General features: G+C 66.4%; 102 protein-coding genes, 4 tRNA genes and 1 riboswitch (1 of these 107 only partly in view). Of the genes, 40 read left to right on the forward strand and 66 right to left on the reverse strand.

The genetic code is table 11. The features are described from left to right. The 7 genes from ASF61_RS18020 to ASF61_RS18050 all read right to left on the reverse strand — a co-directional run. Window positions 1-221: GTP-binding protein (locus tag ASF61_RS18020; RefSeq protein WP_229205914.1), on the reverse strand; the 221-nt coding region annotated here is incomplete at its 3' end. A gap of 144 nt (window positions 222-365) precedes the next feature. Continuing rightward, window positions 366-440 (reverse strand) — tRNA-Thr (locus ASF61_RS18025). Between the two features lie 67 nt (window positions 441-507). Continuing rightward, window positions 508-581, reverse strand: a tRNA-Gly gene (locus ASF61_RS18030). A gap of 45 nt (window positions 582-626) precedes the next feature. Continuing rightward, window positions 627-711 (reverse strand) — tRNA-Tyr (locus ASF61_RS18035). A gap of 136 nt (window positions 712-847) precedes the next feature. Next, window positions 848-2,467 carry a DUF3369 domain-containing protein gene (locus tag ASF61_RS18040; protein WP_056159011.1) on the reverse strand — a complete coding sequence of 540 codons (1,620 nt, stop codon included), beginning with the start codon at window positions 2,465-2,467 and terminating at the stop codon, window positions 848-850. Window positions 2,468-2,631: 164 nt separating this feature from the next. After that, window positions 2,632-3,627, reverse strand: coding sequence for a J domain-containing protein (locus tag ASF61_RS18045; RefSeq protein ID WP_056159013.1), 996 nt, complete (start codon window positions 3,625-3,627; stop codon window positions 2,632-2,634). 175 nt (window positions 3,628-3,802) lie between these two features. Beyond that, entirely contained in the window at window positions 3,803-4,954 is a 1,152-nt protein-coding gene (locus ASF61_RS18050; RefSeq protein ID WP_056159018.1) for a class I SAM-dependent methyltransferase, read from the reverse strand. Between the two features lie 54 nt (window positions 4,955-5,008). Here ASF61_RS18050 and ASF61_RS18055 point away from each other — a divergent pair, with 54 nt between their 5' ends. Genes ASF61_RS18055 through ttcA form a run of 3 tightly spaced genes read left to right on the forward strand, consistent with a single transcriptional unit; the run spans window position 5,009 to window position 7,150 of the window. Then, window positions 5,009-5,785 carry an SDR family oxidoreductase gene (locus ASF61_RS18055; protein WP_373994560.1) on the forward strand — a complete coding sequence of 259 codons (777 nt, stop codon included), beginning with the start codon at window positions 5,009-5,011 and terminating at the stop codon, window positions 5,783-5,785. A gap of 43 nt (window positions 5,786-5,828) precedes the next feature. Then, window positions 5,829-6,227, forward strand: a complete 399-nt coding sequence (locus ASF61_RS18060) for a dihydroneopterin aldolase (protein ID WP_056159023.1) — start codon at window positions 5,829-5,831, stop codon at window positions 6,225-6,227. Further along, window positions 6,224-7,150: a tRNA 2-thiocytidine(32) synthetase TtcA gene (ttcA, locus tag ASF61_RS18065; RefSeq protein ID WP_056159027.1), complete on the forward strand. Its 927-nt coding sequence runs from the start codon at window positions 6,224-6,226 to the stop codon at window positions 7,148-7,150. Before ASF61_RS18060 ends, ttcA begins: the two co-directional genes overlap by 4 nt. Window positions 7,151-7,203: 53 nt before the next feature. Here the strand turns inward: ttcA and ASF61_RS18070 are convergent, their stop codons facing one another. From ASF61_RS18070 to ASF61_RS18080, 3 genes are all read right to left on the reverse strand, one after another. Beyond that, window positions 7,204-9,051: a M14 family zinc carboxypeptidase gene (locus ASF61_RS18070; protein ID WP_229205915.1), complete on the reverse strand. Its 1,848-nt coding sequence runs from the start codon at window positions 9,049-9,051 to the stop codon at window positions 7,204-7,206. Between the two features lie 75 nt (window positions 9,052-9,126). Beyond that, window positions 9,127-10,641 carry a S41 family peptidase gene (locus tag ASF61_RS18075; RefSeq protein WP_229205916.1) on the reverse strand — a complete coding sequence of 505 codons (1,515 nt, stop codon included), beginning with the start codon at window positions 10,639-10,641 and terminating at the stop codon, window positions 9,127-9,129. An 81-nt stretch (window positions 10,642-10,722) separates the two neighbouring features. Next, a complete protein-coding gene (locus ASF61_RS18080) occupies window positions 10,723-11,631 on the reverse strand; it encodes a LysR family transcriptional regulator (protein ID WP_056159032.1) in 909 nt (302 codons plus the stop codon). A gap of 103 nt (window positions 11,632-11,734) precedes the next feature. On the opposite strand from ASF61_RS18080, the gene ASF61_RS18085 reads away from it, so the two are divergent. Beyond that, complete coding sequence (locus ASF61_RS18085) at window positions 11,735-12,958, forward strand: MFS transporter (protein ID WP_056159035.1); 1,224 nt, start codon at window positions 11,735-11,737, stop codon at window positions 12,956-12,958. A gap of 10 nt (window positions 12,959-12,968) precedes the next feature. Here ASF61_RS18085 and ASF61_RS18090 read toward each other — a convergent pair whose 3' ends face one another. Next, window positions 12,969-15,656 (reverse strand): TonB-dependent siderophore receptor, encoded by a 2,688-nt coding sequence (locus tag ASF61_RS18090; protein WP_056159038.1) that lies wholly within the window; start codon window positions 15,654-15,656, stop codon window positions 12,969-12,971. 201 nt (window positions 15,657-15,857) lie between these two features. On the opposite strand from ASF61_RS18090, the gene ASF61_RS18095 reads away from it, so the two are divergent. Both ASF61_RS18095 and ASF61_RS18100 read left to right on the forward strand, forming a co-directional pair. Beyond that, window positions 15,858-16,697, forward strand: coding sequence for an AAC(3) family N-acetyltransferase (locus tag ASF61_RS18095; protein WP_056159042.1), 840 nt, complete (start codon window positions 15,858-15,860; stop codon window positions 16,695-16,697). 13 nt (window positions 16,698-16,710) lie between these two features. Further along, window positions 16,711-18,153 (forward strand): polysaccharide deacetylase family protein, encoded by a 1,443-nt coding sequence (locus ASF61_RS18100; protein ID WP_056159045.1) that lies wholly within the window; start codon window positions 16,711-16,713, stop codon window positions 18,151-18,153. A 135-nt stretch (window positions 18,154-18,288) separates the two neighbouring features. Here ASF61_RS18100 and ASF61_RS18105 read toward each other — a convergent pair whose 3' ends face one another. Next, window positions 18,289-21,891: an indolepyruvate ferredoxin oxidoreductase family protein gene (locus tag ASF61_RS18105; protein ID WP_056159048.1), complete on the reverse strand. Its 3,603-nt coding sequence runs from the start codon at window positions 21,889-21,891 to the stop codon at window positions 18,289-18,291. 111 nt (window positions 21,892-22,002) lie between these two features. Further along, on the reverse strand, window positions 22,003-23,109 hold the full coding sequence (gene hppD / locus ASF61_RS18110) for a 4-hydroxyphenylpyruvate dioxygenase (protein WP_056159050.1): 1,107 nt from the start codon (window positions 23,107-23,109) through the stop codon (window positions 22,003-22,005). Window positions 23,110-23,245: 136 nt separating this feature from the next. Here hppD and ASF61_RS18115 point away from each other — a divergent pair, with 136 nt between their 5' ends. Beyond that, window positions 23,246-23,776 carry an Lrp/AsnC family transcriptional regulator gene (locus ASF61_RS18115; protein WP_056159053.1) on the forward strand — a complete coding sequence of 177 codons (531 nt, stop codon included), beginning with the start codon at window positions 23,246-23,248 and terminating at the stop codon, window positions 23,774-23,776. A gap of 9 nt (window positions 23,777-23,785) precedes the next feature. Here the strand turns inward: ASF61_RS18115 and dsbD are convergent, their stop codons facing one another. From dsbD to ASF61_RS18170, 11 genes are read right to left on the reverse strand one after another with little or no spacing between them, the layout of a single operon-like run. Then, a complete protein-coding gene (gene dsbD / locus ASF61_RS18120) occupies window positions 23,786-25,729 on the reverse strand; it encodes a protein-disulfide reductase DsbD (protein WP_082491798.1) in 1,944 nt (647 codons plus the stop codon). Window position 25,730: 1 nt separating this feature from the next. Further along, complete coding sequence (locus ASF61_RS18125; RefSeq protein WP_056159056.1) at window positions 25,731-26,627, reverse strand: FAD:protein FMN transferase; 897 nt, start codon at window positions 26,625-26,627, stop codon at window positions 25,731-25,733. After that, on the reverse strand, window positions 26,621-27,790 hold the full coding sequence (locus ASF61_RS18130) for a DUF3570 domain-containing protein (RefSeq protein WP_082491799.1): 1,170 nt from the start codon (window positions 27,788-27,790) through the stop codon (window positions 26,621-26,623). Before ASF61_RS18130 ends, ASF61_RS18125 begins: the two co-directional genes overlap by 7 nt. Window positions 27,791-27,800: 10 nt before the next feature. Continuing rightward, complete coding sequence (locus tag ASF61_RS18135) at window positions 27,801-28,016, reverse strand: DUF4266 domain-containing protein (RefSeq protein ID WP_056159059.1); 216 nt, start codon at window positions 28,014-28,016, stop codon at window positions 27,801-27,803. Then, entirely contained in the window at window positions 28,013-28,519 is a 507-nt protein-coding gene (locus tag ASF61_RS18140; RefSeq protein WP_056159061.1) for a TlpA disulfide reductase family protein, read from the reverse strand. The genes ASF61_RS18135 and ASF61_RS18140 overlap by 4 nt, the downstream gene beginning before the upstream one ends. Window positions 28,520-28,574: 55 nt before the next feature. After that, window positions 28,575-30,758 carry a choice-of-anchor D domain-containing protein gene (locus tag ASF61_RS18145; protein ID WP_229205917.1) on the reverse strand — a complete coding sequence of 728 codons (2,184 nt, stop codon included), beginning with the start codon at window positions 30,756-30,758 and terminating at the stop codon, window positions 28,575-28,577. A 21-nt stretch (window positions 30,759-30,779) separates the two neighbouring features. Continuing rightward, complete coding sequence (gene mrtJ, locus ASF61_RS18150) at window positions 30,780-31,199, reverse strand: JDVT-CTERM system glutamic-type intramembrane protease (RefSeq protein WP_229205918.1); 420 nt, start codon at window positions 31,197-31,199, stop codon at window positions 30,780-30,782. Window positions 31,200-31,215: 16 nt separating this feature from the next. After that, complete coding sequence (locus ASF61_RS18155) at window positions 31,216-31,905, reverse strand: GNAT family N-acetyltransferase (protein ID WP_056159064.1); 690 nt, start codon at window positions 31,903-31,905, stop codon at window positions 31,216-31,218. A 20-nt stretch (window positions 31,906-31,925) separates the two neighbouring features. Next, window positions 31,926-33,215: a multifunctional CCA addition/repair protein gene (locus ASF61_RS18160; RefSeq protein ID WP_056159067.1), complete on the reverse strand. Its 1,290-nt coding sequence runs from the start codon at window positions 33,213-33,215 to the stop codon at window positions 31,926-31,928. 2 nt (window positions 33,216-33,217) lie between these two features. Next, on the reverse strand, window positions 33,218-33,934 hold the full coding sequence (locus tag ASF61_RS18165) for a glutathione S-transferase family protein (protein WP_056159070.1): 717 nt from the start codon (window positions 33,932-33,934) through the stop codon (window positions 33,218-33,220). Window positions 33,935-33,962: 28 nt separating this feature from the next. Next, on the reverse strand, window positions 33,963-35,897 hold the full coding sequence (locus ASF61_RS18170; RefSeq protein WP_229205932.1) for a lytic transglycosylase domain-containing protein: 1,935 nt from the start codon (window positions 35,895-35,897) through the stop codon (window positions 33,963-33,965). A gap of 82 nt (window positions 35,898-35,979) precedes the next feature. Between ASF61_RS18170 and ASF61_RS18175 the strand changes: the two genes are divergently transcribed. Beyond that, window positions 35,980-36,606: a 5-formyltetrahydrofolate cyclo-ligase gene (locus ASF61_RS18175; protein WP_082491800.1), complete on the forward strand. Its 627-nt coding sequence runs from the start codon at window positions 35,980-35,982 to the stop codon at window positions 36,604-36,606. Between the two features lie 90 nt (window positions 36,607-36,696). Here the strand turns inward: ASF61_RS18175 and metF are convergent, their stop codons facing one another. The 5 genes from metF to metK all read right to left on the reverse strand — a co-directional run bounded on the left by metF (window position 36,697) and on the right by metK (window position 42,582). Next, window positions 36,697-37,524: a methylenetetrahydrofolate reductase [NAD(P)H] gene (gene metF / locus ASF61_RS18180; protein WP_056159075.1), complete on the reverse strand. Its 828-nt coding sequence runs from the start codon at window positions 37,522-37,524 to the stop codon at window positions 36,697-36,699. Further along, window positions 37,517-37,867, reverse strand: coding sequence for a phage holin family protein (locus ASF61_RS18185; RefSeq protein ID WP_056159078.1), 351 nt, complete (start codon window positions 37,865-37,867; stop codon window positions 37,517-37,519). Before ASF61_RS18185 ends, metF begins: the two co-directional genes overlap by 8 nt. A gap of 100 nt (window positions 37,868-37,967) precedes the next feature. Further along, complete coding sequence (ahcY, locus tag ASF61_RS18190; protein WP_056159081.1) at window positions 37,968-39,395, reverse strand: adenosylhomocysteinase; 1,428 nt, start codon at window positions 39,393-39,395, stop codon at window positions 37,968-37,970. Between the two features lie 27 nt (window positions 39,396-39,422). Then, a riboswitch (S-adenosyl-L-homocysteine riboswitch) is annotated at window positions 39,423-39,489 on the reverse strand. Between the two features lie 69 nt (window positions 39,490-39,558). Continuing rightward, window positions 39,559-41,145, reverse strand: coding sequence for a methyl-accepting chemotaxis protein (locus ASF61_RS24420; RefSeq protein ID WP_373994561.1), 1,587 nt, complete (start codon window positions 41,143-41,145; stop codon window positions 39,559-39,561). A 270-nt stretch (window positions 41,146-41,415) separates the two neighbouring features. Then, window positions 41,416-42,582: a methionine adenosyltransferase gene (gene metK, locus ASF61_RS18200; protein ID WP_056159086.1), complete on the reverse strand. Its 1,167-nt coding sequence runs from the start codon at window positions 42,580-42,582 to the stop codon at window positions 41,416-41,418. A 146-nt stretch (window positions 42,583-42,728) separates the two neighbouring features. Here metK and ASF61_RS18205 point away from each other — a divergent pair, with 146 nt between their 5' ends. From ASF61_RS18205 to dapF, 3 genes are read left to right on the forward strand one after another with little or no spacing between them, the layout of a single operon-like run. Next, entirely contained in the window at window positions 42,729-43,643 is a 915-nt protein-coding gene (locus tag ASF61_RS18205; protein WP_255354581.1) for a lysophospholipid acyltransferase family protein, read from the forward strand. Next, on the forward strand, window positions 43,640-44,530 hold the full coding sequence (locus tag ASF61_RS18210) for a lipid A biosynthesis acyltransferase (protein WP_056159091.1): 891 nt from the start codon (window positions 43,640-43,642) through the stop codon (window positions 44,528-44,530). The genes ASF61_RS18205 and ASF61_RS18210 overlap by 4 nt, the downstream gene beginning before the upstream one ends. Before the next feature lie 4 nt (window positions 44,531-44,534). Further along, entirely contained in the window at window positions 44,535-45,398 is an 864-nt protein-coding gene (gene dapF / locus ASF61_RS18215; RefSeq protein ID WP_056159094.1) for a diaminopimelate epimerase, read from the forward strand. Between the two features lie 353 nt (window positions 45,399-45,751). Here dapF and ASF61_RS18220 read toward each other — a convergent pair whose 3' ends face one another. Continuing rightward, on the reverse strand, window positions 45,752-47,167 hold the full coding sequence (locus ASF61_RS18220) for an SEL1-like repeat protein (protein ID WP_056159097.1): 1,416 nt from the start codon (window positions 47,165-47,167) through the stop codon (window positions 45,752-45,754). Between the two features lie 415 nt (window positions 47,168-47,582). On the opposite strand from ASF61_RS18220, the gene ASF61_RS18225 reads away from it, so the two are divergent. The 8 genes from ASF61_RS18225 (at window position 47,583) to ASF61_RS18260 (ending at window position 54,628) form a co-directional block, all read left to right on the forward strand. Continuing rightward, the gene (locus ASF61_RS18225) at window positions 47,583-48,644 is read left to right on the forward strand and encodes a porin (RefSeq protein ID WP_056159100.1); all 1,062 of its coding nucleotides are present in this window, start codon (window positions 47,583-47,585) and stop codon (window positions 48,642-48,644) included. A gap of 110 nt (window positions 48,645-48,754) precedes the next feature. Continuing rightward, window positions 48,755-49,423, forward strand: a complete 669-nt coding sequence (locus ASF61_RS18230; RefSeq protein ID WP_056159104.1) for a DUF484 family protein — start codon at window positions 48,755-48,757, stop codon at window positions 49,421-49,423. Window positions 49,424-49,425: 2 nt separating this feature from the next. Continuing rightward, window positions 49,426-50,541, forward strand: coding sequence for a tyrosine recombinase XerC (locus ASF61_RS24220; protein WP_229205919.1), 1,116 nt, complete (start codon window positions 49,426-49,428; stop codon window positions 50,539-50,541). A 146-nt stretch (window positions 50,542-50,687) separates the two neighbouring features. After that, window positions 50,688-51,743, forward strand: a complete 1,056-nt coding sequence (locus ASF61_RS18240; RefSeq protein WP_056159107.1) for a GTP-binding protein — start codon at window positions 50,688-50,690, stop codon at window positions 51,741-51,743. A gap of 146 nt (window positions 51,744-51,889) precedes the next feature. Then, window positions 51,890-52,333, forward strand: coding sequence for an RNA polymerase-binding protein DksA (gene dksA, locus ASF61_RS18245; RefSeq protein ID WP_082491801.1), 444 nt, complete (start codon window positions 51,890-51,892; stop codon window positions 52,331-52,333). Between the two features lie 185 nt (window positions 52,334-52,518). Next, entirely contained in the window at window positions 52,519-53,061 is a 543-nt protein-coding gene (gene hslV / locus ASF61_RS18250) for an ATP-dependent protease subunit HslV (RefSeq protein ID WP_056159110.1), read from the forward strand. Next, window positions 53,058-54,404, forward strand: a complete 1,347-nt coding sequence (gene hslU, locus ASF61_RS18255; protein ID WP_200919904.1) for an ATP-dependent protease ATPase subunit HslU — start codon at window positions 53,058-53,060, stop codon at window positions 54,402-54,404. The genes hslV and hslU overlap by 4 nt, the downstream gene beginning before the upstream one ends. Before the next feature lie 11 nt (window positions 54,405-54,415). Then, window positions 54,416-54,628, forward strand: coding sequence for a hypothetical protein (locus ASF61_RS18260; protein ID WP_056159113.1), 213 nt, complete (start codon window positions 54,416-54,418; stop codon window positions 54,626-54,628). Window positions 54,629-54,844: 216 nt separating this feature from the next. On the opposite strand, the gene ASF61_RS18265 is transcribed toward ASF61_RS18260, so the two are convergent. The 17 genes from ASF61_RS18265 to gpmA all read right to left on the reverse strand — a co-directional run bounded on the left by ASF61_RS18265 (window position 54,845) and on the right by gpmA (window position 73,581). Continuing rightward, window positions 54,845-55,561 (reverse strand): type II secretion system protein N, encoded by a 717-nt coding sequence (locus tag ASF61_RS18265; protein WP_056159117.1) that lies wholly within the window; start codon window positions 55,559-55,561, stop codon window positions 54,845-54,847. 15 nt (window positions 55,562-55,576) lie between these two features. Next, a complete protein-coding gene (gene gspF, locus ASF61_RS18270; protein ID WP_056159120.1) occupies window positions 55,577-56,797 on the reverse strand; it encodes a type II secretion system inner membrane protein GspF in 1,221 nt (406 codons plus the stop codon). A gap of 18 nt (window positions 56,798-56,815) precedes the next feature. Beyond that, window positions 56,816-58,237: a type II secretion system ATPase GspE gene (gene gspE / locus ASF61_RS18275; protein WP_056159123.1), complete on the reverse strand. Its 1,422-nt coding sequence runs from the start codon at window positions 58,235-58,237 to the stop codon at window positions 56,816-56,818. 9 nt (window positions 58,238-58,246) lie between these two features. Then, window positions 58,247-60,652, reverse strand: coding sequence for a type II secretion system secretin GspD (gene gspD, locus ASF61_RS18280; protein WP_056159126.1), 2,406 nt, complete (start codon window positions 60,650-60,652; stop codon window positions 58,247-58,249). 12 nt (window positions 60,653-60,664) lie between these two features. Next, complete coding sequence (gene gspN / locus ASF61_RS18285; protein WP_056159129.1) at window positions 60,665-61,441, reverse strand: type II secretion system protein N; 777 nt, start codon at window positions 61,439-61,441, stop codon at window positions 60,665-60,667. A 28-nt stretch (window positions 61,442-61,469) separates the two neighbouring features. Beyond that, window positions 61,470-61,982 (reverse strand): type II secretion system protein GspM, encoded by a 513-nt coding sequence (gspM, locus tag ASF61_RS18290; protein WP_056159133.1) that lies wholly within the window; start codon window positions 61,980-61,982, stop codon window positions 61,470-61,472. Window positions 61,983-61,987: 5 nt separating this feature from the next. Beyond that, complete coding sequence (gene gspL, locus ASF61_RS18295) at window positions 61,988-63,244, reverse strand: type II secretion system protein GspL (protein WP_056159135.1); 1,257 nt, start codon at window positions 63,242-63,244, stop codon at window positions 61,988-61,990. Continuing rightward, window positions 63,241-64,365, reverse strand: a complete 1,125-nt coding sequence (gspK, locus tag ASF61_RS18300) for a type II secretion system minor pseudopilin GspK (protein WP_056159138.1) — start codon at window positions 64,363-64,365, stop codon at window positions 63,241-63,243. Before gspK ends, gspL begins: the two co-directional genes overlap by 4 nt. Next, window positions 64,365-65,003, reverse strand: coding sequence for a type II secretion system protein J (locus tag ASF61_RS18305; RefSeq protein WP_082491802.1), 639 nt, complete (start codon window positions 65,001-65,003; stop codon window positions 64,365-64,367). The genes gspK and ASF61_RS18305 overlap by 1 nt, the downstream gene beginning before the upstream one ends. Then, entirely contained in the window at window positions 65,003-65,380 is a 378-nt protein-coding gene (gene gspI, locus ASF61_RS18310) for a type II secretion system minor pseudopilin GspI (protein WP_056159141.1), read from the reverse strand. Before gspI ends, ASF61_RS18305 begins: the two co-directional genes overlap by 1 nt. After that, window positions 65,377-65,847 carry a GspH/FimT family pseudopilin gene (locus tag ASF61_RS18315; RefSeq protein ID WP_056159145.1) on the reverse strand — a complete coding sequence of 157 codons (471 nt, stop codon included), beginning with the start codon at window positions 65,845-65,847 and terminating at the stop codon, window positions 65,377-65,379. Before ASF61_RS18315 ends, gspI begins: the two co-directional genes overlap by 4 nt. 41 nt (window positions 65,848-65,888) lie before the next feature. Continuing rightward, complete coding sequence (gspG, locus tag ASF61_RS18320) at window positions 65,889-66,332, reverse strand: type II secretion system major pseudopilin GspG (protein ID WP_056159148.1); 444 nt, start codon at window positions 66,330-66,332, stop codon at window positions 65,889-65,891. Between the two features lie 132 nt (window positions 66,333-66,464). Then, window positions 66,465-68,606 carry an amidohydrolase family protein gene (locus ASF61_RS18325; protein WP_056159149.1) on the reverse strand — a complete coding sequence of 714 codons (2,142 nt, stop codon included), beginning with the start codon at window positions 68,604-68,606 and terminating at the stop codon, window positions 66,465-66,467. 30 nt (window positions 68,607-68,636) lie between these two features. Further along, on the reverse strand, window positions 68,637-69,401 hold the full coding sequence (locus ASF61_RS18330; protein WP_056159152.1) for a HesA/MoeB/ThiF family protein: 765 nt from the start codon (window positions 69,399-69,401) through the stop codon (window positions 68,637-68,639). Window positions 69,402-69,418: 17 nt separating this feature from the next. Beyond that, window positions 69,419-71,236, reverse strand: a complete 1,818-nt coding sequence (locus ASF61_RS18335) for a S41 family peptidase (protein WP_056159155.1) — start codon at window positions 71,234-71,236, stop codon at window positions 69,419-69,421. A 34-nt stretch (window positions 71,237-71,270) separates the two neighbouring features. Beyond that, window positions 71,271-72,821, reverse strand: coding sequence for a murein hydrolase activator EnvC (locus ASF61_RS18340; protein WP_229205920.1), 1,551 nt, complete (start codon window positions 72,819-72,821; stop codon window positions 71,271-71,273). Between the two features lie 13 nt (window positions 72,822-72,834). Then, window positions 72,835-73,581, reverse strand: a complete 747-nt coding sequence (gene gpmA, locus ASF61_RS18345; protein ID WP_056159159.1) for a 2,3-diphosphoglycerate-dependent phosphoglycerate mutase — start codon at window positions 73,579-73,581, stop codon at window positions 72,835-72,837. A gap of 94 nt (window positions 73,582-73,675) precedes the next feature. Between gpmA and ASF61_RS18350 the strand changes: the two genes are divergently transcribed. From ASF61_RS18350 to ASF61_RS18370, 5 genes are all read left to right on the forward strand, one after another. Further along, the gene (locus ASF61_RS18350; RefSeq protein WP_056159160.1) at window positions 73,676-74,119 is read left to right on the forward strand and encodes a rhodanese-like domain-containing protein; all 444 of its coding nucleotides are present in this window, start codon (window positions 73,676-73,678) and stop codon (window positions 74,117-74,119) included. A gap of 15 nt (window positions 74,120-74,134) precedes the next feature. Then, complete coding sequence (grxC, locus tag ASF61_RS18355; RefSeq protein ID WP_056159688.1) at window positions 74,135-74,395, forward strand: glutaredoxin 3; 261 nt, start codon at window positions 74,135-74,137, stop codon at window positions 74,393-74,395. 152 nt (window positions 74,396-74,547) lie between these two features. Beyond that, window positions 74,548-75,027, forward strand: coding sequence for a protein-export chaperone SecB (gene secB, locus ASF61_RS18360; RefSeq protein ID WP_056159165.1), 480 nt, complete (start codon window positions 74,548-74,550; stop codon window positions 75,025-75,027). Window positions 75,028-75,089: 62 nt separating this feature from the next. Next, window positions 75,090-75,533, forward strand: a complete 444-nt coding sequence (locus ASF61_RS18365) for an SH3 domain-containing protein (protein ID WP_056159167.1) — start codon at window positions 75,090-75,092, stop codon at window positions 75,531-75,533. After that, on the forward strand, window positions 75,530-76,582 hold the full coding sequence (locus ASF61_RS18370; RefSeq protein ID WP_056159170.1) for an NAD(P)H-dependent glycerol-3-phosphate dehydrogenase: 1,053 nt from the start codon (window positions 75,530-75,532) through the stop codon (window positions 76,580-76,582). The genes ASF61_RS18365 and ASF61_RS18370 overlap by 4 nt, the downstream gene beginning before the upstream one ends. Window positions 76,583-76,588: 6 nt before the next feature. Here ASF61_RS18370 and ASF61_RS18375 read toward each other — a convergent pair whose 3' ends face one another. The 3 genes from ASF61_RS18375 to mscL are packed head-to-tail and all read right to left on the reverse strand — an operon-like array spanning window position 76,589 to window position 78,929. After that, window positions 76,589-77,278, reverse strand: coding sequence for a DUF2461 domain-containing protein (locus ASF61_RS18375; RefSeq protein WP_056159173.1), 690 nt, complete (start codon window positions 77,276-77,278; stop codon window positions 76,589-76,591). Window positions 77,279-77,293: 15 nt separating this feature from the next. Next, window positions 77,294-78,427, reverse strand: coding sequence for a Do family serine endopeptidase (locus ASF61_RS18380; RefSeq protein WP_373994565.1), 1,134 nt, complete (start codon window positions 78,425-78,427; stop codon window positions 77,294-77,296). A 46-nt stretch (window positions 78,428-78,473) separates the two neighbouring features. Further along, window positions 78,474-78,929 (reverse strand): large conductance mechanosensitive channel protein MscL, encoded by a 456-nt coding sequence (mscL, locus tag ASF61_RS18385; RefSeq protein WP_056159180.1) that lies wholly within the window; start codon window positions 78,927-78,929, stop codon window positions 78,474-78,476. Between the two features lie 388 nt (window positions 78,930-79,317). Between mscL and petA the strand changes: the two genes are divergently transcribed. From petA to ASF61_RS18415, 6 genes are all read left to right on the forward strand, one after another. Continuing rightward, window positions 79,318-79,926 (forward strand): ubiquinol-cytochrome c reductase iron-sulfur subunit, encoded by a 609-nt coding sequence (gene petA / locus ASF61_RS18390; protein WP_056159181.1) that lies wholly within the window; start codon window positions 79,318-79,320, stop codon window positions 79,924-79,926. Between the two features lie 3 nt (window positions 79,927-79,929). Next, the gene (locus tag ASF61_RS18395; RefSeq protein ID WP_056159184.1) at window positions 79,930-81,339 is read left to right on the forward strand and encodes a cytochrome bc complex cytochrome b subunit; all 1,410 of its coding nucleotides are present in this window, start codon (window positions 79,930-79,932) and stop codon (window positions 81,337-81,339) included. A 33-nt stretch (window positions 81,340-81,372) separates the two neighbouring features. Beyond that, window positions 81,373-82,137: a cytochrome c1 gene (locus ASF61_RS18400; protein ID WP_056159188.1), complete on the forward strand. Its 765-nt coding sequence runs from the start codon at window positions 81,373-81,375 to the stop codon at window positions 82,135-82,137. A gap of 119 nt (window positions 82,138-82,256) precedes the next feature. After that, on the forward strand, window positions 82,257-82,868 hold the full coding sequence (locus ASF61_RS18405) for a glutathione S-transferase N-terminal domain-containing protein (protein ID WP_017877976.1): 612 nt from the start codon (window positions 82,257-82,259) through the stop codon (window positions 82,866-82,868). 106 nt (window positions 82,869-82,974) lie between these two features. Further along, complete coding sequence (locus tag ASF61_RS18410; RefSeq protein WP_056159191.1) at window positions 82,975-83,469, forward strand: ClpXP protease specificity-enhancing factor; 495 nt, start codon at window positions 82,975-82,977, stop codon at window positions 83,467-83,469. A 26-nt stretch (window positions 83,470-83,495) separates the two neighbouring features. Continuing rightward, window positions 83,496-83,571 (forward strand) — tRNA-Thr (locus tag ASF61_RS18415). A gap of 223 nt (window positions 83,572-83,794) precedes the next feature. Here the strand turns inward: ASF61_RS18415 and ASF61_RS23475 are convergent. From ASF61_RS23475 to ASF61_RS23480, 3 genes are read right to left on the reverse strand one after another with little or no spacing between them, the layout of a single operon-like run. Beyond that, window positions 83,795-83,971 (reverse strand): hypothetical protein, encoded by a 177-nt coding sequence (locus ASF61_RS23475; protein WP_156369637.1) that lies wholly within the window; start codon window positions 83,969-83,971, stop codon window positions 83,795-83,797. A 21-nt stretch (window positions 83,972-83,992) separates the two neighbouring features. Next, the gene (locus ASF61_RS18420; RefSeq protein ID WP_156369638.1) at window positions 83,993-84,781 is read right to left on the reverse strand and encodes a DUF6036 family nucleotidyltransferase; all 789 of its coding nucleotides are present in this window, start codon (window positions 84,779-84,781) and stop codon (window positions 83,993-83,995) included. Beyond that, window positions 84,771-85,253: a hypothetical protein gene (locus tag ASF61_RS23480; protein ID WP_156369639.1), complete on the reverse strand. Its 483-nt coding sequence runs from the start codon at window positions 85,251-85,253 to the stop codon at window positions 84,771-84,773. The genes ASF61_RS18420 and ASF61_RS23480 overlap by 11 nt, the downstream gene beginning before the upstream one ends. Before the next feature lie 220 nt (window positions 85,254-85,473). Between ASF61_RS23480 and ASF61_RS18425 the strand changes: the two genes are divergently transcribed. The 3 genes from ASF61_RS18425 to ASF61_RS18435 are packed head-to-tail and all read left to right on the forward strand — an operon-like array spanning window position 85,474 to window position 89,866. Further along, window positions 85,474-85,857, forward strand: coding sequence for a BlaI/MecI/CopY family transcriptional regulator (locus ASF61_RS18425; RefSeq protein ID WP_056159198.1), 384 nt, complete (start codon window positions 85,474-85,476; stop codon window positions 85,855-85,857). After that, window positions 85,854-87,755: a M56 family metallopeptidase gene (locus tag ASF61_RS18430; RefSeq protein ID WP_056159201.1), complete on the forward strand. Its 1,902-nt coding sequence runs from the start codon at window positions 85,854-85,856 to the stop codon at window positions 87,753-87,755. The genes ASF61_RS18425 and ASF61_RS18430 overlap by 4 nt, the downstream gene beginning before the upstream one ends. Continuing rightward, the gene (locus ASF61_RS18435) at window positions 87,755-89,866 is read left to right on the forward strand and encodes a TonB-dependent receptor (protein ID WP_056159203.1); all 2,112 of its coding nucleotides are present in this window, start codon (window positions 87,755-87,757) and stop codon (window positions 89,864-89,866) included. The genes ASF61_RS18430 and ASF61_RS18435 overlap by 1 nt, the downstream gene beginning before the upstream one ends. Window positions 89,867-89,887: 21 nt before the next feature. On the opposite strand, the gene ASF61_RS18440 is transcribed toward ASF61_RS18435, so the two are convergent. Next, entirely contained in the window at window positions 89,888-90,670 is a 783-nt protein-coding gene (locus tag ASF61_RS18440; protein WP_056159206.1) for a hypothetical protein, read from the reverse strand. Between the two features lie 174 nt (window positions 90,671-90,844). Here ASF61_RS18440 and ASF61_RS18445 point away from each other — a divergent pair, with 174 nt between their 5' ends. Then, window positions 90,845-91,051: a hypothetical protein gene (locus tag ASF61_RS18445; RefSeq protein ID WP_056159208.1), complete on the forward strand. Its 207-nt coding sequence runs from the start codon at window positions 90,845-90,847 to the stop codon at window positions 91,049-91,051. Window positions 91,052-91,079: 28 nt separating this feature from the next. Further along, entirely contained in the window at window positions 91,080-91,847 is a 768-nt protein-coding gene (locus ASF61_RS18450) for a GIN domain-containing protein (RefSeq protein WP_056159211.1), read from the forward strand. A 100-nt stretch (window positions 91,848-91,947) separates the two neighbouring features. On the opposite strand, the gene ASF61_RS18455 is transcribed toward ASF61_RS18450, so the two are convergent. The 11 genes from ASF61_RS18455 to ASF61_RS18505 form a co-directional block, all read right to left on the reverse strand. Further along, a complete protein-coding gene (locus ASF61_RS18455) occupies window positions 91,948-92,835 on the reverse strand; it encodes a LytR C-terminal domain-containing protein (RefSeq protein ID WP_156369640.1) in 888 nt (295 codons plus the stop codon). An 11-nt stretch (window positions 92,836-92,846) separates the two neighbouring features. Beyond that, entirely contained in the window at window positions 92,847-93,803 is a 957-nt protein-coding gene (locus ASF61_RS18460) for a type II secretion system F family protein (protein ID WP_056159216.1), read from the reverse strand. A gap of 14 nt (window positions 93,804-93,817) precedes the next feature. Continuing rightward, window positions 93,818-94,804 carry a type II secretion system F family protein gene (locus tag ASF61_RS18465; RefSeq protein ID WP_056159220.1) on the reverse strand — a complete coding sequence of 329 codons (987 nt, stop codon included), beginning with the start codon at window positions 94,802-94,804 and terminating at the stop codon, window positions 93,818-93,820. Between the two features lie 9 nt (window positions 94,805-94,813). Next, window positions 94,814-96,178, reverse strand: a complete 1,365-nt coding sequence (locus ASF61_RS18470; RefSeq protein ID WP_056159223.1) for a CpaF family protein — start codon at window positions 96,176-96,178, stop codon at window positions 94,814-94,816. A 9-nt stretch (window positions 96,179-96,187) separates the two neighbouring features. Further along, window positions 96,188-97,372 carry a CpaE family protein gene (locus ASF61_RS18475; RefSeq protein ID WP_056159227.1) on the reverse strand — a complete coding sequence of 395 codons (1,185 nt, stop codon included), beginning with the start codon at window positions 97,370-97,372 and terminating at the stop codon, window positions 96,188-96,190. Between the two features lie 9 nt (window positions 97,373-97,381). After that, window positions 97,382-97,651, reverse strand: coding sequence for a hypothetical protein (locus tag ASF61_RS18480; protein WP_056159230.1), 270 nt, complete (start codon window positions 97,649-97,651; stop codon window positions 97,382-97,384). 15 nt (window positions 97,652-97,666) lie between these two features. Then, the gene (locus tag ASF61_RS18485) at window positions 97,667-99,319 is read right to left on the reverse strand and encodes a type II and III secretion system protein family protein (RefSeq protein WP_229205921.1); all 1,653 of its coding nucleotides are present in this window, start codon (window positions 99,317-99,319) and stop codon (window positions 97,667-97,669) included. A gap of 7 nt (window positions 99,320-99,326) precedes the next feature. Beyond that, window positions 99,327-100,181, reverse strand: coding sequence for a Flp pilus assembly protein CpaB (gene cpaB / locus ASF61_RS18490; RefSeq protein ID WP_056159233.1), 855 nt, complete (start codon window positions 100,179-100,181; stop codon window positions 99,327-99,329). Further along, complete coding sequence (locus ASF61_RS18495; protein WP_056159236.1) at window positions 100,178-101,590, reverse strand: hypothetical protein; 1,413 nt, start codon at window positions 101,588-101,590, stop codon at window positions 100,178-100,180. The genes cpaB and ASF61_RS18495 overlap by 4 nt, the downstream gene beginning before the upstream one ends. A 114-nt stretch (window positions 101,591-101,704) precedes the next feature. Then, window positions 101,705-102,241 (reverse strand): prepilin peptidase, encoded by a 537-nt coding sequence (locus ASF61_RS18500; RefSeq protein ID WP_229205922.1) that lies wholly within the window; start codon window positions 102,239-102,241, stop codon window positions 101,705-101,707. 83 nt (window positions 102,242-102,324) lie between these two features. Further along, window positions 102,325-102,510, reverse strand: a complete 186-nt coding sequence (locus ASF61_RS18505; RefSeq protein ID WP_056159242.1) for a Flp family type IVb pilin — start codon at window positions 102,508-102,510, stop codon at window positions 102,325-102,327. Between the two features lie 356 nt (window positions 102,511-102,866). Here ASF61_RS18505 and ASF61_RS18510 point away from each other — a divergent pair, with 356 nt between their 5' ends. Continuing rightward, window positions 102,867-103,910, forward strand: a complete 1,044-nt coding sequence (locus ASF61_RS18510) for a GGDEF domain-containing protein (protein WP_056159244.1) — start codon at window positions 102,867-102,869, stop codon at window positions 103,908-103,910. Between the two features lie 16 nt (window positions 103,911-103,926). Here the strand turns inward: ASF61_RS18510 and ASF61_RS18515 are convergent, their stop codons facing one another. Beyond that, entirely contained in the window at window positions 103,927-105,144 is a 1,218-nt protein-coding gene (locus tag ASF61_RS18515) for an HD-GYP domain-containing protein (protein WP_056159247.1), read from the reverse strand. 138 nt (window positions 105,145-105,282) lie between these two features. Between ASF61_RS18515 and ASF61_RS18520 the strand changes: the two genes are divergently transcribed. From ASF61_RS18520 to ASF61_RS18535, 4 genes are all read left to right on the forward strand, one after another. Further along, window positions 105,283-106,218, forward strand: a complete 936-nt coding sequence (locus ASF61_RS18520) for a LysR substrate-binding domain-containing protein (RefSeq protein WP_056159249.1) — start codon at window positions 105,283-105,285, stop codon at window positions 106,216-106,218. Between the two features lie 224 nt (window positions 106,219-106,442). Further along, window positions 106,443-110,000, forward strand: a complete 3,558-nt coding sequence (locus tag ASF61_RS18525; RefSeq protein WP_056159252.1) for an indolepyruvate ferredoxin oxidoreductase family protein — start codon at window positions 106,443-106,445, stop codon at window positions 109,998-110,000. A 30-nt stretch (window positions 110,001-110,030) separates the two neighbouring features. Next, complete coding sequence (gene icmF / locus ASF61_RS18530; RefSeq protein WP_056159255.1) at window positions 110,031-113,327, forward strand: fused isobutyryl-CoA mutase/GTPase IcmF; 3,297 nt, start codon at window positions 110,031-110,033, stop codon at window positions 113,325-113,327. Window positions 113,328-113,511: 184 nt separating this feature from the next. Continuing rightward, on the forward strand, window positions 113,512-113,916 hold the 5' portion of the coding sequence (locus ASF61_RS18535) for a MarR family winged helix-turn-helix transcriptional regulator (RefSeq protein WP_056159694.1). The gene runs 45 nt beyond the window's last position; 405 of the gene's 450 nt are visible here — the first part of the coding sequence; it begins with the start codon at window positions 113,512-113,514; its stop codon lies off the right edge, out of view.

The following is a 113,916-nucleotide window of genomic DNA, read 5'->3' on the forward strand; positions in this document are numbered from 1 at the left end:
CCAGCGGTTTCGTACTCAACGTGGGCGGTGTTGATGGTGATGCCGCGTGCTTTTTCTTCTGGTGCAGCGTCGATCTGGTCGTAGGCTTTCGCTTCGCCACCGAATTTCTTCGACAGAACGGTTGCGATTGCAGCGGTCAGGGTGGTCTTGCCGTGGTCAACGTGACCAATGGTGCCGACGTTGACGTGCGGCTTGGTCCGCTCGAATTTCTCTTTTGCCATTTTAGACTCCTAACAATGTGGGGATGATTGCCCGGGCCTACGCCCGACTGCTGACTTAATACGATGCGTACTATGTGTTTTTTGCTGACGGGGCCGAGCCGGAGGTACCACCAAAGCTCAGCCGATACTGCCTACTGCGAATTCTGGTGCCCTTTACGTGGATTGAACACGTGGCCTCTCCCTTACCAAGGGAGTGCTCTACCACTGAGCTAAAAGGGCTGATTGGGTACTGCTTTATTGTGTACTACGGTGATGCCCGTCTTGCGCATCGGCATTGCAACAACACTGGAGCGGGTGAAGGGAATCGAACCCTCGTCGTAAGCTTGGAAGGCTTCTGCTCTACCATTGAGCTACACCCGCGAGGTATCGTTCATTTCACTTACTAACAGTCTCACTGCAACAACTTGGTGGAGGGGGCTGGATTCGAACCAGCGTACTCATAGAGAACGGATTTACAGTCCGTCGCCTTTAACCACTCGGCCACCCCTCCGCGAGGAACCGCAGAGTATGAAGCAACTTCTTCGACCTGTCAACCGCATCTGACATTATTTCGTGTCGTCGCAATTAACTGTCTGCTTCGGGGCGAGATTGTAACTGCCCGAACTGCAAAAGTGCAAGTGTTGTTTTCAGGTTTTATTTTCTGCCGATATCGTGCCCCGCCCGGCCGCTGCCGACGGCTGCCCGATGGCCGGATCGCGCTCGACCAGATCGAACAGCGCCGCCACCACTTCGGGATCGAACTGGGCGCCGGAACGCTCGCCGATGTAGGCCATCACCGCGCTGTGCGGCCAGGGTTCCTTGTAGGGCCGCCGGTGCAGCAGCGCGTCGAACACGTCCACCACCGCCACCACGCGCGCCGCGAACGGAATCGCGCGGCCCTTCAGACCGAGCGGGTAACCGCTGCCGTCGAAGTGTTCATGGTGGCTGCCGGCGATCTGGGCGCCGTAGGTCAGGTAGCTCACGCCATCGACCATATTGGCCGCGCGTTCGAGGATGGCCTGCCCCACCCCGGCATGCTCGCGCATGCGCGCACTTTCTTCGGGCGTGTGCGGACCGGGCTTGAGCAGGATGGCGTCCGGCGTGGCCACCTTGCCGACGTCGTGCAGGATGCTGGCCATGCCGATCATTTCCAGCAGCTCCGGCGTGATCTCGTCGGCATACGCGCCGCGCTCGGCCACGCGGGCGGCCAGCGCCGTGGACAGCTGCTGGACCCGGTGCACATGGCCGCCCGTGGTGTCGTCGCGGAACTCGGCCAGGTCGGCCAGCGCCACCACGGTGGCTTCCTGCGCCTTGCGCAGCTGGCCGAACATGTACAGGTTGTCGAAGGCGGCCGCGATGCGCTGGCAGAACAGCTCCAGCAGGTCGCGCTGGATCTGCGCCAGCGGCCACGGCGGCGTGACGGAGATGGCCACCTCGCGGTTTTCCAGCGTGTGGATGAACAGTACATTGGCCGGGTGGTCGAACTGGCTTTTCTTTTCAGCAAAAGCCTTGGCGATGGTCGGCCACAGGGGGTGATCGGACGGCATGGCCTCGTTGCCGGCCAGCGCTGCATAGCTGCCGGTGGCAGCCACCACGCTGGTGGCGCCGGTGCCGCCCTGCATCAGGCACAGCACGCCATCGGCGCCGACGTCGAGGATGGCGCTGACCTGGTTCAGCACGCCGGAGGCGAATTCGCGCAGCGAATGGATCTGGTACAGATTGGTGGCCCCCGACAGGATCTTGCCCAGCCCGGCGCGGCTGCGCTCGAGCATGGTCAGGCTCTCGTAGGCGCGCAGCGACGAGATCACCGTGGTGAACAGCTTCTGCGTGGTCAGCTCGGTCTTGGCCTTGTAGTCGTTGATGTCGTATTCGATGATCACGCGCTGCTCGGGCGCCTGGCCCGGCTGGCCAGTGCGCAGCACCACGCGCACGCTCTGGTTGTCGAGTTCCTCGCGGATGCGGCGCGCCAGGATCAGCCCGGCGTCATCGGTTTCCATCACCACGTCGAGCAGCACCAGCGCGATGTCGGGCGTGTCGCGCAGGACCTCGTAGCCTTCGCGCCCGCTGTAGGCCGAGAACAGTTCGAGCTCGCGCCCCTTGAAGCTGACGTTGCGCAGCGCCAGCCGCGTTACCGCGTGCACATCGACATCGTCATCGACGATCAGCACCCGCCAGCGGCGCTGGTCCGGCGCGCCGCCCGCCGACGCAGGAAGCTCCTCGTCTTCCTCGATCAGCCAGTCTTCCTCGGTGGCGTGGGAATCGGTCATGCGGCCTGTCTCCTGGTGAGTCACACTACGCTGTCCCCCGGCCGCACTGCGGCTGGTGTTGCCTAGCATAATCAGAATCCCTGATGGTAGCAAGCGCAACAGGGCCAGCCGCAGCGGCATGCAACAGCTGCGCTGCCGGGCCGGACAGTAGCGGGATCGGGGTGCTACAGCAGCGAGGAGGAACGCGGATGGGCGTCGGCCGCACGGCTCGGTGCGGCCGCGCAGGAGGCACTGCTGTCGAGGTTCTGGTAGCGGATTTCGTAGCGGCCATTGGCCAGCTGATCGACCATGTAACGGTCGTGCGCCTGCACATAGGCGTAACGCACGTTGGCGCGGCGGTCGACGTCGTACACCTTGATGAACACGGGCGAGGCATTGTTGGCGTTGTCGAGCATCAGCTGCATGTCGTCGCCCCGGTTGCCGACCGAAAAACCTTCGAGATAGCCGGACTGGCGCGGCCACGGTTCGCCATTGGGCGCCAGCAGCGTGGCCGCGCGCACGCCGGTGTCGTTGTTATCGCAGTCGCCGCTGGGCAGCACCACCTGCGACATGGCCACCACCTTGATCCCGGCCGGCCGCTCCGCCGCGCCGCTGCGGTCGCCGGCGACCAGGCTGCCGCGCAACGCGCGCAGTTCGCGCTGTTCGCTGTCCTGGTGCGCCGCCTCGGACGCGGCAGCGCGCGCCTGCGAGATGCCCGGCGGCGCGTGACCGCCCCAGGCCTTGTCGAGCCAGTTCGGCTCGGCCGTGATGGCGCCGCCTATCCAGCCCACCGCCAGCGATCCGAACAGCGACACGCCCCACTTCCAGCGCGCCGCCAGCTTGCGCTTGCGCGGCGCCCGCTCGACCGTTTCCGGCGCCCAGCGTTCGCTGTCCGGGCGGCCCTTGTCGGCGCGATGATCTTCGTGGCGGGTACTTTCGACCCAGTCCACTTCCCATTCCTCGGCCGCGATCCACTCGTCGTGCTCCTTGCGGCGCTGCGGGTCGGACAGGGTGGTGTAGGCGCCATTGACGATGGCCATGATGCGGGCGGCTTTTTCGTCGCCCGGGTTCTTGTCCGGATGGTATTTCTGGCTGAGCGCCTTGTACGCCGCACGGATGACTTCCTGCGGCGCCATCCGCGACACTTTCAGATTGTCATAGTGAGTATGTACTTTGCCCATCTGTGCAATTGCTGGCCGAAACGGCGCAAGGAAGTTGACGTCGACGATGATCGCGCATCGACGCTGAATCGTTCATGATAGCCGATCTTGCGCCGCGCACCCCGCCCAACGGGGACAGAGAACAAAAGTACAAGCTTGCCTGATCGATCATCGTGTATTTTTAGCCACACCGCCATCATAGCCGATGGCTGCGGTCCTGCGCGGTGATGGCGGCCGGCAGCGTCACGTTCCTGCCGATCGCCAGTACCTTGAACAGTTCGCCCATCTCGGCCGGCGACACCAGCTTGTGCACCGCCTTCGATTGCGGGATGTAGGCCGCTGCCTGGTCCGGGTCGGTGCGCAGCAGCAGTTCGCCGATGCCGGCGCCGAGCAGGAAACCGGCCTGGTTGAAGTAGCCGAGGATGTCGATGCCGGCATCCTGCGCCGCCAGTGCCATCGCCGTGAAATCGACGTGAGCCGTGATGTCCTGCAGGCCCGGGTGGAAGAACGGCTCGGCGTGGGCGTGGTGGCGGTAGTGGCACATCAGGGTGCCGCTGGCGCGCAGGTCCAGGTAAAACTCGTGCGCCGGGAAACCGTAGTCGAACAGGAAGGCGGCATTGGCGCCCCCGGCCAGCAGCATGCGGCTCAGGCTGGCCATGAAGGCGCAGGCCACGCCGTGCACCTCGGTCACGTAACCGACCGGCAGCTCGTCGTGGTGGGCGATCTGGCGCTGCACCTGGGCCAGCAGGTCGGCGCCGAGCGGCGCTTCCAGGTAGGCCAGGCGTCCGCCATCGACCGTCACCTGCAGTTCGCGCCAGCCGTCCGGATGCTTGGTCACCAGGTGCACCGGCATCGCATCGAGCACCTCGTTGCCGAACACCACGCCGTCGAATGCCGGCGGCATGGCGTCGAGCCACTCCACCTGCGCAAAGTCGCGCAGCGTGTGCTGCTGGCGCGCGCGCAGTTCGCCCGACAGTTCGACGATCTGGTAGCGCGCGACATGGACGCCGGCGGCCGCCAGTTCGGTCAGGATGTCGAATGCCAGCTTGCCGGTGCCGGCGCCGAATTCGAGGATGTACGGCGCGCTTTGGGCGATAATAGCGGCTGCCACCTGGGCCAGGGTCGCGCCGAACAGCGGTGTGAGCTCGGGCGCGGTGGTGAAATCGCCATCTTTTCCCAGCTTGGCGGAGCCGCCGCTGTAGTAGCCCAGGCCGGGCGCATACAGGGCCAGCTCCATGTAGCGGGCAAAGGAAATGGCGCCTGCGCTGCGTTCGATGTCGGCGGCGATCAGGTGCTGCAGGGCGTGGGACGCGGCCAGCGCGTCGCGAGAAGGTTCGGGTAGGGACATCCCGGCATTGTAACGTGTAGCGAATCATCAAACGATCAGACCAGCATGACAACCATGGCATCCTCCCCCGCTCCCATCGCTCTCGTGACCGGCGCCGCGCGCCGCCTGGGCCGCGCCATCGCCCTCGGGCTGGCGCGCGCCGGCTGGGACGTGGCCGTCCACTACCGCGGCTCGCAAGCGGAAGCGCTGGCAACGGCCGCCGACATCACCGCGCTGGGCCGGCGCGCCGTCACGCTGCGCTGCGACCTGGCCGACGAAGCTGCCGTGCGCGCGCTGCTGCCGCAGGCCGTGGCCGCCCTGGGTCCGGTGCGCTGCGTGGTCAACAACGCTTCGCTGTTCGACTACGACAGCGCCGAAGATTTTACGGTGGCCCGGCTCGACGCCCACATGCACGCCAACGTCGCCGCGCCGGTGCTGCTGGCGCAGGCGCTGCATGCGCACACGCCGGACAGCGCGCCGGCCGGCCAGGCCGTGGTGATCAACCTGCTGGACCAGAAACTGTACAATCTCAACCCCGACTTTTTGTCGTACACGCTGTCCAAGGCGGCGCTGCACACGGCCACCACCATGCTGGCGCAGCAGCTGGCGCCCAGGCTGCGGGTGGTGGGCGTAGCGCCCGGCATCACCATGGTGTCCGGCGACCAGACCGAGGACGGTTTCAAGACCGCCCACCAGCAAACGCCGCTGGGCCGTTCGAGCACACCCGAGGACATCGCCGACAGCGTGGTCTATGCAGCGTCGGCGCGCGCCCTGACCGGCACCACGCTGGTCGTCGATGGCGGCCAGCACCTGGTGCCGCTGCCGCGCGACGTGATGTTCGTGGCCAAATAATTTAGAACGTAGATACACCCTCAATCGAAAAAAGGTAACGCCCATGTTGTCCTCCCTGATGCACCCCAGTCTGACCGACTGCCGCCGCCTGTTCCTGCGCAATTACGAAGTGATGATCAACATCGGCGTGTACGAGTTCGAGAAAAAGGGCGAGCAGCGCCTGCTGATCAATGTCGCCCTGTACATCCCGCTGGCGGAATCGACGCCGTCGCACGACCAGCTCGAGGAAGTGGTCGATTACGATTTCATCCGCGACACCATCGCCGCCCTGATGGCGCGCGGTCACGTGCAGCTGCAGGAAACCCTGTGCGACGACATCGTGCGCGCCATGCTGGCCCACCCGCGCGTGCGCGCAGCCAACGTGTCCACCATGAAGCCGGACGTGTACCCGGACTGCGAAGGCGTGGGCGTGGAAGTGTTCAAGATCAAGGAGGCAGCATGAACGCGGTCATCGATTCCGTCGACCAGGCGGCCGGCAAGGCGGCTGACAAGGTCGCCTACGAGAACAACAAGCTGCACAAGCGCCTGTGCCGGCTGGTGGGCCAGGCCATCGGCGACTTCAACATGATCGAAGAAGGCGACAAGGTGATGGTGTGCCTGTCCGGCGGCAAGGACAGCTACGCCCTGCTCGACATCCTGATGACGCTGCGCGAACGGGCGCCGATCCACTTCGAGATCGTCGCCGTCAACCTGGACCAGAAGCAGCCCAACTTCCCCGACCACATCCTGCCGGCCTACCTGGAACAGCTGGGCGTTGCGTACCACATCGAAAACCAGGACACCTACAGCATCGTCAAGCGCCTGATCCCCGAGGGTAAAACCACGTGTTCGCTGTGCTCGCGCCTGCGCCGCGGCATCCTGTACCGCGTGGCCGACGAACTGGGCGCCACCAAGATCGCGCTCGGCCACCACCGCGACGACATCCTCGAAACCTTTTTCCTCAATATGTTCTTCGGCGGGAAGCTCAAGGGCATGCCGGCCAAGCTGATGTCCGACGACGGCAAGCACATGGTGATCCGCCCGCTGGCCTATGTGAAGGAAGAAGACACCGAGCGCTATGCTGCAGTGAAGGGTTTCCCCATCATTCCGTGCGACCTGTGCGGCTCGCAGGAAAACCTGCAGCGCAAGCAGATCAAGGCCATGATGCGCGACTGGGAAAAGAAATTCCCGGGCCGCGTGGAGAGCATCTTCTCGTCGCTGTCCACGGTGGTACCGTCGCACCTGATGGACCGCGACCTGTTCGGCTTCACCGACCTGCAGGCCGACGGGCAAGCCAATCCGCTCGGCGACATCGCCTTCGACGAGGAACCGTGTGCGACGCCGACCACGGGCGCGGGCGTCATCTCGCTGCAGCGCGGCGACTGACGTACGTAACTGCGCCGTCATTGCCGCCTGTGCGGCGATAACGGCGCAGGCGTTCAATAGGTGAGCGCCGTACGCATGACCGGATACAGGTTGTAGCGCTCATCCCACGATGCGTGGCGGCGCGCGAAGAATTCCAGGCGCGCCTGCGGGCTCTTGTTGAAATCGGCGTCGGTGTCGAGCTGCTTGCGGAACGCTGCGCGCAGCGCCGGGTCGGCTGCGAGCTGTGCGCGCGCTACGTCCTCGGCGACGTAATCCTCCATGTATTCCTTGCGCTCGAACCAGTTGTTGAATTCGCCCCAGGCCAGCAGCGAATCGGGGCCGCGCGGCTCGAGCAACGTCATCACCAGCTGCGCCTTCGGCTGCGCGATCGGCACGAACAGCGCGCCCTTGCTCACGCTGCGCCGCTCGCGCGCCCACTGCCCGTCCACCGCCAGCGTCTGGTGGCCTTCGAACGATTTGGCGCCGAACGTGGTTTTGGTAGCGCGGAAGGTTTCCACGTCGGCCGCCATGGCGTCGGCGTCCAGCACCTTGTACGTGATGCCATGCTGTTTCAGCTTGGCCGCCACGCGCGCCGCTTCGGCCAGCGGCACCAGGTAGCCGCCCTGCGGCGCAGCCACCGTCAGTTCCGGCACGATCTCGTCGCGCAGCGGCACGGTCCAGGTTTGCGGCCGGGTCTCATCGTACTGCGTCATCAGGGCGCCCGAGATGTCCGAATGGCCGCGCGTGTAGGCATAGCCGGGGAAATCGATGGTCTTGGCGTTGAAGGTGGTGCGGTAAGTGAGCGTGAAGTCAGCGCCGCCCATGGCGCTGGCGCGGGCATCGGCTTCCTGCGCGATCCTGCTCCAGTCCTTGCCATGCTGGGCCACCTGCGACAGCAGCGAGACGATGGTGTTGCGCGTGATGCGCACGCGGGTCGGGTAGTCCTTCCACGAATGGGTTTCCACCAGCACGCCGAAGCGGTTGCGCATGACGAAGTAGCCGTGCGAGAAGCGCGGCGTGGGCATGCTGTCGACGAAGCCCGACATCGGATCGTCTTCCTTGGCGAACGAGATGTAATACGGCTTGGGATCGGAACCCTGGGCCTTCAGATCGGCCAGTATTCCTTGTTGCAGGGCGCTGCCGGCCGCGCGCAGCGGCACGTCGCCGCCATGCACGGGTTCGACCTGGATCGAGATATCGGGCTGGAACTTGGCGCCGTCGGTCACGTGCAGGTCCACGTAGGCCAGTGGGTCCCAGGCGTTCACCAGCGCCAGCATGGCCTGCATCTCGGTGGTGTCCGCCTTCACGTAATCGCGGTTGAGATTGTAGTTCTGGGCCGTGGTGCGCCAGCCCATTTCCACCGGACCGCGCTGGTTCGGTCGGTTGTAGCGGCCGAAGCGCTCGTGGCCATCGACGTTGAACACGGGGACGAACAGCAGCACCTGGCGCTCGAGCGCACCGGGCGCAGCGCGGTTTTCCAGCGCCTCGCGCAGGGCCAGGAAGCCGGCATCCTTGCCGTCGATCTCGCCGGCGTGGATGCCGCCCTGGATCAACAGCACCGGCACGCCCTTCTTCTTCGCCTGTTCCGCCGTCAGGGCGCCGGTGCGGGTGACAGCCAGCGCCAGCATCGGCCGGTTTTCCGGCGTGCGGCCGAATTCGAAGCAGCGCACCTGTTTCGGATACGCTTTCTGGAAGCGCGCGCAAAGGTCCACCACCTCGGCATAGCGGCCGGTGCTCTGGAAGCCCGAGCGTTCGGCAACGGTGGTCAGCGCCGGCGACGCGGCGGCAGGTACTGCCGGCGCTGCACCGGCCGAGCTGGCGGCCAGCGCGGCAAGCAGCGCAGACGTGGTGAGAGTGGTGGCGAGGGTGGTAGGGAGGGTGGTGGCAGCTGAGGCGGAAAACGCGGCGGCGAAGCGGATCATGAAGGGCTTCCAGGTGGGCCGACGCCGGGGCGGCGTCGCAACCTGAAAATTATAATCCGCTTCGGTGCCGGCAAGCTATCGCAGGATGGCCGCTTCCTTGACCGCTGGGCGCACCAGTTTCAGCGGCCGCGACACGCCGGCAGCGAACGTGGACGCGGTGGCGGGACAGAAGCCGTTGGCGCGGTAGCTGAGCGCCGCCGACAACATGCCTTCGCTGCTGTCGCCCACGGGGCGCGAGAGGTCGTCACTGACGCGGCAGGTTGGCTGGAAGCCGTCGGCGTAATCGCCGAAGCCCTTGTTGTTCACCCCTTGGAACTGGATCGCGAAATAGGTGGTGCCGCAGTTGTCCTCGGGGTAGAAGCCATAGGGCTTGCCGCAGGTCTGGCCACCGACCAGGTTCACCTCCACGTCAACGCCGCGCAAGCCGTTGACCACCGCCTCGCTGGCCGAGCAGGTGTCGGCCGTGGTCAGCATGGTCACCCGTTTCAGTCCCAGGTAAGGCAGCGCGGTGCCGGCCGCCGTCGGCGCCGGCGACGCCAGGCCCGAGGCAGTGGACAGGAAGCCGAGCGGCGCCTGCGGTGCTGTCTTGTCGTTGAACTGCGTGCGCTCGAACACCTTGCCGCTGGTCGGGGTCGGGCCGGCGATCATGTAGGCCAGTTCGCTGGCGAGGTTGAGGAAACCGCCGCCGTTGTAGCGCATGTCGAGCACCACGTCGGTGACGTTGGCAGCCTTGAGGGTGTTGATGGCGGCGATCAGCTGGGTTTCGGCAACCGCGTTATGGTCGTTGAACAGCAGGTAGCCGACCTTGCCGGTCGCGGTGTCGATGACCTTGACGTTGGACACCGGCTGCAGCGACAGCTGGGTGGCGGTCAGCTGCACGCTGACGGCAGCGCCGTTGCGATCGAGCGCGAAGCGGTGCACGCTGCCCGCCGCCTCGGGGAACAGGCCGGCGTTGAGCGCATCGGTGCCGGCCTGCGAGGTATCGCCGATCGACACGCCGTCCACCGTCTGCAGCGTATCGCCACGCTGCACGCCGGCCACGGCGGCCGGCGAACCCGGCTCCACCAGCGCGACGCGCCACAGGCGCGGCACGACGCCGGCCGCGCTGGAGGACCAGGTGATGCCGTAGCTCAGTTCCACGCCGCTGTTGGACATAGCGTCCCACGCATCGGTGGCATAGGTGAAGTGGAACTGGTCCTTGGGACGGCCCGAGGCCGTGATGGCGGGCGTCTTGAGCACGCTGAAATAGTCGACCGGATTGCTGTAGCTGGCCATGTTCAGGCCGGTCGGCACTTCGCGGTACCACAGATAGGTCTCGTCGATGAACGACCGCACCCATTTCAGTTCGTCGCTCAGGCTGCCCTGGCGGTCGGTAAAGCGCACGCCGGTCGCCGAGGTGCCGCTGCGCGGACGCTGGCACGCGCCGGCCAGCTTGACGTAGTCGCTGCGGGTGTCGGTGGCGCCGGCGGCGCCACTGCCGGTGCTGGCGCTTGCGGTGGCGCCGGCAGAACCGCCGCCACCGCCGCAGCCGGACAACACGGCAGCGGCAACCAGCGCGGGCATGAAAGCAAGATAAATTTTAGTGTTCATGCGAAAGATTATAGCTGGCGGCCCCTGCCTTCGTTCACATAAAAGCTACTTTATTTTGTAACGTCCGCCGAGCGGCAGCTGTCACGCCAGGTCGGGATCGCTGGCCACGACCTGCGCCAGCCATGCCGCAAACACGCTCACCCGGGGCGACGCCATGCGGCCCTGCGGATACAGCAGCGACACCGGCATCGGCGCCGGCGGCGTGGCCGCCAGCACCTCGACCAGCGCGCCGCTGGCCAGGTGCTCGCGCACCTGGTAGCGCGCGGCCTGGATCAGGCCCATGCCCTGCAGGGCGCAACTGATATAGGCATCCGGCTCGTTGACGGCGATCGCACCGCGCATCGGCACCACCACGGGGCGGCCATCGACCATGAAATCCCAGTCGAACACGCGCCCGGTGCGGCCCGAAAAATGCAGCACGCCGCGGTGGCCGGGCAGGTCGTCGATGGTTTGCGGCGCCCCGTGCTGCGCCAGGTACCACGGCGAGGCGCAGGTCAGAAAGGCCATGCTGCCCAGGCGCCGTCCCACCAGCGACGAATCCTGCAGGGCGCCCACGCGCAACGTGCAGTCGAGGCCCTCCTGGGTCAGGTCCACCACGCGCTCGGTCATGCTGATCATCAGCTCGATCTCGGGATAGGTGCGGGAAAACGCGGCGATGCGCGGCATGACCAGGTGGCGGCCCACCGCACCCGGCAAATCGACGCGCAGCTTGCCGCGCGGGCGCTGCAGCTGCTGGCCGCGAAACGTGCTTTCGGCGTCTTCCACTGCCACCAGGATGTCCAGGCACTTCTTGAAATAGTCGGCGCCGTCCGCTGTGAGCGAGAGCCGGCGCGTGGTCCGGTGCAGCAGACGGGTGCCGAGAAAGGCTTCGAGCTTGTTGATGGTGGCCGTGAGCGCCGCGCGCGGCAGGTCGAGCGTGGCGGCAGCCTTGGTGTAACTGCCGGCTTCGACGATGCGCACAAAGGTCTGCATGGCCTTCAGTCTGTCCATGATTGTTCACATTAAATGAATGGTGTATGACCATTATGCCCTGATTATCTAGGGCCACAATCGGCCTACACTGGCCCCATCGTCATCTCCACGGGAGTCCGTCATGCAGCACACCGAACCACACGACATCAGCCCCGGCATGGTCATGCTGCTGGCTGCGGCCTCGGGCCTGATCGTCGCCAACCTGTACTACGCCCAGACCCTGGTCGGTCCGATCAGCGCCGCCACCGGGCTGTCGGCCGGCGCGGCGGGGCTGATCGTCACCCTGACCCAGATCGGTTACACCCTCGGCCTGCTGTTCATCGTGCCGCTGGGCGATCTGCTGGAAAACCGGCGCCTGATCGTCACCGGCCTGTTGTTCACCTCGGCCATGCTGGTGAGCGCGGCAGTCAGTACCAGCGCCTGGCTGTTCCTGGTTGCCGCACTGGGCATCGGTCTCGGTTCGGTGGCGGCGCAGATCATCGTGCCGTTTGCCGCCCACCTGTCCAAGGAAGCGACGCGCGGTCACACGGTGGGCAAGGTGGTCAGCGGCCTGCTGCTGGGGATCATGCTGGCGCGCCCGGTCGCCAGCCTGGTGGCGGACGCCAGCAACTGGCACGTGGTGTTCGGCGGCGCTGCGCTGCTGGTGCTGCTGCTGGCCATAGTGCTGCGCGCCAGGCTGCCCGCGCGCATGCCGGTCACGACCATCAGCTATCCCGCGCTGCTGGCGTCGCTGTGGCACCTGGTTGCGACCACGCCCGTGCTGCGCCGCCGCGCGGCCTACCACGCCGGCCTGTTCGGTTCGTTCAGCCTGTTCTGGACGGTGGCTCCGCTGATGCTGGCCGGCCCGCAGTTTCACCTGTCGCAAACCGGCATTGCCATCTTTGCGCTGGTCGGCATGGCCGGCGCCGTGGCCTCGCCGATCGCCGGCCGCCTGGCCGACGCCGGCAACACCCTGATGGCCACTGCGGCGGCACTGGCGCTGGGCGTGATCGCGTTTGCGCTGCCGCTGCTGGCGCCGGAATCTTCGACCATGCGCCACGTGGCGCTGGGCATGCTGGTGGTGGCGTCCATCGTGCTGGACATGGGCGTGGCGGCCAACCTGGTGCTGGGCCAGCGCGCCATCTTCACGCTGGGCGCCCACGTGCGCAGCCGCCTCAATGGCGTGTACTTCGCGCTGTTCTTTGCCGGCGGCGCGCTCGGCTCGGCCCTCGGCGGCTGGGTGTACGCCGCCCACGGCTGGCATGCGGCGCTGCTGACCGGGATGGCGTTTCCCGGCCTGGCGCTGGTGTACTGGGCGACCGAGTATGCCGCCCACGCCACCAGCGTGCGCCGCGCCCTGCCCTGACCGTTTAGGGTCAGAAGTGGTAGTTCACTTCCAGCCAGCCCTGGCGGCCGGCAGGGCTGTAGTTGCCGATCGCGTAGTACGGCCAGCCATCGCTGTCATCGTGCTTGACCTTGTTGAACAGGTTGTTCACGGCCACCGACACCGTGGTGCGCTGGTTCAGGCGGTACACGATGCTGGCGTTGACCAGCACGGTCGGCGTCAGGTAGGCGTCGGAGGCGGCATTGGGCACCTTGCCGTAGCGCTGCAGCAGCAGCGTGTTGGACCAGTCGCCCTGGTTCCAGGCCAGGCTCAGATTGAGCTTGTCGCGCCAGTCGTGGTTCTGCAGGTCGGCCTTGTCGTCGATGAGCGGATCGCCGGCGAACTGGCGCGAGTGCTTGTCGAGCGTCTTCGAGTAGTTGACGCGCGTGGTGAACACGCCGAAATCCCGGGTGCGCAAGGCGTAGCGGCCGCTGATGTCGATGCCGTCGACGCTGGTGGTGGCGGCGTTGATCGGATTGACCCGAATGGTGTTGATCTCGCCCGGCTTGTTCAGCGCCGTCAGCGGATTGCGCACGATGCGGGCGATGGTGTCGGCGCAGGTGGGCGAAGTCAGGTCGCCGGCCAGGCGGCAGGCCGATTCGTCGCGCAGCAGCTTGTCGGCGTTCAGGTTGGTCACCAGGTCGCTGATCTTGATGTTCCAGTAGTCGAGCGTGACATCGAAGTCCGCGCTCGGCGACCACACCAGGCCCAGCCCGGTCGAGCGGCCTTTTTCGGAGCGCAGGTCGCGGCTGCCGGTCTGCACGTAGTCGGCGCCCGGCGCGTATTTGCAGGCCGCTGCCGGCTGGCCGGCCTGGGCGCAGCGGTAGTAGTCGGTGGTGGACTCGTAATAGCCGGTGCCGCGTGCCTTGTAGATGTAATTCATGTCGGGGGCGCGGAAGCTGGTGCCGTAGGTGGCGCGCACCAGCAGCTGCCTGGCCGGGCGCCATTCGATGCCGCCGTTGTAGGTGGCCTTGCCGTCATGGCGGTCGGCGAAGCTGTAGCGGTCGTAACGGCCGGCCAGCGTGGCCGTCAGCGTCTCGACAAGCGGGATGTTCGCTTCCAGGCCCAGCGCAGCGCGCTCACGGGTACCGGACGTGACATCGGAGCCGGCCAGGTTGAAGTAACCCTGGTTCAGGCGGCTGTCGGGACGGTTCGAGAAACCCTGCTTGCCCACTTCGGCCACCGTGGCCAGGCGCACCGGCCCGGCCGGCAGCGTGAACGCCTCGCCGTTGGCCGACAGGCTCACGGTATTGGTCCACGACTTGTCGTTGCTGACTGCGGTGCCGTAGATGCTGTTAAATTCCGTGGGGGTTAAGCGCTGCGCCAGGCGTGCCGCATCGGGCGCAAAGATGGCCACGCCGTTGGCATCGGTGCCCTGCTGCGGCCCGAGGAAGAAGCTGTCGATGGTGGACAGCGCGCGCGGGGTAAAGCTCTGGCTTTTGTACAGCGACGCCGTGTAGCCGGCCTCGTACTGCCAGCCGGTACTGGCGATGTCGCCGCGCGCGCCCAGCGACAGCGACGTGGCCTGGTCGTCCCAGCGGCGGTTGAAGCGCGCCACGCCGCCCATTTCCTCGGGCGAGATGTAGCGGTTCCAGTTTTCGTAGCTGCCACTGTTCTGGTTCAGGAAAGCCTTGTCGGTCAGCGAGCGCGATTCCCAGATCGGGCCGCGCGTGTTGTTGATGCTGCGGTTCTGGCCGAACAGCGCTTCGGCAAACAACGTGGTGGTCGGCGAGAGCGCGTAGTTGGCGCCGCCGAACACGTTCTGGCTGCTGTTTTTGGTCTGCGTGGTCCAGTAGGTCGGGCGCACCTTCTCGCTGCCGCAATAGCTGCCGCTGCTGCCGGTGCGCTTGACGGTGCTGCCGCCGAACAGGTCGCCGAGGCTGGTGCAGGTGTCGCCCGGATCGACATAGCGGCCGGTGCCCAGGTCGCGCCGGCCCAGCACCGAGGTGAACGTGCCGCGGTTGACGCTCATGAAGTCGCGGTCCGCACTCCAGAGCGGATCGCGTTCGAGCAGCTCCACGCTGAACAGCGTATCGAGCTTGCCGAAGGTCTGGCCGCCGGAAAACTGCAGGCGCTGGTTAGCGCCGCCGCCGCGCGACGTGCCGCCGGCCTTGAGGTTGATGTCGTAACCGTCATACCGCTTTTTCAGGATGATGTTGACCACGCCGGCAATCGCATCCGAGCCGTAGATGGCCGAGGCGCCGCCGCTGAGGATCTCGATGCGCTCGACCACGCTCGACGGGATATTGGCCAGGTTGGTGAAGTTGACGGCGCCGTCATAGGCGACCGGGAAGTCGGCCATGCGGCGGCCGTTGAGCAGCACCAGCGTGTGGTTGGGACCGAGGCCGCGCAGGCTGATGGCGTTGGCCGAGGGCGTGAACGTGTTGCCGTAGTCGGCGCCCTGGGTAAAGCCGCTGTTTTGCGACTGGTTCGACAGCGCGTCGTACACATTGGTGTACCCCTGCTTGGTCAGGTCGGCCGCCGTGATCACGGTCACGGCCGACGGTCCTTCGAGGCTGGCGCGCGGAATGCGCGAGCCGGTGACGACGACGGCGGTCGGTGCGGCTGTCGGCTGGGGCTGGGGGGTGTCCTGGGCCAGGGCCAGCGACGGGCCGGCAGCGCTGCACAGCAGCGCGATGGCGCCGGCCGCCAGCGGCGTCAATCGGAATTTTATGGTCATTGAGGTGTCCGGTGAGCAAAAAGGCAAGGGGCGGAACTTTACCAAAATTTACTTTATCGGTGAAATAACGAATTCGTCCAAGCTTATGCATAAATCGGCTGGCGCTGGTGTGGGCGATGGCCGCTCCGTTTGAGGCAGGTCGAGGGAAGCGCGAACTGCGCTGCTACCGTGGTGGCTCCCCCCTCACTTCGCTGGTAAATCATGACACGGTCGCTGCACGACGATTTACGACAGCTGGGCATCGCGCCCGGCGACACGGTGCTGGCGCGCGCCGCCTACCGCGCCATCGGCCGCCCCGGCGCAGGCGGCGGCGACTTCCTGGCCGCCCTGTTAGCGCTGCTGGGCGAGGACGGCACCGTCGCCTGCCTCGCGTACACGAAAGGCGGCTGGCTGTGGCAGGCCGGCCGCCTGGCGCCGTTCACGCCGGCCACGCCGTCGTACGCGGGCGCCCTGCCCAACGCCATGCTGGCCCACCCGGGCGCGCACCGCAGCGCCCACCCGCAATGCTCGATCGTCGCCATCGGCCGCCATGCGCGCGCGCTCACGGACGGCCACGGCCCGCACGACGGCGCCTACGAACCGATACGCAAGCTGATCGCCCTGGACGCGAAGATGCTGGTGGCCGGCTGCGTGGACAGCAACCCGGGCTTTACCACCACCCACCTGGCCGAGGTGGACCTGGGCCTGCACCGGCGCCGCATCGGCCGCTGGCTGTCGGTCAGCCGCTACCTCGACAGCGACGGCCGGGTGCAGCTGTTCCACCGGCGCGATCCCGGCTGCTGCTCGCACGCGTACTGGAAGCTTTACGCCGCCTATGTCCGGCACGGCGTGCTGACGACGGGACGGGTCGGTAACGCTTACGCCATCTGCGCGCCGGCCGCGTCGTGCTACGCGATCGAAAAAGCCATCCTGGCGCGCGACAGCCGCTTCAATCTGTGCGATTCGCCCGACTGCCTGACCTGCAATGCGCTGCGCTGGGACCGCGTGCACCGCTGGCCGCTGTGGGTGTGGCGGCGGCTGCACCGTGCAGCAGCGGCCTGATACCGGAGGCGTGATGGATACCATCGAGATTGCCATCCCGGCCTGGTGCCGCCAGCCGGCGCACTGGGTGCTGCACTGGCTGTTTGACGAGGTGCTGGGCCTGCCGGCACTCTACCGCACACACGACAGCGAACAGATCGAGATCCGCTGGCGCGGCCGGGTGCTGACGCTGGAAAACGACTTTTTCCGGCGCCACCTGCCCGTCTGGCGCCAGGAGGGCGCACTGCTGATCGATCCGCCAAGCCAGTGGGTCGATGTGGCCGCCACGCTTGCCGTGCCGCTGGAGCGGCCGTCGATCCCGGTGCTGTGGGGCGCACCGGGCCTGGTGGCCACGCCGCACGGCGCACACCTCAAGCTCGACGTGGTGGGTTCGATCTTTTTTATGCTGGCGCGCTACGAGGAAGTGATCGACGCCGCACGCGACCGGTACGACCGCTTTCCCGCCAGCGCCGCGCTGGCGGTGCAGCGCGGCTTCCTGCAGCGGCCCCTGGTCGATGAATACACCGACATCCTGTGGGCGGCGCTGCGCAGCGTCTGGCCCGGCCTGACGCGCAAGGCCGTCGCCGGCATGATGCGCGTCAGTTGCGATGTCGACGAACCGTACGAGCGCTGGATCCGCAACCCGTGGCGGCTAGCGCAGGGCGTGGCGGGCGCACTGCTGCGCAAGCGCTCACCCGGCACCGCCGCCACCCGCCTGCAGAACGCCTGGCGCAGCCGCCGCGGCGACTACCGCCACGATCCGCACTGGACCTTCGACTGGTACATGACGCAGCTGGAGGAAACGGGCAACCGCGGCGCGTTCTATTTCATCGCCACGCCGGGACGCACGCGCTACGACTGCGCGTACGCGCTGGAAGAGCCGAGAATGCAGCAGCTGCTGGCGCAGATCGCCGCGCGCGGCCACGAGATCGGCCTGCACGGCAGTTTCAATACCTACCGCGACGGCGCGCAACTGGCTGCCGAACGCCAGCGCCTGCGCGCGGCCTGTATCACGGCGCTCGCTGATGCAGGATCGAGAGCAGGAGCAGCTGCAGTCGCGACGGCTGCCACGGCAATGGCGACGGCGGCAGTACCGGCAGCGACGGCCGCCGTGCGCGGCAACCGTCAGCATTACCTGCGCTGGGACACCGCCGTGACGCCCGACCTGCTGGCGCAGGCCGGCTTCGATTATGACGCCAGCGGCGGTTTTCCGTACGATCCCGGTTTCCGCCATGGCACGGCGCGCGAATTTCCGATGTGGAGCTGGCAAAAACAAGGGCCGCTGCGCTTGCGGCAACGGCCCCTGATGCTGATGGAGGCCGCAGTGCTGTCCGGCCCTGCCGACGCAGCGCTGGCAACCATGGTCAGCCTGAAACGCACCGCGCTGCGCTACGGCGACTTCAATCTGCTATGGCACAACTCGCGCTTCACGGCGCCGGGCGACCGCGCGCTGTTCCGGCAGATCCTTGACGCATGAGCGTCGGTGCGCCCGGGCACCGGCGGGCGCGCAACCACGCTGCGCACGCCGAACGCTCGGAGGGCACGGAGGGCGCGGCCAGCCTCACCCACGTGGCACGGCATTGCAGCGCCGCCGCTGACCCCTGCACCGCCGTCAGGCCACGCTGGCCTGACGGACCAGCTCGACGACATTGTTCGCCGGCCGGTCGAAGGCAGCGATCAGGTCCGCCTCCTTCTGCTTGGCCGCCTTCAGGTGACGTTCCTTGACGTGGCCGTAACCGCGGATATCCTCGGGGATGCTGGCAATCGCCACGGCCTGCGCCAGATTGTCTGCCGTCAGCCTGGGCAGCAGCGCGCGCACCGTCTCGCGGTATTGCCCGATCAGGGCGCGCTCGGTCTTGCGCTCTTCCGTGTAGCCGAAGATGTCGAGCGCCGTGCCGCGCAAGCCTTTCAGCTTGGCCAGCACGCCGAAGGCCTTCATCATCCACGGGCCGAACTCCTTTTTCACCAGCTGGCCGCTGGCGTCGCGCTTGGCCATGATCGGTGGCGCCAGGTGGAACTTGAGCGTGACATCACCCTCGAACATGGCCGCGATCTTGTTCTGGAACGCGCCGTCGGTGTACAGCCGCGCCACCTCGTACTCGTCCTTGTAGGCCATCAGCTTGTAGTGGTAGCGCGCCACGGCGTCGGTCAGGCGCGTGCCCTTGCCCAGCCTGGCCTCGGCAGCGCGCACCTCGTCCACCAGCGCCAGGTACTGCTGCGCATAGGCGACGTTCTGGTAGGCGGTCAGCAGCTCCATGCGCTTGCCGATGATGTCGTCGAGCGTCTGGTTGCGCTTGAATTCGATCACCTTGGCCGGCGCCGTCAGGCGGGTAACCGAGGCCAGGTCGTGGGCAGCCGTGCGGCCCCAGGTAAACGCCGCCTGGTTGAATGCCACCGAGACACCATTGAGTTCGATGGCGCGCACGATCGACGCTTCCGACAGCGGCACGTGGCCCTTCTGGAAGGCGTAGCCGAGCATGAACATATTGGTGGCGATCGAGTCGCCCATCAGCGCGGTGGCGATCTGGCCGGCATCGACGAAATCGGCCATGTGCTCGCCGCAGGCGCGCACGATCTCGCTGCGCGAGCCGGCGTCCGGGAACTGCCAGTCCGGGTTCTTGACGAACGCCGCAGTCGACGAACCGGTGGAATTGATCATCGCGTGGGTGCGTCCCTCGCCCATGCGCGATAATGCGTCGCGGCTGGCCGTGACGATCAGGTCGCAGCCGATCACCAGGTCGGCGCTGCCGGTGCCCACGCGGGTCGAATGCAGGTCGGCCTGGCGGTCGGCCAGGCGCACGTGCGACATCACCGGACCGCCCTTCTGTGCCAGCCCGCTCATGTCGAGCACGATGGCGCCCTTGCCCTCCACGTGCGCGGCCACGGCCAGGATCTGGCCCACCGTCACCACGCCGGTGCCGCCGATGCCGGTGATCAGGATGCCGTACGGCTGCGCGGTCGAGGGCAGCACCGGCGCCGGCAGCACGGCAGCCGGCGCCGCCTTGCCATCCTGGCCGGCAGCGGCCTTCTTCGGCTTTTTCAGCGCGCCGCCTTCCACCGTCACAAAGCTCGGGCAGAAACCGGTGGTGCATGAAAAATCCTTGTTGCACGAGGACTGGTTGATCTGGCGCTTGCGCCCCAGCTCCGTTTCCAGCGGCTCCACCGACAGGCAGTTCGACTGCACCGAGCAGTCGCCGCAGCCTTCGCACACGGCCTCGTTGATCACGGCGCGCTTGGCCGGGTCCGGGTACTCGTTGCGTTTGCGGCGGCGGCGTTTTTCGGACGCACAGGTCTGGTCGTAGATCATGGCCGACACGCCAGGCTGGTCGCGCAGCTCGCGCTGCACGTCCATCAGTTCCGAGCGGTGGCGCACGGTCACGCCTTCGGCCCAGTTGTAATCGGCCGGGTATTTATCGGGTTCGTCGGTGACGACGATAATGGGCTTGACGCCTTCGGCAGCGATCTGGCGCGAGATCATGCCCGGGTCGAGCGGACCGTCGAACGACTGGCCGCCGGTCATGGCCACGGCGTCGTTGAACAGGATCTTGTAGGTGATGTTGACCTTGGCGGCAACGGCCGCGCGGATCGCCAGGATGCCGGAGTGGAAATAGGTGCCGTCACCGAGGTTGGTAAACACGTGCTTCTCGTTGGTGAACGGCGCCTGCCCGACCCAGGTCACGCCCTCGGCGCCCATGTGGGTAAACGTGGACGTCTCGCGGTCCATCCACAGCACCATGTAGTGGCAGCCGATGCCGGCCAGCGCGCGCGAACCTTCCGGCACCTTGGTCGAGCTGTTGTGCGGGCAGCCGGAGCAGAAGAACGGCGTGCGGTCGGTTTGCGGATTCGGTTTCGCCGGCAGCGTGGTCAGCGCCAGTTCCTTCGCTTCCAGAAAGGCGATGCGCTGCTTGACCCGTTCGGCCACCGGGTGGCCGTCGCAGTAGTGGGCGATGCGCGAGGCGATGGCGCGCGCGATCTGCGCCGGATTGAGTTCGTAGGTGGCCGGCAGCAGCCAGTCGCCGTGGCCGGTCTTGCCCTTGTTGCTCCACTCGCCCGTGTCGTCGAACTTGCCGACCACGCGCGGGCGCTGGCCGTCGGGCAGGTTGTACAGTTCTTCCTTGAGCGCGTATTCGAGGATTTGCCGCTTTTCCTCGACCACCAGGATTTCGTCGAGGCCCTTGGCAAATTCGTGCACGCCGTCCGCTTCCAGCGGCCAGGTCATGCCGATCTTGTACAGGCGGATGCCGATGTCGGCGGCGGCCTGCTCGTCGATGCCGAGATCGGCCAGCGCCTGGCGCGTGTCGAGGTAGGATTTACCGGCCGTGATGATGCCGATCTTCGGCGTCGGGCTGTCCCAGATGATTTTATTGAGCTTGTTGGCGCGGCAGTACGCGAGCGCGGCATACCACTTGTAGCTGTTCATCCGCACTTCCATGTCGAGCACGGTGTCGGGCCAGCGGATATTGAGGCCGCCGGCCGGCAGTTCGAAGTCGGTCGGCAGCTCGATCTGGACGCGGTCCGGGTCGAAATCGACCACCGCGCCCGACTCGATGATGTCGGTCACGCATTTCATCGACACCCACAGCCCCGTGTAGCGGCTCATGGCCCAGGCATGCAGGCCATAGTCGATGTATTCCTGCACCGAGGACGGGTACAGCACCGGGATGCCGCAGGCGTTGAGGATGTGGTCCGACTGGTGCGCGGTGGACGAGGATTTGGCCGCATGGTCGTCGCCGGCCAGCACCAGCACGCCGCCGTGCTGCGCCGAGCCGGCATTGTTGGCGTGCTTGAAGACGTCGCCGCAGCGGTCGACGCCCGGGCCTTTGCCGTACCACATGCTGAACACGCCGTCGTACTTGGCGTCCTCGAACAGGTTGGTCTGCTGGGTGCCCCAGACGGCGGTGGCGGCCAGGTCCTCGTTCATCCCGGGATGGAACTTGACATGGTGGGCGTCCAGGTATTTCTTGGCCTTCATGGCGGTCATGTCGACGCTGGTGACCGGCGAGCCGCGGTAGCCGGTGATGTAGCCGGCCGTGTTGAGGCCGGCCTTGAGATCGCGTTCGCGCTGCATCATCGGCAGGCGGATCAGGGCCTGGGTGCCGGTCATGAAAGCGCGGCCGCGTTCGAGCGTCCACTTGTCGTCGAGCGAAAATTCGGCAGCCGGCGCGTCGGGCGACATGGCCGGGTCCAGCAGCAAACCCTTGTGAGGTGCGTTCATTGTTTTGTCTCCACTATTCTTGCAGTGCGCGCCTCGTGAGCGCGCACGGAATGTGTTGCAGTTGCGATGGCCGGCGCGCCGCTCTGCGGGGCGCTGCCGGCAGCGACGATGCTACGCGGTCGGGGTCAGCACGCCGCGCTTGATCTGATCGAGCTCGATCGATTCGAACAGCGCGCGGAAATTGCCCTCGCCGAAACCCTGGTCGCCCTTGCGCTGGATGATCTCGAAGAAGATCGGTCCGATCACGTTTTGCGTGAAAATCTGCAGCAGCAGCTCGCGCTCGGTCTCGTTGCTCTGGCCGTCGATCAGGATGCGCAGGCGGCGCAGGTCTTCGAGCCGTTCACCGTGGCTCGGCAGACGGCGGTTGACCAGCTCGTAATACGTGTCGATGGTGTCCTGGAAAGCGATGCCGTCCTGCTTCATGCCTTCGACCGAGGTATAGATATCGTCGGTGCCGAGCGCGATGTGCTGGATGCCCTCGCCCTGGTACTGGTCCAGGTATTCGGCGATCTGCGACTTGTCGTCCGACGATTCGTTGATCGGAATGCGCACCTTGCCGCATGGCGAGGTCATGGCCTTGGACTTCAAGCCCGTGTGCTTGCCCTCGATATCGAAGTAGCGCACCTCGCGGAAGTTGAACATCTTCTCGTAGAAGTCGGCCCACTCCTTCATGCGGCCGCGGTGGACGTTGTTGGTCAGGTGGTCGATATAGGTCAGACCATGACCGACCGGATTGGCCTCGGCGCCCGGAATGGCGACGAAATCGACATCGTAGATGCTGATGTCGCCGATCGCGCCCTGTTCGTTGCCGTTTTTGCCGCGCCAGCGGTCGACCAGGTAGATCAGCGAATCGCCGACGCCCTTGATGGCCGGGATATTGAGTTCCATCGGGCCGGTGCGGTTGTCGAAGCCCCAGGCGCCCTGCTCGAGCGCGCGGCGGTAGGCAGACGCGGCATCCTTGACGCGGATGGCGATCGCGCACACGGACGGACCGTGCTGGCGCGCGAAGCGCTGGGCGAACGAATCCTGCTCGGCATTGATGAGGAAGTTGATGTCGCCCTGGCGGTACAGCGTGACATGCTTGTGACGGTGGCGGGCGATGGCGGTAAAGCCCATGCGCTCGAACAGGGCGCCGAGCGCCTGCGGGTCCGGCGCGGCATACTCGACGAACTCGAATCCGTCGGTGCCCATCGGGTTGTCCCATGGCTGGAATTGCATTTGATCTCCTGAGTGTTGTTATGCGAATTTATCGCCCAGTATAGACCTGCCATCCCGGCATTAAATTGCAAACAATTCCCCGGCTGCGCGAATCTGCGCAATAATATTGCCTTTGCACTGATTTATTGAGGTATTTATGACCAAAGTTGCGCTGGACAAAACCGACCGCAAGATTCTGTCCATTCTGCAGGCCGACGGCCGGCTATCCAACCAGGACGTGGCCGAGATGGTGGCGCTGTCGCCGTCGCCGTGCCTGCGCCGCATCAAGCGGCTCGAGGAGGCCGGCGTGATCCGCCAGTACGTGGCGCTGCTGGACCCGGACAAGATCGGCCTGGGCCTGCTGGCCTATGTGAACGTCCGGCTGGAAAAGCACAGCGACGCCGCTGCCCACAGCAATGCCCGCGCGCTCGGTGCGCCGAACGCGCCGCCGTCGCCGCGCGCCGATTTCGCCGAATCGGTCGGGCAGTGGCCGGAAGTGGTGGCCTGCTATGCGATGACGGGGGAAATGGACTACCTGTTGCGCGTGCACGTCGAAGACATGGAGCACTTCTCGCGCTTCATGATGGCCACCCTGCTGCGCCACCCGGCGGTGCTCGACGTCAAATCGAGCTTCGCCCTGCAGCGCATCAAGGACACCACCGCCCTGCCGCTGACCGACCAGCCCTAGCAGCAGCGGCTACGGGAAGTGGCGGTTCAGGTGCGCCAGGAAGGGCTCGGCCTTCATGAAGCCGATCACGCGGCTGGCCGGCACTTCCTTGCCATCCTTGAACAGGATCAGGCCCGGCGGTCCGAACAGGCCGAAGCGCTTCATCAGCGCCTTGTCGTCGGCATTATTGGCCGTCACGTCCACCTGCAGCAGGGTGATCTGCCCCATCTTGGTCGCCACCGCCGGCTGCGAGAACGTGAAGCGCTCCATCTCCTTGCACGACACGCACCAGTCGGCGTAGAAGTCCAGCATCACCGGGGTCCTGGTGGTGGCCAGGACCCGGTCCAGTTCCGCCACGGTCTTGATGCGGGTGAAATGCGCCTCGCCGGCATCGGCGCCGGCAGCCTCCCCGGCGACCCGCTTGCCGCCGGCAACCAGGTGGCCCAGCGGCTGCAGCACGTCGCGGCCACCGCTGGCGGCGCCCGCCAGTTCCAGCACGCCCACCAGCAGCAGTGCCATGCCCACGGTCTTGCCGAGGTAGGTCCCCAGGCCGGCGCCCTTGGCCACCGGTTCGAACACGTTCAGGAATGCTGCGCACAGCAGCGCAAACACGCCCCACAGCAGCATGCCGGTGGCGGCCGAGAATACCGGCGTCACCATCCAGACGGCGGTGCCGATCAATAACAGCCCGAACAGCTTTTTCACCCCGTTCATCCAGCCGCCGGCGCGCGGCAGCAGGCTGCCGGCCGAGATCCCGGTCAGCAGCAGCGGCACGCTCATGCCGGCCGCCATCGAGAACAGCGCCCAGCCGCCGGTCCAGACGTTGCGGGTCTGGCTGATGTAGAGCAGCGCGCCGGCCAGCGGGCCGGCCACGCACGGCCCCACGATCAGGGCCGACAGCGCGCCCATGATGAACACGCCGGCGAATTTGCCGCCGCCCATGCTGCCGCTGGCGGAACTGAGCCGGCTTTGCAGGCTGCTCGGCAGCTGCAGCTGGTACACATCGAACATCGACAGCGACAGCAGCAGCAGCAGCGCGCCAAAGGTCAGCAGCACGCCCGGCTTCTGCAGCGCCGCCGCCAGGCCTTCGCCGGCCAGGCCTGCCGCCACGCCCAGCGAGGTATACACCAGCGCCATGCCCAGGCTGTAGGCCAGCGCCAGCGCGAACCCGCGGCCGCGCGACGGCGTGCCTTCACCGACGATGATCGACGACAGGATCGGCACCATCGGCAGCACGCACGGTGTAAACGACAGCAGCAGGCCGAACACCAGGAAGGCCAGGCCGATCTGCAGGGCGCTGCCGCTTTGCAGCGTGCGCTGGGCGATCGAGCTGTCGTCCTCGTGGCCGGCCGGCGCGGACGGCGCTGCAACGGCAGCAGTGCTGGCCGATGCTGCGGCTGCCGCAGCCGCTCCATCAGCTGCCGGCGCAGCAGCGGTAGCACCGGGGGCGGCCGCGTCGCCTGCCAGCGCCGTCAGCGCCCCGGTCCTGGCCGGATCGATGGCGTAGGTGGCCGTGGCCGGCGCATAGCACAGGCCGGCGTCGGCGCAGCCCTGGTAGTTGACGGTCAGCTTGAACGGCCGCTGCGACGTCAGCGGCAGGTTGACCACCAGCTGGTCCTGGTAGGTTTCCATCTCCTTGTTGAAGTTGCTGTCGAACTTGCGGATGCCGTCAGGCAGGCGCGGCGTGGCCAGTTCCACGCCATCGGCCAGGAAGTGCAGCCGTTCGCGGTACAGGTGGTACTGGGGGGCGATCTTCCACGCCAGGCGCACGGTGTGGGGATCGGTCTGGGTGGCGGTCAGCCGGAACGCCTGGTCCGGTTCGAGGAAGTCGGCTGCGCGCGCCGCACTGCTCGCGCCCAGCATCACCGCCAGCATCAGCAGCAGCGCCAGCAGCACCACCGGCATGGTCCGGGCGGCCGTCATCATGGCGGCCGGCAGTTGCATGCGGCGCCACATCGATTGTTGTGTGTTCATGTCAGAGATTCCTGTAAAGCGTCTGTCCGTGCTCGTCGATGGCCAGGTAGCCCATGTCGGAGGTCTTGAGAAAAGTGTGTCCTTCTTGCTGCTTGAGCATGGCGATGGTCGAGCAGCTGCCCGCCGCCACCGCCATCGGCGCCATCACGCTGACCGAGCGCCAGTACCGCACCGGCATGCCGGTGCGCGGATCGAGGATGTGGCAGTAGCGCACGCCATCGAGGTCGAAATACCGTTCGTAGTCGCCGCTGGTGGTCAGCGCCCCGCAGCTGATCGGAATGCTGGCAACCGTCGCCTGCGGGTTGCGCGGATCCTGGATGCCGATCTGCCATGGCTGACCGTCCGGGCGCGGGCCGATGAAGCGCATGTCGCCGCCCAGGTTCACGTAGCCATGGTGCACGCCGGCCTCGATCAGCACCGCCGCCGCGCGGTCGGCTGCGTACTCCTTGCCGAAGCCGCCGAAATCGAGCTCCATCCCGGCCTGCATCAGCTGCACCTGCTGCCGGTCGCACTGGACGTGACGCCAGCCCACCAGCGCCAGCAAGGGGCCCAGCGTGTCGGCGTCCGGCACGCGCGGCTGGCGGAAGTCCCAGGCCCGGCGCAGCACGCCCGAAGTGATGTCGAACAGGCCACCGCTGGCCGAAAACAGCGCGGCGGCGTAATCGATCAGCGCCATGGTCTCGCTGTCGCACGCCACCGGCGCCTGGCCGGCGGCAGCGTTGATGCGCGAGACGATGCTGTCGGGACGGTAGCGTGAATACTTGGTCTCGATGCGCCGCACTTCGGCGATCGCGCGCGCCGCCAGGGCCTCGGCCGCCGCCGCGTTCGGCGCCGACAGGCGCAGCTCGCAGCTGCTGCCCATGGCGTCGAACCGCTGGCGGTGGATGGCCGTTACCATGTGCGGTTGACCGCCAGTTGAATGGTGCGGGCGCGCAGCGGCTCCAGGCCCGGGCTGCCGGAACCGAAGGCGCGCCAGCTGCCGCGCTGCTGGTAGGCCGAGACCTTGGCGTCGATCGACCATACCTTGTCGATCTGCTTGCTCACCTTGAGGCCCAGCGTGACCGCGCCAAAGCCCGACAGCCGGTAGTCGGCCGACGAGTAGCGGCTCGGGTTGTAGCCGGGCGGGAACGGCGCACCGAGCGCGGCGTCGTACACGGGATCGAAATAGAAGTCGGCCGCGCGCTGGCTGTACAGCCGCACCTCCGGCGTCACGGCCCAGCCATCGGCCAGCGGCTGCACATATTCCTGGCCCAGCGTATGGCCGCGCACGCCGAAGCTGTCGCGGTAGTAGCGGTACGAGGTGCGGCTGGTGCCGCCGGTCGCTTCCACGTAATGGTTCCAGCGCAGCAGCAGCGTGCTCTCGTTGCGGTCGCGCGGACGGTTGTCGAAAGCCTTGTACGGATCGTTGAAATAGCCCTTGCCGATATCGTGCGCCAGCGTGACCTGCGCCACGTCGTTCTTGCCCAGCACCTGCGTCACGCCCAGCAGCAGGTTGGTCGTGTGTTTGCGCTCGTTGGTGACGATCAGGTTGACGGGATTGATCTTGTCGTTGGCGCGGCCGATGCCGGCCGACCAGGTGGTGTTGCGGTCTTCGCTCTCCCAGGTGCCCGACACCGACAGCGCGCGCGACAGATAATCGTGCTCGGTCGAATAGGCGCCGCCCACGGTGACGCTGCCGCGCTCGAAGTAGCGCTTGACGGCCACGTCGCCGGCCTTGCGGTCGTCGCTCATGCGCGAGGCGCCCGACACGGCGCTGTGGTAGCGCGGCGTGGCGCCCGAGACGTCGTCGGTCACGGCCGACCCGCTGATGCTCCACACCCCGGCCACCGGCGCCATCACCGACACCGACGGCGCCTTGACGTGGATGCGGTCCAGGCCCGGCTGGCTGTCCTTGTAATCGAGATAGCCGATGCTGATCACGCCGTTGGTGGGCGGCGCCTCGGCATGCGCCTGCAGGCCCGGCAGCAGCAGCGCGGCAGCCAGGATGGCGGAGGCGGCCAGCGGCGCACTCTCCATATCGCGGGCGTGCCCGGACGGGGTTTCGGTCTTGATGGTTTCCATGTGCGAGTCCCTAGTTGCAGCCGCAGCCGCCGCCACCGACGCCGGCGCCGCCCGACGACGATTCGCGGCTGGTGTAGATATGGTCGTCGTAGCGGTTGAACACACCGCTGTCGTTGAAGGTCATTTCGGGCTTGGCCAGATTGCCCTTTTCCCACGGCTGCACCGGGCCGAAACCGGCGCAGCCGGTCAGGCCGGCCGCCACGGCAAGCGCCAGCAGCCGCTTCATTTGGCCGCTCCCAGCGCTGCCACGATCTGCGCCTCCAGCGCTGCGCGGTCGCTGTCGCGGAAGCCCGAATGCTCGGCGATCACCTTGCCGTCGGCGCCCACCAGCACGCTGCTGGGCATGCCCTTGATGCCGTACTGGCGCGGCGTGGCGCCCTTGGGGTCGAAGGCGATGGTGAACCTGGCCGGCGTCGCGGCCAGGAACTTGCGCGCTTCCTCGCTGGTGGCGTCCACGTTGACGCCGACGACCTGGAAGCCGCGCGCGCCGTACTTGGCCTGCATCTCGTTCATCCACGGGAACGACTGCCGGCACGGACCGCACCACGATGCCCAGAAGTCCACGTACACCACCTTGCCCTGCAGGCTGGCCAGTTTGACTTCGCCGTCGGCCCCCGGCAGCGTGAACTGCGGGGCGGGGGCACCCTTGTCGAGCGCCAGCGCCAGGTGCGGCGCGGCGGCCAGCGTGGCGGCCAGGGCGGCCGCCGATATCATCGATACCATTTTCATTGCTTGCTCCTTGGTGGGGTTGGAGGGCCGCCGCGCGGGCGGGCCCTGTTTCTGATCAGCTAGCTTTACGCTGGCGACGCCAGAAGATCACGCCGCCGGCCAGCAGCACCAGCAAGGCCAGCATCGGATCGTTGACATCCTGCGCGGCCGAGCAGCCGCCGCCGCCGCGGTTTTGCGGTGCCGCGCTGTCTGCCGCAGCAGCGCCGGCCTGGCCGCTCAGGGCGATGGTGGTGCTGCCGCCGGCCACGTTCGCATTGAGCACCACCGAACCGCTGTTGTTGCCCGGGTTGACCGGCGTGTAGCGCACCACCAGGTCGCAGCTGGCGCCCGGGTTGAGCGTGAGCGGGAAGGCGGCGCAGCCGGTGCTGTCGGCCACTTGCGCGAACGGGCCGCTGAAGCTGGCGCCGGACACGGTGAGCGCTGCCGCACCGCTGTTAGTCAGCGTGAAGCGGCGGGTCGGCGTCGCGCCGATAGTGACGGCGCCGAAGTCGAAGCTTTGCGGATTGACGCCCAGCGTAGCGGCGCCGGTGGCAACGGCCACGCCGTTACCGCCCAGGGCCAGCGAGAATTGCGCGCCGCCGTCGGTCACCACCATCAGGGTGGCGCTGCGCGCGCCGGCTGCGGTCGGCCGCAGCGCGGTGGTCAGCGTGCAGCTGGCGCCGGCGCCCACTGCCGTGTTGGCGGCGCAGGTGCCGCCGAGGACGAAGTCGCCGGGATTGCTGCCGCCCAGGGTCAGCGTGGTGATGCGCAGCGCAGCCGTGCCGGTATTGTTGAGCGTGGTCGTGTGGAGGTCGGCCGTGGCGCCCACCTGGGTGTCGGCAAACGCGATCGGACCGGCTTCGGACAGCGCGGCCACGCCCACCGGCTGGGCGGTGCCGCTGCCGGTGATGGCCACTTGCAGCGGCGCGGCGTTGGAACTGACGGCCAGCGTGGCGGCGGCGTCGCCGGCGGCGGTCGGTGCAAAGCGCAGCGGCACCGAGCAGCTGGCGCCCACGGCCAGCGTGTTGCCGCAATCGCCGCTGGCCAGCGTGATGCTGGCGGCGCCGGTGACGGCGATACGCGAGAAGTTCAGCGCCACGTTGCCGGTATTGGCCAGCACCACGGTCTGAACGGCGGCCGGGGCGTTGACGGTCTGGGCGCCGAAGGCGATCGCCGACGGCGAGGCAGTCAATGCCGGGGCGGCAGCGCTGGCGGTGCCGGACAGGCCGATGCCGGTGCTGCCGCTGGTGGCGTTGGACGCGTTCGAGGCCAGCGCCAGGGTGCCGGCAAAAGCGCCTGCGGCGGTCGGGGTGGCGGTGACGGTCACGGTGCAGCTGGCGCCGGCAGCCACCGGCGTGCTGGTGGCGCAGGTGCCGCCCAGCGTGAAGATGCCGGCATTGGCGCCGGTCACCGCGATGCTGCTGAACGTCAGCGCGGCCTGGCCGCTGTTGGTGACGGTGATGGTCGATGGCGCCGAGGCGGCGCCGGTCAGCTGGGCGCCGAAGTTGATGCTGGCGGCCGACAGGCCGAGCGTGGCTTGCGGCGTGCTGTTGCCGGTGCCGGTCAGTGCCACGGTGCTGCTGCCGCCGGTGGCGTTGTGGGTGATGGTGAGCGTGGCGGCGCGGCTGCCGGCGGCGGTGGGCCGGAAGCTGGTCTGCACGGTGCAGCTGGCGCCGGCGGCAATCGCCGCGCCGTTGGCGCAGGTGCCGCCGCCGATGCTGTAGTCGCCGGCAGCGGCGCCGCTCAGGGCGATGGTGCCGATATTGAGCGCGGCGCTGCCGGTGTTGCTGAGCGTGGCCGACAGCGGGCCGCTGGTCTGGCCGATGGCGGTGCCGGTAAAGGTCAGGCTGGCCGGCGTCAGCGACGCCGCCGGCGCCGCCGTCGCATTCGGATTGCCGATGAAGGCGGCCAGGTCGCTCAGCTCGCTGGACGAGAATTTTCCGGCAAACAGGCTGCCCATGCCGCCGCGGTTATTGGCGATCGCATCGGCGATCACCGACGGCTGGTTGGCGCCGCGCTGGATGCCGCTGACGTTGGCCGCCGGCGAAGCGCCGTGGCACGACGCGCAACTGGCGCCGCCGGACACGGGGCCGTTCAGGTACAAATTCTTGCCGTTGACCGCATCGGCGGCGTTGGCCTCGGCCGACGCCATTGCCGCGCCAGCGGCTGCAGCGACCATCAATGCCGCGCCGGCAGCCTGTTGCCAGCGTCCCGCCGCGCGCGCCTGCGCCGCCCGTTCCGTCCACATTGTCCCGCCCATGCCTGTTCTCCTGAAGTGAAATTAAAAACTGCAGACGGAGATCGCAAAGGCATTCATGCCGCTGTGCGCCAGCGCGCACCAGCGCCAGCTGCGGGTGCGTGCGTACAGCATCGCCAGCACCAGTCCCGGCGCCAGCACCGCCAGCGCCGCCTGCCAGCCGCTGCCCAGGTGCAGCAGGCTGAACGCGGCTGCCGACGCCAGGGCCGGCCATACCGCCGCCGACGATCGGCGCATCAACCACTCCTGCAGGCCCGCGCGCACCACGGTTTCTTCCAGCAGCGGCGACAGCAGCAGCAGGCGCACGCCGTCCCACGCCGACGGGGCGTACAGGTGCGCGCCGCAGGCGGCGGTCCAGGTCCAGGGCAGTATCGATGAAGTCAGGGTGCGCCTCGCTGCCAGTTGCGTATCTTGTCGGACCGTTGATTCCGGACCGGGCAGCAAAGGTTCTAGAAAAGCACTATTTTTTTTTAGGCATGCGCCAGGTCAGGCGCGCGAGCCACTTGCGCGCAGCTTTCTTGTTGGCCTTGAAGGTGTAATCGAGGGTGGCGAACTGCTCGTCGAGCGCTTCCTGCATCACGCTGGCCGGATCGGCCGGCGGCAACTTCAGGTAGGCGTCGGCTTCGCCGTAGGCGCGGCGGATTTCCATGCCGGCCTTGCGGGCGATGTGCATCATGGTCTGGTTCGACGACAGGCAATGCATGTACAGGGTATCGACATCGTTGTTGCGGCAATGGATGGCAGCACGGCCGAACAGTTTCGCGCCGATGCCGATGCCGCGCGCGCTGCGGCTGACCGAGACGCCGAATTCCGCCACGCGCGCCTTGTCGGTCACCGCCGCCTTCGACGCATCGCGCGCGGCAAACGCCAGGTGGCCCACGGCCACCAGCCGGAAGACGCGGTTGTACACGCCGAACACGATATCGCGCGAAAAATCGATGGCGCCGACATAGCGCTCGATCTGCTCGTCCGACAGCGCGCTGCCGAAGCGCAGCAGGCGGTCGCCCGCGTCGAGGTCGAGGAAGTGGCGGCGCATGCGGCGCCGGTCGCGCGGGTGCAACTGCTTGACCGGCACGCGCGGACGGACCTTGCCGCCGTTGGCCTTGTTCCAGCGACGCAGCGGGTTCTGGAACAGGTCGATGGGGTCCATGTCACTGCCGCCGCTGCGGGTCAGGCGTCGTGGTCGCCATGGTTGCCATGATCGGCCATGGCAGTGTCATCGGCGCCATCGGCCGCGCCGAGCGCCAGCCTGACCGCCGTCACCCGCGCGCGGTGCACGTATTCAGGGATGCGTTGCGGTTGGTCGCGGCAGGTTTGCGCAATCTCGCCGGCATTCACCGCGCGCGCGGCCGCCATCGCCGTTTCCAGGTACGCCCCCTGCGGGAACGGTGCGTCATGGTAGCTGGCCGAGGGGCCGGTGCGCCCGCGCGAATCGCATTCGGTCGCGCGCAGCATCTGCACGAAGCGCGCCGGCTTGCGGAACGCATCGCAGCGCTCGAGCAGCTTGACGACGGTATTGGGCCGCAGCTGTAGCGCACGCCCCACGTTGCCGTGTTCGCGCGCGGTCATCAGCGCCAGGTCGCGGCAGTCGGTGGGCACGCGCAGGCGCTTGCAGACCTGCTCCACCAGTTTCACGCCCAGTGCCTCGTGGCCGTGGTGCGCCGGCCAGCTGGCCGACGGCGTGACGCCCTTGCCCAGGTCGTGCAGCAGGCAGGCCACGCGGGTGGGCAGCTCCAGCTGCGCCCGGGCGGCGCAGTCGATCACCTGCAGGATGTGGACGCCGGTATCGATCTCCGGGTGCCATTTCTCCGGCTGCGGCACGCCCCACAGCACGTCGAGCTCGGGCAGGATGCGCGCCAGCGCGCCGCAGTCGCGCAGCACTTCCAGCATGCGCGACGGCCGCTGTTCCATCAGGCCGCGCGACAGTTCCTGCCACACGCGTTCGGCCACCAGCGCATCGACTTCGCCGTGCGCCACCATCTGCCGCATCAGGGCATTGGTTTCCGGCGCCACCCGGAAGTCCGGGTAGCGCGCGGCAAAGCGCGCCACGCGCAGGATGCGCACCGGGTCTTCGGCAAACGCCTCCGAGACGTGACGGAAGATTTTGTCGGCGAGATCGCGCTGGCCGCCGAACGGATCGGTCAGCGTGCCATCCTCGGCGCGGGCGATCGCATTGATGGTCAGGTCGCGCCGCACCAGGTCTTGTTCCAGCGTCACCTCGGGCGCGGTATGGAATACGAAGCCCTTGTAGCCGGGGGCGGTCTTGCGCTCGGTACGCGCCAGCGCGTATTCCTCCTGCGTTGCCGGATGCAGGAACACGGGAAAATCCTTGCCCACCGGGCGGTAGCCCAGCGCCACCATCTGGTCCGGCGTGGCGCCGACCACCACGTGGTCGTGGTCCTTGACCGGCAAACCGAGCAGCGCGTCCCGTACGGCGCCGCCGACGACATAGCTCTTCATCGTCAATCCGGCAGGTCGGCGTCGTGCTGGGGCGCCGTTTCGGTTTCGGCCAGCGCCTCGCTCACCCAGCGCGCCACGGCCGGGTGGGCCTGCACGCGCTGGCAGTAGGCGTCCAGCGCCGGCGCCAGCGTCACGCCATAGGTGCGGAAGCGCATCACCACCGGCGCGAAATAGGCGTCGGCAATCGAAAAATCGCCGAACAGGAACTGGTGATGGCCGAAGCGCGCCAGGCACTCTTCCCAGATCTCGCTGATGCGGCCGATGTCGGCCTGGGCGCCGTTGGTGCGGCCCTTGCCCGGCAGGCTGGCGCGGATATTCATGCTCATGGCGCTGCGCAGGTCGGTGAAGCCGCAGTGCATCTCGGCGCAGATCGAGCGCGCCATGGCGCGCGCGGCCACGTCCTGCGGCCACAGGTGCAGTTCGGGGAACTGCTCGGCCAGGTATTCGACGATGGCCAGGCTGTCCCAGATCGTGATCTCGCCGGCCAGCAGCACCGGCACCCGGCCGCACGCCGAGTAGCTGCAGATGCGGTTGGCGGTGTCGGGCTGGTCGAGCAGGATGCGCACTTCCTGGAACGGGATGCCGAAGGCGGTCATGACCACCCAGGGCCGCATCGACCACGACGAATAGTTCTTGTTGCCGATGACCAGGGTCAGGCCGGGCGAGCGGGCGGCAGCGAGGGCGTTGGACAGGCTGGGATCGAGTTGGGTGGTCTGCATGGTAGCTTGATGAATGAAATAAATCGGGTCAGCGGGCGAAGGAGGCTTCCTGCTCTTCCTGCAGCGTGTACCCCTTGGGCGTGATCACGCCGATGCGCGCCTTGAGCGACTGCGGCCGGCCCTCGAACAGCGCCGCGTAGTAGTTGGCGTTGGACATCACGTTCTTGACATAGGTGCGGGTCTCGAAGAACGGGATCGATTCGATGAATACGGCCGCTTCCATCGGCTTGTCGAGCGCGGCGCGCCAGGTGCGCGAGCGTCCCGGGCCGGCATTATAGGCGGCCGTGGCCAGCACCTGCGACCCATCCATATTCCCGAGCACCATGTTCAGGTAGTTCGTGCCCAGCATGATGTTGGTCTTGACGTCGGACAGCATGTCCTGCGCGAAGTCGGTCAGCCCGAGCTTCTTGGCCACCCAGCGGCCGGTGGACGGCATCACCTGCATCAGGCCCGACGCGCCCGCGTGCGACTGCGCATCCATGATGAAGCGCGACTCCTGCCGGATCAGGCCATAGACCCAGGCCTTGTCCAGGCCCAGCATCTTGGTGGCCGGGTGCATCAGGTCGTCGTGCGGCGACGGGAAGCGCTGGGTGTAATCGACCAGCACCCGGGTGCGGTCCGACGTGTTGACCATGCGGTCGAGGATGTGGTTCTGGCGCGCGTATTCGGCGGCGGCCAGGTGTTCGCGTTCGCTCAAGCCGCGCAAGCCCCAGTTCCACTCGCGCGTGCCCTCGAAGCGCAGGCGCATGCCGAAGAATTTCAGCGCGCGCTGGAAGTTGGGGTTGGCGGCGATCGGCGCGATTTCGGCGGCCGTGATCGGCGCGCCCGGCGGCGGGATCGATACCAGGCGGCCGGTTTCCTCGCGCGCCAGCTGGCCATAGAAATTGGGCTGGTCGGCGATGCCGTTGAACAGGCGCAGCGCTTCGCCGCTCGGCGGGCTGGTGTCGCTGCCGTCGGCCATCAGCGCGCGGCCCTTCCAGTAAATCCAGGTCGGGTCGTCGCGCAGGATGGCCGGCATGGCGTCGATATTCTTGTGCACCTGGCGCCAGTCGCCGTTGCGCAGCGCGATGCGGGTGCTCCACTGGGCCTGATCGATCGACAGCGGCGCGCCGTCGGCCCGCTTCCAGTAGGCGGTGGTCTCGTCCGACAGCGAGTACGACGACTGCAGGGCAATCGCGGCCCAGCCCTCGCGCTGCTCCTGCACCGACAGGCTAGCAGCTGCCTTGTTCAGCGCCAGCGTGGCCAGCTTGACGCTGGTCTTGGCCAGGCGGCCGACGGCGACGATGAAGATTTCGTGCTCGGTGCGCCCGCTGCCCGGCCCCTTGGCCACGGCGACGGTCGGCAGATCGACCGCCTGCACGATTTTTTTGTCGGGACCGCCGAGCAACGCGACGATGCGCCGCGCCTGGCCGGTAGAATTGAACTCGCCGGCCAGGCGCAGCTGCGTGTACAGGTCTTCGGCATCGAACTGGCGCGCCTGGTACAGCGTGCCGATCAGGCCTGCGCACGGTTCGCCGTAGCCGTTGGGGGAGATCAGTAGCGCGCGCGCCTCGCTGGCCACGTTCTGGCCCTTGATCGCGCGCGATTGCAGCGCGTAGCATTTGACTTGCGTGTCGTCGTTGAGCACGAACAGCGGCAGCTGTTCGTCGAAGGTGGTCCAGTCGCCCGTGCGGCCCAGCTCCAGCAGCCAGTCGTTGCGCAGCCGGTCGACGATGGCCTGGCCCTGGTAGCGCTGGATGAAGTTGCGGATTTCCATCTGCGAGGCATCGCGCAAGCGGGCTTTGAGCCGATAATAGTCGACGTACGACGGGATCGAATAATCGGTCAGGCGCGCGGCATAGAAATCGACCTTGGCCGTGTCGTCCTTGCGCACGGCGTCGCGCAGCAGCAGGAAGGCATCGTCCTGGCTGCGGGTTTCAGCGCCGATCGCTTCGGTTTGGGCAGAGGCGCTGAGGGCGGCCATGGCGACGACGGCGCCGGCGATCCATTTCGAAACGTAACTCAATGTGCAACTCTCTATAGTCTGAACCTGAATGTAACCAACCATGACCAGCGACCCTAGAATACCACGCAGCGAGAGCGAAGCAATAGCCCCGTCCGCACCGGGCAAGGCAGAATTACGGCAGCAGCTGCTGGCCGCGCGGCGCGCCGTCGATGCGCCCACGCGGGCGCAATGGGACCAGGCCATCGGCCGCCAGGTGGTGGCCTGGTGGCGCGCCGCGCGGCCGGCCACGCTGGGCGTGTACTGGCCGCTGCGCGGCGAACCCGATCTGGCGCCCGCGTATGCGGAACTGGCGGCGTCGGGCGCGCGGCTGCTGCTGCCGGTGGTGGTCGCGCGCGACGCCGCGCTGGCCTTTGCCGACTGGCGCCTCGGCGAGGCGATGGTCAGGGATGGGATGGGAGTGGCGGTGCCGGCCGAGCTGCGGCTGCAGGACTGTCCGGCCGCCGTGCTGGTGCCCTGCCTGGGGTTTACCGGGGAACGGTACCGGCTCGGATATGGCGGCGGGTTTTACGACCGCACACTGGCGAGAACGCCCCGGCCGCTGACGGTGGGGATCGCGTATGCGGCCATGCAGGTGGCGTTTGAGGCCGACGTGCACGACGTGGCGCTCGACCGCATCATTACCGAAGCGACGCCGCCGTCGATTGGATGCCCGCCTGCGCGGGCATGACGGACTTTAGGCAGGCGGCAATATCCACCTGGCCGCTGTCCGACCTCGTTGCGCAGCGGCGGACCGTCGCGCATGCCGGATTCCGGTTTTTTACACGAGCCGCTGCCACAGGGCCGTGGTCGCTGCCGCCTGGTTCATGCTGTAAAAGTGCAGGCCCGGGGCGCCGCCGGCCAGCAGGCGCTGGCCCAGTTGCGCGACCACGTCCAGCCCGAACGCCTTGATCGAGGCGGTATCGTCGCCGAAGCTGGCCAGTTTCAGGCGCACCCAGCGCGGGATCTCGGCGCCGCACATGTCGGAAAAACGCATCAGCTGCGTGTAGTTCAGGATCGGCATGATGCCGGGCACGATCGGCACGTCGATGCCGAGCTTGCGGGCCTGGTCGACGAAATGGAAGTAGGCGTCGGCGTTGTAAAAATACTGGGTGATCGCGGCGTTGGCGCCCGCCTTGATCTTGCGCTCGAAGGCGAGCAGGTCGTCCTGCGGCGAGCGCGCCTGCGGGTGCACTTCCGGATAGGCGGCCACTTCGATGTGGAACCAGTCGCCGGTTTCCTGGCGGATGAATTCGACCAGCTCGCTGGCGTAGCGGAATTCGCCGGCCGCGCCATAGCCGCTGGGCAGATCGCCGCGCAGCGCCACGATGCGGCGGATATTGTGCGACCTGAACTCGGCCAGGATGGCGCGGATCGACTCGCGGCTGCCGCCAACACAGGACAGGTGGGGCGCGGCGTCTTCGCCGGCCGCCAGGATTTCCACCACCGTGTCGAGCGTGCCGCGCTGGGTGCTGCCGCCGGCGCCGAAGGTCACGGAAAAATACCTGGGTTTCAGTTCGGACAGCTTGGCGCGCGTGACACGCAGCTTTTCCGCGCCTTCCGCCGTCTTCGGCGGAAAGAATTCGATACTGAAATTATGATTAGCCATCTGAATGCTTTAAAAGTAAGGTCGTGAGGGCCCAGGAAATAATGCTGTACAACAGTGCGCCGCCGACGGCCGACAGGAAGCTGTCCACGCTAAAGCCGGGCACGAATTGCGCCACCAGCCAGAACGAAAAGCCGTTGATGATGAAGATGAACAGGCCCAGCGACACCACGGTCACGGGCAGCGTCAAAATCAGCAGCACCGGGCGGATCAGCGTATTGACCAGGGCCAGGACGACAGCGGCGACCAGCGCGGCGCCGACGCTGGTGACATTGACGGAATGCATCAGGTAAGGGATTGCCAACAGGGCAACCGCATTGATCAACCAGGTAAGGACCAAACGCATAGTGGATTCTCGCAGCAAAAAAAGGGCCGATGGCCGACGGATCGCGCGCCCCGGAAACCGCCGCGATAGCAGCAGGTTGCCGGGGCGCGGGGGGCGCTGATTAGTAGCGGTAGTGGTCAGGCTTGTACGGACCTTCGATGGTCACGCCGATGTAGGCGGCCTGCTCCGGGGTCAGCTCCGACAGCTGCGCGTTGAGCTTCTTCAGCTGCAGGCGCGCGACCTTTTCATCGAGGTGCTTCGGCAGCACGTACACGCCGACCGGGTAGTTGGCCGTATTGGCGAACAGTTCGATCTGGGCGATGGTCTGGTTGGCGAACGACGAGCTCATCACGTACGACGGGTGGCCGGTACCGCAGCCGAGGTTCACCAGGCGGCCTTCGGCCAGCAGGATGATGCGTTTGCCCGACGGGAAGATCACGTGATCGACCTGCGGCTTGATGTTTTCCCAGGTGTACTTCTTGAGGGCAGCAACATCGATCTCGTTGTCGAAGTGGCCGATGTTGCAGACGATGGCCTGGTCCTTCATCTTGAGCATGTGCTCTTCGGTGAGGATGTGGTAGTTGCCGGTGCACGTAACAAAAATGTCGCCGTGTTCGGCAGCGTAGTCCATGGTCACCACGCGGTAGCCTTCCATCGCAGCCTGCAGCGCGCAGATCGGGTCGATCTCGGTCACCCACACCTGCGCCGACAGCGCGCGCATGGCCTGGGCCGAGCCCTTGCCGACGTCGCCGTAACCGGCGATCACGGCCACTTTACCGGCGATCATGACGTCGGTGGCGCGCTTGATGCCGTCGACCAGCGATTCGCGGCAGCCGTACAGGTTGTCGAACTTGGACTTGGTGACCGAATCGTTGACGTTGATGGCCGGGAAGGCCAGCTTGCCCTCCTTGTGCATCTGGTACAGGCGGTGCACGCCGGTGGTGGTTTCCTCGGTCACGCCCAGGATGTGCGGCAGGCGCTTGGAGTACCAGGCCGGGTCGATCGCCAGCTTGGCCTTGATGGCGTTGAACAGGCAGATCTCTTCTTCCGAGGTCGGGTTGCCGACCACCGAGATGTCCTGCTCGGCGCGGGCGCCCAGATGCAGCAGCAGGGTGGCGTCGCCGCCGTCGTCGAGGATCATGTTCGAGTACACGGCATTGCCGGCCGCGTCCGCCGGCCACTCGAAGATGCGGTGGGTGTAATCCCAGTATTCGTCGAGGGTTTCGCCCTTGATGGCGAACACCGGGGTGCCGGCGGCAGCAATGGCGGCAGCGGCGTGGTCCTGGGTCGAATAGATATTGCACGAGGCCCAGCGCACGCTGGCGCCCAGCGCTTCCAGCGTCTGGATCAGCACGGCGGTCTGGATGGTCATGTGCAGCGAGCCGGTGATGCGCGCGCCTTTCAACGGCTGGCTGGCAGCGAATTCTTCGCGGATGGCCATCAGGCCCGGCATTTCGGTTTCGGCAATCTTGATTTCCTTGTCGCCCCACGGGGACAGGGAAATATCGGCGACCAGGTAGTCTTGCTGCGGTTTGAGTACGGCGTTCATCACGCCCTCCTTTCGTGTTAGAAAAAAGTAACGTGAGCGCGGTTGCAGATTCCGAGCCTGGCGAAAAGGATTCGTCGCAGCGCTCCTCGGAACATGCATTTTAGCACCGCCCGCGCGGAATTTGCCACAAAAAGCAGCGTGCCCGGCGCGCCGGCCGGCCCTGCTAGCCTGCCAGCGCCAGGCGTGCCGGGCCGGTTCCGGCCGCCACCGCAGGCCGGTCGGCGCCCAGCTTGAAGATGCCGATCGCCCGCGACAGGTGGCGCGCCTGTTCGCGCATCGACTCGGCAGCGGCAGCCGCTTCTTCGACCAGCGCGGCATTCTGCTGGGTCACCTGGTCCATCTGGGTCACGGCCTGGTTGACCTGTTCGATGCCGGCGCTCTGCTCGACGCTGGCGGCGGTGATCTCGCTCATCATGTCGGCCACCTGCTGGATGCTGGTCACCACGTCGCGCATGGTCGCGCCGGCCGTACCGACCAGCACGGTGCCAGCGCCCACCTTGTCGACCGAGTCGCCGATCAGCTGCTTGATGTCGCGCGCGGCCGTGGCGCTGCGCTGCGCCAGGTTGCGCACCTCGGACGCCACCACGGCAAAGCCGCGCCCCTGCTCGCCCGCGCGCGCCGCTTCCACGGCCGCGTTCAGCGCCAGGATGTTGGTCTGGAAGGCGATGCTGTCGATGACCCCGGTGATCTCGGCGATCTTGCGCGACGAGGCATTGATCTCGTCCATGGTGCCCACCACGTCCGCCACCACCGTCCCGCCGCGCACGGCCACCTCGGAGGCGCTCAGCGCCAGCCGGTTGGCCTGGCGCGCGTTGTCGGCGTTCTGCCGGACGGTGGACGTCAGTTCTTCCATCGACGCCGCGGTTTCCTCGAGCGCACTGGCCTGCTGCTCGGTGCGCGCCGACAGGTCGATATTGCCGGAGGCGATCTGCTGCGAGGCGGCGGCGATGGTGTCGGTACCGCCGCGCACGTCGCCGACGATGACCGCCAGCTTGCTGCGCATGCTTTGCATGGCCGCCAGCAGGCTGTCGGTGCCGCCTGCAGCCACCTCGACCTCGAAGCCGAGATCGCCGTCGGCAATGCGGCGCACCACGTCCACCGCGTAGGCCGGTTCGCCGCCGAGCTGGTTGCGCAGGTTGCGCGCGACGAACACGGCAAACGCCAGGCCCAGCACCACCATCACCGCCAGCACGGCGATGATCGCCACCCGCGCGCTGGCATAAGTCTGGTCGCCCTGGTGGCTCGCTTCCCTGGACCGGGTCAGGTTGAGATTGGCCAGCGCCAGCAATTCGTTGCTGAGCTTGTCAAACAGGACCTGGGCATTGCGGTTGAGCGCCTGCGCCTGCTCACTGTTGTTGCTGCGCGACAATTCAACGATGCGCGCGTTCTCGACCAGGTACTGGTCCCAGTCGCGCTTGAAACGATCGTACAGCGCGCGCTCGTCGGCGCTGTCGATGAGCTGGACGTACTCGGCGCGATTGGCCTCGAATACGTTCAGCACCGCGGCCATGGCGGTGTCGTAGCGCTTCTTGTCCGCTGCCGCGCCGGAGGCCACGTGTTGCAGTTCAGCCACGCGGAAGTCGGACGTGTTGGTATTCATGTCCATGGTGGCGCGCACCTTGGGCAGATGGCTCACTTCCATGTCGGTGGAGACCTGGTTGACGTTGGCCAGCTCGAAGATGGCAAAGCCGCCCAGTGCGATCGTCATCGCCAGCAGCGACAGGAAGCCGACCATCAGCCGGGTCATCATTTGGAGTCGGTTAAACGCCTGCATACCGTTGCCTTCACAGTGATCACTTCTGGCGCCATGAAGGAAGCTGAAGTTTAGTTGCAAATTAGAATTTTCAATGATTACACGAAAATTTATTAAGATCAACTAACCAACCATTACATCGTGGTAATGCGTGTTGCCGTCGCAACCAGACCACACCCGATAAAAAAAACCGGCGCCCGCCGCGAGGACGGGCGCCGGCTGGCGCGGAAACGATGCAGGCCTGCCTGACAGGCCCGCAATACCGGATTACTTGAGACCGGCGGCGTCGCGCAGGATGGCAGCCTTGTCGGTGTGCTCCCAGCTGAATTCCGGCTCTTCGCGGCCGAAGTGGCCGTAGGCGGCGGTCTTGGCGTAGATCGGGCGCAGCAGGTCGAGCATCTGCACGATGCCTTTCGGGCGCAGGTCGAAATGCTCCATCACCAGCTTGGCGATCTGCTCGTCCGGGATCACGCCCGTACCTTCGGTGTAGACGGTGATATTGATCGGGCGGGCCACGCCGATCGCGTACGACACCTGCACCTGGCACTGGCGCGCCAGGCCGGCCGCGACCACGTTCTTGGCCACGTAACGGGCCGCGTACGCAGCCGAGCGGTCCACCTTGGTCGGATCCTTGCCCGAGAACGCGCCGCCGCCGTGCGGGCTGGCGCCGCCGTAGGTGTCGACGATGATCTTGCGGCCGGTCAGCCCGCAGTCGCCCTGCGGGCCGCCGATGACGAAGCGGCCGGTCGGGTTGACCAGGTACTTGGTCTCGGCCAGCCATTCGCGCGGCAGCACCTGCTTGATGATCTCTTCGATCACCGCTTCCTCGATCTGCTTGTGCTGCATGTCCGGCGCATGCTGGGTGGACAGCACGACCGTGTCCACGGCCACCGGACGGCCATTGACATAGCGCAGCGTGACCTGCGACTTGGCGTCGGGACGCAGCCATGGCAGGCGGCCATCCTTGCGCAGCTGCGACTGGCGCTCGACCAGGCGGTGGGCGTAGTGGATGGCAGCGGGCATCAGTTCCGGGGTTTCGTCGCAGGCGTAGCCGAACATCAGGCCCTGGTCGCCGGCGCCCTGGTCGAGGTCGATCCCTGCGCCTTCATCGACGCCCTGGGCGATGTCGGGCGACTGCTTGTCGTAGGCGACCAGCACGGCGCAACCGCGGTAGTCGATGCCGAAGTCGGTATTGTCGTAACCAATGCGCTTGATGGTTTCGCGGGCAACTTGAATATAATCGACGTTGGCGTGGGTGGTGATTTCACCGGCCAGCACCACCAGACCGGTGTTGCACAGGGTTTCGGCCGCCACGCGCGCTTTCGGGTCCTGGGCCAGGATGGCGTCGAGGATGGCGTCGGAAATCTGGTCCGCAACCTTGTCGGGGTGGCCTTCGGAGACGGATTCGGAAGTAAAGAGGTAGTCATTAGACATCGCAAGCTCCTGATCGTGACTAAAAAATGGTTGTCGCATACCAGCACGGCTTGCGACGCTTTAGCGATATTTGTATCCCGCATCGCAAGTTGTCATTAACTCAGCGGTTCCTTCTAACGTGTTATTTTACGCTTTTTTGAAAAAACTTGCTTCTCGTCCAGTACCAAACCTGCAGCAGGACAAGCAAACCACACAGGCTCCACACTTTCATGCTCGTACCCATTTTCCGTTTTTTATCGTCGTTTCCCTTGCCCGTATTGCATGCCGTCGGCGGCGCGCTCGGCTGGGTGGTTTACCTGATGTCGTCATCGCACCGCCGCCACATGCGCGCCAACATGGCGCAGGCCGGCTACACGCACCACCTGTCCGCCGCCATTGCCGAGGCTGGTAAAAGCATATTGGAACTGCCGTTCATCTGGTGCGCCGATCCGGCGCGCGTGTCGCGTCACGCCACGCTCGAGAACTGGCAGCTGGTCCAGCATGAGCTCGACGCCGGCCGCGGCATCGTCTTCCTCACGCCCCACCTGGGCTGCTTCGAGATCGTGGCGCAGGAAATCGCGCTGCGCACCGAGCTGATGGTGATGTACCGGCCGCCCAGGCAGGCTGCCCTGAAACCGCTGATCGAAGATGCGCGCGCGCGCGACAACCTGCTGCTGGCGCCGGCCAATATGGGCGGCGTGCGCATGCTGGCCAAGTTCCTCAAGAAGGGCCGGCCGATCGGCCTGCTGCCGGACCAGGTGCCGCAGGAAGGCGACGGCGTGTGGGCCACCTTCTTCGGGCGCGACGCCTACACCATGACGCTGCCCGCCAAGCTGGCGCAGCTGGGCGACGCCACCGTGATCGTCACCTATGCCGAGCGTCTGCCTGCCGGCCGTGGCTACGTGATCCATTTCGTGCCGTTTACCGCCTCGCTGGCCGGCGACACTGCCAGCCAGGCGCAGGCGATCAATACCGCGATGGAACAGCTGATCGCCCGTCATCCCGCCCAGTACTACTGGAGCTACAACCGCTACAAGGTGCCGCACGGCGTCGAAGCGCCACAGCATGGAGCAGCAGCATGAAGCCTGGTACCTGGTTCGCCATCGGATTGATGTGGCTGCTGCACTGGCTGCCGCTGCCCATCCTGGGCCGCTTCGGCAAGTTCACCGGCAGCATCCTGTTCATGCTGCTGCGCGCACGGCGCGAGATCACGCTCACCAACTTACGGCTGTGCCTGCCGGAGCTGACCGAGGCCGAACGCGTGACGCTGGCGCGCCAGCACTTCCAGGCCTACGCGCGCAGCGTCTGGGAACGCGGCATCCTGTGGTGGGCATCGGAAGCGCGGCTCAATCGCCTGATCAAGGTGGAACCGGGCCCGGTGCCGGTGGCGGAGATGACGGCGCAGCCGACCATCCTGCTGTGCCCGCACTTCGTGTGCCTGGACGTGGCCGGCGCCTCGATCGCGATGGTGGCCAGCGCCTCGTCGATGTACGTGACGCAAAAGAATGCCGCCTTCGACAAGGTGCTGCGTGCCGGCCGCGCCCGCTTCAAGCCGGTCAAGCTGTTTACGCGCCAGGACGGCATCAAGCCGATCCTGCGCGCGCTGCGCGACAAGCTCCCGTACTTCATGCTGCCGGACATGGACTTCGGCGAAAAGGATGCCGAGTTCGTGCCGTTCTTCGGCATCGAGGCGGCCACCCTGACCGCCACCGCGCGCATCGCCGCCACCACCGGTGCCCAGGTGATGCCGGTGATCGCCACCTTCCTGCCCGACTACCAGGGCTGGCGCGTGAAATTCTATCCGGTGTGGGACAATTACCCGGGCACCGACATGGTGGCCGCCACCCGCCGCATGAACGCGTTCATCGAGGAGCGCGTGCGCGAAGCGCCAGCCGAATATTTCTGGACCCACAAGCGCTTCAAGACCCGCCCCAACGGCGAGCCGTCGCTGTACAACCGTCACAAATAACACCATGAAACTCAAATTCACCAAAATGCACGGCGCCGGCAACGACTTCGTGGTCATCGACGGCATCAACCAGCAGATCGATTTCACCGCAGCGCAGTGGCGCTTGCTCGGCGACCGCCGCTTCGGCGTGGGCGCCGACCAGATCCTGCTGGTGGAAAAGCCGACCGCGCCGGGCTGCGACTTCCGCTACCGCATCTTCAACGCCGATGGCGGCGAGGTCGAGCAATGCGGCAACGGCTCGCGCGCGTTCGTCAAGTTCGTGGCCGAAAAAGGCCTGACCGACCAGCGCAGCATCACGGTCGAGACCCGTGCCGGCGTGATCGCACCGCGCTTGGAAGCCGATGGCAGCATCACGGTGGACATGGGCGCGCCGGTGCTCGACGCCACACGGGTGCCGTTCGACGCCGAGGGCTTGCAGGGCACGCCGCAGGGCCACGACACCTTGTGGCCGCTGGTGCTGGAGCTGGGCGGCGCGCGCGAGACCGTGCTGATCTCGGCGGTGTCGATGGGCAATCCGCACGCGGTGCAGATCGTCGACGATGTCGAGACGGCGCCGGTAGAACTGACCGGTCCGCTCATCGAGCACCATGTGCGCTTTCCGAACCGCGTCAACGCCGGCTTCATGCAGGTGCTCGACCGCCGCCACGTCAAGCTGCGCGTCTTCGAGCGCGGCGTGGGCGAGACCCTGGCCTGCGGCACCGGCGCCTGCGCCGCTGCCGTGGCCGGCATCCGCCGCGGCCTGCTCGACAGCCCGGTGCGCGTCGATGCGCGCGGCGGCCAGTTATCGATCAGCTGGGCAGGCGAAGGCGAGCCCGTGCTGCTGACGGGCCCGGCCGTAACCGTGTTCGAAGGCGAGATCGAGATCTAGCACGATTGCGCCGGTGCTGCCGTGTCAGGGCGCCGTGGGTGCTTCAGCCGAGGGCGCTTTAGCCAGAGGCGTTGTAGCCGGCGGCACTTCAGCCAGGGGCGCTCTAGCCAGGGGCGCTCTAGCCAGGGGCGCTCTAGCCAGGGGCGCTTTAGCCAGGGGCGCTTTAGCCAGGGGCTTCAAGCAACGGTGCTGCAGCCAGGGACGCTTCAACCAGGGGCGCTTCAGCCAAGGGGCTTCAACCAACGGCGCTGCAGCCAGGGCGCTTCAGCCGAGGGCGTCTAAGCCAAGGGCGCTTCAGCCAGGGGGCTTCAACCAACAGCGCTGCAGCCAGGAGCGCTGCAGTCAACGGCACGTCAACCAGGGGCGCTGCAGCCGGCGCCGGCCAGCGCCGGCAGACAATGCTTGAGCCGGTATAGACGCTGGCGGTAATTGCCTTCTGGCGCCGCGCCCGCGCGGTCGAACTGTGCCACGACCTGGTCCAGCAACTGCCGTTGCTGCGCCGTGCGCAGCGCCACCAGGCGCCGCTTGCTGCGGCCGTAGCTGGCGCGGATATCGACCACCAGGCAATGGCCGTGATCGGCCTCCTTCACGTCGAGCAGCAAGGTCTCGGCGCGGGTCAGGTTGAACGCGTGTGCCAGCATCAGGCGCGCCGCCAGCAGCGGCTGGCGCAGGGCCAGCACGGCGATGGCGTCCGGCGCCAAAGCCTGCACCCAGGCTGCGCCGCGCGGCGCCTGCGCAATCCGGTCCAGTTGCTGCTGCGCCTGGGCACTTCCCTGTGCTGCCGCTTTCTGCAGCCAGTACACGGCGCGTACGTCGCCACCTGCAACGTGGCGGCGGTGGCGCCAGGCCTGCAGGCCGCACGCAACTTGCGCAGCGCGGTGACCGAGCTCGGCCGCGCGCTCCAGGTACACCTGTGCCTCGGCCACGCTGCGCTGTGAAAATTCCGGTTTCAGATAAATGCGCGACAGCGCGAACCAGGCCTCGGCATCGCCCTGCCCGCCAGCCATGGTCAGCCAGCGGATCGCGCGCTTGAAGTTGACGGTGGCAATCCCATCGGCCTGCCGCTGGCCGTCGCGCTGCAGGCGCGCGCACCATAAACCGAGCGCCAGCTGTGCGGCACGGTCACCGGCCATGGCAGCCTGCTCGAGGCGCTCCGTACTCTGGCCGCCGCTGGCAGCAGGCAGGGCAGGACCGGACCGTGCCGCGTGGCGGGCGGCAGCAGGGCCGGCAATTACCTGCTCGACGCCATGGGCGGCCAGCGCGGGCGCACCGGCAAGCTGTTCGCGGCTGCCCGCAGCCGGCGTCCGGCCAGCGCGCGCCGCTTCGACGCCGGACAGTGCCGCGTGGAGCACCGACGGTGCGGCAGCGGCGACGGCACGACAGCCAGCGTCCGCTGCAAGCCGCTCCTGCTGCGGCAGCGGTTGCTGCAGGCGCGGCTGCGGGTTGACAGGAGTGGCAGGATCGGCTGGCGCCAGCTGCGCCAGCACCAGTCCAGCCTGCTCGACCCCGGCCGCGTAGGCGCGCTGGTACCACGGCAGCACCTCGTTCAGGCAATGGCGGGCATGTTCGAGCGGGACGTGGCTGCCGATCAGCATCCACGCTTCGGCCTGCTGCTGGCGCGCCGCGCGGTCGAGCCAGTGCAGCGCGGTGGGCATGTTGCGCGGCAGGCCGGTACCGCCGAACAGGTAGAGCTTGCCCAGCGCCAGCTGGCTGGCGGGGTCGCCGGCGCGTGCGCCACGGATGACGCAAAGTTCTGCTCGATTGGCCATCGCTTACATCGTTTAACCAGGGGAGAATTGATCAGGCCCAAGGCCTGGTACGGCGGAGTTGTCGTCCAGTGTAGCGTGCGATCCGCGCCACATACCAGAGAAACCGCGCCACGGCTTGATCTCCCACAAATCGCCCTCCCCGCCCGCGCTTGTAGGCTAGAGCTGTTTTAGTGCCCGATTGAAAGGAGTTCGCGTAACCCCTGGCAAAGAAGGCGTGACCTGGCGGGGTAACTCCCGCGTTTCAAAAAAACCACAAGCAGCTGCCGTTACCAAGCTTTCAACCAAGACAAGCTTCTCCAATCGACCACTCCCGCGCAATTTGCCCGGCGAGCCTTTAAGGTTCCGAACCAAGGACCTACCAGTACCGATACAGCGGCGGACGCTTGTTCGATCTACTTAAAAAAGGAACCTCTCAATGAAGAAAACTCTCGTGGCCCTGGCACTGACCGGCGCGGTACTCGGCGCCCATCCCGGCGCGCAGGCGCAATCGTCGGTGTCGATTTACGGCACGCTCGACGCCGGCCTCGCCAATCGTAGCGGCCCCAACACGCCTACCGTGGTGGGCAAGCGCGACAACAACAAGCTGGGCTTTCGCGGAGTCGAAGACCTGGGCAATGGCCTCTCGGCCTTGTTCCAGCTCGAGATCCGCTACGAGCCCGATACCGGCACTTTCGAAAACAATACCCGGCCGCTGTTCCAGGGCCAGTCGCGGGTTGGCCTGCAAGGCAACTTCGGCACGGTGCGCATCGGCCGCGGCCTGACAGCCTTCCAGGAAACCAGCACCGCCTACGAACCCTGGAGCGGCATGCCCGCCGTGGCCGGCTACCAGACCGACCTGCAGGTGGCCGGTTACACCAGCGATCCGCTCGGTCCGGCCGGCAACTCGACCAACCGCTTTTCCAATGCCGTGTTCTACAACACGCCGCTGATCGCCGGCATCTTCCAGCTCAACGCGACGGTGGCGTCCAAGGAAGCCAACAACAACCCGGCCATCATCGGCCGCGGTACCGCGCTGGCGCCGCAGTTCCCGGTCAACAGCCAGGCATCGGTGGTACCGTATTCGGTCAGCGCCACGGCCACGCAAGGCAAGTTCTCGGCCTATGCGGCCTACGAACGCAATGCCGTGGACACCACGCTGTGGTCGGTGGGCGCCTGGTTCAAGCCGATCGAACCGCTCAAGCTGATGGCCACGTACCAGAAGCAGGACCAGGAAGAAAGCGTGTTCATCAATCCTGAAACCAAGGCCTGGGTGTTGGGCGCCAATTACACGATGGGCCTGGGGCTGATCCGGGCCGGCTACGGCCAGAAGCGCCCCGACAACCAGTTCGGCGATCCCAACATCGCCAAGACGCGCCAGTACTCGCTCGGCTACGACTACAACCTGTCGCCGCGCACCTATCTGTATGTGGACGCGGCGCGCAAGAAAGCCGTTACCGCCTTCAACTTCTACAGCATCGGCATCCACCACAACTTCTGACGTCGTTGCTGCTGCGCAAAAATCACGGACAAGGGCAACCTTGTCCGTCTTTTTTGCCGGGGTCGGGTAGAATGACCGATTAGTTTCCACCCGTTTTAGATAGAGCAGCCATGACCGTCCAACTGGATTCCACACTTGTCGCGCAGTACATCACCGAGCACCCGAACTTCTTCGACGAACACACCGATCTGCTGGGCGAGGTCAAGCTCGCCAGCCCCGTGACGGGGCGCGCCGTCTCGCTGCAGGAACGGCAGATGGAAGTGATGCGCGAGAAATACAAGACGCTGGAACTGCGCATGAGCAACCTGATGCGCCTGGCTTCGGAAAACGAAGCCATCGCCAACAAGTTCCACCGCTGGACCAAGGTGCTGCTGGAATCGGAGGACGTGGGTTCCATGCCCCACGCGGTGGTCAGCGGCCTGAAATCGGCCTTCGACGTGCCGCAAGTGACGGTGCGCCTGTGGCACACCGCGCCCGATTACGCCGGCGAATGGTTCACCAAGGATGTCAGCGACGATGTGCGCATCTTCGCCAACAGCCTGCTGTCGCCGTATTGCGGCAGCAACAAAGACTTCGAAGCCGTGCGCTGGCTCGACGATCCGGCCAGCGTGGTGTCCACCGTCATCATTCCGCTGCGCAAAGCCGGCGACAAGCAGGCTTTCGGCTTGCTGGTCATGGGTTCGTCGGACGCCAACCGTTTCACCTCGCTGATGGCCACCGATTTCCTGGTCCACATGGGCGAAACCAGCAGCACCGCGCTGGCCTGGCTGCTGGCCTGACCATGACAGGCGCGGGCGCCGGGGTGCAGCATGCTGCGGCGGCCGCCGACGCTGCCGCATCCCGCGACTGGATCGCCGACTACTTGGCGCACCTGCGCCACGGCCGCCAGCTGTCGGCCAATACCACGGCGGCCTACGGCCGCGACCTGGCCGAACTGCGCACGCTGGCCGAAGGGCGCGACTGGGCCGACATCGACCATTTCCTGATGCGCCGCCTCACTGCCAGGCTGCACGCGCGTGCACTCGATCCGCGCTCGATCGCCCGCAAGCTCTCGAGCTGGCGCGGCTTTTTCGACTGGCTCGGTACCCAGACCGCGCTGGCCGCCAACCCGGTGCAAGGCGTGCGCGCCCCCAAGCGCGCCAAGACCCTGCCGCGCGCGCTGTCGGTGGACGACGCCGTGCAGCTGGTGGCGCCGCGTCACCGAGACGTGCGCAATGGAACCCATGATGGCAGTGCCAGCGATAGCGGCAGGGGCAGCGATGGCGGGGGCAGCAGCAACAGCGGCAACAGCAGCGATCGCGGCAGCAGCAGTGGCCGCAGCAGTGGCAGCAATAACAGCCACGGTGGCTACGGCGGCCGTGGCAGCGAACCTGCCGCGCTGTGCAACCGCGCCATGTTCGAGCTGCTGTATTCGAGCGGCTTGCGCGTCTCGGAACTGGCCGGCCTGGACGCCGTGCCCGGAAAAGACGCACTCGGCTGGATCGTGCCGGAAAACCGCGAAGTGGTGGTCACCGGCAAGGGCAACAAGCGCCGCGTGGTGCCGGTGGGCCAGGCGGCGATGGCCGCGCTGGCGGCCTGGCTGGCAGTGCGGCCGGCGCCAGCGGACGGCAGTGCTGCCCTGTTTTTGAGCACGCGCGGCACCCGCGTGTCGCCGCGCGTGATCCAGCAGCGCCTGCAGGCCCACGGTGTGGCCAGCGGCGCGCCGGTCCATGTGCATCCGCACATGTTGCGCCACTCGTTTGCCTCGCACGTGCTGCAATCGTCGGGCGACTTGCGGGCGGTGCAGGAAATGCTGGGCCACGCCAGCATCAGCTCGACCCAGGTGTACACGGCGCTCGACTTCCAGCGCCTGGCCGAGGTGTACGACCAGGCCCATCCGCGCGCCAAACTGAAATAACACGGTAGCCATCATTGCGCGCCGGCGGCGCTGACCCGCCTCAATCGGACAAAACATGGGCGCCACCGAATTTCCGGCATAATCAGCGATTGCATTTTTGCATTCGATCCCCATCTCGGGCTCCCACACAACAGACTGGCGCGCACATGATACCTACCACCATCCTCACCGGCTTTCTCGGCGCCGGCAAGACCACGCTGCTCAACCGCATCCTGCAGGAGCCGCACGGCATGCGCATCGCCGTGATCGAAAACGAGTTTGGCCAGGAAAACATCGACAACGAAATCCTGGTCCAGGACAGCAGCGAACAGATCGTCGAGATGAACAATGGCTGCATCTGCTGCACCGTGCGCGGCGACCTGATCGTGGCCTTGAGCAGCCTGGCGCAAAAGCGCGCAGCCGGCACCATCAGCTTCGACCGCGTGGTGATCGAAACCACGGGCCTGGCCAATCCCGGTCCGGTGGCGCAGACGTTCTTCGTGGACGAGGAAGTGGGCGCGCACTTCATGCTCGACGCCGTGGTGACCGTGGTCGATGCCCGCCATGCGATGGAACAGCTGGACCAGCACGAGGAAGCCCAGCGCCAGGTGGGCTTTGCCGACAAGCTGCTGCTGTCGAAAACCGACCTGGTCACGCCCGAGCAGCTGGCCGCGCTGACCGCGCGCCTGAAACGCATCAACCCGCGCGCACCGGTCAGCACCAGCGACTTCGGCCGCGCGCCGCTGGCCGAGGTGCTGGACCTGAAAGGCTTCAATCTCAACGACAAGCTTGAGCTCGATCCGGACTTCCTGGCCACCGACCAGACCCACGACGACGACCACGTCCACGACGAGCACTGCGGCCACCAGCACGGGCATGACCACGGACACCACCATGACCACGATCACCATCACAGCCACCATAGCGACGACATCGCCGCGTTCGTCTTCAGGAGCACGCGGCCGTTCGATACGGCCAAGCTCGACGAGTTCCTCGGCGGCCTGGTCAATGTCTACGGTCCGCGCATGTTGCGCTATAAAGGCGTATTGTTGATGCAGGACGCTGACCGCAAGGTGGTATTCCAGGGCGTGCACCAGATTATGGGCACCGACCTCGGCGCCAAATGGGGTGAAAACGAGGCCCGTGGCAGCAAAATGGTGTTTATCGGTAAAAATCTGCCGAAAGATATCTTTATTAGCGGATTAGAACAATGTCTGGTATAAACTATCCGGGTTTTGTGGGGATAGCATAAACACCACACCATCTGCAAGCTGGTCCGGCCAGCGGCGGATACCGGTGCAGCGCAACGGCCTGGGGCCCTTCTGCTGATCAATTTGAAAACTCTGTCGTATCGAAGGTAAGCGAAGTTATGACCACTAAAACTAATAAATCGACCGCAGCCGAGCGCATCCTGACCGAAGAAGAAATTCTGAAGATGGATGAAAAGGATTATATGAATCCGGCGCAGATGGCATTTTTCAAGGCGAAACTGCAACAGCTGGAAAAAGAGCTGCTCAAGAACGCTGACGAAACCACCGAGCACCTGCGCGAAACCGTGCTGGTACCCGATCCGGCCGACCGCGCCACCATTGAGGAAGAACACGCGCTGGAATTGCGCACCCGCGACCGCGAACGCAAGCTGCTGAAAAAAGTCCAGCAGTCGATCGTCGCCATCGACGGCGGCGACTACGGCTGGTGCGAAGAGACGGGCGAGCCGATCGGCATCCCGCGCCTGATCGCACGCCCGACCGCCACCCTGTCGCTGGAAGCGCAGCAGCGCCGCGAACTGAAACAGAAGCTGTACGGCGACTGATCGCCCGCCAGCATGATTGCCCGAGCACGCGCCTGACCCCGCGTGCTTTTTTTTGCCCCGGTTTTTGCCGCGTAAGCGGACCCGGCCCGGGGATTGCAATGGCGATTTCCGCCCCCATCTCCCAGTCCATGTGCAGTTTGCAACCGCAGTTTGCAACATCAACCCACTGAAACACTGAGGTCAACATGGAACAATTTCACGGCACCACCATCTTGTGCGTGCGGCGCGGCAAGCAGGTTGCGCTCGGCGGCGATGGCCAGGTCACGCTTGGCAACATCGTCATGAAGGGCACGGCCCGCAAGGTGCGCAAGGTCTATAACGGCAAGGTGCTGGTCGGCTTTGCCGGCGGCACGGCCGATGCATTTACCCTGCTCGACCGCTTCGAAGGCAAGCTGGAAAAACACCAGGGCAACCTGCTGCGCGCCTCGGTCGAACTGGCCAAGGACTGGCGCACCGACCGCGTGCTGCGCCGCCTGGAAGCCATGCTGCTGGTGGCCGACAGCGAATCGACGCTGGTCATTACCGGCAATGGCGACGTGCTCGAGCCCGAAGACGGCGTGGGCGCCATCGGCTCGGGCGGCACCTACGCCCAGTCGGCTGCCAAGGCGCTGGTGGAAAACACGGAACTGTCGCCTGCCGACGTGGTCAAAAAATCACTGACGATTGCCGGCGAGTTGTGCATTTACACCAACTTGAATCACATCATCGAAACACTGGAACCCGCATGAACATGACTCCCCAGGAAATCGTCGGCGAACTCGACAAACACGTGGTCGGCCAGGGCAAGGCCAAGAAGGCAGTTGCCATCGCCCTGCGCAACCGCTGGCGCCGCCAGCAGGTCGAAGAACCGCTGCGCCACGAGATCACGCCCAAGAACATCCTCATGATCGGCCCTACCGGTGTCGGCAAGACCGAGATCGCGCGCCGCCTGGCCAAGCTGGCCGATGCGCCGTTCATCAAGATCGAAGCCACCAAGTTTACCGAGGTCGGCTATGTTGGCCGCGACGTCGACACCATCATCCGCGACCTGATCGACATCGGCGTCAAGCAGACCCGCCTGGCCGAAATGGCCAAGGTGCGCGCGCGTGCCGAAGACGCGGCCGAAGACCGCGTGCTCGACATCCTGCTGCCGCCACCGCGCGACTTCGGCTTCCAGCCGAACAATGCCGCTGCCACCGACGCGCCCAAGGATGGCGACAACACGCGCCAGACCTTCCGCAAGCGCCTGCGCCAGGGCGAGCTCGACGACAAGGAAATCGAGATCGAGATCGCCGATGCCGGCCCGCAAATGGAAATCATGGCGCCGCCGGGCATGGAGGAAATGACCGAGCAGATCAAGACCATGTTCTCCGGCATCGGCAACACGCGCAAGAAGGCGCGCAAGGTCAAGATCCGCGAAGCGATGAAATTCCTGGTCGATGAAGAAGCCGCCAAGCTGATCAACGACGAGGAAATGAAGCAGAAGGCGATCCAGAACGTCGAACAGAACGGCATCGTGTTCCTCGACGAAATCGACAAGATCGCCACCCGCTCCGAAGTGGGCGGCGGCGACGTCTCGCGCGCCGGCGTGCAGCGCGACCTGCTGCCGCTGGTGGAAGGCACGACCGTCAACACCAAGTACGGCATGATCCGCACCGACCACATCCTGTTCATCGCCTCGGGCGCGTTCCACCTGGCCAAGCCGTCGGACCTGATCCCCGAGCTGCAGGGCCGCTTCCCGATCCGGGTCGAGCTGGAATCGCTGTCGATTGCCGACTTCGAGCGCATCCTGACCAGCACCGACGCCTGCCTGACCAAGCAGTACGAAGCGCTGCTGGCCACCGAAGACGTCAAGATTGCCTTTGCACAGGAAGGCATCACGCGCCTGGCGGAAATCGCCTTCTCGGTCAACGAACGCACCGAGAACATCGGCGCGCGCCGGCTGTACACGGTGATGGAAAAGCTGCTCGAAGAAGTCTCGTTTACGGCCAGCGAGGAAAGCGGCAAGGTCATCACGATCGACGCCGCCTACGTCAACGCGCGCCTCGATGCGCTGGCGGTCAACGAAGACTTGTCGCGCTACGTGCTGTAAGGAGGACGGCGATGGCCAACAAGGCACTGGCAACCCGGCAAAAGAAACAGGTCGCGCCGACGCGGGTGCCGCCATCGCCGCCACCGCGCAACCCGGTCGCGGTCGCCGCCAAGGCCCGCGCCGGCGGCGCCGGTCCGCACGCCAAACCGCCATCGACCGACCGCCAGGCCGCCAAGCGGCTGCTGGCCCGGATCAGCCGTACGCCCGATCCGGACGAGCATTAGAAAACCGATGCTGACGGCAGGTAATGCCGGCAAGTCCGGGCGGGAAGTTGGGTCGGCGGGTCGGCGGCTGACAATATCGTCCCGGCCAAAGCGGGGCCAGTTCTGTCTGTTTCGACGACTCAGATAAAACCTGCGTCGCCCCTGCGCAGCGCTTGCCGCCGCGCTGCACGGTCAATCTTCAAACTCCACGCTACCTCTGTGGTGCTGGAATCGCGCCTACTGCTGACGACCGAAGCCGGGCACTGCACCGACCGTGTTGGGGTTGTGATTGCTCTGGTTGTTCTGATTATTCTGGTTGTTCTGATTGTTTTGATTGTTGGAATTGCCCGGGTTGTTGGTGTTGCCCGGCCCGTTCTGGGGCCGGGGATTCTGCTGGCCGGCTGCCTGCGGCGTGGGTGAACCCTGCCCTTGCATGGCGGGCGCCGGCTGCATTTGCACCTGGGGCGCCGGCATGGCCGGCGGCGGCGTGGGCACCGGGTTAGGCTGGATCGCCGGCAGTGCCGGGTTCACTGCAGTGCTGGTGGCGCCTGCGTCGCTGGGCAAGTCCACCCGCTTGATGGCGCCGCCTTCGGACAGCAGGACGAACTTCGGATGCACTTCCTTGACCGTGACGCCGGGCGCCACTTCGCGCCCCAGCCCGTAAGCCTGGGCCGGCTGGGCGTCCACGACAAGAATCGCTGCGCTGTCGCGCGCCAGGCCGCTGGCGCCGGCCGCCACCACGCCCTTGAGCTGGTAGTTGCTGGCGGCAGCCACCGTGATCTGGCCGCCGAACAGGCCCTTGGCAGCATCGAGGTTGAGCGCGGCCGGCGGCGCCGGTGGCGGCGCGGCGATGGCGCGCTGGCGCGGCTGGTTGAACTGCAGCACCCAGTACGCGAGCGATGCGGACAGCAGCGCCACGGCCAGGACGGTAACAAACAGGGGCAAACGCTTCATAACGGTCTTTCCGGGTCAGCGCACAAGCTGGTTGATTTCAATAATGGGCATCAGCACCGCCAGCACGATCAACAGCACCACCACGCCCATGGCGAGGATCAGCGCGGGTTCGAGCAGGCCGGCGATGGTGAGCGTGCGGCGCTCGAGGTCGGCTTCCTGGGCAGCCGCGGCGCGGTCGAGCATGGCCGGCAGCTCGCCCGTGATTTCGCCGGCGCGGATCATGTGCACCAGCATCGGCGGGAAGTGGCGCTGGGCCGACAGCGCCCGCGCCAGGCTCACGCCTTCGCGCACGGCGTCGCTCGCTTCTTCCACCAGTTCGCGCATGGCGACATTGGACAGCGTGTCGCGGCTCGTTTCCAGCGCGCGCAGGATCGGGACGCCGGAACCGGTGGTAATGGCCAGCGTGCTGGCAAAGCGCGCCGTGTTCAGGCTGCGCTCGAACTTGCCGTACAGCGGCGCGACCAGCAGCCAGGTGTGCCAGCGCCGCTTGAGCGCGGGATTGTCGAGCGCGCGGCGCCAGGCAAACCAGGCGCCGATCAGCGCGATCGCCACCACGATGCCGTAGTGGCGCACGAAGTCGGAAATGGCCAGCATGACGATGGTCAGCACTGGCAGCTTCTGCTTGGTGTTGGCAAACACCGAGACGATCTGCGGCACCACGTAGGTGAGCAGGAAGATCACGATGGCAAACGCCACCACGGTGACGATGGCCGGATAGGTGAACGCCAGCCGCACTTTCTGCACCAGCGCGTTGCGGCGCTCGATGTAGTCGGCCAGGCGCGAGAGCACGCGCGACAGCTGGCCGATCTGTTCGCCGGACGCGACCAGCGCCCGGTAGATCTCGGCGAAATCGCGCGGGTGGCGCGACAGCGCATCGGACAGCGCAGCGCCGCCGATCACCTCGGCGCGGATCGAGGCGATCAGGTCGCGCAGGTAGGCGCGCTCGGCCTGCTCCAGCAGCGCAGTAAACGCCTGTTCGAGCGGCAGTCCCGCTTCGAGCAGGCTGGCCATCTGGCGCGTAAACAGCGCCAGCTCGGTGCTCGACAGGCGCTCGCCCAGGCCGCGCCGCTTGGCCACGCCGGCCTCGTCGACCTGGGCCGCGATGGCGTCCACCTTGAGCGGCACCAGGTCCATGGTGCGCAACTCGGCGCGCGCCGAGCGGGCGCTGTCGGCGTTGAGCACGCCCTTCCTGGTGGCGCCGCCGGCATCGACGGCTTCGTAACGGAATGCTGGCATAGATATCCTTGCTCGTCCCTAGTCCTTGGTGACCCGCAGCAGCTCGGCCTGGGTGGTGACGCCGGTCGCCAGCCAGCGCTCGCCATCCTCGCGCATGGTGGTCATGCCGCTGGCAATCGCTGCCGCCTTGACTTCCGCTTCCGAGGCGCGGTTGTGGATTTGCGCGCGGATCTGCTCGGTCGTCTCGAGGAATTCGTAGACGCCGACCCGGCCCTGGTAGCCGGTATGGCCGCAGTGTTCGCAGCCGACCGGCTGCCACAGCTGGCCATCGAAGCTCTTGCAGTGGCCGCACAGCTTGCGCACCAGCCGCTGCGCCAGCACGCCCAGCAGCGAGGACGACAGCAGGAACGGTTCGATCCCCATGTCCAGCAACCGGGTAACGGCGGCAGCGGCGTCGTTGGTGTGCAGGGTCGCCAGCACCAGGTGGCCGGTCAGCGAAGCCTGCACCGCGATCTGCGCCGTTTCCAGGTCGCGGATCTCGCCGATCATGATCACGTCCGGGTCCTGGCGCAGGATCGCGCGCAGGGCCTTGGCAAAGGTCATGTCGATGCGGGCATTGACCTGGGTCTGGCCGACGCCATTGAGGTCGTACTCGATCGGGTCTTCCACCGTCATGATGTTGGTGGTGCTGGCGTTGAGCAGCGACAGCGCCGCGTACAGCGTGGTGGTCTTGCCGGAGCCGGTGGGACCGGTCACCAGCACGATGCCGTGCGGCTGGTTGATCAGGGCATCGAACCTGGGCAGCATGGTGGCGCTCATGCCCAGGTGGTTCAGGTCGAGCCGGCCCGCTTCCTTGTCGAGCAGACGCAGCACGGCGCGCTCGCCGTGGCCGGTCGGCAAGGTCGAGACGCGCACATCGACCGGCTTGCCGCCGATGCGCAGCGTGATGCGGCCGTCCTGCGGCAGGCGCTTCTCGGCGATGTCGAGCTGGGCCATGATCTTGATCCGCGAAATCAGCGATCCGTGGATCGCTTTACGGGGGCGCACCACGTCGCGCAGCGCGCCGTCGACGCGGAAGCGCACGACCGAGGTCTGCTCGAACGGTTCGATGTGGATGTCGGACGCGCTGTCGCGCAGCGCCTGCGTGAGCAGCGCGTTGATCATGCGGATCACCGGGGCGTCGTCGGACGATTCGAGCAAGTCCTCGATGGCCGGCACGTCCTGCAGCAGCTTGGTCAGGTCGAGATTGGCATCGAACTCGTCGGCCACCATCGACGCATTGCCGCCGGCGCCCGCGTAGGCGCTGGCGATCGCGGTCTCGAGGTCGGCGCGGGTCAGGTTCCTGAGCTGGATGCGGCCGAAGCGGCGCGACACCTCGGCAATCGCCGCCGGCGCTGTGGCGCCGCACACCAGCACATCGACCGTGTTCTCGGCCGTATCGCTCGGCTGCGCCAGCACCACGTAGTCGCGCGCAAAGGCGAAGGGCAAAAGGTTGTTCATTGCTGTCCCTTACTGTCGCGGCGGCTGTTGGTACTGCGGCGGCTGGCTTTGTTGCTGTTGCAGTTGCTGTTGCTGATATTGCTGCTGCAGGTATTGCTGTTGTTGCAGCTGCTGCTGTTGCTGCAACTGTTGCGGTTCCACGTTCTCGGCGCGGCCCGGCACGCGCGGCAGCGGCGCCGGCGGCACCGGCCGTGCCACCGTGCCGCCGCCGGTCAGCTGACCGTTCTGCAGCGTCGGCAGCATCGGCTGGCCGAGGTCCTTGACCAGGATGGTGTCCGGCGGTTTGATCGCTTCCTGGGCGCCGCGCATGTAGTCGTAGCGGTCGGTGGCCAGGCTGGTGCTTTGATCCTTGTTGCGGATCACGACCGGGCGCAGGAACACCATCAGGTTGGTCTTCTTGCGGGTGCGGCTCTGGTACTTGAACAGGTTGCCGAGGATGGGGATGTCGCCGAGGCCGCGCGTCTTGTCCACGCTGTCGCCCTCGGTATCTTCGATCAGGCCGCCCAGCACGATGATCTGGCCGTCGTCGGCCACCACATTGTTTTCGATCACGCGCTTGTTGATGGTGATGCCGGCCGCCGCCGACAGCGTCGACTTGTCCACGCTCGAGGTCTCGTGGTAAATCGCCAGCTTGATGGTGCCGCCTTCCGAAATCTGCGGCCGCACCTTCAGGGTCAGGCCCACTTCCTTGCGGTCGATGGTCTGAAACGGGTTGCTGTTGGTGCCCGAGGTGGTGGTGAACTGGCCGGTCAGGATCGGCACGTTCTGGCCGACCGAGATGGTGGCCAGTTCGTTGTCGAGCGTGATCATGTTCGGCGTCGACAGCACGTTGGCGTTGCCGTCCGATTCGAGCGAACGGGCCAGCACGCCGAGGCCGAGGCCGCCGGCCACCTGCTTGAAGATGCCGACCGTCAGGCCGGCGCCGGGCAGGTTGGCGGCGGTGGCGTTGGACGAATTGCTGAGCGCCTGCGCCACACCGAGGATGTTGTTGTTGGAGCCGCCCACGGTGGACGACTGTAGGCCGCCCACGCGGTACTTGCTGTTGGCGTCGCCGGTGGCGCCCAGCCACTGCACGCCGAACTCGGACGCCTTGTCGGACGTCACTTCCACGATCAGCGATTCGATGTACACCTGGGCGCGGCGCACGTCGAGCTGGTCGATCACGGCGCGCAGGTTGCGGTAGATCGATTCCGGCGCGGTGATGATCAGGGTGTTGGTGGTGGCGTCGGCCTGGATGAAGCCGGCCTGGCCGCCGCCGCCCAGTTGCTGCTGGTTGTTATTGCCGGTCAGCAGAGGGTTGGTCGGGCCACTGGTGCCGCTCATGCCGTTGCTGCCGGCACCGGTATTATTGCCGGTGTTGCTGCTCTGGCCGCCGAACGCATTGTTGTTCATGCCCTGGCCGCCGTTGCTGCCGGTGCCGCCGCTGTTCTGGCCGGGACTGGACGTGTCACCCGAGACCAGCGAGCGCAGCGTCTGCGCCAGCTTGGTGGCCTCGGCATTTTTCAGATACACGACGTGGACATTGCCGAGCTCCTGGGTTGGCTGGTCGAGCTTGGCGATCAGCGACTTGGCCAGGTTGGCGCGCGCCTGCGACGGCGCCCGCAGCACCAGCGAGTTGGTGCGCGGATCGGCCAGCACATTGACGCGGCCGGCCTCGGCGCCACCGGCGCCGGCCGCCCCGCCGCCGCCGCTGGCGTCCATCAGCTTGTTGATCATGGCGGCCAGGTCGCTGGCGATCGCGTAGCGCACCGGGATCACGTCGAGGTCGGCCGTGGCCGGCGCATCGAGTGCGGCGATGATCTTCGCCAGGCGCTTGAGGTTGTCCGCGTAATCGGTGATCACGACCGAGTTGTTGCCTGGGTTGGCGTTGATCGTATTGTTGGGCGAGATCAGCGGGCGCAGCACGGTGACCACGTTGTTGGCCGACTCGTAGTTGAGCTGGAAGATCTGGCTGACGATCTGGTCGCCCTTGATCTGGGTCGGCGCCGAACCCACCTGCGTCGGCGACGACTGCAGCTTGGCGTCCGCCTCCGGCACCACCTTGGCGTAACCGTCGCCGCTCACCACCGCGTAGCCCTGCAGCCGCAGCGCCGAGGTCAGCAGGCTGAACGCCTGCGACTTGCTGATCGATTTTTCCGACACCAGCGTCAACGTGCCCTTCACGCGCGGGTCGATCACAAACGTGATGTTGGTGTAGTGGCCCACGGCCTTGATCACCGATTCAATGTCGGCGCCGACGAAATTGAGCGCGGCGGCGTCATCGTTGCCGCCATCGCTGGCAGCCTTGGCAGCTTTGGCGGCGTGCGCCACGCCCGGCAGCAGCGTCGTGGCGGGCGCTACCAGCGCGCAGCACAGCATCGCAGCGGCATTCAGGCGGCGCAGCGCGGGAAGTTGGGTTGGGCTCTGTTTTTTCATGGGGCTGAACTTTTAAGAATGGAACTCTAAAGCGATGATGGTGCGGTCGGTGCCGGGGCGGCGTTGGCCGAGCAAGATCAGGAGATTGCCCAACACGTCGTCATATCCTTGTGCTGCTTCGGCCTGCCCGGAAAAATTCAGGCGGCCCTGGTTCAGGTTGCCGCTGCCGCTGAGCAGCAGGGGACCTTTGACGGAGCTCAGCGTGAGCGCCGCCTGCTGGCCGCGCCAGTCGAGCGCCAGCGCATAGCTGCCGAGCGGTCGCACCGGCGCCAGCCGCGACGCCATATCGGTCATCTCCAGCGTGGTGCGGCCGTTGACGGCGATCTGCTGCTGCGCGAGCGCCAGTTCGAGGCCGGTCCACGACAGGCGCATGGTGCCGCTCGGCGCCAGCGTGTTGAGCGGTGCGCCGAGGCCGGCCAGGCCCTCGGCCGGCAGCAGCAGCGCCGAGGGACTGAGCTGCCAGTGCGACCAGCTGCCCTTGAAGGTGACCGGCTGCGCCAGCGCTTCCGGGTTCTCGAGCCGCAGATCGACCAGGCCGAGCAGCGCCAGCGGCGACACGGTCCAGCTGAAGCGTCCGGGCAGCAGCGGCGTGACCGGGCCGTTGCCGCCGGCCGCGCCGCCGATGAAGGCGGAGCCGCGCCACAGCGTACCCTGCGCGTCGCCCAGGGTCAAACGCCCGCCCGTGCGCTGTTCGACCAGCGAACCGAGCCAGGCGGCCGGGAAAAAGATGGCCAGCGTCAGCAGCACGCTCAGCACGCAGGTGCTTCCCCACAACAGGGCGCGCTTCACGGACGAGCTTTCGGGATGGGCATGGTCGTCATTGCTGGCTCTGGCGCAGGGTGATATTGCCGTTGACCATGCCGGCCACGTCCTGGGCGACGAAATTGGCGTCCTGCACGGCGATGCGGCTATCGACCCGCGCCGCTTCGAGCCAGGCCACGACCGCTGCAAACGGCACATTGGTCAGCTGGATCCGGGCGTACTCGCCGGTGATGTTGACCGTCGGCGTGCCGAGCCCTTGCGCAGCCAGGCTGGCGGCCAGGCTGTCGCGCGTCATCGGCGGCGGCGCCACCGCGTTCTGACCACGCAGCGCGGCCGCCTCGCGCGCCAGCTGCTGCATCTCGGCGGCCTGCTGGCGCGCCAGCGGCAACTCGGTGGCCAGCCGGGCGCGGCCCGACAGCGCCGGGTCCAGCAGCACGCCGTAGAACAATCCCAGCACCACCACCACGCCGCCGACTGCCAGCAGTTTGCGCTCCTGCTCGGTGCGCGCGAGCCAGAACGTGGTTGCGCGGCCCTGCAGGTCTTGTATCTTCTGTTGGAACTTGCTCATGCTGCTCACGCCTTGGCCGCTGATTTGGGGAGGGATTTACGACGGATCTGCCAGGTGCCCGGCGTTGCTTCCGCCAGCTCCAGCTGGCGCGCCTCGAGCGCGGTGCGCAGCTGCGCCATGGCGGCGGCATCCACCGTGTTCGGTTTGACCTTGAGCTGCAGGGCGCGTTCGCGGTAGTCGATGCTGGCCACCACGTCGCGCCGGGGCAGCGTGGCCAGCACTTCGCCGACATCGACCGACAGCGCCAGGAAGCTGTCGGCCGGCGCCTGGCCGTCACCGCCCTTGGCGCGCTCGACATTCTGGCGCATTTGTTTCACGAGATCGGTCGACTTGGGCTGGCCCGGATAGGCCGCCTGGAAAGCCTGGTTCATCGATTGCTGGACTGCCGCCATCTCGCGTTTCTGGCCCAGGTAGTCGAGGTTGAGTCCGACCACGTTGACCAGCAGCGCCAGCCCGGCAAGGCGCAGCGGCCAGCGCCAGCGGCGCCATTCGCGCGCGGCGGCGCCGCTGGCGCCCAGCGCCGGCGCCAGATCGAGGCCGGCAGTACGCGCTGCCGCCACCCGGTGCTCCCAGCGGTCTTCCTCCAGCGTCAGGCTGTCGCCGTTGTGGTTCACTTCGGCCAGCAGCGGCGCGAAACGCGCGATGTCGGCGGCCGGCAGGTACAGCGTGACCGGTTCGGCGCCGGCTAGAGCCCGCACCGTGTGCAGCGCCGCCTGCGGTTGCGCCGGCAGGGTCAGGCCCAGGCCGTCGAACTGGTCGCGCCGCAGCGCCAGTTCGAAGCCGGCATCGTTGGTCTCCAGGCTGGCCGACACGGCGCCCGGCTGGAACGGCAGGCACAGCTGCGCCGGCACGGCCGACACGCTGTGCGCGCCCTGCGCGATCAGCGCCTTGACCAGCACCTCGAGCCAGGCGCGCTGCACCACGGCCACCGTGCGCAGGCCGTCCGGCGCCGTGGCCGATGCGGCCAGCACGCAGTCGGCGGTGTCGCCCAGGATGTGTTCCTCCACCAGCGCCGGCAGCGCCGCTTTCAGGCGCGCGGGCGACAGCGGCGGTGTCTTGATGCGCAGCAGCGTCACGTCGGAGGCGGCCAGCATCAGCGTCACGCGGCGCGCGGACGCCACCATGGCGCCGAGGTTGCCCAGCGGCGCGGCGCCCTGCTGCTGCACGGCGCCGCCGTCGGCCAGCAGCGCGAAGTCGCAGGTTTGCGCGGCGCCGCTGTCGACGCTGGCCTTGGCCGGATAGCGGATAAATAAAGTAGTCAAAATTCTCGCTTTCGTTGATCGCCGTTCTCGTTTTCCCGTATCCACAACACCGTGCTCTGGCCGGAATTGCTGTCGCGCTGCAGCAGCGATACCGCATCGAGCGCGGCCCGGTCCAGCCGCACCCGGCTATAGACCAGGAAATAATTGCTGGTCACCGCATACAACTCCGCCGGCGGCACGCGATTGGCTGCCGTGATCTGCGGCTGGCTCGCATAGCCCGCCACATCGAGATAGAAGCCGCCGCGCTTGCGCGCATTGACCATCACGGTGGCGTCGGCCAGCGGCAGGTTCGGCGACAGCGCCGCCAGCAGTTCGGCCGGCGCCGTGTTCACGTTCAATGGCGTGCGCTGCGGCAGGATGATCAAAAAGTCGCGCAAGCGCTCGACCGCCTGCGGCGTGAAGCCGCTGACGGCCAGCAAATCGTCCACCCTCACCAGGCCCATCGGCTCCCCGTTGCCGCCGGTTGCCTGCTGCGCCGGGGTGCCTGCGCCTGCGCCACCACCTGCACTGCCAGCCGCCGCCCCGTTCATCCCCGTGCCCGCGCCAGAAGTTGTCCCGGCATTTGAATTCGTTGCCCCCGTCCCGCCGGCGCCGTCCCCGCTGGCCAACTTCGGCAGCGGCTGGGTGCTGGCGATCTGCCGGGCCAGCGGCAGCGCCAGCGTGGGATTGAGCTGCAGGATCGTCAACAGGCGTTCGAACATGGCCACATCGACAGGACTGATGGTGCGGCCGTTGGACAAATTGGTCAGATTGTAGCGCGACTGCGCATCGACGATCCGGCCCGACAGCGTGGCGTTGAAATTTTCGCTCTCGCGCTGCTCGCGTTCGATGTAATCGTCGATCCGGCTCTCTTCCAGCGGCTGGGCCCAGGGGTCGGTCTCGATGACCTGGTTGCGCCGGCTGTAGAAATTCGAAAACAGGATGAACTTGCTGAAGCTGAGCGCGCCGCGCACGATCCAGCGCGTCTGGAACTGCAGGCGCTGGTTTTCCATCGAGCGCACCTGCACCTGCTGCTGCCAGAACAGGCTGGCGACGATGGTCACTGCCAGCGTGGTCAGCAGCAAGGCGGTGACCACGGCCACGCCACGCTGACGCCGGGGGCTGGATCGATGATTGCCCATCACAACTCCCCCAGCAGATACGATTTCACCATCGGCACTTCCTGCCCCTGCACGGTCAGGGTCACTTCCAGCCCGGCCGGCACGCCGGTGCCGCTGGACGGCGCGGTGCCGGTGGCGTCGCTCCACTGGCCGTCGGCAAACAAGCGCATCGCCAGCGCCTGCACGCGCGACTGCAGCACCACGCTGGCCGAGGTGTCTGTGTCGCTGATCGCGGCCTGCCACAAGGCGTCGAGTTCGCGCAGGTCGCGGGTGGGGGCCGATTCGCGGCGCACCAGCACGCCATCTTCGCGCACCCGGTATGAGACCACCAGCAAGCGTGTAGGTTCATTTTCCAGCATCGACATGCGCACCAGGGTCAGCCGATTGTTTTCAGCGGCGATCATCGGCCGGCGGTTCAGGTAGTTCGACGATGCCAGGTTCGAGCAATCGCTTTGCAGCTGGGCGAACGCCAGTTGCAGGCCGCGCGTGTACGCCATTTCGGTGGTCAGCGCATCGCGCGAACGGATGATGCCGTCGAGCCCGCGCCAGCCGAGCACCGCCACGACCGCCAGGATGGTGATCGCCACCAGCAGTTCGATCAGGGTGAAACCGCGCAGGCGCGGCCGTGGCATCGGGAACATCGCAGCGCGCACCATCATCAGTTGAGCACGATCTGGGCGAGCTTGATAATGCGGCGCTCCGGGTTGGCCTGGTCGTACACGCTCACCTCCACCCGGCGAAAGCGCGGGTTGGCGGTGGCGATCACGGCTTCTTCGCACATCAGCTTGAGGTCGCCCTGCGGGCAGTCGTAGGTCTGCTTGCCGATGGCCGGATAGGTGCGAGCCAGGCTCAGCTGGACCAGCCGGTTTTCGGCCGACCAGGTGGCCATCATGGCGGCGCGCAGGCCGGCGCTGTTCTGGGTCAGGCTGCCCACGGCGCGCAGCGATGCGCCCAGCGCCGTGCCGACGATGACCAGGGCCACCAGCACTTCGAGCAGGGTAAATCCGGCGCTGCGGGCACGATGGTGCATGGTCATTCCACCGTGAAGTGACCGACGCCGTCGGCGCGGATGGCCACGCTGGCGCCGTCGTTGCTGGCCATGGTCAGCACAAAGGGCTTGTCCACCGGTTCGCGGCCGAACACGATGCGCATCTGGCCGTCCTGGACATTGGGCTGCGGGTCGAGCAGCAGGGTGTAGGGACCGCGCTTGAATTCGCGCGCGCGCAGCAGGTCGTCCTGCACCGCCACGTCCCACTGGCGGCCGTTGCGGATCAAGAAGCGGTAGCCGTCGCTGCCCGCTTCGAACGCCACCAGGCGGTTGCGCACGATCGCCTCGTCACGTGCCATCTGCAGCAGCAGCGCGATGCGCTGCGCTTCCTGGCGCACGGTCTGGCGCTGGTCCGGCATGGCGTTGAGCGAGACCATCCCCAGGGTGATGCCGAAAATGACCATCACCACCAGCAGTTCTATCAGCGTGAAACCCCGCGCGCGGCCCGCTCCCATGGGCGATATCCTTAATGTTGCTCGTGACTCGTGACGCCGGCTTACTCGTCCCACGAACCGATGTCGGCATCTTCGCCGGTGCCGCCCGGCTGGCCGTCGGCGCCCAGCGAATACACGTCGACCTCGCCCTTCACACCGGGCGACAGGTACTGGTACGGCGCGCCCCACGGATCTTTCGGGGTCTTCTCGAGGTAGCCGCCTGCTTTCCAGCCGTTGGCGGCCGGGCCGCTGGTCGGCTTCTCGCGCAGCGCCTGCAGGCCCTGCTCGGTGGTCGGGTAGCGCTGGTTGTCGAGCTTGTACAACTTGAGTGCCTGCATGATGGTGGCAATGTCCACCTTGGCAGCGGCAACCTTCGATTCGCCGGTACGGCTGAGCAGCTTGGGCACGACCAGCGCGGCCAGCACGCCCATGATCACCACCACCACCATGATCTCGATCAGGGTGAAGCCACGGGCTGCGCGTCGGGGGAACGATAACTTTTTCATAATCTGGTGCAATAATTAGTGAGTGCAGAGTATAAGGCCGAAATACGCTCGCCGAACGGATTGCGGCCACGATTTTTGCGCACCGGCGCCGGTCATTGCACAGCGTTGACCACTTGTCACCGGGCCTGACGCTCAGTCGTGCTTGCGCGCGCTGCCCTCGATCCGCTGCAGCGCGCCGTCGTTGCCGCCGCCCATGGTCTGGCCGGCACTGGCAGCGAGCGCCGATTGCTGCACCACGGGCGGCGGCGTGGTCACGAACGACCTGATGCCGAGCGCGGCGTCGATCTGGTTCGGGTACACGATCACACCGCGCGTGATCACGGCCGACACCTTGCGCAGGTCGCGGATATCGTTGGTCGGATCGCCATCGACCAGCACCAGGTCGGCCAGCTTGCCGGGCGTGATGCTGCCGCGGTCGTTGCTGGTGCGCGTGTAGCGGGCGCCGTTGCGGGTGGCCACCTGCAGCGCCTGCGCCGGGCTCAGGCCGGCCTTGACCAACAGCGCCAGCTCCGAGTGCAGGGTAAAGCCGGGCACGTCGTCGGTGCCGGCCACGATCGGCACGCCGGCGCGGTACATGATGCCGACGAACTCGACCATCTTGGCGTACGACTTCGCATAGCGCTGCGCCTTGTCGGCCGGGATCTTCATGGTGCCGACCGAGAAGCTGCGCTTGACGTCGGGCGGCATGTGGTCGGCAAAATCGGCATACGGTTCGTTGACGTCGCCGTCGCGCTGCTGGATGAAGGCGAACGCCGACAGGGTCGGATCGATCGCGATCTGCTTCTTGACCAGTTGCGCCAGGAAGTCCTGCACCGGCTTGGCGTTGAGGTCGAGGTCGGCCACTTTCTCGGCCGGCAGCACGAAGCGGTTCAGGTTGCGGGTTTCGGTATCGGGCTTGACGAAGAAGTTCAGCATCACCTGGTTGATGTGCTGGATCTCGTCGTAGCCGGCGTCGAGCGCCTGCTGGGCGCGCAGCCCGGCCGGCACGTGGCCCGAGACGCGCATGCCGCGGCTGTGGGCGTACGCCACCGTGTCCTTCAGGATGTCTTTCGGGAACGAGTTATAGATCTTCAGCTGCGGATAGCCGCGCTGGGCGTACCAGTCCACCGCATTCTTCGCCCCTTCCAGGTCCCTGACCAGGAAGCCGCCGCTGGCGCTGTACGGACTTTCGCCCTCCACGAAGCCGGCCGGCACCACCTGCGGCGCCAGCAGCTTGCCGGCAGCGGTCTCGTCGAGCATGGCCTGCAGCTGGGCATTGTCGTTGCCCATGTCGCGCACGCTGGTGACGCCGGTGGAGAGGTTGAGCGCGCCGGACCAGCGATCGACGTGGCCGTGCATGTCGAACAGGCCCGGCAGCACGATGCGGCCGCCGGCGTCGATGATGTTGTTGGCCGCGCGCGTGGGCGAACCGGCCGGCAACACGGCGGTGATGCGCCCGCGCAGCAGGTAGATGTCCGACGGCTGGCCCACGGTGGCGCGGTCGCTGTCGAAGATGCGGGCATTGCGCACCACGGTCAGGCCGCCCAGCGGGTGCTGCAGCCGGCTGGCGACGTCGGTCAGCATCTGCGCCTCGGCCGCCTTCTGGCGCTGCGCCAGGTCGGCAATGGCGTCCTGCCACTGCGGTTCGAGCATCGACAGAAAGCCCGGGATGATCACTGCGAACAGGCGCGGCTTGTCGCCGGTGGTGGCCCAGTAGAATGCCGGCGACAAGCCGATGCCGGTCAGCGCCAGCAGCTGCACGGTCTGCTTCTCGCCCTGGGCGCTGGTTACCTGCGCCGTGTCCAGCCTGGTCTGCGACAGGGTGCCGGTGGGCAGCAGCGCGATCTTGCCGTCTTTCGACGCGGCCAGCGCGGTGATGGCGGCAGACACCGTTTCGAACGAACTGTTGAGCGGCACGTAGTTGGCCGGCGCTGCCAGCGTGGCGCGGCCCCGGTCCGAGGTCGTGGTCCACTCGGCCACGTTGCCCTGGCGGGTGAAGCGCTCGTCGACCACGGCGCCGAACGTGGAGTTGCCCTTGACCTGGTAATCGGTCAGCAGGAGGTCGGGGCCGACCCGGAACTGTTCGGTCAGCTCGGGACCGCGCCCGTTGTTTTTATACGTGAAGCGCACAGTGGTGCGGCCGTCGTCGCCACGCTCGACCACCTGTTCGCCCATCTGCTTGTTGCTCTCGTTGAGGATGACGTAGCTGGTGGTGCTGGCGGCGTGGGCGCCGTGGGCCAGCAGGGCGGCGGCCAGGGCCAGCGGCAGGCGCAGCGTGAACAAACGTTTCGGCATGGCGGTTCTCCGGGTAATTGCGGGTAATCGTTATGATGGCTGCCCGCAGACGGGGCAGTGATCGTTGCGGGCGACGACAATGCTGGTCCATTCCATGTGCAGGCCGTCGAGCATCAGCAGCCGTCCGGCCAGCGACTGGCCCACGCCCATCAGCAGCTTCAGGGCCTCGGCTGCCTGCATGGCGCCGACCACGCCCACCAGCGGCGCAAACACGCCCATGGTCGCGCAGGCAACATCGACATCGTTGCTCACGCCCGGCTGGTCTGGCGGGAACAGGCAGGCGTAACAGGGCTGCGCGCCGCTGCGGGGATCGAACACGCTGACCTGGCCGTCGAAGCGGATCGCCGCGCCCGACACCAGCGGCGTGCGCTGCGCCACGCAGGCGCGGTTGACGGCATGGCGGGTGGCGAAATTGTCGGTGCAGTCGAGCACGACGTCGCTGGCGGCCACCAGCTGCGCCAGGCGCGCATCGTCCACCCGCTCGGTCAGCGCGGTGATGGTGATCTCGGGATTGATGTCGGCCATGGTGGCGCGGGCCGACAGCGCCTTGGCCTGCCCCACGCGCCCGGTGGTATGGGCGATTTGCCGCTGCAGGTTGGTCAGATCGACGACATCGTCATCGACGATGGTAATGCGGCCCACGCCGGCCGAGGCCAGGTACATGGCGGCCGGCGAGCCGAGGCCGCCGGCGCCGATCACCAGCGCGTGCGACGCCAGCAGCCGTTGCTGGCCCTCGATGCCGATCTGGTCCAGCAGGATGTGGCGCGAATAGCGCAGCAGTTGCTCGTCGTTCATGTTCGGCCGCCAGCCGTTCAATGCGCGGCCGGCTCGGGTTGCGATGGTTGGACCGCCTGGGGCGCCGCAGCTTCCGGCCTGGGCGCGGGCAGCTGCAGCGGCTTGTCGGCCGGTTTGCTGCCCGGATTGCTGCCTGGATTGCCGGTTGGCTTGTCGGTCGTTGGCTTGTCGGTTGACTTGTCGGTCGGCCTATCGGTCGGGCTATTGGTCGGCTTGCCGGTCGGGCCGTTGGTCGGCGTGCCGGTCGGGCTGTTAGTCGGCTTGTCTTTCGGCTTGCCGGTCGAGCCGTTGGTCGCGTCGTCGCCCGGCTGGCCGCCTGATTTGCCGCCGGACTGGCCGGACTTGTCCACCGGTTTGCCGGGTTTGGCGCCCGGCTTCAGATCGGACGTGGACGCGCCGCCGGCCGCGCCTGGCGCTTCTTTCGGCTCGACCTTCGACAGTTGGACCGGCAAGCCCTTGAAATGGTTCAATGCCTGCATCAGCTGGAAATCGTCCTTGCTGCCGAATTCGACCGGCTTGGTCTTTTTCGCCAGCGCGGTCAGGCGCTGCGCTTCCTCGAGGCCGTCGCGGCGCGCGTTGAGCGCCTTCTGCTCGGCTGCTTCGGCAGCCGGATCCTTGTCGTTGCCCAGGTGTTTCTGCAGGTCCGATTCGCGCATGCGCAGGCTGTTCAAGCCGTCGCCGTCGGCGGTTTCATCGACCATCAGGTCGGGCACGATGCCGCGCGCCTGGATCGCCCGGTTCTTCGGCGTGTAGTAGCGCGCGGTGGTGATCTTGACGGCGGTATCGGCGGTCAGCTGGCGCAGCGTCTGCACCGAGCCCTTGCCGAAGGTTTGCGTGCCCAGGATGGTGGCGCGCTGGTAATCCTGCAGCGCACCGGCGACGATTTCGGAGGCCGACGCCGAACCGGCGTTGACCAGCACCACGATCGGCACCTCCTTGATGCCGGCCGGCAGCCGGGCCAGCGGATCGCTCTTGCTGCCCTGCGCATAAAACTCGGGCCGCGCATAAAAGGTTTCCTTGGCGCTTGCCAGCTGGCCGTTGGTGGACACCACCACCGCGTCGCGCGGCAGGAAGGCGGCCGAGACGCCGATGGCGCCCGGCACCACGCCGCCCGGGTCGTTGCGCAAGTCGAGCACCAGGCCCTTCAGTTGCGGCTCCTTGGCATACAGCTCGTTGATCTTTTTGACCATGTCGCCCAGCGTAGGTTCCTGGAACTGCGCGATGCGCAACCAGGCGTAGCCGGGCTCGATGATCTTGCCCTTGACGCTCTGCACGCGGATTTCCTGGCGCACGATGGTCAAGGTCTGCGGCTTGTCCTCGTCCTTGCGGGTCAGCGTCAGCGTGACCTTGGAGCCCGGTTCGCCGCGCATCTTTTTCACGCTCTCGTCGAGGTTGATGCCCTTGATCGGCGTGCCGTCGATGCGGGTGATCAGGTCGCCGGCCTTGATGCCGGCCTTGAACGCGGGCGAGTCCTCGATCGGCGAGACCACCTTGATGTAGCCGTCCTCGGCACTTACTTCGACGCCGATGCCGACGAACTTGCCGGCCACGGTTTCGCGCATTTCGCGGAACGCCCGCTTGTCCAGATACACCGAATGCGGATCGAGCGACGACACCATGCCGGCGATGGCGTCGGTGAGCAGCTTCTTGTCGTCCACCGGTTCCACGTAGTCGGTCTTGATCAACCCGAATACGTCGGACAGCTGGCGCAACTCGGCCAGCGGCAGCGGCGCCCCGGTGACCTTCTGTGCAATGGCGGAAAATTGCAGGGAGGCGGCAACGCCTGCCACCATGCCGATACCGATCAGACTGATACTCTTGAGCTTGTTTGCCATTGATTCCCGCATGAGGTTAACACCAGAACTGCGCCTAGAACTTTACCCATCCCGACGGATCGAACGCCGCGCCGCGCAGGCGAAGCTCGAAGTATAGACCCGATTCCTCGTTGCCACCGCTGTTGCCCACGCTGGCAATGGCGTCGCCGGCCTTGACCACGTCGCCGGGACGCTTGAGCAGCGACTGGTTATTGCCGTAAATACTCATGTACTGGCTGCCGTGATCGACGATGATCAGGTTGCCGAAGCCGCGCAGCCATTCGGCGAACACCACGCGGCCGCCGGCCACGGCGTGGATCTCGGCCCCTTCCGGCGCCTTGATGAACACGCCCTTCCAGGCCGGACCGTCGCCGCGCTTGCTGCCGAAACGGGCCGCCACGCGGCCGCTGACGGGCGCGCGCATCTGCCCTTTCAGGCTGGCAAAGGCACCGGCCGGCGCAGCTGGCGCCAGCGCGATATCGGCTGCCTTGGCCGGCGCTTCTTTCGGTTCCTTGACTTCTTTCGGCTCGGGCGGCACCGGCGTGGCCGCCACTTTCGGTTCGTCGGCGTCGATCGGATCGGGCCGGGCCGGCGCCGGTGCTGGCGCAGGTTCCGGCACCGGCTTGATGGTGCCCGACTTACCGGTGCTGGCCGTGTTGGCCGCTTTGGCTGCGGCGGCGGCCGCCGCTGCGCGCGCCAGGCGCTGACGCTCGGCCTCGGCTGCGCGGGCCTTGGCCAGCGCGCGCTGCTCTGCCTCGGCCTTGGCCTTGGCGGCAGCGCGGGCGGCAGCCAGTTGCTCCTGGCGCCGCTTCTCGGCAGCGGCAGCGGCCGCCTGCTCCTCGATCAGCTTGTTCAGGCGCGTGACCAGGCCGCCCAGGCGCTGTTCGTCGCGCTCGACGTTGCCGGCTTCCTTGCGCTGGGCCACCAGCTTGCTCGAAAGCTGGGCCAGCAGCGCCGCGCGGCGGGCCTTTTCCTGCTCCAGCTTGTTCTTTTGCTGCAGTTGTTCCTGGGCGATCTCGCCCAGCTCGTCCTTCGCGTTCTGGGTCGCGGCCTGGTTGTCTTCGACCGCCTTCAGGCTGGCGCGCAGGCGTTCGAGCAGCTTGGCCTGGGCCTGCGACACGTATGACAGCATCTGCAGGTCGCGGTTGATGCGGTTCGGGTTGTCGCCGGAGAGCAGCAGCTTGATGCGGTCCTCGTTGCCGGCCACGTAGTGCTGGCGCAGCATCTGCGCCAGTTGCTGCTGCTGGTCCTTGACGGTGGCGCTCAGGCGCGCGCGTTCGGTGCCGAGCGCGGTCAGCTTGCTGTTGGTGTCGGCCTGCTCCTGCTGCAGGTCGCGCAGGGCGCGGTTGGCGTCCGAGATCGCCGCTTCCGATTCGGCCAGCGTGTCGGCCGCGTCCTCGCGCGCGCTTTCGGTCTTGCCGATGTCTTTCTTGAGGGCCGTGAGTTTTTGCTGCAGGCCGGCGCGTTCGGCCTCGGCCAGCGCCTTTTGCTTGCTGCGCTCGGTGGGCTTGGCGCTGGCGGCGTGGGCGGCCGGGGCCGATGCCGCCAGCGCCGCCGTCACCAGCAGCGCGGCCGACACGCCGCGCCAGCGATGGACACTAGACATAAAAGAAGACAAATTACTTGGCCTTGCCCTGGTTGGCCACGGCTGCCTGGGCGGCCGCGATGGCGTCGGCATCACCGAGGTAGTAGTGGCGGATCGGTTTCAGGTCGGCATCGAGTTCGTAGACCAGCGGCTGGCCGTTTGGAATGTTGAGGCCGACGATAGCGTCGTCGCTGATGCCGTCAAGCATCTTGATCAGTGCGCGCAGGCTGTTGCCGTGGGCCGAGATGATGATCTTCTTGCCGGCGCGGATGGCCGGGGCGATCTCTTCGTCCCAGACCGGCACCACGCGCGCCACGGTGTCCTTCAGGCATTCGGTCAGCGGGATCTGATCTTTCGACAGGCCGGCGTAGCGCGGATCGTTGTACGAGACGCGGTCGTCGGTCGCTTCCAGCGCCGGGGGCGGCGTGTCGTAGCTGCGGCGCCAGACCAGCACCTGCTCGTCGCCGTACTTGGCGGCGGTCTCGCCCTTGTCCAGGCCCTGCAGCGCACCGTAGTGACGCTCGTTCAGGCGCCAGTCGTTCTTGATCGGCAGGTACATCATGTCCATTTCGTCCAGCGCCAGCCACAGCGTGCGCACCGCGCGCTTGAGCACCGAGGTGTAGGCCAGGTCGAAGGTGTAACCGGATTCCTTGAGCACCTTGCCGGCCGCCCTGGCTTCGTTGATGCCCTTCTCGGTCAGATCGACGTCGGTCCAGCCGGTAAAGCGGTTCGACAGGTTCCAGGTGGATTCGCCATGGCGCATGAATACGATTTTGTACATGTGAATGATCTTCAGAGAGAGTAAATAAAGTGGGAAGGATTGATCGCTGCTTCTATTTTATAATGCGCGGATTCATTTAAACCATTGGAACCCTGTGAAATTCTTCATTGACAATATTTTCCTGATCGCCGTGGTGCTCGTGTCCGGCGGCGCCCTGCTGTTCCCGATGCTGACCCAGCGCGGCAAGCGCGCCAACCCGGCCGACGTGACGCTCTTGATTAATCGCAGCAAGGCCACCATTGTAGATGTCCGCGAGCAGAAAGACTTCACGCTTGGCCATCTGCCGGACGCGAAGAACATCCCGTTTGCCGAATTCGACCAGCGCAAGGCCGAACTGGACAAATTCAAGAGCAAGACCGTGGTGGTCGTGTGCCAGACCGGCGGCATGCGCGCCTCTGCAGCCGCCAGCAAGCTCACCAAGGCCGGTTTTACCGACGTGGTGATCCTCGATGGCGGCATCGATGCCTGGAAAAAGGCCAACCTGCCGCTGACCAAGCCGTCGCCGGCAAAATCGCTGGTGAAAACACCGGCCAAATAACTGGAAGGAAGCATGATGACTGCCGAAGTGACGATGTACACCACCGCCGTATGCCCGTATTGCATCCGCGCCGAGCGGCTGCTGGAATCGAAGGGCGTGACCGACCTGAAAAAAGTCCGCGTGGACCTCGATCCGCAGCAACGCATGCTGATGATGGAAAAAACCGGCCGCCGCACCGTGCCGCAGATTTACATCGGCGACACCCATGTCGGCGGCTTCGACGACCTGCACGCGCTGGACCAGGCCGGCAAGCTGACGGCGCTGCTCAACGGCTGACGCCGCCGTGACAGGGCCAGAAAGTCCCGTTGATGATGGCGGTTTTGATACAATTGTCTTCGCGTTGATTTGAGCCGCAGCATTGCCCATACCAAGCACAACTTATATTGAATGGCCGAGGCCGTTCTTATTCACCATAACGAAAGCGCTCCATGTCTGAAGAAAATCTGCAACCAGTATTTCAAATCCAACGCGTCTACCTGAAAGACATGTCGCTGGAACAACCGAACTCGCCAGCTATTTTCCTGGAACAGGAAGCGCCGAGCATCGAGGTGGCCCTGGACGTGGGCGCCGAGCCGCTGGCGGAAGGCATCTTCGAATCGACCGTGACCATCACCGTCACCGCCAAGGTCAAAGACAAGGTCGCTTTCCTGGTCGAAGGCAAGCAAGCCGGCATCTTTGAAGCCCGCAACATTCCAGCCGACCAGCTGGACCCGCTGCTGGGCATCGGCTGCCCGAACATCGTGTATCCGTACCTGCGCGCCAACATCGCCGACGTGATCACCCGTGCCGGCTTCCCGCCCGTGCACCTGGCAGAAATCAACTTCGAAGTGTTCTACCAGCAGCGCCTGCAAGCCGTGGCCGACGCCGCTGCTGCCGCACCGGCTGCCGACAGCACCACCACGCACTAAGTAACCAACCGGACCTCGAACCCGCCGCGCGCGGCGTTCGAGGTTTCCAGACAAGGCAAGCAATGACCTCTCTCCGTTTGATCGCCGCGCTGGCCATGACGCTGGCCGCTGCCGCCAGCCAGGCATCCGAGTTCAAAACGGTGGGCGCCGCGCCTGCGGTGCTGTACGACGCGCCGTCGACCAAGGGCGGCAAGCTGTTCGTGGTGCCGCGCGGCGCCCCGCTCGAAGTGGTGCTGACCTATGGCGAATGGATCAAGGTCCGCGACCTGAACGGCGACATGGCCTGGACCGAAGCCAAGAATCTCACCGGCAAGCGCAACGTCATCGTGCGCGCCGCCAACCTCAAAGTCCGCAGCTCCCCGGACGACGCCGCCACGGCGGCCTTCATTGCCGACAAGGGCGTGCTGCTGGAAGTGCTCGACACTGCCGCCGGCGGCTGGCTCAAGGTGCGCCACAAGGACGGCGCCACCGGCTACGTCAAGAACGCCGACATCTGGGGCGTATGAGCCCCGTCCCGCATACCGCCGTTGCCGGCAGCGTGGCCGGCACCCGCCAGGTCACCGTGCTGGGCGCCGGCGCCTGGGGCACGGCCGTGGCCATGGCCCTGGCCCAGCGCCACGACGTGCTGCTGTGGGGTCGCAACGGCGCCGCCCTGCACGCGATGGGCGCGGCCCGCGAAAACACCGACTACCTGCCTGGCCACCGCTTCCCCGAGCGGCTGCACGTGGCCGCCGATTTCGACGCCGCGCTGGCCCATGCCGCCGGCGCCGACGGCCTGCTGATTGCGGCCTGCCCGGTCGCCGGCCTGCGGCCGCTGCTGAAACAGTTAAAACCCTACAACATCGCCCACGTGGTCTGGCTGTGCAAGGGCTTCGAATATGACACCGGCCTGCTGCCGCACCAGATCGTGCGCGAGGAACTCGGTGACGCCGTGGCCGGCGGCGCCCTGTCCGGCCCGTCGTTCGCGCAGGAAGTGGCGCGCGGCCTGCCGTGCGCGCTGACCATCGCATCGACCTCGCCCCAGCTGCGCGACAGCGTGGTGGCGGCCGTGCACGGCGGTAATGTGCGCGTGTATTCGAGCGCCGACCTGGTGGGCGTGGAAGTGGGCGGCGCCGTGAAAAACGTGCTGGCGATCGCCACCGGCGTGGCCGACGGCCTGGGCCTGGGTTTGAACGCGCGCGCCGCCTTGATCACGCGCGGCTTGGCCGAAATCACCCGCCTTGGCACCGCGCTCGGCGGCCAGGCCGAAACCTTCATGGGCCTGACCGGCATGGGCGACCTGATCCTGACCTGCACCGGCGACCTGTCGCGCAACCGCCGCGTCGGCCTGGCGCTGGCGCAAGGCAAGGCGCTCGACACCATCGTCCAGGAACTCGGTCACGTGGCAGAAGGCGTGCCCTGCGCCAAAGCCGTGCGCGAGCTGGCAGCACGCATGGGCGTGGACATGCCGATCACCAACGCGGTGGCCGGCGTACTGTTCGACGGCGACCAGCCGCAAGCGATGGTGCTGCGCCTGCTGGCGCGCGACCCGCGCGACGAGCAGGTGCTGCGCTAGCGCCGCCTATTCCTCGACGACGTCTTCCTTCGCGCCGCGCATCCACTCGACCAGCGGCAGCGCATCCTTGAAGCCGCCGGCCAGCAGCGGCACCAGCAACTCCGGCTGGTTCAGCGGCACATCGATCTCGGTCCAGATGAAGAAGCTTTTCAGCTTGATGTACTCGATGTGTTCGTGTTCGGGATCGAATCCCTTGGGCGGGCGCATCAGCTTGCCTTCGTCACGGATATCGCCAAAGCGCAACTTGAGCTGCTTGTTCTTCAAGACCTTGCGAAAGCCGGCCGCATCGTCGACCATGTGCTGGCGCAGCGCCTTCAGGCGCCCGGGCGGCGGCATGTATTCGCCGGCGCCGAACAGCATCCGGCCCGAGCCGTCGATCTGCAGGTAATAGGTGGGACCGCCGGCCTTGCTGGGACGGCGCATGTCGTTCGGCGCCACCGCGGCCGAGAAGCGGGTTTTATACGGGCTTTTATCGTGCGCGAAGCGGACGTCGCGGTTGATGCGGAACATCGCTTTTTTCGGGTTGCTGAACTTGACCGCCGGATCGAACTTGCCCAGCTCACCGATCACCTCGGTCACCACCTGCAGGAATTCTTCGCGCAGGATGTCGTAGCGCGGCTTGTTCATCACGAACCAGGGGCGGTTGTTGTTCTCCGCCAGTTCGCGCAAAAATTGCGTCAGATCGCGTAAATGCATGGGTGGTGCTGAACCTTATTTGGGGGGCGGGCGCTTGCCGACGACGACGTCGAGCGTGGTTTCGCGGCTCTTGCGCAGGACCGTCATTTTAGCTTTTTCGCCCGGCACCAGCTGCGCGATCTGGTTGAGCATGCCGTTGGTGTCGCTGACCGGTTTGCCGTCCACCGACAGCAGGATGTCGCCGGGGCGCGCGCCGCCCTTGTAGGCGGGGCCGTTGCGCACCACGCCGGCGATCATGGCGCCGCTCTGGCGCGGCAGGCTGAAGCTGCGCGCCAGTTCCGGCGTGATGTCCTGGGTTTCCACGCCGATCCAGCCACGCACCACGTGACCGGACTTGATGATCGCTTCCATCACCGTCTTGGCCGTGCTCATCGGGATGGCGAAGCCGATGCCGACCGAGCCGCCCGACTGCGAATAGATGGCCGAATTAATCCCCAGCAGGTTGCCATGGGTATCGACCAGCGCCCCGCCCGAGTTGCCGAAGTTGATCGCCGCGTCGGTCTGGATGAAGTTCTCGAAATGGTTGATGTGCAGGTTGTTGCGGCCCAGCGCGGAGATGATGCCCATGGTGACGGTCTGGCCGACGCCGAACGGGTTGCCGATGGCCAGCACCACGTCGCCGACCTGCGCCTGCTCGGCCTGGCCCAGCACGATCACGGGCAGCTTGGTCAGCGCGATCTTGATCACGGCCAGGTCGGTTTCGGGATCGGTGCCGACCACCTTGGCGGCAGCCTTGCGGCCGTCGGCCAGCATCACCTCGATCTCGTCGGCCGCTTCGACCACGTGGTTGTTAGTCAGGATGTAGCCTTCGGCCGAGACGATCACGCCCGAGCCCAGGCTGGAATCCTCGTCGTCGCCTTCGTCGCCGAAGAAGCGCTTGAAGAACGGGTCTTTCATCAACGGGTGCTTGCTGCGCTTGGGCCGCTTGCTGGTGATGATGTTGACCACCGCCGGCATGGCGCGCGCAGCAGCGTTGCGGTACGAACCGCTGGCCAGCGCCGGCGGTTTCGACGGGCCCGCTTCGAGCATCGGCGCGGGCCGCTCGGCGCTGCCCATCTGCTGCAGGCGCACGGGGGCGGCGCGGTCGGAAACCACCGCCGTATAGACAAAATACAGTGCCAGCGCGACGGTGACCGTTTGCGCAAACAACAACCAGAGTCGTCGCATAATTCAACCCGCCGGGCGGGCGTCCTCGTTAATTCTTGAGTTGATCATTCTTGCGTTGATCGTTTTTCAGTGCATCGCGGATCTCGCGCAGCAGCACGATGTCTTCCGGCGTCGGCGGCGGCGCGGCCGGGGCAGCGGGCTTCTCGAGCCGCTGGCGCGCACGGTTCATCAGGCGCACCATCTGGAAGATCACGAAGGCCAGGATCAGGAAGTTGAGCAGGATGGTGGCGAAGTTACCGTAGGCGAACACCGCGCCGAGCTTCTTGGCTTCGGCCAGCGTCAGATTGTAGGCCTGGCCGTTGAGCGGGATGTAATAACTGGCGAAATCGAGGCCGCCAAACAGCTTGCTGATCGGGGGCATGATGATGTCGGTGACGAGGGAATCGACGATCTTGCCGAAGGCCCCGCCGATGATCACACCGACAGCCAGATCGACCACATTGCCCTTCATCGCGAATTCTTTGAATTCTTTCATCATTGCCATAGTTTTATTCCTCCACATGTGGTCTTTTGTTTACAAAACTGCCTGACGATCATACTATTTTTTCAATTGGATTCCAAACACCCTTGCCGTTTGCACACACCGACAAGGAATTGGTTTAAGTTTGATCTGTTGGCACCCGCTGACTCGATAACATCAACAACAGGGGACGATTCAATCGCGCGCTTTCACGAGCGGAAACGGACGCTGCCGGGCAGCGCGCCGGCGAAATATGCTTTCAGAACACTTTTCACCGCGTGGATGTGTCCCGCCTTATAATTTTTATGGTTGCATAAAACACACGAGTGCTCGGCGCTGGATCGTTTTTCCGGAGCATACGCGCTGATCGGCAGGTGGACTTTTGTTGGCACTTTGACAGATTGGGGTAAGCATGGGTAATGAAAAACAGATCGATTCAGGTCGCCGCACCCTGCTCGTTGCGACGGGCGCGGTGGGCGGCGTGGCAGGACTGGCCACGGCCGGGGCGCTGGTATCCACCTTCCAGCCGTCGGAACGGGCCAAGGCGGCCGGTGCGCCGGTCGAGGTCGATATTGCCGCCCTTGGCCCGGGCCAGATGATCACCGTCGAATGGCGCGGCAAACCGGTCTGGGTGCTCAAGCGCACGCCGGAAATGATCGCCTCCCTCAAGAAAACCGATGACAAGGTGGCCGACGCCGAGTCGAAACGCAATCCCGACGAATTCACGCCCGAGTACGCCCGCAACGAATGGCGCTCGCGCAAGCCCGAAATCCTGGTCGCGGTCGGCATCTGCACCCACCTCGGCTGCTCGCCCTCCTCCAAGTTCCAGCCCGGTCCGCAGCCGTCGCTGCCCGACGACTGGGAAGGCGGCTTCCTGTGCCCCTGCCACGGCTCCACGTTCGACATGGCCGGCCGCGTGTTCAAGAACAAGCCGGCGCCCGACAACCTGCAAGTGCCGCGCTACATGTTCCTCTCCGCCACCCAGCTGGTGATCGGCAAGGACGAGAAAGGCGAGGCCTAAGCCATGGCATTCAAGGAAACCAAACTGCCGGCCAATGCGCCGGCTTCGCGCAGAGCGCTGGGCTGGATCGATGACCGTTTCCCGCTGTCCAAGCTGTGGAACGACCAGTGGGGCAAGTACTACGCGCCGAAAAACTTCAATGTCTGGTACATCTTCGGTTCGCTGGCCATGCTGGTGCTGGTGCTGCAAATCGTCACCGGCATCTTCCTGACCATGCACTACAAGCCGGACGCCAACCTGGCGTTCGCCTCGGTCGAATACATCATGCGCGAAGTGCCGTCGGGCTGGCTGGTGCGCTATATGCACTCGACCGGCGCCTCGGCCTTCTTCATCATCATCTACCTGCACATGACGCGGGCGCTGCTGTACGGTTCGTACCGCAAGCCGCGCGAGCTGATCTGGCTGTTCGGTTTCGCCATCTTCCTGTGCCTGATGGCCGAAGCGTTCTTCGGCTACCTGCTGCCATGGGGCCAGATGTCGTACTGGGGCGCCCAGGTGATCGTCAACCTGTTCGGTGCGATTCCCGTCATCGGTCCCGACCTGTCGCTGTGGATCCGCGGCGACTACGTGGTGTCGGACGCCACCCTGAACCGCTTCTTCGCCTTCCACGTGATCGCCATCCCGCTGGTGCTGCTGGGCCTGGTGGCAGCCCACCTGATCGCACTGCACGAAATCGGCTCCAACAATCCGGACGGCATCGAGGTCAAAGACCACCTGGGACCGGACGGCCACCCGCTCGACTCGATTCCATCGCACCCGTATTACACGGTGCACGACCTGTTCGGCGTGTCGGTGTTCCTGCTGATCTTCAGCTGCGTGGTGTTCTTCGCGCCGGAAATGGGCGGCTACTTCCTCGAGTACAACAACTTCCTGCCCGGCGACTCGCTCAAGACCCCGCTGCACATCGCCCCGACCTGGTATTTCACGCCGTTCTACTCGGTGCTGCGCGCCACCACCGCCGACTTCATGTGGGTGCTGATGTGCTTTGTGGCGGCCTACACGGTGTTCATCTGGCTCAAGTCGCGCCTGTCGCTGGTGACCAAGATCATCATCGCCGTGGTGGCGCTGATGGCCATCTTCGGCATGCTGCCGCAGGTGCTCGACGCCAAGTTCTGGGGCGTGGTGTTCTTCGGCAGCTCGGTGGTGGTGCTCGCTTTCATGCCGTGGCTCGACCACTCGCTGGTGAAGTCGATCCGCTATCGCCCGACCTGGCACAAATACGTGTACGCGGTGTTCTTCATCGCGTTCATCACGCTGGGCGTGCTCGGCACGCTGCCGCCGACGCCGGTCGGCACCATCATTTCGCAAGTGTGCACCCTGTTGTACTTCAGCTTTTTCCTGTTCATGCCGTGGTGGAGCACGATGGGCAAGTTCAAGAAAGTGCCGGACCGCGTGGTGTTCCACCCGCACTGAGCCGCTGACTCTCCGTACCTAAAGGACACCGACATGAATTTTGCGAAGAAACTGCTGGCCGCGCTGGCCCTGGTGCCGGCGCTGGTGCTGGCCAACGAAGCGAGTTTCCCTTACGATAAGGCCCCTGACCGTTCGAATAACATGGCCGCACTGCAACATGGTGCAAAATTATTCGTCAATTACTGCCTGAACTGTCACAATGCGTCCTCGATGCGCTACAACCGCCTCAAGGACCTGGGCCTGACCGAGGCGCAGATCCGCGACAACCTGCTGTTTACCGCCGATAAAGTGGGCGCGATGATGACCACGTCGATGAATCCGAAGGACGCCAAGGCATGGTTCGGTGCGGTGCCGCCGGACCTGTCGGTGATCGCGCGGGCCAAGGCATCGGGATCGGGCAGCGGCGCGGACTACCTGTACACGTATCTGCGCACGTTCTACAGGGATGACAACCGGCCCAACGGCTGGAACAACCGGGTGCTGGAAAACGCTGCGATGCCGCACGTGTTGTGGGAATTACAAGGCATCCAGAAGATCAAGACGAAGGAAGTGCCTGATCCGCACGAGCATGGCAAGACGGTTCACCAGTTCGACGGTTTCGAACAAGTCGCGCCGGGCACCATGAGTAAGTTAGAATTCGATAATGCGGTGGCCGACCTGGTCGGCTACATGCAATGGATGGCGGAACCTGCAGCGCAGACCCGCAAGAAACTGGGCGTGGTGGTGATCTTGTTCCTGTCCCTGTTTGTCTTGCTGGCGTGGCGCTTGAGTGCGTCGTACTGGAAAGAAGTGAAATAATCGAGAGCGCCGGAACAGATGCCGGCGCTTGTTTTTGCGATGCCCGCCTGAGCGGGCAATCGGTTCTGGGGTGATCCGTTCGACGGTTCGCCCCCTTTGTTTCTAAGGAACTATAACAAATGATGGTTCTCTACTCGGGCACTACCTGCCCCTTCTCGCAACGTTGCCGCCTTGTGCTGTTTGAAAAAGGCATGGACTTCGAAGTACGCGACGTCGACCTGTTCAACAAGCCGGAAGACATTTCGACCATGAATCCGTACGGTCAGGTGCCGATCCTGGTCGAGCGCGAATTGATCCTGTACGAATCGAACATCATCAACGAATACATCGACGAACGCTTCCCGCACCCGCAGCTGATGCCGGCCGATCCGCTGATGCGCGCGCGCGCGCGCCTGATGCTGTTCAACTTCGAGAAAGAGCTGTTCGTCCACGTGCACGTGCTGGAAAGCGAACGTGCCAAGGGCAACGACAAGAGCCACGACAAGGCCCGTGCCGAAATCCGCGACCGCCTGACCACGCTGGCGCCGCTGTTCCTGAAGAACAAGTACATGCTCGGCGACGAGTTCTCGATGCTGGACGTGGCAGTCGCGCCGCTGCTGTGGCGCCTCGACCATTACGGCATCGAACTGTCGAAGACCGCCGCGCCGCTGATGAAATACGCCGAGCGCATCTTCTCGCGCCCGGCCTATATCGAAGCGCTGACCCCGTCCGAAAAAGTGATGCGTCGTTGAGCACGGGCGCTGCGGCGCCCCGTGTTCATTGCTGCAATAGTTGATCGCCGGCGCGCCATCTGCCCACAGCAGTTGCGCGCCGGGCGTTACCGTAGTCTGGAAGACCATGTCCGAAATCTCAACCAAGCCATACATGCTGCGCGCCATCTACGAATGGTGCACCGATAGCGGCTATACGCCCTACCTGGCCGTCAAGGTCGATGCTGCGACCACGGTCCCGATGGAATACGTGAAAAAAGGCGAAATCGTCCTCAACATCAGCTTCGGCGCCACGTCCGGCCTAAAAATGGACAACGACGCGATCCGCTTCCACGCCCGCTTCGGCGGCGTCTCGCGCGAAATCTACGTGCCGGTCAACAACGTGATGGCCATCTACGCCAACGAAAACGGCCAGGGCATGGCGTTCGAACCGCAACTCGGCGCCGACGCCCCGCCACCGCAACCGTCACCGGCCACCGACGAGCCGAGCGCCCCCGTCCTCACCTCGGTGCCATCGATCGCCCCGGCCCCAGCCGCCGACGCCAAGCCGGACAACCCGACGTCCCCCGACGACGAACCGCCACGCAAGGGCGGCCGCCCGACCCTGACGCGGATTAAATAGCGTATAATCTGCCCCGTACAAGTTTCGCCGACTTAGCTCATTTGGTAGAGCAGTTGATTTGTAATCATCAGGTGGCCAGTTCGAAACCGGCAGTCGGCACCAGCTAGCGTTTCAGCCAACGCGCGAAAAACCCGGAAATCACCGTCTTCATAGGGGATCTCCGGGTTTTTTTACGTCTATTCTTGCGGCAAACTCAGGTGTAAAACGGCTTTTTGGCGGATGCTTTGCCAAAATATGCTAAAACCTTTGCCAAAATTCAGACTCCAACCTTCTTTACCCAAGAGGACATGGTGGGGCACCACGATATCAAGCACTTGCAGACTTACTACAATGCCAGTGCTGAGGACATTGCCCAGCCCCCTTCGTGGGCGCGGAACATAGCCGGGTAGGCCTGCTTGAGTTGCAACGCGAAACCCTTGCCCATGACGCCGGCTGTGTTGACGGTATTGACGACGGCCTCAACTTCGGCGTGGATCAGAGTTCCAGCTGAATCCTGTAACATGCCAGGATCCTCTTTCAAATACTAAAGGTCGCCTGGCTCAAGCAGTGCAGTGCCATCGCGGTAGGTAATCGTGGAGATTTCCCCCACTTCGGGCAGGCGCTTCCAGCCGCTGCTGTCGTGGATCACCACAACGCCATGCTCCACCTCTTGAACTACCCTGTCATCCAAAGAAAATAGAACCGGTCCCGAGTACGCGTAGTCGTCATCGATGAGCGTGGCAATTCGTACCTCAGGACGGGATCGCAGAGCCTCCAGCAGTTCCATGCGCAAGCTACCGGAATTCTTCATCGCGGCGCGGTGGGCCGCGATGCCATTGCGTATGCGCCGCCTGTCGTCGTCGCCAGGATAATCAACGCCAAACTGCGAACGAGCATCAATCTTGTCCAGATCCAGGAGGCCGGATTGTAGCCCGGCATCGATCCAGCGAAAGTCATTGTCTGCGCTTCGCACGTACTTGGAGACCGCCGTATCGTTGACGTCTAAAAAATAGATACGAAGTTCACCGAATTCATACAGCACCATGCGCTCCATCCAGCCGGCGGGAAGCACGAGCACATCTGCGGCGATGGGATCGAGAAAGTACCCGTGGGCTTCATGAAAGGCCGAATCCTCGCCCAGCGCCTCGGCGATGTCGTGAATGTGGGATTGGTCGTGAAAGGGAAAGAAATCGATGTCTATCGACATCGACATCATCTCAGGTGGAACTTCTTTAAGTCCCAAAACCGACAAGCTTCCTGCCACCACAAATTCCTTGTGTGGTCCAAGCTTGCTTGCTTCATTGAGCGCTATTCTGATGTGCTCACGCTGCATGTGCTAGCGACTGAAACTTACGGATAGTGGCAACGAAAGGCGAGTTCTGGCGTAGAGCAGCGGCGCGCGAGGATCTTTCCTCCAAGACGGCGGCGGCGGCAGCAGGACTTTTGAGCAGCTCCCGCCAGGCAGCAATGTAATCCTTGCTGCAAAGGGAATCCTGCTCCCATTTAGCAACCTGAATGTATGCCAGGGAGATAATTTCATCAACGATTGATGGCGCTGCTGAGCGCAAAGCCTTTGCAACCGGCTCATGCTTGACAAGGCGACGTTCGGCCAGCGCCTGGAAAGCCTCAGGCCCTCTACTACCTTGCCGTTGTGGATTGCTCGCCATAATATTATTTGGAACGGGACGTTGTGCGGTGCTACTGGTGGGACCATCATAGCACGCATTGCTCAAAAATGATGCACTTGGGCCGGAGGATGCAAAGCCGCCCCGGGCATCCCATCCGCGCCATTTCACAGCTGTCAACCCTGGCTCCGTCGATGCACTTATCGACATGGCGCATCGTCGGTCCTCTTGCCGCTGCCGCACAAGTCCTTGCGCGCATGTCGTCCGTCCGATCACACGCTGGCAGCCGGTCCAGCGCGATGACGTGTTGCGTCTACATCCTCAAAAAAATCACGCCGCACTTGACCTTGTGTGACATATGTCACATCATGAATACCTTCGTCACAAACGCAGGTCCGTCATGTCCACCCCCTCCATCACCGAACTCACCCTCCTCAAAGCCCTGTGGCGCCACCAGCCGCTGAGTGCGCGCGAACTGCACGAGCATGTTGCTGAAGAACTGGGCTGGTCGTACTCGTCCACCCGCAAGACGCTCGAACGGATGCTGGAAAAGCGCATGGTGGCGCAGCAGGTCAAGCATGGCGTGCAGGTGTACGAAGCGGTGCTGGAGAAGGTCGATACCCTGGCTGCCTTTGCGCGCGACTTCGGCAAGCGCGTGATGGAGATCGATACGCCGCTGCCGGTCATGATGTTCACCGGCAGCAAGCTGGTCGATGAACAGGAGCTCGACCAGCTCGAGCAACTGCTGCAACAGTGGCCCGACGAAACGGGCAGCACCCCATGATTTTCGGCGGCATCGATACCGGCATCGACCTGGACCTGACTCTGGCGCGCCTGCTGCTGGCCGCTGGCGGCTCGCTGGCGGTCGGCTGTGCGGTCTGGGCCGCGGCCCTGCTGTGCCGGCGCTGGCTGCCGGTGCTGACGCAGCAGCGGTCGCTGTGGCTCGGTGCGCAGGTGGCGGTGGCGGTCGTGTTCCTGGCGATGCTGCTGCCGCCGTCCGACAGCCTGCGCGTACTGCCGCTGATCGAGATCGTCGAGCCGGAAGCGGCGCCGGCGTCCGCCGTGCCTGCTGCGGCGGCGGCGACCCATGCTGCAGAAGCGACGCGTCCGGCGCCCGACCTGGTGGCGGTCGCCGCCGACCGGCCGGCATCGGCCTGGATGCGCGATGCGGGCCGCGCCTGGCTGCTGCTGTACCTGTCGGGCCTGGCCCACGCGCTGTGGCGCTGGTGGCGCGCCCAGCGTCTGCTCGACACGCTGGCAGCCAGCGGCCGGGCGCTGACCGGGGCCGACCATGCCGGCCTTGCGCCGGACCAGCAGGCATTGCCGCTGCCGGTGATCGAGGTGGAGGTGCCGATGTCGCCCATGTTGCTGGGCTTGTTCAGGCCGCGCCTGCTGCTGCCGCGCCACCTGCGCGAGGTCGAGGTGTTCCAGCAGCGCCTGATCGTTGCGCACGAATTGACGCACTGGCGGCGCCGCGACCTGCACTGGAGCGCGGCCGCGCTGGTACTGCAAAGCCTGTTCTGGTTCAACCCGTTCATGCGCTTGCTGGGTGCCCGCCTGGGCTGGGCGCAGGAATTCGGCTGCGACCGCGATGTGCTGCGCGGCCGGCCGCCGGCCGAGCGCAAGGCCTATGCGGCAGCGCTGGTGGCGCAACTGCGCTGGCAGCACCGGCCAGCCGGCATGGCGCTGGCGTTCGGTGCCCATGATGGCGGCGCGGGGACGAGCACGCTGGCCGCGCGCATCGGCCTGATTCGCACGCCGGCCACGGCACGCGGCGCCTGGCCGCGCGCGCTTGCGCTGGCCAGCCTGGCAGCGGTGGCGGTGGCCAACTTCGCGCTGCAGCCGGCGCTGGCGTGGCAGGCGGCCGGCCCGGCGATCGAACCGCGGCCGCTGCTGGCCAGTCCGGCCGTCAACGATGCCAGGCTTGCTGCAGCACCGGCAGCACCGGCAGTAATCGATTGCACCGTGATGGTCGATGCCGCCAGCGGCGCCACGCTGGTGCGCGAGGGTACCTGCGACGCGCGCGTCACGCCGGCGTCCACGTTCAAGATCGCCATCAGCCTGATGGGCTTCGACAGCGGCGTGCTGCGCGACGACCATGCGCCGTACCTGCCCTACAAGGCCAGCTATGCGTCGAGCAATCCATCCTGGCGCCATGGCACCGATCCTGCCGGCTGGCTACGCGAATCGATCGTCTGGTACTCGCAGCAGGTGACCAGGCGCCTGGGCGCAGCCAGCGTGCGCGGCTACGTCCAGGCCTTCGATTACGGCAACCGCGACCTCTCCAGCGTGGCCGGGGTGACCGAAGCGGTCGCAGTGTCCGAGCTGTCGCCCACCTTGCGCATCTCGCCGCAGGAGCAGACGGTCTTCCTGCGCAAGGTGGTCAACCGCAAACTGCCGCTGTCGCCGCACGCTTATGAGGCGACCGCGCGCCTGCTCAAGCTCGACGCCATGCCCGCCGGCTGGGAAGTCCATGGCAAGACCGGCACTGCGCCGGTACAGCTGGCCGACGGCCGCACCGACCGCGACAACAATATCGGCTGGTTCGTCGGCTGGACCATCCGGGACGGCCGCACCTTGGTGTTTGCACGGCTGATGCAGTACCCGGTCCAGAGCGCGGGCTATGCGGGTCCGAAAACGCGCGCGGCCTTCCTCGACGAACTGGCGCAGCGGTCGCTGTAATGCGCCGGCCGCTGCCGGGGATATTGCTGCTGGCGGCGCTTGCGCCAGTATCGATGCCGGCAGCGCAGGCGCAGGCGCAGGATGAGGCCACCCAGACCGTGACCATCACGGCCCCGCGGGAGGCGGTCATCAGGAAGGTGGACAAGACCGTGGTGGACGTCGCCACGCTGGCCCGGGCGCAGAACGGCACGGCGCAGGACGTGCTGCAAGCGACGCCGGAAGTGTCGGTGACAGCCGACGGCAAGTTGTCGGTGAAGGGCAATCCCAACGTCACGGTGCTGGTCGATGGCAAGCCCAGCGCAATGCTCAGCGGCGACGAGCGCGCCGTGGCGCTGCAGACCATGCGCGGGGCCGACATCGCCAGCGTGGAGGTGATCACCAATCCGTCGGCTGCCTACGACGCCAACGGCGGCGCCATCGTCAACCTGGTCCTGAAACGCCACCGCCAGCCTGGCGCCCATGGGCAGTGGCGCGCCAGCCTGGCCGACCAGGGTTTGTGGAATGCCGGCGCGGCGGGCGATATCACAGCGGGCAAGCTCGGGGTGCATGCCAGCGTGGCCTATCGCCAGGACGGCACGCAGAAATGGCGCCAGTCCACGACCGACGCGACCCATCCGCAGAACGGCATGTCGGAATCGACCAGCCAGACGTCGGCGGTGTTCGTGCGCCGTATCGTGCGCAGCGCCAGCGTGGGCATCGACTACGCACTCACCGATACCGACAGCGTGAGCGTGTCGGCGCATTACAACCAGCGCGGCTCGCGGCCCTGGCTCGATGTGCGCAACGTTCATGTCACCGCAGCGGGGCAGACGGTTTTTCACCGGCTGTCTTCCGGCCCCAACCGACAGTCGGACCAGGACGCCAGTGCGACCTACACCGGCCAGGGCGCGGGGTCGGTGCTGAAGGCGGTACTGGCGCACAGCAGCACCCGCAGCCTGGTCGACAAGTCCTACCGCGACGTGTCCGCTGCAGACGACCCGGCTCCCGCGCTTGCCGCCAGCGCCGGTCGTGGCGCGACCGGCGCCGTGCGCCGGCTCGACCAGGCCACGCTCGACTGGACCCGCGCCGCCGATGCCGGCCAGTGGGGCATGGGCATCGACGTCCAGCAGGAAACCAGCGCGCTGGCCAACTACCAGGCACAGGTCGCGCCCGACACCGGCGCCGAAACGCCCGATCCCGCCACCACCAACGGCTACACGGTCGCCACCACACTGGCTGCCGCCTACCTCACCGACAAGATCCGGCGCGGCCGGTGGGAAGTGCTGCTCGGTGGCCGCTTCGAACGCATGACGCTGCAGATCGCGCCGTCCCAAGGTGCGCTCCCGACGCAGCGCGGACAAGCCTTCAATCCGAGCGTGCACGCCGTGTATGCGCTCAGCGACACGCTCGACGTCACGCTCAGCGGCCGCCGCAGCCTGCAACGGCCCGACCCGCGCGACCTCAACCCCTTCACCACCTACGTCGATGCGCAAAACCGGGTGCGCGGCAATCCCGGATTGCAGCCGCAATTGCTGACCGCGTGGGAACTGGGCGCCAACATCGGGGGCCGACGCGTGAGCGCCAGCGTCGGCGCCTTTTATCGCCGCAGCCGCGACACCGTCATCGACGCCCGCAGCTTCGGCGCCGATCACGTGCTGGTCACCTCGCGCCGCAACGGCGGCCAGGCCCGCGCCACCGGCGTGACCGGCGCCATCGACTGGACGTGCGCCACCGCGCTGCGCCTGGGGATCGATGGCGGCGCCTACGTCGCGCAGCTCGACACGCCCGACCTGGACCAGCAACGCGCCGACCGCAATGTGCGTCAACGCCAGCTGACCGGCTACCTGACGCTGCGTGCCGGCTACCACGCGGGACCGGACGACGTTTCGCTCGACGCCCAATGGCAAGCGGCCGGCATCACGCCGCTGGGCGGCTACGGCGCCACCAGCGGCGTCAACGTGGCCTGGAAACGCAGCGTGAGCGCCACGCTGAGCCTGACCGTCAACGGCAATGACATCTTCGACGGCAGCCGGCGCAGCTGGCGCACCGACGCCGGCACGCTGCGCCAGCGCGGCGCCGATCACTTCGTGGCGCGACGCTGGTATGTGGGGCTGGTGAAAAAATTCGGGTAATGCCGGCCGGATGCTGCGGGCCTACCTGGCCGGCGGTGCCCTCAACAACTCGCCCAGCGTGCGCGCGGCGTTATCGCCCCACCAGTTCCACAGCTGCTCGATCTGCTGGCGGTGGGCCTGGTAGTAGGCGTTACTGGACGACAGCCACAGTGTCGATGCCCGGATCGGGCTGGTGAGGCGGATCACGCGGTCGCCGTAGCGTTGCTGCACCGCGCGGTCGAGCGCATCGGCGTTGGCCAGCGACATGGCAAAACCGTCCACGCGCCCTATCACCAGCTTGTCGAGGTTGCTGACAGCATCGCCAGCGCCGCTGTCCACCAGATAGCCTTCGTCGCGCAATTGCTCGCCCAGCGGCGACCCCTGGTTGGTGGCCAGCCTGCGCTGTTTGAAGTAGCGGCGCGGGCTGGTGCCCGGGGCGATGCGGTCGGCGCTGCGCACATACACCACGGCCGTGACCCGGATGCCGCGCCGCGTGTCGGGCGCGCCGCCTGCGGTCAGCGGCAGCGCCGAATACCGGCGTTCGCCGTCGCGCAGGTCCACCGGCGCCAGGTCCACGCTGCCGTCGATCAGCGCATAGCGCAGGCGCGCGGTGGGCAGCCGCACCAGGTGCGCCGTGCAACCGACGCTGCGCACCGCCGCACGCAGCAACTCCACGCCGGGACCGGCCGGCTCCGGCACCACCGTGCCGCTGCCGAGGTAATACGGCAGGCGCTCGCGGTCGGGATAGCCGACCCGCATCGTGCACGCGCGCGCGGCCAGCTGGTCGCATAGCAGAACGGTCAGGACGAACGTCATCTTTTTCATGTCGGAACTCCGGTCGGGGGCCGCCGGTGTAGCGGCAAACGCGCTTCGTTTTTACCACGTTTTTGCAGCCTGTCCCCTGTTTTTCGCAGTTCGTCACATGCCGGTGGCTGGGCAAGTCGCCCCTGTCTATAGTTCACTCATCGCAACGACACAACCACCACCAAGGAGCTCAAAATGAACATCGCAAAAAACATGGAAGCCATCTTCATCGCCACCGTCATCATCGCCGGCGCCACCTCGATGGCCACCGCCAGCACCCCTGCCCCGCGCATCATCATGGCTGCCGATACCGTCGTCGCCAAGCACGTGAGCGCAGCGCCGATGCAAGTGGTGACCATCACCGCCAAGCGCCTGACCGCTGCCGAAAAAGCTGCCCTGTAATCACCGACCGACCAACCCGGAGCGCATCATGAAAACCACCCTGAAAGCTGCCATGCTGGCCGCGGTACTGTGCAGCGGCGCCCCTGCCGCGCTGGCCGCGGAACTGAGCAGCGAGAGCCGCAGCGTCGATGCGCGCACGGTCGATCTCAACCTCGACGGCGTGATCTGCGTCAAGGTCAAACAGGGACCGGTGGCAGCGCTGATCTTGTACGGCAAGCCGGAAGAACTGAAGCAGGTAACGGTGGTGCAAAGCGGCGACCAGCTGCGCATCGATACCGGCAAGCGCAATACCATCAGTTTTGGCAACAAGCGCGACCTGCGCGCGGAACTGACCTTGCCCAACCTGCGCGAAGTGGTCTCCGGTGGCGTGGGCGCCACCGAGGTGAACGGATTTAGCGGCGACACGCTGCGCCTCACGCTGCAGGGCGCAGGCGCCGTCAAGGTCAACGCACAGTACCGCCATGTCGATGTCAACCTGGGCGGCATCGGCGGCATGACCGTCAATGCCGGCAACAGCGACAACGTCGACCTGCATCTGAACGGTGCTGGCCGCATAGAGATGATCGGCCAGACCAAGCAATTGAACGCCTCGCTCGGCGGCGTGGGCAGCCTCGACGCGCAGCAGCTGCGGGCGCAATCGGTCGATGTGCAGCTGTCGGGACTGGGCAGCGCCAGCGTGTATGCGACCACGCGCGCCAACATGACCCTGAGCGGACTCGGTTCGGCCACCGTCTACGGCAAGCCGGCCAGCCGCCAGTCCAGCGCCCAGGGCCTGGGCAGCGTGAACTGGCAATAGAGAATGCGCCGGCAGGACTGTCCCTGCCGGCAGCTATGGGAAACACATGGGTGTGTTTTTTGCGCCGTCCGCGGGATGATCTCCTGCCGGACGGTTTTTTTTACCTGGCGCGGCTGCTGTCGTGACCGAGCACGATGCGCAGGTCGTGCGGCGACGTCTCGCGGCGGACCTTGAGCGGTATGTCGAGCTGCTGCGACAGCGCATCGGCCACCTGCTGCTGCGCCTGCGGATACTCGATGCGGGTGCGCGGCACCTTGAACGGCCGGGCGTTGGTCAGGCGTACCGTGGCCAGGCGCAGGGTGCTCTCGCCGTCCGCATCGAGCATGCGGGCCAGGCGCGCCGCCGCCCCGGTGACGCCGTTGCCGTTGCTGATTTCCAGCCGCAGCGGTGCTGGCTGCGGCGACGACGCCGGCAATGACGCGGCAGGTGGTGCCGATGGTGCCGATGGTGCTGATAATGCCGATGGTGCCGGCGCCAACGACGACGCGGCCGATGTCGGCGGCGACGCCGCCGCGAGCCGCACCACCTGCACCATGGCGGCGCCGAGCTGCTGCACCTGGGTACGCGGCAGGTCCGCGTAGGGAGACGGCGCGACCGGTGCGGCAACGACGGCATCGGCGGCAACCGTACGCGCGACTGCAGCGGCAGCCGATCCAGCAGCAGACACCGCGTTGGCGCCGGCGTCGGCGAGCAGGGCATAATCGCGGCGCGCGTCGTGCGCGCTCAGGATGGCGGCCTGACGGTAAAAGCGCGTGGCGCGGTCGCGCTGGCCGTCGGCGTCGAGCGCGGTCGCCAGGCGCGCCCAGTTGGCGGCGTTCATGGGATCGCGCAGGCAGGCGCGCTCCAGGGCCGTGATCGCGTCTGCCGGCGGAGACGATGCCGGCGGCGCTGCAGCAACGCCGGCAGCAGGCAGGCCGCCGCAGGCTGCCATCAGCAAGCCGCCGGCCACCGTCGCTACCGCTGCAGCAATCGGAATACTCTTCATCATGCGCTCCTTGACTATTGGCCCGTGGGCAGCACCGAGCGGTAAATCGAAATGCCGGCCGGTCCGATCAGCACCAGCATCAGCGTGGGAAAAATACAGAAGATCAGCGGGAACAGCAGCTTGAGTGCGATCTTGGCTGCCGCTTCTTCGGCCTGCACGCTGCGCTTGCTGCGCAGATTGTCGGAGTGGACCCGCAGCGAATCGCCCATGCTGGTGCCGAAGCGCTCGGACTGGATCAGCATGGCCACCAGCGTGTCGACATCTTCGACGCCGCTGCGCAAGGCTAGGTTACGCAGCGCCTTTTCCTTGCTGAAGCCGGCGCGCATTTCCATCAGCACCAGTTGCAGCTCCTGCGCCAGCGTCACGCTCTTGATGTGGATTTCGCCGGCCACCTTGGCCAGTGCCCGTTCCAGGCTCAGGCCCGCCTCCACGCACACGGTCAGCAGATCGAGTGCATCGGGAAAGGTTTCGAAGATTTCGCGGCAGCGGCTGGCGGCGCGCCGTGCCAGCACCAGGTTGGGCAGGTAGTAGCCGATGCTGGCGGCAATTAGCAGCAGCGCCAGGTGGCCGCGTTGCGGGACGCCGCCCGTGAGCGCGGCCACCAGCAAGGCCGCCAGTGCCGGCAGGGCCAAGGCCAGCACGGTCTTGGCGGCGAAATACAGCGACGGCGCCGCGGCGCTGCGCCAGCCGGCATTCATGAACCGCGTGCGCAGCGGCGAGCGTTCCCAGCCCTCCTCCGGCACCGACAGGCGCGAGAACGGCTGCGCCGCGTGCGCCACTTTTTCCACCCAGCCCTGCTGAAGATCGGACGGGGCGGAGGTGGCGGCGATGGCGGCGGTCGGCTCGGACGCCACCGCGCCACCGAGGCGGGCGCGCACCTGCCCCGGCGCGAACAGCCGCACGGCCATCACCACCAGCCCCGCCACCACCGCAAACACCAGCGCCAGAAACATCCAATGCTGTCCGGTCATGCCAGGCTCCCCCGCTAGATGCGGATGCGTATCAGTTTTCGCATCCATAACACGCCGCCGGCGGCGATCGCCCCTGCATACCACATCAGGGTCACGCCGATCGGATCGGTCCACAGCACGCTGATGTACCCCGGGTTGGTGAGCGACATCAGCAGCATCACCACCAGCGGCAGCAGGCCCAGGATCCAGGCCGACATGCGTCCTTCGGCCGACATCACCCGCACCTGCGCCAGCAGTTTCAGGCGTGCGCGGATCAGGCGACTGATATTGCCGAGCGCCTCGGCCAGGTTGCCGCCCGACTCGCGCTGGATCAGCACCGCGATGATCAGGTAGCGCAGGTCGGTCAGCGGCACGCGCTGGGCCAGGTTGTGCAGCGCCTCGCTCATCGACACGCCGTAGTTGATTTCCTCGTAAGCGGCGCGGAATTCGCCGGCGATCGGCTCCGGCAATTCGTCGGCCACCATCTGCATCACGTTGGCGAACGAATGGCCGGCGCGCAGCGCGCGGCCAAAAAAATCGGCCGCCTCGGGCAGCTGCTGTTCCAGCCGGGTGAGCCGCTCGCGGCGCGTGCGCAGCAACACCATCCACGGCAGCGCCAGGGCCAGGCCCAGACACAGCAGCGCGCCCATGCCGGGCAGTCCCGCCACCGCTGGCGCCACCAGGCCGACAGCAGCGAGCAGCAGCGTCCAGCCGAGAAACTGCGCCACCGACCACTGCACACCCGCTTGCAACAGCAGCCGGTCCAGCGCGGCGAGCCGGCACCAGGGACCGATGCGGCGCAGCAGGCGCTCGATGGCCGGGCGGCGGCTGTAGGTGCGGCGCTTGACGATGTCCACCCGCTCGGCGCCGCCCGGTCCGCGCTCGGCCATCAGGCGCAGGCGCCGTGCGATCCGGCGCGCACCGCCGCCGTGGGCGGCCGACCACCACAGCCAGGCGCCCTCCACCGCCAGGATCACGGCGGCAAACAGCAGCACGGCAAAAGCGGTGAAGACGGTGTCCATCACGTCAGCCTATTCGAACACGCGACCGGGATCGAACACCGTGTCCGGCACCGGCACGCCGAACATGCGCAGGCGGTCGGCGAAACGGGGCCGCACGCCGGTGGCGGAAAACGCGCCCTGTACGCGGCCCTGGGCATCGACCCCGCGCTGCTCGAAGCGGAAGATTTCGTGCATGGCGATCACATCGCCCTCCATCCCGGTCACTTCCTGCAGGCTGACCAGCTTGCGGCTGCCGTCGGTCAGACGCGAGACCTGCATCACCACCGTGACCGCAGAGCAGATCTGCTGGCGCGTGGCGCGCGGCGTCAGGTTCACGCCCGCCATGCCCACCATGTTTTCCAGACGCGCCAGCGCGTCGCGCGGGGTATTCGAGTGGACCGTGGCCAGCGAACCCTCGTGGCCGGTGTTCATCGCCTGCAGCATGTCCAGCGCCTCCGGCCCGCGCACCTCGCCCAGGATGATGCGGTCGGGCCGCATGCGCAGCGCATTGCGCACCAGCGAGCGCTGGTTCACCTCGCCCTTGCCTTCGATGTTAGGCGGCCGCGTTTCCAGCCGCACCACGTGCGGCTGGCGCATCTGCAGCTCGGCCGCATCCTCGATGGTGACGATCCGTTCGGCCGCCGGAATGAAGCCCGACAGCACGTTGAGCAGCGTGGTCTTGCCGCTGCCGGTGCCGCCCGAGATCAGGATATTGACTTTGGCGTGGCCCAGCGCCTGCAGCACCTCCACCATCGGCGGGGTCAGGCTGCGGTTGGCCAGCAGCTTGTCGATGGTGAGCGGATTGACGGCGAAGCGGCGGATCGACAGGATCGGTCCGTCGATCGCCAGCGGCGGGATGATGGCGTTGACGCGCGAGCCGTCGGGCAGGCGCGCATCGACCATCGGGCTCGATTCGTCCACCCGGCGCCCGACGCGCGAGACGATCTTCTCGATGATCTTCATCAGGTGGGCGTTGTCGTTGAAGGTGACGTCGGTCAGTTCCAGCCGGCCGGCGCGCTCCACGTACACCATGGCGGCGGTATTGACCAGGATGTCGGAGACGCCCGGATCGGCCAGCAGCGGTTCGAGCGGGCCGAAACCGAGCATCTCGTGCTGGATGTCGAGCACCAGGCTGTGACGCTCGTGCTGGTTGAGCACGATGCGCTCCTCCTCGATGATGCGCTGGACCAGCAGCGCCAGCTCGTGCTTGAACTGCTCGGGCGTGAGCCGCTGCAGCCGTTCGAGGTCGATGCGTTCCATGATCAGGTGGTGCATGCTCTTCTTCAGCTCCTGGTAGGCGGCAGCGGCCAGGCCCGGCGTGCCTGCCATACCGGCTACCGCCAATGCACCGTGGTGGACGTCGCCGGCCACTGCCAGGCGTTCGCGCAAGCTCATGTCGTTCTCCTAGTCGATGTGATGGTCATTGCCGTTGCGGCCGAACAGGCGGTCGAACAGGCCGCGGCTCTCGGCCACGCGGCGCGCCGTCACCAGTTCCACCATGTCGGCCAGGCTGCGCGCCACCGTGCTGCTGCGCGACAGTTGCAGCACGGGGATGCCCTGGTTGACCGAATCGGTCGCCGACAGGTAGTCGTTGGGCACCGTGTGCATGACCTCCGCGCCCAGCGCCTGCTCCAGGTCCGCCAGGCGCAGCTTGCCGCCCTTCTCGTAGCGGTTGACGATGAGCCGCATCCGTTCGCCGGGATAGCCGAGCGAGCGGAAGATATCGAGCAGGCGGCGGCCATCGCGGATATCGGGCAGCGCCAGTTGCAGCACCGGGTAGATCGAATCGGCCTGGTCGAGCGCACGCAGCGAGATGGCGTCGATCTGGCGGCCCACGTCGAGCACGATGTAGTCGTAGTGCTGACGCGCCACGCGCAGGATGGTGTCGATGTGCTCGGGCTTCATTTCCACCAGGTGCTGCGGGTCGTCGGCAGCCGCCAGCACGCCGAAGTTCGAGGCCACGTGCACCAGGCACGAGTCGAGGAAGGCGCCGTCCATGCGCCCGATCTGGGCGCAGATGTCGGACAGCGTCATGGCCGGCTTTTGGTCCGACACATACAGCGTGGCGTCGCCGAACTGGGGGTGCAGGTCGATCAGCAGCACCCGCTTGTCGGCCAGCGCGGCCAGCGCGTAACCGAAATTGGTGGACAAGAAGGTGGCGCCGCTGCCGCCCTTGCACGAAATAAAAGCCAGCACGCGGCCGTCGCGCACGCGGCTGACGCCGGCCGCGACTTCGATGCGATCGATCGCTTCATGGAAGGCGCGGTGCACCAGCGGCAGCTGCAGCACTTCGCGCATGCCGGCGCGCATGGCGCGGATCAGCAGGTCGTGCTGCGGCGCGCGCGTGAGCAGCATGAACGACGCTGCCGGATAGTGGCGCGACAGCCGTTCCACCAGGTCGCCGTCGGCCGGTTCCACATCGCTGGCATCAAAAATCACCAGGTCCGGCGACTCGGGCAGCTGGCGCTCGACGGCGTCGCGCAGACCGTGGCGCGCAGCCACCAGTTGCACCGCCGGCAGGCGCGCCGATCCCTGCGCCGCCACCTCGGCGTGCAGCAGGCTGTCATTGCTGATCATCAGCGCTCTCATGGCCGCTCCTTATTTGTTATCGATGACGAAGGTGGGCTGCGGCGGCGGATCGCTGAACGATTTCTGATAGCGCGCATAGCCCTGCTGCGCCGCCTTGCCGTCGATGCCGGTCACCGGGTCCGGATTGCGGCCGGCATCGGCGTCGAGCACCTGCAGCGCCAGCGCCAGGCGGGCATTGGCGCCGAAGTGGGTGTCCCAGTACGGGGTGGTGGGCGCCGGCGTCAACACGGTGCAGCCGGCCAGCGCGCACGCCGCCGGCATCACATGAACAAGTCGCATAAAGGTTCCTGAAGGTTAGCGGGAAGGTGTCGCTGCCGATGGTGCTGCTGGTGCTGCTGGTGCCGATGGTGCCGCTGGTGCTGCGCCTTCCAGCCGGCCGCCCAGCAACAGTTCGGTGCGCGTGGGCGGCACCACGCTGTCGGTCGGCAGCCGCACCTCGGCCGGCAGCGGGCGCACCAGGCGCGGGGTGACCACGAACAGCAATTCGGTGCGGTCGTGCTGGAAGTCGGTACTGCGAAACAGCGCCCCCAGAATCGGCAGCTCGCCCAGGATCGGCAAGCCATGGATATTGCTGGTGCGGTTGTTCTTGATCAGGCCACCGATGGCGAAGCTCTGGCCGTCGATCAGCTCCACCGTGGTGGCCGCGCGCCGGGTGGTGATCAGGGGCAGGACCGCGCCGCTCGTCAGGCCGCTGGCCGAGATGCCGACACCCTCGCGCGACAGCTCCGACACTTCCGGCGCCACCCGCAGGTTGATGCGGCCGCCGGCCAGCACGGTGGGCGTGAAGCGCAGGCCTACGCCGAATTCCTTTTCTTCCAGCGTGACCTTGTTGTTGTCCTGTGCGACCGGCACCAGGATTTTGCCGCCGGCCAGAAAACTGCCCTCCTGGCCGCTGATGGCCATCACGGTCGGCTCGGCCAGGATGCGCACCAGGCCCTCCTGCTTTTCGGCGGCGATGCCGAGCCGGTCGCCACTGGCGCGCCCCACGCCCAGGGCGCCGCGCAGGGTGCCGCTCAGGAAGTTCGAGGCCAGCACGCCGGCCCAGCTGCCGCCACCGACGCCGAGCGCAAAACCGCTTTCGAGCTTGTCGAGCAGGGTCTTCGAGACTTCGGCGATTTTCACTTCCAGCATCACCTGCTGCGGCGCGCCGACGTTGAGGAAATTGATCACGCGCGCCTGGCCGCTGCCCGTGTTGCCACCGCTGCCACCGCTGCTGCTGCCGGCAGGCGCCGCCCCGTCCCTGTCGCCGGCCAGGGCCCGCGCCGGCCGCCGCACGTAGGCCTGGGCCAGCTCCAGCACGCGCGCGCCCGCCTGCGTGTCGCTGACGGTGCCGCTCAGGACCAGGGTGTCGCCGGCGGCAGTGACGACGATCTGCCGTTGCTCCGGCATCAGCGCTGCCAGCGACGCCTGCAGGGCGCCGGGGTCGATGCCCACCGTTACTTCGACCACGTTGCAGACGCCGCTTCGGCCCTGCACGATCATATTGCTGGTGCCGATGTCGGCGCCGGCCAGGTACAGCGTGTCCGGCGCCACCAGCATCGCCTCGAGCACGGCCGGGTTGCCCACGCTGCGCGCCGTCACCGCCTCGGGCATGCGCATCAGCGTTGATTTCCCCAGCTGCAGCGACAGGTGACCGGGCGCGGCAGCCTGGCCGGCGCAGCGCAGCGTGCCGCCGCCCGGTGCCGGCCTGGCGGCGGCAGGCGTCGCCACCGCTGCGGAGGTTGCCGGGGTGGCTGCGCCCGCAGCCGCCGGGGTGGCCGCACCGGGCGCCGCTGCACCGGGCGCCGCCGCGCCGGGCGCCGCCGCGCACGCCGCGCCCGGCAGCGCCAGCCCGCACAGCATCAGCAGCGCGCGCAGCGGCGGCGCGATCAGCGCCGCGAACCGGGGCCGTAGCGGCGGCAGCAAGCCGGAACCGGGCTGGCGACAGGTGCGATCAGCGGTCGTCATGGCGTTCTCACAGACATTCCTGCTTGCGCTGCACGCCGGCGATCACGCCCACGCAGTGGCGCACGGGTCCGGCGGCGGCCAGCCGGGGGCGCGGCGCGGCCGCTGCTGGCGGTGCAGCCGCAGGCGCCGTGGCAGCAGCCGGCTCGCCAGCCGGGGCCACGGGCGCCGCGCTGCCGAGCAGCGTGGCCCGGGTGGCGCCGTCGGTGGTGCCGGGACGCGGATCGACCTGGTTGCGCAACACCAGCGACAGCGTGCCCACGCTGCGCGCCAGGTCGAGTTTTTCGGCCTGGTCCGGCGTCACTTCCAGCGTGACGGCGTTGACCACGCGCGGCTTGGTCTCGTCGCGCCCCACCTCCTGCGCGACCGCCAGCACCAGTATCCGTTCCAGCACGATCTTGGAGATGGCGTTGTCGCCGCCGCGCGCCGACTGCGTGTTGACCAGGATGTCGACAAAATTGCCGGGCAGCGCGAAGCCGGCCACGCCGACGACATCGTTGACGCGCACGGTGATGGCGCGGTTGCCTTCGGTGATCAGCGCCGACAGGCCCCCCACGGTGCCGGCCGGCGCCAGCTTGGCTTCGGTCAGCGGTTCATCGCGCAGCACGCTCGCCTTCAATACCCGCCCCGCCAGCCGCGACGGATCGCGCAAGGCGCCGTGCGGCTGGCTCTCGGCAGGCCAGTCGAGCGTTTTCATCATCTCGGGCGCCAGCCGCTGGCCCAGGCTGATGTCGGCGCCCGCCACCACGATGCGGTTGCGCGTGGCGGGCGCCTGGCCCAGCAGCCAGTGCGAGGCCAGCGCCACGGCCGCCAGTCCGAACACGACAGCCAGCGCCATCATCGACCATGCGCGCCGGTTCTTCATACGCTGTGCAGCACGGTCTGACCGGTCAGCGGCAGCGGGACTGCGCCGTCGCCGTCGCCGGCGAACATGCTGGCCCAGGCCTGGTCCAGCGCGCCGGTGGTGAGCCGCGGCGGGGCGCCGTTGAAGCCGGCGAAATCGACCAGGCGGCTGACGATTTCATGCGGATACGCGGCCAGCAGCGGCAAGCCGCTGGCCGCGTGCAGCCGGTCGACCAGGTAGCGCAGCGCGGCGTCGTCGTACGGCACGCCCGCGGTCAGGCATTGCTGGCGGAACAGCGCGCGGTAGGCAGCCGTCCCCAGCGCGCCTACCGGGATCTGGTAACCGACGCGGCGCAGCGCTGCCGCATCGAGCAATGTCGCGGGCGTCAGGCTGGTGGCGAACACCAGCTGCATGCGGCACGGCGCCTCGAAGTGGTAGCCGCCGGCCAGCGTCAGCTGGCTGCGGCGCAGTTCGCGCGCCTGGGCGAAGCGGTTGAGCAGCTCGGGCGCCGCGATGCGCTGGCGTCCGAGGTCGTCGACGATCAGCAGGCCGTTGTTGGCCTTGAGCTGGGGCGCGGCGCGGTAGCAGCCGTTGGGCGTATCGGCCTGCAGGTCGAGCATGTCGGCGGTGACGTCGGCGTCGAGCACCACCACCGGGCGCTGGCACTGGACCCAGCGCGCATCGACGCTGCGCCGGTCGGCGGGCGCGCGGCCCGGGCGCACCGGCGCCGCCGCGGCACCCTGCTGGCCAGGGTGACGGCCGGGTGCCAGGTGCACCTGCGGATCGTAGACCTGCACCACGTCCTGTCCCACCAGCAGCGCGTGCGGCACCGCGATCACGCCTGGCTGCAGCGCACCGAGCTTGCGCGCCAGCGTGGACTTGCCGCTGCCCGATGGCCCGTACAGCAGCATGGAGCGGCCCGCATGCATGGCGGCGCCGAGCATTTGCAGCACGTCGGGCGCGAGCAGCAGGTCGGCCAGCTCCGCCTTCATGTCGTCGGCGTCGAGGGCTGCACCGGGCACGGCCTGGCGCTCGACCATGGCGCGGTACGCTTCCAGCGTCACCGGCGCCGGACCGATGTAGCGGCAGCGCTCGATCCAGCCGCTGGCGCGCTGCTTGCCGGCAGCGGTCAGCTGGTACTGGATATCGATGTCGGACTCGCCGCGCCACGCCACCTCGGCCACGTGTTCGGCCACCATGAAGTCGAGCACCTCGCGCAGCACCGTGATCGGCAGGTGCAGGCGCGCGGTCAGCACCGGCAGGTGGGTCTTGCCGGCCTGGTACAGCAGCCTGGCCACGAGCTCCACCACGAACTGCTGCGGCAGGCCGGTCTCGCGCAGCGAACGCGGCGGCAGTGGCAACACGGCTGCTGCGTCGGCGTCGTCCGGGTGGACGGGCGCGGCATGGATCGAGGAATCGAAGCTGAGCATGGCTGTTCTCCGCACTGCTGGTGGAACCGCTGGAGGCGTCTGATCGAGAAACCGAGTCTAGCCATTCTTGCCTACAGGATATTGACCATTAGCAAGAGAACGCACCCGGGCAGGCTACCGGTGCGGCCACGCCACAACCGCTGCCGTTGCCAGCGCGATCGCCACGCCGTAGGGCATGCCGCCCACGCTGGCGATGGCCGCGCGCGGCAGCGGCGCCAGCGGCAGGCCGACCAGCCGTCCCAGCCACGGTTGCAGCAGCCGCCATAGATTGCGGGCGAGCTGGCCCACGGCGGTCCAGCCGGCGCCGCCGCGCCAGGCTTGCCACAGCAGCGTGAGCAGCGCCAGCGGCGCGCCGAGCAGATAGGTCAGCAAGGCCACGTCCACTGCGGCGGACGCACCGACGAAGGCGCCGACCATGGCCATCAGCTTGACGTCGCCGGCGGCCATGCCACGCAGCAGGTACAGCGGCAGCAACAGGAAAAAGCCGGCCAGCAGGCCAGTCAGCCAGCGCCAGCAGGCGTGGCCGGGCGCTGCCGGCTCGGCCAGCAGCTGCACCGCCAGCGCCAGCGCCAGGCCACTGACGACCAGGACATTGGGAATCTTGCGCAGCGCCAGATCGGTGACGGCCGCCTGGGCGACCAGCCAGAGCACGAGGAGCTCGTTGGCATTCCACATGGACGTGCTCCGAATAGAGACGGCTTTCCAGCCCGTGCAGCGGCTGGAAAGCCGGGCCGTCAAGCGTTATGAGCGGCGATCTCTTGCGAGATTTTTTCGAAAGCGTTTTTCAACGCCGGCGAGAGGAACGAGAACGCGGCGATGACCGCAGCGACCATGGTGGCGGCAATCAGGCCATACTCGATGGCGGTGATGCCCTCCTCGTCGGACGCAAACACTTTTGCAGCTGCAATAAGCGATGTCATGATGAACTCCCGTAAGGTGGAAAGGATGTCCCTGGCGCGGTAGCAGCACGGCGGCGGTGACTTGCCGTCGCTGCGCCATTGGCGTCCACTATACGGAGGGGGGGCGTGGCACAATTGACTTGAGACAAGTTTTCCTTACGGAACTATTTTGCGATCGCAAGAAGACCACGATTGGTCTTGCTATAGTTTTTTTTCGCACACATGAATTGCCTTGATTGCAAAAAGATATTATCCTGTCCGGCTTATTCTTTGGAACAGCGCCAGCCTAACGCCTGCACTCAAAGATGATGGGGCCAGCGAGTTTGCCGTCAGAGCAAACCGGCCAACCAGGACAGCGTTTTTCTCCAGAGAAAAAAATGGATTCCCTACTGAAACACATGGTGGACATGACCGGCCACCGCGATCATGCGATGCTCGACATCTCCGTGATCTCCGCCGTGCATGAACTTGCCCGGGCCTGCCGGACCCGGATTCTGACCGTGGCCACGCTGCGCGGTCACATCTTCGTGCGACCGCGCAGCGAGATCGTCGGCGATGGTGCGGCGGCCATGATCGAACTGTCCGACCTGCAGCAGCCGGGCGAGCCGATCGACCATTACCCGGTCCTGGCAGGGTGTCTGGCGCGCCATGACACCAGTGCCGCCATGCAGGGCGACGACGGCGAGCACACGCTGTGGCTGCCGATCTGGCTCGGCGACAAGGCCGACACCTGCCTCGAAATCGTCAGCCCGGCGCCGTACGACCCGGCCGCCATCCAGATGATCGGCGGCGTGGTCAGCGTGTACCGCAATTTCCAGAACCTGCTCGACTACAGCGAGCGCGATTCGCTGACCGGCCTGCTCAACCGCAAGACCTTCGACGACCAGCTGGCCAAGATGCTGGCCGCCAGCGCCGACCAGGACGTGCTGCCGCTGCCCGACGACCAGGAGCGGCGCAGCCACGGCGAGCAGGAACGCCAATGGCTGGCCGTGGTCGATGTCGATCATTTCAAGCACGTCAACGACCGCTTCGGCCACCTGTACGGCGACGAGGTGCTGATCTTGATCTCGAACCTGCTCAACACCTCGTTCCGCGCCCAGGACCGGGTGTTCCGTTTCGGCGGCGAAGAGTTCGTGGTGCTGCTGCGTTCGACCACGCTGGACAACACCCGCAAGATCATCGAGCGCTTCCGCCAGAACGTGGCGTCGCACGATTTCCCGCAGGTGGGCAAGGTGACGGTGAGCGTGGGCTTTGTCAGCATCACCGCGTTCGAACCGCCGGTGATCGTGCTGGGCCGCGCCGACCAGGCGCTGTACTACGCCAAGAGCCACGGCCGCAACCTGGTCTGCCACTACGACGAGCTGCTCAGCGAGGGCCTGCTGCACAGCACGGCCTCGAACGATACGGCAGAGTTTTTCTAGACGCTTGTGAAAGCCGTTACGCCAGCGTGAGGAAGCGCATCGGGTCCACATTCCACTTGGCGGCGGACTCGGGCCCGACGATCTTGTCGGCGCCGCCGTAACCGAGTCCGCGCGCCAGATCGACCGTTTCCGGCTTGATGTACACCTTTTGCCGGGTGTTGAAGAAGACATTGACCTTGGGCGCCAGCAGATTGGTTTCGTGCGGTTCGATCACCACGCCGAGCCGGCCCGACTCCAGCACCACCAGCGTGCCCACCGGGTAAATGCCGACGCAGCGCATGAATTCCTGCGTGTACTGCGGGTTGAAATGGTGCTTGCTCCACTCGTACATCTTGCGCAGCGCCGCGGCGGCCGACATGCCCTTGCGGTAGCAGCGGTCCGAGGTGATGGCGTCGTACACATCGACGATGGACGCCATCTGCGCCATGTCGCTGATCTCTGCCTCGGCCTGCTGGCCCGGATAGCCGCTGCCGTCGCGCCGCTCGTGGTGGTGCAGCGTGATATCGAGCGGGATCGGACCGATCTCGGGCGACTGCCGCAGCAGCTGGTAGCCGTCCTGCGGATGGCGGCGCATGATCTCGCATTCTTCGTCGGTCAGCGGCCCCGGCTTGTTGAGGATGGCATCGGGCACCAGCGCCTTGCCGGTATCGTGCAGCAGCCCGCCCAGGCCGGCCTGGTGGCAGGTTTCCGGGTCGAGGTTGCGCGCGCGGCAGAACGCCACCAGCAGCGTGCACACGCTGACCGAATGCAAGAACGTGTAGTCGTCGGCAGTCTTGATGCGCAGCAAGCCGGTCAGCGCGCCCGGATTGCGCAGGATCGATTCGGTAATCGTCTGCACCACCGGCTCGACCTGGTCGAGTTCGATGGCCTTGCCCAGGCGCGCATCCTGCATCACCGAGCGCACCAGGGTCGAGGCCTGGTGGCGGATCTGCACCGCGCGCCGCATTTCCTCGCCCAGCGCCACCCGCGTGACCACCGGCGCCTTGGCCACCAGTGCGATGATTTCGCTTTCGGTGGCCGCCTGCGCCTCGGCCAGCGACGGCGCCTCCACGTCCAGGCCCCTGGAGCTGTCGATCACCACGTCGTGGATGCCGGCATTGACGATCTTGCGGATTTCCGCTTCGCTGGTGAGCATGAAGCGGTTGCGCATGAACGGGTGGGCCATCCAGTCGCAACTGAGGTCCTGGATGTACATGCCCACCTTGAGCTGCGATGCATCGACTTTCTTGAACATACCGGTACCCGTGTGGAAAGAGGGCTGAAAACGTGAATCGAGTATAACAAATAGTTTCCCAACGGGATGATTGTTGACCGGTGCTACACTGTGCAGCCCTATCCTTCGCCAGTGCATGTCGGGCTGCTGCAACATTCCATGGAATTGCGCCAACTTCGCTATTTTGTTGCTATCGTCGATCACGGCTCGCTCTCGCGCGCGGCGCTGGCGCTGCACGTGGCGCAGCCGGCGCTGACCCAGCAGCTGCGCCAGCTCGAGGAAGAGCTCGGTGTGCAACTGCTGCACCGCTCCGCGCAAGGCATGCTCAGCAACGATGCCGGCAAGATTTTTTACGAGCACGCGCAAGCCATCCTCAAGCAGGTGGCGGACGCCCGCTCGGCCGTCGTGCAGTCGGCCGAGCGCCCCAGCGGCAGCGTCACCCTCGGTCTGCCGCACAGCATTTCCGGTGCGCTGGCGCTGCCGCTGCTCACCGCCGCGCGCGCCCAGTATCCCGAGATCACGCTGCAGCTGACCGAGGAACTGACCGGCAACCTCAACGAACAGCTGCGCTCGGGCCGCGTCAACCTGGCCGTGCTGTTCGACGACGGCCAGCTCGGCCAGTTTGCCACCACGCCGCTGGTCGAAGAGGAACTGCGCTTCATCTGCCGCGCCGACGCCCCGTACGCCCACGGCCAGCGGGCGCTGACGCTGCGCGAAGCGGTGGCTGCCACGCTGATCCTGCCCGGCCTGCAGCACGGCGTGCGCCCGCGCATCGAGAGCGTGCTGCGCGGCGCCGGCCTGGCGCTGTCGTCCGTGATCGAGATCAATTCGATTGCGATCCTGAAATCGGCGCTGCTGGCCGACCTCGGCGCCACCATCCTGCCGCCGGCGCCCGTGCTCGACGAACTGCAGCGCGGCGCGCTGCGCGCGCAGGCGATCGTCGAGCCGGCCATCTCGCGCACGGTGGTGCTGTGCGCCTCGAAAAACATTCCGCTCACCACGGCCGCCACCGCCGTCGGCGCGCTGGTGCGGCGCGTGTGCGGCGAACTGTGCGCGAGCGGTGCCTGGCCCGGCGCAGCGGTGATCGGCGTCTGAAGCGCCGCTCGGCAGCCATCACTTTTCCTTATACCCCCATCCGCAAACGGTATTTCCCTGCCGTGCAGCAGGCGCCCATACTGCACCCAGCTCGTACCCAGTTGCAGAACATTCAACCCTGAATCACCCTGCGCGCCGCCCACCGGCGGCCCCCGACCCGCCTCCGGCGCGCCTACCCGGCGCCCAGGAGGCGGGCAAAAACGGCACATCACGGAGACACCGCCATGCCAGACGACAGCACCGGGCGCGCGCTCGCCGACGGCGACGCGTATCACGCCAGCAGCGTCAATCTCGACGTCAGCCTCGACGACAAGTACACGGCCACCAGCGGCCCCATCTTCCTGTCCGGCATCCAGGCGCTGGTGCGCCTGCCGCTGATGCAGCGCGTGCGCGACCAGGCAGCCGGCCTGAACACGGCCGGTTTCATTTCCGGCTACCGCGGCTCGCCACTCGGCGGTCTCGACGAAAACCTGTGGAAGGCGCAGCCGCACCTGGCCGCCCACCACGTGCAGTTCGTCCCCGGCGTCAACGAAGACCTGGCCGCCACGGCCGTCTGGGGCTCGCAGCAGGTGGACCTGATCGGCGAGGCGAAGTACGACGGCGTGTTCGCCATGTGGTATGGCAAGGGCCCCGGCGTGGACCGCTGCGGCGACGTCTTCAAGCACATGAACCACGCCGGCACCGCAAAAAACGGCGGCGTGCTGCTGGTGGCCGGCGACGACCACGGCGCCTATTCGTCCACCCTGCCGCACCAGTCCGACCACCTGTTCTCGGCCTCGATGATTCCCGTGCTGTACCCGTGCAATGTGCAGGAATACCTGGACCTCGGCGTGCACGGCTGGGCCATGTCGCGCTTTTCCGGCTGCGTGGTGGCGTTCAAGGCGCTGGCCGACACGGTGGAGTCGTCCGCCTCGGTCGATGCCGACCCGTTGCGCGTGCAGGTGAAGATCCCGCACGACTTCGCGATGCCCGAAGGCGGCCTCAATGCGCGGCTGTCGAGCATCCCGCTGGGGCGCCAGGCGCGCAACCAGGAAGCGCTGATGCAGGACTACAAGATCTACGCGGCGCTGGCCTACGCGCGCGAAAACCGCCTCAACCACACCACCATCACCAGTCCCGACGCCAGGCTCGGCATCATCGCCTCCGGCAAATCCTACCTCGACGTGCTTGAAGCGCTCGAAGAACTGGGCATCGACGAGGCGATGGCCGCCACGGTGGGCCTGCGCCTGTTCAAGGTGGCCATGCCGTGGCCGCTGGAGCCGGACAGCGTGCGCGAGTTCGCCCAGGGCCTCGACGAAATCCTGGTGGTCGAGGAAAAGCGCCAGATCGTCGAATACCAGCTCAAGGAACAGCTGTACAACTGGCGCGACGACGTGCGTCCGCGCGTGATCGGCAAGTTCGACGAAAAGGGCGAATGGGTGGCGCCGCGCGGCGAGTGGCTGCTCACGTCCAAGGCCGATTTTTCCGTGTCGCAGGTGGCGCGCGTGATCGCCAGCCGCGTCACCCGGCTGGACCTGGACGCTGCCACCTGCCAGCAGATCGCCGACCGGCTGGCCTTTCTCGACGCCAAGGACGCGGTGCTGACGCGCGCCGTCACCACGCCGTTCCGCCCGGCCTTCTACTGCTCCGGCTGCCCGCACAACACCTCGACCAAGGTTCCGCAAGGCAGCCTGGCGCTGGCCGGCATCGGCTGCCACGTGATGGCCACCTCGATCTACCCCGAGTTCAACAAGCTGACCACCCACATGGGCGGCGAAGGCGCACCGTGGATCGGCCAGGCCGCGTTTTCCAGGATCCCGCACGTGTTCCAGAATCTCGGCGATGGCACCTATTTCCACTCCGGCTACCTGGCCATCCGCGCGGCCGTGGCGGCCAAGGTCAACATCACCTATAAAATCCTGTACAACGACGCGGTGGCCATGACCGGCGGCCAGCCGGTGGACGGCATCACCTCGGTGCCGCTGATCGCGCGCCAGATGGCCGCCGAAGGCGTGCAGCGCATCGCCCTGGTCACCGAAGACCTGGCACGCTACCAGGACCGCAGCGCCCTGCCCGCCCACGTCACGCTGCACGACCGCAAGGACATGGACGCGGTGCAGCGCGCCCTGCGCGAGGTCAGCGGGGTCTCGGTGCTGATCTACGACCAGACCTGCGCCGCCGAAAAGCGTCGCCGCCGCAAGAAGGGAGAATATCCGGACATCGCCAGGCGCATGGTGATCAACGACGCCGTGTGCGAAGGCTGCGGCGACTGCGGCGTGCAGTCGAACTGCGTCTCGATCCTGCCCAAGGAGACCGAGTTCGGCCGCAAGCGCACCATCGACCAGTCCTCGTGCAACAAGGACTACTCATGCGCCAAGGGCTTCTGCCCCAGTTTTGTCACGGTGGAAGGCGGCACACTGAAAAAGCGCCGGGCCGGCACTGCCAAAACCGACGACTTCGGCCCGCTGCCGCTGCCGGTACTGCCGTCCTGCGACCAGCCCTACAACATCCTGATCAACGGCATCGGCGGCACCGGCGTGATCACGGTCGGCGCGCTGATGGGCATGGCCGCCCACCTCGAAGGCAAGGGCGCCTCGGTGCTGGACATGACCGGCATGTCGCAAAAGAATGGCTCGGTCACCTCGCACGTGAAAATCGCCCGCAGTCCGGCCCACCTGCGCGCCCAGCGCATCGCCACCGGCGAGGCCGACCTGGTGCTCGGCTGCGACATGCTGACCGCCGGCGCGGCCGACGCGATCTCGAAGATGCGCGCGGGCCGCACGCGCGCTGTCGTCAACCTGCATCAGCAGCCGCCCGGCACGTTTGCCCAGGACGCCGACTGGCAGTACCCGGCCGACGAGGTGCAGGCGCTGATCGCCCAGTCGGTGGGCGACGGCGCCGCCGATTTCATCGACGCGACCAAACTGGCCACCGCGCTGATGGGCGACTCGATCGCCGCCAACCTGTTCATGCTCGGCTATGCCTGGCAGCGCGGCCGCATTCCGCTGTCCGAGGCGGCGCTGCTGCGCGCGATCGAATTGAATGGCGTGGGCATCGCCTCGAACAAGCAAAGCTTCCTGTGGGGCCGGCGCGCGGCAGTGGACCTGGCCCGGGTCGAACGCGTGGCCACGCCGGCAAAGACGGTCGTGGTGCAGATGCCGCAAAGCCTCGACACCGTGATCAACCAGCGGGTGGCCTTCCTCACCGCCTACCAGGATGCCGCCTACGCGGCGCGCTACACCGACCTGGTGAGCACCGTGCGTGAACGCGAAACCGCGCTCGGGCTGGGCAACAAGCTGTCCACGGCAGTCGCAAAAAACTACTTCAAGCTGATGGCCTACAAGGACGAGTACGAAGTGGCGCGCCTGTACACCGATGGCCGCTTTGTGGAACAACTGCAGCAGCAGTTCGAGGGCAATTTCTCGGTCAAGTTCCACCTGGCGCCGCCGCTGCTGGCCAAAAAGGATGACCAGGGCCACCTGGTGAAAGCGCAATTCGGTTCGTGGATGTGGAAAGCCTTCAAGCTGCTGGCCCGGTGCAAGGGGCTGCGCGGCAGCGCGTTCGACGTGTTCGGCTATACGGCCGAGCGCAAGATGGAGCGCGCACTGATCGACGAATACCGCGCGCTGGTGCTGGCGCTGCTGGCCCAGCTCACGCCCGACAATCACGCCGTGGCCGTGGCACTGGCCGCGCTGCCGGAAAAGATACGCGGCTTCGGCCATGTGAAGGAACGGGCGGTTGCCGCCTTCCGCACCGACAAAGCACGGCTGCTGGCACAGTTTGCCGAGCAGCGCGCCGCCTAGCTACCTAGCTGCCTCGAACAAGGATACGCCATGAACGATCTCTCCACGCCCCAACTGGACGCCGTAGCGCAACCGCCGGCGCCCGCCAATAAAATCCGCTTCGTCACTGCCGCCTCGCTGTTCGACGGTCACGACGCCTCGATCAACATCATGCGCCGCATCCTGCAGTCGAACGGCGTCGAGGTGGTCCACCTGGGCCACAACCGCTCGGTGGACGAAGTGGTCACCGCCGCGCTGGCCGAAGATGTGCAGGGCATTGCGATTTCCAGCTACCAGGGCGGCCACGTCGAATACTTCAAATACATGATCGATTTGCTGCGCCAGCGCGGCGGCGCCCACATCAAGGTGTTCGGCGGTGGCGGCGGCGTGATCGTGCCCGACGAAATCGCCGACCTGCACGCGTACGGCGTGACCCGCATCTTCAGCCCCGAGGATGGCCAGCGCATGGGACTGGTGGGCATGATCGCGTGGATGGTGGCGCAGTGCGATAGCGACCTGTCGCCGTATGCGCCGACGTCGCTGGCACCGCTGCAGGCGGGCGACGTGGCCGGCCGCCACCGGCCGCTGGCACAGCTGATCACGGCGTTGGAAAACGACCGCGCCGCGCCGGCGCTGCGCGCCGAACTGCTGGCCGCCGCCGGCGCCCTGGCGGTGCCGGTGCTCGGCATTACCGGTACCGGCGGCGCCGGCAAATCGTCGCTGACCGATGAACTGATCCGCCGCATCCGGCTCGACCAGGGCGACGCGCTGCACATAGCCGTGATCTCGATCGATCCGTCGCGCCGCAAGTCCGGCGGCGCGCTGCTGGGCGACCGCATCCGCATGAACGCCATCAACCCGTGGAACGGCAAGGCGCAGGTGTTCATGCGCTCGCTGGCCACGCGCGACGCCGGCTCCGAGATTTCGCAGGCCCTGCCCGACGTGATCGCCGCCTGCAAGGTGGCCGGCTTCGACCTGGTGATCGTGGAAACGTCGGGCATTGGCCAGGGCGACGCCGCCATCGTGCCGCACGTCGATGTGTCGCTGTACGTGATGACGCCGGAATTCGGCGCCGCCTCGCAGCTGGAAAAGATCGACATGCTCGATTTTGCCGACATCATCGCGATCAACAAGTTCGACCGCAAGGGCGCGCTCGATGCGCTGCGCGACGTCGCCAAGCAGTACCAGCGCAACCGCGAGCTATGGAGCACACCGGCGCACGAGATGCCGGTGTACGGCACCCAGGCATCGCGTTTCAATGACGATGGCGTCACCGCCCTGTACCAGGGCCTGCTGCCGCTGCTGGCGCGCCGCGGCCTGCGTACCGGCGCCGCCCGGCTGGCGCCGGCCGGCGCGCGCCATTCGAGCGGCAAGCACGTGATCGTGCCGCCCGCGCGCGCGCGTTACCTGGCCGAGATTGCCGACACCGTGCGCCACTACCACCGCCACACGCGCAAACAGGTGACGCTGGCGCGCGAACGCCAGCAGCTGCGCGAAGCCAAACGCATGCTGGCCGCTGCCGGCAAGGCGGCCAGCATTGCCGATTTCGACGCCGTGATCGAGGAGCGCGACAGCGCCATGGATGCCGGCGCCAAGAAGCTGCTGGCGCAGTGGCCGCAGCTGCAGGCCGCGTACGCGGGCGACGACTACGTCACCACCGTCCGCGACAAGGAGCTGCGTACCCGGCTGGTCCAGCAGACGCTGTCGGGCACGCGCATCCGCAAGGTGGCGCTGCCGCGCTACGAGGACGACGGCGAGGTGCTGCGCTTTTTGATGCTGGAAAACGTGCCGGGGTCGTTCCCGTACACGGCCGGCGTGTTCCCGTTCAAGCGCGAGGGCGAAGATCCGACCCGCATGTTTGCCGGCGAAGGCGACGCCTTCCGCACCAACCGCCGCTTCAAGCTGGTGTCCACCGGGATGGACGCCAAGCGCCTGTCCACCGCGTTCGATTCGGTCACGCTGTACGGCGCCGACCCGGCGCTGCGGCCCGACATCTACGGCAAGGTCGGCAACTCGGGCGTGTCGATCGCCACGCTCGACGACATGAAGGTGCTGTACGACGGTTTCAATCTGTGCAGCCCCAGCACCTCGGTGTCGATGACCATCAACGGCCCGGCGCCGACCATCCTGGCCATGTTCATGAACACGGCCATCGACCAGCAGCTCGACAAGTTCGCGGCCGACCACCAGCGCCAGCCCGATGCCGACGAAGCGGCAAAGATCCGCGCCTGGGTGCTGCAGAACGTGCGCGGCACGGTGCAGGCCGACATCCTCAAGGAAGACCAGGGCCAGAACACCTGCATCTTCTCGACCGAGTTTTCACTGAAGGTGATGGGCGACATCCAGCAGTATTTCGTCGACCACCAGGTGCGCAATTTTTACTCGGTGTCGATCTCGGGCTACCACATCGCCGAAGCGGGCGCCAACCCGGTGTCGCAGCTGGCGTTTACGCTGTCGAACGGTTTGACCTTTGTCGAAGCGTACCTGGCGCGCGGCATGCACATCGACGATTTTGCGCCGAACCTGTCGTTCTTCTTCTCCAACGGCATGGATCCCGAATACACGGTGCTGGGCCGGGTGGCGCGCCGCATCTGGGCCGTGGCCATGCGCGACAAGTACGGCGCCAACGAGCGTTCGCAAAAGCTCAAGTACCACGTGCAGACCTCGGGGCGCTCGCTGCATGCGCAGGAGATCGACTTCAACGACATCCGCACCACGCTGCAGGCGCTGATCGCCATCTACGACAACTGCAACTCGCTGCACACGAATGCCTACGACGAGGCGATCACCACGCCCACCGACGAATCGGTGCGCCGCGCGCTGGCGATCCAGCTGATCATCAACCGCGAGTGGGGGCTGGCCAAGAACGAGAATCCCAACCAGGGCGCCTACATCCTCGAGGAGCTGACCGACCTGGTGGAAGAGGCGGTGCTGCAGGAATTCGAGCGCATCGCCGAACGGGGCGGCGTGCTGGGCGCAATGGAAACGGGCTACCAGCGCGGCAAGATCCAGGAAGAGTCGATGCTGTACGAGCACCAGAAGCACGACGGCACGCTGCCGATCATCGGCGTCAACACCTTCCGCAACCCGAACGGCAGCGAAGCGCCGCAAAAAATCGAACTGGCGCGCTCCACCGACGACGAAAAGCAGTCGCAACTGCAGCGCCTGGCCGACTTCCACGCGCGCCACGCGGACGCGGCGCCGGCAGCGCTGGCCGCCCTGCAGCAGGCCGCGATCGACAACGCCAACGTCTTTGAACAGCTGATGGAGGCGGTGCGCGTGTGCTCGCTCGGTCAGATCACCACGGCGCTGTTCGAGGTGGGCGGGCAGTACCGGCGCAACATGTAGCAGCAATGGCGGCCATCCGGCCGCCCGCTACGGCCCCGCCCCGACGCGGCGGTGGCGGTCTCGGGCCGGGGCGGTGCAAAGGTCGGTGGCTTGGTGTTCGCGCTCCACGCGGCGCCGGCTTCGTATTCACCCGAGACCAGAATAACTATTGTCGAACCACCGGCCGCTCGTCTATGCTTCGACCATGCAAAATGACATCCATCCCGAAGCGGCAGTTGCGCCGGGCTACCTCGCCAACCATGCCGCGCGCGTATTCAACCGCACCGTCGATGCCGAACTGCGCACGCATGGTTTGACGCTGGCGCTGATCGGGCCGTTGCTGCTGCTGTCCTGGAAAGGTCCGATGCTGCAGCGCGACCTGGTGCGCGCTTCGGCTGTCAAGCAGCCCGCGATGGTGGCGCTGCTCGACAAGCTGGAAGCCTCCGCGCTGATCGAACGCGCGGCGCTTTCCACCGACAAGCGCGCAGCAACCGTGCGGCTGACCGACGCAGGCCGCGCGGCAGCGACCATCGGCCACGACGTGCTGCTGCAGATGAACGCCGTAGGCACGACCGGGTTTTCGGCGCAGGAAGCGGCGTTGCTGGTCGGC

This window comes from Duganella sp. Leaf126 (assembly GCF_001423125.1).
GTDB lineage: Bacteria > Pseudomonadota > Gammaproteobacteria > Burkholderiales > Burkholderiaceae_D > Rugamonas.

Coding starts and splice junctions, on each gene's coding strand:
- ASF61_RS18040 (WP_056159011.1), bottom strand. CDS start 2,467: ATGACCGATTCCCACGCCACCGAGGAAGACTGGCTGATCGAGGAAGAC.
- ASF61_RS18045 (WP_056159013.1), bottom strand. CDS start 3,627: ATGGGCAAAGTACATACTCACTATGACAATCTGAAAGTGTCGCGGATG.
- ASF61_RS18050 (WP_056159018.1), bottom strand. CDS start 4,954: ATGTCCCTACCCGAACCTTCTCGCGACGCGCTGGCCGCGTCCCACGCC.
- ASF61_RS18055 (WP_373994560.1), top strand. CDS start 5,009: ATGGCATCCTCCCCCGCTCCCATCGCTCTCGTGACCGGCGCCGCGCGC.
- ASF61_RS18060 (WP_056159023.1), top strand. CDS start 5,829: ATGTTGTCCTCCCTGATGCACCCCAGTCTGACCGACTGCCGCCGCCTG.
- ttcA (WP_056159027.1), top strand. CDS start 6,224: ATGAACGCGGTCATCGATTCCGTCGACCAGGCGGCCGGCAAGGCGGCT.
- ASF61_RS18070 (WP_229205915.1), bottom strand. CDS start 9,051: ATGATCCGCTTCGCCGCCGCGTTTTCCGCCTCAGCTGCCACCACCCTC.
- ASF61_RS18075 (WP_229205916.1), bottom strand. CDS start 10,641: ATGAACACTAAAATTTATCTTGCTTTCATGCCCGCGCTGGTTGCCGCT.
- ASF61_RS18080 (WP_056159032.1), bottom strand. CDS start 11,631: ATGGACAGACTGAAGGCCATGCAGACCTTTGTGCGCATCGTCGAAGCC.
- ASF61_RS18085 (WP_056159035.1), top strand. CDS start 11,735: ATGCAGCACACCGAACCACACGACATCAGCCCCGGCATGGTCATGCTG.
- ASF61_RS18090 (WP_056159038.1), bottom strand. CDS start 15,656: ATGACCATAAAATTCCGATTGACGCCGCTGGCGGCCGGCGCCATCGCG.
- ASF61_RS18095 (WP_056159042.1), top strand. CDS start 15,858: ATGACACGGTCGCTGCACGACGATTTACGACAGCTGGGCATCGCGCCC.
- ASF61_RS18100 (WP_056159045.1), top strand. CDS start 16,711: ATGGATACCATCGAGATTGCCATCCCGGCCTGGTGCCGCCAGCCGGCG.
- ASF61_RS18105 (WP_056159048.1), bottom strand. CDS start 21,891: ATGAACGCACCTCACAAGGGTTTGCTGCTGGACCCGGCCATGTCGCCC.
- hppD (WP_056159050.1), bottom strand. CDS start 23,109: ATGCAATTCCAGCCATGGGACAACCCGATGGGCACCGACGGATTCGAG.
- ASF61_RS18115 (WP_056159053.1), top strand. CDS start 23,246: ATGACCAAAGTTGCGCTGGACAAAACCGACCGCAAGATTCTGTCCATT.
- dsbD (WP_082491798.1), bottom strand. CDS start 25,729: ATGAACACACAACAATCGATGTGGCGCCGCATGCAACTGCCGGCCGCC.
- ASF61_RS18125 (WP_056159056.1), bottom strand. CDS start 26,627: ATGGTAACGGCCATCCACCGCCAGCGGTTCGACGCCATGGGCAGCAGC.
- ASF61_RS18130 (WP_082491799.1), bottom strand. CDS start 27,790: ATGGAAACCATCAAGACCGAAACCCCGTCCGGGCACGCCCGCGATATG.
- ASF61_RS18135 (WP_056159059.1), bottom strand. CDS start 28,016: ATGAAGCGGCTGCTGGCGCTTGCCGTGGCGGCCGGCCTGACCGGCTGC.
- ASF61_RS18140 (WP_056159061.1), bottom strand. CDS start 28,519: ATGAAAATGGTATCGATGATATCGGCGGCCGCCCTGGCCGCCACGCTG.
- ASF61_RS18145 (WP_229205917.1), bottom strand. CDS start 30,758: ATGGGCGGGACAATGTGGACGGAACGGGCGGCGCAGGCGCGCGCGGCG.
- ASF61_RS18155 (WP_056159064.1), bottom strand. CDS start 31,905: ATGGACCCCATCGACCTGTTCCAGAACCCGCTGCGTCGCTGGAACAAG.
- ASF61_RS18160 (WP_056159067.1), bottom strand. CDS start 33,215: ATGAAGAGCTATGTCGTCGGCGGCGCCGTACGGGACGCGCTGCTCGGT.
- ASF61_RS18165 (WP_056159070.1), bottom strand. CDS start 33,934: ATGCAGACCACCCAACTCGATCCCAGCCTGTCCAACGCCCTCGCTGCC.
- ASF61_RS18170 (WP_229205932.1), bottom strand. CDS start 35,897: ATGGCCGCCCTCAGCGCCTCTGCCCAAACCGAAGCGATCGGCGCTGAA.
- ASF61_RS18175 (WP_082491800.1), top strand. CDS start 35,980: ATGACCAGCGACCCTAGAATACCACGCAGCGAGAGCGAAGCAATAGCC.
- metF (WP_056159075.1), bottom strand. CDS start 37,524: ATGGCTAATCATAATTTCAGTATCGAATTCTTTCCGCCGAAGACGGCG.
- ASF61_RS18185 (WP_056159078.1), bottom strand. CDS start 37,867: ATGCGTTTGGTCCTTACCTGGTTGATCAATGCGGTTGCCCTGTTGGCA.
- ahcY (WP_056159081.1), bottom strand. CDS start 39,395: ATGAACGCCGTACTCAAACCGCAGCAAGACTACCTGGTCGCCGATATT.
- ASF61_RS24420 (WP_373994561.1), bottom strand. CDS start 41,145: ATGATGACCCGGCTGATGGTCGGCTTCCTGTCGCTGCTGGCGATGACG.
- metK (WP_056159086.1), bottom strand. CDS start 42,582: ATGTCTAATGACTACCTCTTTACTTCCGAATCCGTCTCCGAAGGCCAC.
- ASF61_RS18210 (WP_056159091.1), top strand. CDS start 43,640: ATGAAGCCTGGTACCTGGTTCGCCATCGGATTGATGTGGCTGCTGCAC.
- dapF (WP_056159094.1), top strand. CDS start 44,535: ATGAAACTCAAATTCACCAAAATGCACGGCGCCGGCAACGACTTCGTG.
- ASF61_RS18220 (WP_056159097.1), bottom strand. CDS start 47,167: ATGGCCAATCGAGCAGAACTTTGCGTCATCCGTGGCGCACGCGCCGGC.
- ASF61_RS18225 (WP_056159100.1), top strand. CDS start 47,583: ATGAAGAAAACTCTCGTGGCCCTGGCACTGACCGGCGCGGTACTCGGC.
- ASF61_RS18230 (WP_056159104.1), top strand. CDS start 48,755: ATGACCGTCCAACTGGATTCCACACTTGTCGCGCAGTACATCACCGAG.
- ASF61_RS24220 (WP_229205919.1), top strand. CDS start 49,426: ATGACAGGCGCGGGCGCCGGGGTGCAGCATGCTGCGGCGGCCGCCGAC.
- ASF61_RS18240 (WP_056159107.1), top strand. CDS start 50,688: ATGATACCTACCACCATCCTCACCGGCTTTCTCGGCGCCGGCAAGACC.
- dksA (WP_082491801.1), top strand. CDS start 51,890: ATGACCACTAAAACTAATAAATCGACCGCAGCCGAGCGCATCCTGACC.
- hslV (WP_056159110.1), top strand. CDS start 52,519: ATGGAACAATTTCACGGCACCACCATCTTGTGCGTGCGGCGCGGCAAG.
- hslU (WP_200919904.1), top strand. CDS start 53,058: ATGAACATGACTCCCCAGGAAATCGTCGGCGAACTCGACAAACACGTG.
- ASF61_RS18260 (WP_056159113.1), top strand. CDS start 54,416: ATGGCCAACAAGGCACTGGCAACCCGGCAAAAGAAACAGGTCGCGCCG.
- ASF61_RS18265 (WP_056159117.1), bottom strand. CDS start 55,561: ATGAAGCGTTTGCCCCTGTTTGTTACCGTCCTGGCCGTGGCGCTGCTG.
- gspF (WP_056159120.1), bottom strand. CDS start 56,797: ATGCCAGCATTCCGTTACGAAGCCGTCGATGCCGGCGGCGCCACCAGG.
- gspE (WP_056159123.1), bottom strand. CDS start 58,237: ATGAACAACCTTTTGCCCTTCGCCTTTGCGCGCGACTACGTGGTGCTG.
- gspD (WP_056159126.1), bottom strand. CDS start 60,652: ATGAAAAAACAGAGCCCAACCCAACTTCCCGCGCTGCGCCGCCTGAAT.
- gspM (WP_056159133.1), bottom strand. CDS start 61,982: ATGAGCAAGTTCCAACAGAAGATACAAGACCTGCAGGGCCGCGCAACC.
- gspK (WP_056159138.1), bottom strand. CDS start 64,365: ATGGGCAATCATCGATCCAGCCCCCGGCGTCAGCGTGGCGTGGCCGTG.
- ASF61_RS18305 (WP_082491802.1), bottom strand. CDS start 65,003: ATGATGGTGCGCGCTGCGATGTTCCCGATGCCACGGCCGCGCCTGCGC.
- gspI (WP_056159141.1), bottom strand. CDS start 65,380: ATGACCATGCACCATCGTGCCCGCAGCGCCGGATTTACCCTGCTCGAA.
- ASF61_RS18315 (WP_056159145.1), bottom strand. CDS start 65,847: ATGGGAGCGGGCCGCGCGCGGGGTTTCACGCTGATAGAACTGCTGGTG.
- gspG (WP_056159148.1), bottom strand. CDS start 66,332: ATGAAAAAGTTATCGTTCCCCCGACGCGCAGCCCGTGGCTTCACCCTG.
- ASF61_RS18325 (WP_056159149.1), bottom strand. CDS start 68,606: ATGCCGAAACGTTTGTTCACGCTGCGCCTGCCGCTGGCCCTGGCCGCC.
- ASF61_RS18330 (WP_056159152.1), bottom strand. CDS start 69,401: ATGAACGACGAGCAACTGCTGCGCTATTCGCGCCACATCCTGCTGGAC.
- ASF61_RS18335 (WP_056159155.1), bottom strand. CDS start 71,236: ATGGCAAACAAGCTCAAGAGTATCAGTCTGATCGGTATCGGCATGGTG.
- ASF61_RS18340 (WP_229205920.1), bottom strand. CDS start 72,821: ATGTCTAGTGTCCATCGCTGGCGCGGCGTGTCGGCCGCGCTGCTGGTG.
- gpmA (WP_056159159.1), bottom strand. CDS start 73,581: ATGTACAAAATCGTATTCATGCGCCATGGCGAATCCACCTGGAACCTG.
- grxC (WP_056159688.1), top strand. CDS start 74,135: ATGACTGCCGAAGTGACGATGTACACCACCGCCGTATGCCCGTATTGC.
- secB (WP_056159165.1), top strand. CDS start 74,548: ATGTCTGAAGAAAATCTGCAACCAGTATTTCAAATCCAACGCGTCTAC.
- ASF61_RS18365 (WP_056159167.1), top strand. CDS start 75,090: ATGACCTCTCTCCGTTTGATCGCCGCGCTGGCCATGACGCTGGCCGCT.
- ASF61_RS18370 (WP_056159170.1), top strand. CDS start 75,530: ATGAGCCCCGTCCCGCATACCGCCGTTGCCGGCAGCGTGGCCGGCACC.
- ASF61_RS18375 (WP_056159173.1), bottom strand. CDS start 77,278: ATGCATTTACGCGATCTGACGCAATTTTTGCGCGAACTGGCGGAGAAC.
- mscL (WP_056159180.1), bottom strand. CDS start 78,929: ATGGCAATGATGAAAGAATTCAAAGAATTCGCGATGAAGGGCAATGTG.
- petA (WP_056159181.1), top strand. CDS start 79,318: ATGGGTAATGAAAAACAGATCGATTCAGGTCGCCGCACCCTGCTCGTT.
- ASF61_RS18395 (WP_056159184.1), top strand. CDS start 79,930: ATGGCATTCAAGGAAACCAAACTGCCGGCCAATGCGCCGGCTTCGCGC.
- ASF61_RS18400 (WP_056159188.1), top strand. CDS start 81,373: ATGAATTTTGCGAAGAAACTGCTGGCCGCGCTGGCCCTGGTGCCGGCG.
- ASF61_RS18405 (WP_017877976.1), top strand. CDS start 82,257: ATGATGGTTCTCTACTCGGGCACTACCTGCCCCTTCTCGCAACGTTGC.
- ASF61_RS18410 (WP_056159191.1), top strand. CDS start 82,975: ATGTCCGAAATCTCAACCAAGCCATACATGCTGCGCGCCATCTACGAA.
- ASF61_RS23475 (WP_156369637.1), bottom strand. CDS start 83,971: ATGTTACAGGATTCAGCTGGAACTCTGATCCACGCCGAAGTTGAGGCC.
- ASF61_RS18420 (WP_156369638.1), bottom strand. CDS start 84,781: ATGCAGCGTGAGCACATCAGAATAGCGCTCAATGAAGCAAGCAAGCTT.
- ASF61_RS18425 (WP_056159198.1), top strand. CDS start 85,474: ATGTCCACCCCCTCCATCACCGAACTCACCCTCCTCAAAGCCCTGTGG.
- ASF61_RS18430 (WP_056159201.1), top strand. CDS start 85,854: ATGATTTTCGGCGGCATCGATACCGGCATCGACCTGGACCTGACTCTG.
- ASF61_RS18435 (WP_056159203.1), top strand. CDS start 87,755: ATGCGCCGGCCGCTGCCGGGGATATTGCTGCTGGCGGCGCTTGCGCCA.
- ASF61_RS18440 (WP_056159206.1), bottom strand. CDS start 90,670: ATGAAAAAGATGACGTTCGTCCTGACCGTTCTGCTATGCGACCAGCTG.
- ASF61_RS18445 (WP_056159208.1), top strand. CDS start 90,845: ATGAACATCGCAAAAAACATGGAAGCCATCTTCATCGCCACCGTCATC.
- ASF61_RS18450 (WP_056159211.1), top strand. CDS start 91,080: ATGAAAACCACCCTGAAAGCTGCCATGCTGGCCGCGGTACTGTGCAGC.
- ASF61_RS18455 (WP_156369640.1), bottom strand. CDS start 92,835: ATGATGAAGAGTATTCCGATTGCTGCAGCGGTAGCGACGGTGGCCGGC.
- ASF61_RS18460 (WP_056159216.1), bottom strand. CDS start 93,803: ATGACCGGACAGCATTGGATGTTTCTGGCGCTGGTGTTTGCGGTGGTG.
- ASF61_RS18465 (WP_056159220.1), bottom strand. CDS start 94,804: ATGGACACCGTCTTCACCGCTTTTGCCGTGCTGCTGTTTGCCGCCGTG.
- ASF61_RS18470 (WP_056159223.1), bottom strand. CDS start 96,178: ATGAGCTTGCGCGAACGCCTGGCAGTGGCCGGCGACGTCCACCACGGT.
- ASF61_RS18475 (WP_056159227.1), bottom strand. CDS start 97,372: ATGAGAGCGCTGATGATCAGCAATGACAGCCTGCTGCACGCCGAGGTG.
- ASF61_RS18480 (WP_056159230.1), bottom strand. CDS start 97,651: ATGCGACTTGTTCATGTGATGCCGGCGGCGTGCGCGCTGGCCGGCTGC.
- ASF61_RS18485 (WP_229205921.1), bottom strand. CDS start 99,319: ATGACGACCGCTGATCGCACCTGTCGCCAGCCCGGTTCCGGCTTGCTG.
- cpaB (WP_056159233.1), bottom strand. CDS start 100,181: ATGAAGAACCGGCGCGCATGGTCGATGATGGCGCTGGCTGTCGTGTTC.
- ASF61_RS18495 (WP_056159236.1), bottom strand. CDS start 101,590: ATGCTCAGCTTCGATTCCTCGATCCATGCCGCGCCCGTCCACCCGGAC.
- ASF61_RS18505 (WP_056159242.1), bottom strand. CDS start 102,510: ATGACATCGCTTATTGCAGCTGCAAAAGTGTTTGCGTCCGACGAGGAG.
- ASF61_RS18510 (WP_056159244.1), top strand. CDS start 102,867: ATGGATTCCCTACTGAAACACATGGTGGACATGACCGGCCACCGCGAT.
- ASF61_RS18515 (WP_056159247.1), bottom strand. CDS start 105,144: ATGTTCAAGAAAGTCGATGCATCGCAGCTCAAGGTGGGCATGTACATC.
- ASF61_RS18520 (WP_056159249.1), top strand. CDS start 105,283: ATGGAATTGCGCCAACTTCGCTATTTTGTTGCTATCGTCGATCACGGC.
- ASF61_RS18525 (WP_056159252.1), top strand. CDS start 106,443: ATGCCAGACGACAGCACCGGGCGCGCGCTCGCCGACGGCGACGCGTAT.
- icmF (WP_056159255.1), top strand. CDS start 110,031: ATGAACGATCTCTCCACGCCCCAACTGGACGCCGTAGCGCAACCGCCG.